The sequence below is a fragment of the Vibrio furnissii CIP 102972 genome, from assembly GCF_000176175.1.
Lineage (GTDB): Bacteria > Pseudomonadota > Gammaproteobacteria > Enterobacterales > Vibrionaceae > Vibrio > Vibrio furnissii.
The window spans coordinates 1441789-1557131 of record NZ_ACZP01000014.1; the positions used below are offsets into that span (position 1 = coordinate 1441789).

The window sequence follows — 115343 nt, forward strand, 5'->3', positions numbered from 1 at the left end:
TTGCTCGCGGGCGGGCGTGGTGTTGATGTCGCCCTCGCTACGCCAATGAGTTTCGGGCTTCGCGTGGCTCATGAGGCTACGTTCCAGTACATGGCGTTTTGCACGGCTTCAATCAGGCGCTCAATGTCGTGCGGGTGAACATCCCCGATATTGCCGATGCGAAAACAATCGGCATGGCTCACTTTCCCAGGATAGATGACAAACCCTTGCGCTTTCAGGCGCTGATAGAATTCGGCGAATTGGTAGTCCGGATGCGTGGGGGAATAGAATGAGGTGATGATGGGCGAATGCAGCGATACATCGAGTAGGGGCGTAAAGCCAAGGGATTGCATGCCGCGCACCAGCGTGGTTTGGTTGGTTTGATAACGCTGATGACGCGCAGCGATGCCGCCTTCCTGTTCCAGTTCAAGCAGCGCCTGATAAAACGCACGCACGGTGTGAGTTGGCGATGTAAAGCGCCATTTGCCGTGGTTTTTCTCCATACACTGCCATTGGTCGTACAAATCGAGGCTCAGCGAACGGGCTTGGCCTTGGCATTGTTCCAGTTCGCTCTGCTTGGCAATCACAAATCCAAATCCCGGCACACCTTGAATGCATTTGTTGGCCGAACTGATCATAAAGTCGATTCCAAGCTCGCCGATATCCATCGGAATGCCACCAAAGCTCGACATCGCATCCACAATCACGGTTTTGCCGTACCGTTTGGCCAGCGCGACGACCTCCGCGATGGGGTTCAACATGCCGGTGGTGGTTTCGCAATGCACGATGGCCACATGGGTAATGGTGGCATCTTGCTGAAGGCATGCTTCGATGTGTTCAAGAGACGGTTGCGCAGTTTCACCGGGTGAGACGATGGCACAATCTATGTGCAGGTATGCTGCAATCTGCGCGATTCGAGCGCCATACGCACCATTATCAACGACCAGCAACTTGCCGTGTTGGCCTAAGGTGCTGCCGATGGTGGCTTCGACCGACGCGGTGCCGCTGCCTTGCATCAACACCGAGGTGTATCCGCTGTGACGGGTCGCCAGCGCCACCAATTTTTGGCGAATCACTTCCACAATATCTTTGTTGTATTCGTCATCCCACGTACACCAGTCTTTTAACATGGCTTCGCGCACAGTTTCTGTGGTCGACAGGGGGCCAGGGGTGAGCAGCAAGTAGTCGTTTTTCATGTGAACTCCATTTTGGACTATACCAATAATTTAACGCTACTCTAGCAAGGAAAAATCGCTTCGGTAAAGGCAACCAACGCGGATTTCATAAAACTTTCACATCTTCCGTCGCGGCTATACGGATCGCCATGTCGCAAGTGTAAGTATGAAATGCTCACAAAAATGCCAAATGAACGTCATTGAATCGTCACATAACAGGATTAGCGTAGAAAATAAATCTGGTACATACCAAATTAACTACAACTTGGAGATAACGATGAAAACCCGTTTTATGAAAGGAACTCTGGCTTCACTGGTCGCGTTATTTGCGGCGCAAGCATACGCAGCGCAAGAGGTGACGGTGTATACCGCGTTCGAAACCGACATTTTGGCGAAATACAAAACTGCGTTTGAAAAAGAGAACCCAGATATCGAAATTAAGTGGGTGCGTGATTCGACCGGTATCATGACGGCCAAACTGTTGGCTGAAAAATCAAACCCACGCGCCGAAGTGGTTTGGGGGCTTGCAGGCTCGTCCATGGCACTGCTGAAAAACGAAGGCATTTTGAAGCCATACACGCCGAAAGGTGCGAATGAACTGCGCGCTAACCTGAATGATCCGCAAGGTCAGCAGGCGTGGTACGGCAATGACGCGTTCTTCAATGCAGTGTGTTTCAACGAGGCGGTTGCCAAACAGTTGAATCTGCCAAAACCACAAAGTTGGGAAGATCTGACCAAGCCTATTTATAAGGGCCACATCGCGATGCCAAACCCCGCATCTTCGGGCACAGGTTACATGCAGGTGTCGGCTTGGCTGCAAAACATGGGTGAAGATAAAGGCTGGAACTACATGCAGCGTCTGGATCAAAACATCGCGCATTACACCCATTCGGGTTCAAAACCGTGCGTTCAAGCGGGCATGGGTGAAGTGGCGATTGGCATTTCGATGGCAAGTCGCGGCGCGAAGTTGAAAACGCAAGGCGCACCACTGGATGTCATCATTCCTCAAGGCATCGGCTGGGAATCGGAAGCGGTGGGTCTGGTGAAAGCAACGGACGCAGCAAAACGCGTGGTGGACTGGTCCATCTCCAAAGCAGCCAACGAACTGTACATTGATATGTATCCGGTCGTGGGCCATAAAGATGTCAGCAAAACCGTGGCGAACTATCCGAACGTTGAAAAAGCGATGGCGAAGATGGACTTTGCGCAGATGGGCAACGAGCGTGCCCGCGTGCTGAAAACTTGGTCTGAGAAGTTTGATGCGAAGTCTGAACCTAAATCTTAATGGGTTCATCAACGCATGATTGAGGAGGCTTCGGCCTCCTTTTTTCGTTTTTTGCGTTACATGTACGGCAATCTTTTGGCTGAATAATCGACTGACACATTCCTGTCATCTCACGTCTATAAAATCGTCACCACAGTGTCACATAGGGATTCTATATTTGGACTATACCAAATTAAGGATCTTGTTATGACCTCACAGCCTTATTTAGAAATTCACAACGTCATCAAACAGTTTGGCCAGTTTACGGCGCTCAAAGGTATCGACCTTCACATTCAGCAAGGAGAGTTTGTCTGCTTTCTTGGCCCCTCGGGCTGTGGCAAAACCACATTGCTGCGTGCAATCGCCGGATTAGACTTACCCACGTCGGGCGCCATTTTCCAAAACCAGCACGAGATGACCTTTTTGCCGCCTGAAAAGCGTGATTTCGGCATCGTCTTCCAATCTTACGCGCTGTTTCCCAATTTAACTGTGCAAGAAAACATTGCTATCGGCCTGAAAAATCAGGGACTCTCGACGCGCGAGGCGTTAGAAAAAGTCGATGAGTGGCTGGACACCATCGGTTTGCCAACTTCAGGGCAAAAGTTCCCCAATCAACTCTCCGGCGGCCAGCAACAACGTGTCGCGCTGGCGCGAGCATTGGCGCTGTCGCCCGGCTTATTGCTACTGGATGAACCTTTGTCGGCGCTGGATGCCAAAGTTCGCGCCCATCTGCGCGATGAAATTTGCCGTCTGCAACGCAAGCTTGGGATCACCACCATTATGGTGACGCACGATCAGGACGAAGCGTTAACCATGGCCGACCGAATTGTGGTGATGAACCACGGCGTCATTGAGCAGGTTGGCTCGCCTCAAGAGATTTACCAGCAACCGGCCAGCCGATTTGTGGCGCAGTTTGTTGGTCACATGAATTTCATTCCGGCGTCGATGACCACGCCGCTACAAATGCGCGTTGCCGAGTCGCTGATTAGCTTGCCTGCGATTGGCAATGCCAGTGTGCAGCAGGGCGATCACTTTGAACTGGCCGTGCGGCCAGAGCAGTTGGCGTTTGTGGAACGCAATAGCAATGCCATGCCGGTGAAGATTGTATCGCTGGAATTTCTGGGCGCGTTCTATCGTATTGAGTGCCGTTTTCAGGATGAACCGTCGTTGCCTGCGGTGCATGTGGATCTCTCGGTGCAACACGTTGTCGATAGCGCGATTCAAACCGGTGATGTGCGTCATTTGGCGATTCGCGACACCGTGGTTCAGGTCTATCCAACCCGCATGACAACGCGCGATGCTGCCTAAGGTGAGAAAGTGAAAGCTATGATTTTATCCAACGCAACCGCCGCCACATCAAGTCGCTGGTGGCAACGCATCAGTCGCGACAATTTGATTTTGGGCGTGACGCTGACCGCGCTCTTGCTGTTTATGTGGCTGTTCATCTTGATGCCGTTGTGGGCCATGTTGGTCAAATCGGTACAAAACCGCGCCGGTGAGTATGTCGGCTTGGCAAACTTTGCGACGTATTTCTCCTCCAACGCTTTGTGGCAGTCGATGGGCAACACCTTTACCGTCGGTGTGCTGGTGACGGTGGTGGTGTCGACGTTGGCATTTGGTTATGCCTACGCGTTAAGTCGCTCGTGTATGCCGATGAAAGGGCTGTTTCAAGTACTGGGCAGCGCGCCAATTTTGGCGCCTTCGTTGTTGCCCGCGATCAGCCTGATTTTTCTGTTTGGCAATCAGGGCATCTTCAAGTCTTGGCTGGGCGGTGAATCGGTGTATGGATTGATGGGGATTAGCCTTGGGTTGATCTTCTGGACCTTTCCCCATGCCTTGATGATTTTAAATACCTCGCTGCGCACGTCTGACGCGCGTTTATACGAAGCGGCGCGCGCGCTGAAAACGCCCGGTTGGAAAACCTTTCTGGTCGTGACGTTGCCCGCTGCCAAGTACGGTTTGATCAGCACGCTCATTGTGGTGTTCACGCTGGTGGTGTGTGACTTTGGGGTGCCGAAAGTTATCGGCGGGAGCTACAACGTGTTAGCCACCGACATCTTCAAACAGGTGGTGGGGCAGCAAAACTTTGCCATGGGTGCAGTCACCAGTTTGTTGCTGTTGCTTCCGGCGGCGTTGGCGTTTATCGCCGATCGTTGGGTGCAGAAAAAGCAAAAGAACTTGTTCGATACCCGCTCCGTCGCGTATGTCCCGAGTCCAAATCGCGTGCGTGATTCACTGTGCTTTCTCTACTGCCTGACGGTGTGTGGCGCGATTGTGCTGGTGTTGGGTATGGCGGTATACGGTTCATTGGTGACGTTCTGGCCTTGGAACAAAGCGCTGACGCTTAATAACTACAACTTTGCGGAGATGAGCACCTACGGCTGGAGCCCATATTTCAATTCGCTGATTCTGGCGACCTTTACCGCATTGATTGGCACGGTGGTGATTTTTCTTGGTGCGTATGGCATCGAAAAAGGCCGTGCCTTTGCGCCAGTGCGCCAACTGATGCAGATGCTGAGTGTGGTGCCGATGGCGGTGCCGGGCATGGTGCTGGGGCTGGGATACATTTTCTATTTTAACGATGCGGCCAATCCGCTCAGTGTGCTGTACGGCACCATGGCATTTTTGGTGGTGAACACCATCGTGCATTACTACACCGTGGGGCACATGACGGCGCTGACCGCCCTTAAACAACTGCCCGGGGAAATTGAAGCGACGGCGGCATCGATTAAACTGCCGCAATATCGTTTGCTGTTTAAAGTGACGCTCCCGGTGTGTTTGCCTGCGGTACTGGACATCGCTAGCTATCTGTTTATTAATGCATTGACCACCACTTCTGCGGTAGTATTTCTTTACTCAACAGACACCATCCCGGCATCGGTCTCGGTATTGAATATGGACGATGCAGGGCAAACGGGCGCCGCAGCGGCGATGGCCGTGATGATCATGGGCTCGGCGGCAGGGGCGAAAGTCGTGCATTTGGTAACCGAAAGGCTGCTGACCAAACGCACCCAAGCTTGGCGCAAACGCTAAGCCCTAAGCCCAAAGTTCAAGGTTCAAGGTTCAAAGTCCAATGACCGCGATTGAGTGATAAACGAGTAATAAGGAATCACGTGCAATACGTAAAAATTAAAGATGCCATCGTGGAGCAAATCGACGCGGGCATGCTCACCCCAAGACAGAAATTACCCGCTGAGCGAAAGTTGGCTGAGTCGTTCGATACCACGCGCGTCACGCTGCGCGAAGCGCTGTCGCTGTTGGAAGCGGAAGGGAAAATTTACCGAGAAGATCGCCGCGGCTGGTTTATCTCACCAGAGACGCTGCGCTACGATCCGTCCCAAACGCTCAATTTCACCAACATGGCATTGGCGCAAAATCGCCAACCGAACACGGAACTCTTGAGCGCCAAAGCGGTGATTGCCAACAAGCAGGCGACCAAGTTACTGAACCTCAAACCATTTTCAGATGTGTATCGCGTCGATCGAGTGCGGTATCTGGAAAATCGTCCTGTGGTGTATGTGACCAACTACATTCGCCCGGAACTGTTTCCCAATTTGCTTGATTTCGATTTGTCGAATTCACTGACGGATATCTATCGCGAGCACTTTGGCACCCAGTATCAAACCATTCGTTATCGCATCACGACCAGTTCCTTATTGGGCGAAACTGCGCAGGCGCTGCGGGCCACCGCGGGCACTCCCGCCATGGTGGTGGAGCGTGTGAACTACAACCAAAATGGCGACTTGATTGACTGCGACATTGAGTATTGGCGTCATGATGCGATCAGCATTGAATCGGTTGCGCAGTTGAGCCGTTAAAAACAAAACGAACAAGTCTGAAGGCTCCGCACGGAGCCTTTTTCTTCGAAGTAAGGAAACTGCCATGGACGTCCTGGCGATAGGGTTAGTGGTTTTTTCAGCCGTGCTGCACGCAGGCTGGAACATTCTGGGTAAAAGTCACGCCGGTTCAGGTGTCGCCTTTACCATGGCGGCCAGCCTCTCCGCGTGTTTGTTGCTGACGCCGTATCTCATTTGGTATCTCGTGACCGTTGGCTGGACAACGCTACCCCCGGCATTTTGGGGCTTGCTGCTCATCAGCGGCTTGGCGCAGATGGTCTATCTGGTAGGGCTGATCGTAGCGTATAAACACGCCGATGTGGGCGTGATTTACCCCATCGCACGCGCACTGCCGGTGATGATGGTCGGCGCGCTCAGCATGTGGCTTGGCCACACCTTAACGCAATTCCAATGGCTTGGTTTTGTACTCATCACGTTGGGATGCATGCTGGTGCCGCTCACGGGATTTCGTCAGTTTACGCCGCGCTCGTACTTCAATGTCGGGGTGTTGTGGGCCTTGGTGGCGGCACTTGGCACGACGGGCTATTCCGTGATTGATAAAGAGGCGCTACTTTTACTGACTCAAGCTGCAGGTGAGGTGCTGGGCAACTCCTACAGCGCGATTTTCTATCTGGGGGTTCAATTCTGGGCCATGGTGCTGCCGGTGATTTTGTGGTGTGTGGTGACGGGCAACCGTAAAGAGCTGCAGCGCGCGTGGCAAATCCGTAAAGCAGCGAGTATGGCCGGAGTGATGATGGCGTCGACCTACGGATTGGTGCTGTTTGCGATGACCATGACCGACAATGTCAGCTTAGTCGTGGCGCTGCGCCAAATCAGTATCGTGATGGGCTTGTTCATGGGCGTGTGGTTTCTGGCCGAGAAATGGCACTACACGCGCGGCGCGGGCGTGGTGTTGATCCTCTCCGGGATCGTTTTGACACTGGGCAAAGCATAAACGTCCTCAAGGCGCGTATTCAAACAGTGATTCCTGCCAGCCACCGATTGGAAATGTGCGCAAAGTAATAGGGACGTATTCTCATTTGTGATAGCCTCTGCGCTTCAGCTCAGATTCAATAGGTGAATCCCTCATGAAAATATTCAGCAACTTCGACAGCGGCAGCATTCACGTTGTCAGCGCGGACAACAAAGACGATATTCAACTGAAGATCCCGAACGATAACATGTCGGAGTTCTATCAATGGTTCCACTTTCGTCTCGAAACACAAGCCGAAGCATCGCACACCATCAAACTGCTCGACCTGGCCAAATCGGCGTATCCGGAAGGCTGGCAAGGCTACGATGTGGTGGCGTCTTACGACCGTGAAGAGTGGTTCCGCATTCCGTCTGAATTTGATGGCGACACCCTGACATTCACGGTGATCCCTGAGCGCAGCTCTATCTATTTCGCGTATTTTGCGCCGTACAGTTACGATCGTCACCTTGATCTACTGCACATGGCGCAAAGCGCGCACCATTGCCAGTTGAAAACGCTGGGTCATACGCTCGACGGCAACGACATGAGCTTGCTGACGTTTGGTGAACCAGACGAAGGCAAAAAGAAAATCTGGGTGATTGCGCGTCAGCACCCGGGCGAAACCATGGCCGAATGGTTTGTGGAAGGGATGATTCAGCGCCTATTGGACGACAACGACACCGTGGCGCGTGCATTGTTGGAAAAAGCGGTGCTGTATGTGGTGCCGAACATGAACCCAGACGGCGGTGTGCGTGGTCACCTGCGCACCAATGCGGTCGGTGTGAACCTCAACCGCGAATGGCAAACGCCATCGATGGAAAAGAGCCCGGAAGTTTATTTGGTGCGTGAGCGTATGCTGCAAACTGGCGTCGACATGTTCCTTGATATCCATGGGGATGAAGCGATTCCATACAACTTTGTGGCTGGTTCGGAAGGCATTCCTTCTTACAATGAAGAGCTGGCGGCACTGGAAACAGCATTCAAACAAGCACTGCTGACGATTACGCCAGAGTTTCAAGATGACATCGGCTACGACAAAGACGAAGCGGGCAAAGCGAACCTGACGGTGGGCTCGAATTGGGTTGCTGAGCAATTCCACTGCCTGTCTTACACCGTCGAAATGCCATTTAAAGATCACAACAATCATCCGGATCCGCTGTACGGATGGTCGCCAGAGCGCAGTGTGCTATTTGGTCAGGACATGCTGGCAGCCGTTCTCGCTGTGTCAGATAAGATCTAGTTCAAGCCAAATGTTGATATCGAAAGCCAGCGCCATGTTGCTGGCTTTTTTGTTTTTGTTGCTGACATCAACAGTAAGCAGACATAAAAATTAATCGGTAGCAGACATAAAAAATGGCCCGAAGGCCATTGAGGGGGGAAGTGTTGTGACACTTCTTAAGGTTCGGTTGCTTAGCTGTTGGCTTCTGCGTCTTCGCGTTTAATTACTTTGTGACCATCTTCGCTGACGCCGTTTTTCCAGTAGCTGCTGATGTAGATGTGTTCGCGGTCAATCTCTTTCTCATTGCGGAAGTATTGACGCAGCGCGCGCATCGATTCAAATTCACACGCACACCACACCGAACATTGTCCATCAAGCCAAGGCTGCGCTTTCACCGCTTCAACTAACGGCGTGCCAACACTCCAAATGACCTTGACGCCCGCTGGTGCGTTGAATGCTTGCTTGTCGTCTTCATCGTCGATTTCAATCACTGCGTAACCTTGCGTGTCGGCGCTTAAGTTTTCGAGCGTGACGGAAAGTGCAGGCAGGGCAGTCATGTCGGCTGCCATAAAGACCCAATCTGCTGCGGTATTGAGGCCTTGGCTTTTCCCTGGGCCACCGATCGAAATGGTATCGCCCACTTGAACTTGCTCGGCCCAGCGCGCTGCAAAGCCGCACGATTGGTCTTCTGTAATGTGGCGCACAAAGTCGACCACAATGCTGTTGCTTTGTGGGTCAAATTGACGAATGGTGTAAGTACGCATCAGGGGGCGAGCCTCATCGCTGAGTGTGCTGATATCCGTGCCGCCATCGGGCGTAAACAGCAGTTTGATGTAGCCGCCTTCACTCTCTTTACCAAAGTGAGCGATGGCATCGCCTTGTAGCGTGATGCGTTGGAAATGCTTAGAAATGGTTTGGGAATCTGTGACGGTTAGAGCATGGAAGCTTCGTTTTTGTGGTTTATTTTGCATAGTAGCTCATCAATGTAACGACTTTATATTGGCTGTAACCTTAACGTTAATTGCTGACTTCGGCAATGATAATTGTTGTCATTTACCTAAATTTACACTTAACACCAAATGACCCATTAAAAGTCGATATATGACCCATATCGTTTCCATCATTGAACACAATGACACAGCGACTCAACAAGAATTATCTCACAGTGCGCTCGCCAACACGCTGAATATGTTGCACTATCTCAAGGTCTCTACGCCCTCAACGCCTGAAAGGAAGGAAATCGAAGCCATGCAACACTCGCTGATTCTGGTGCTCGGAAAACGTTTGGTGAACAACCAGTTAACTGCGGAAGGAGAAAGCCGCGTCCAAGCGCTGGTGGCATGGCTTGCCGCGAAGCAGTTCGCTCAACCAATCATTGGGTTTTGCGGGGGATGTACCGACGGGCAGCAGGTGTCAGAAGCCTCTGCTATGGCTGAAGCCTTTATTCAGCAAAGCCAAAAACACGGTTTGAACCCGAATGAGATGACGCTGGTGTTGGAGCAAGCATCAACCAATACCATTGAGAATATCGAATGTATGGCGCAAACCCTGAGGGAACAAGGGATCTTTGCCGCAGGCAGTGAGATTGATGTCATTTTTGCCTCGAACGATTATCACCTCAAACGCATTTTTGAAATTCAACGTTTAATGGATGAGCAAGGGTTACTGCGTGTGCTCAAGCAGCGCTGTGCGACACAAGGATTGACGCTTCATATCGATCCGCAGCTTGAGCATCACATTTTGGCACCGTATCCCCACTGCAGCGATCGCGCGGCGCTGTTTTTATTGATGGACGAAATCACCACGTATCGTGTGTATCTCGAAGGGGTGGTTCGTGGTGTGTTTCAGCGCCCACTCGCTCAGGTTCGTGAGGTGCCGTTCAGCATTGCGGAAAACGCCATCAGCTTGGCACAAACGGTGTGCCAACAACGCGGCGAACACCCTGAGGTATTAACTGCGCTGTTTGATATCGAGCGCGCGATGTTAGACACCACCCCCGAAGCATCGGCAGATGTGGTGCAGGATGCCTTAAGCACGTTGCATCACAACTTAACCGCTCTCAATCGTCACTTTGACCCCGAGCAGTTGCCTCGAACAGCTGTTTAAGGTGTGATCAAGGTTTCAGCTTGTCGAAATTACCCCTTTTGTGACTATTTTCAAATTTGTCAAAAGCGGGATGCTGTCTAGAATTATTTCATGAGGCACTTTGATCTTGGTGCCAAATTTTGACCTTGTTTTTGGTTTCCGCATTGTTTTCACGCGGCAGTGGTGCATGCATTTTAGGGGATCAGCCCATGACAGAGAAACAGTATCGATTGGTGACACGCAGCGATTTCGACGGACTTGTGTGCGCCGTATTACTTAAAAAACTTCAACTCATCAACGACATCAAGTTCGTCCACCCCAAAGACATGCAAGACGGGAAGGTGGAGGTGACGAAGAGTGACATTGTCACGAATTTGCCGTATGTCGGCGATGCCTTCTTGGTGTTTGATCACCATCATTCTGAAACGCTGCGCAATGCCGGTGAGCGCCATAATCACATTATCGACCCTGACGCGCCATCGGCGGCACGGGTGGTGTGGGAATATTATGGGGGGCTGGACGTGTTTCCCGACCAATGGTTGGAAATGATGGAAGCGGTCGACAAAGGGGATTCTGCGCAGTTTAGCCGCGATGAAGTGTTGGATTCGACAGGCTGGAACCTGCTCAATTTTTTGATGGATGCACGTACCGGGCTGGGGCGGTTCCGCGATTTCCGCATCTCCAATTACAACCTGATGATGGACTTGATCGACTATTGCGCCAATCACACGATTGACCAGATCTTGTCGCTGCCGGATGTGCAAGAGCGCATTGGCTTGTATCGCGACCATGAAAACTTGTTTAAAGAGCAAATTCAACGCTGCGCGCGTATTCACGATAACTTGGTGCTGCTTGATTTGACCGATGAAGAGGTGATTTATGCGGGCAACCGCTTTATGGTGTATGCGCTGTTTCCGCAATGCAATATTTCGATTCATAAGATGTGGGGCTTTCAGAAGCAGAACATCGTGTTTGCCACCGGAAAATCAATTTTCGATCGCAGCTCGCACACCAATATTGGTGAATTGATGCTGCAATACGGCGGCGGTGGTCATGCAGCGGCGGGAACGTGTCAAATTCCGGTCGAGAAAGCCGAACAGGTGGAGCGCGAATTGATTTTGCAGATCACCAAAGATGGTTAAGCGATCATCAATCCATCATTGGCATGAATACGAATGATGAAAAAAGCCTGCTGCGGCAGGTTTTTTTATGCCTCACTTTGATAAAGTAAGCGCCGAAATTTCTAGAGGGACGCCATATGAGACATTTACATATTGCTACGCATCCGGAAGTGGGGCCACTGAGTCAACACCATATTCTGCAACGCAAAGCCGCACGCGCCATTGTTCTGGATGGCGAAGAGATTCTGATGCTCTATACCGAGCGCTATCACGATTACACCTTGCCGGGCGGCGGCGTGGATGAGCACGAAGACATCCTGCAAGGGTTGGTGCGCGAACTACGAGAAGAGACGGGCGCGCAAAACATTCACAACATCAAAGCCTTTGGCCTCTATGATGAGTTTCGTCCTTGGTACAAGGATGATGCGGACATCCTACACATGGTGTCGTACTGTTTTACCTGCAAAGTGGACCGTGAATTGGGGGAGACCAATTACGAAACCTATGAGATCAATAACGGCATGAAACCGGTTTGGATCAACATTCGTGACGCGATTGCGCACAACGAACAGACCATGGCAAACAGTGACAAAAAAGGCATGAGCATCGAACGCGAAACCTTCTTGCTGCGTTTAATTGCCAAAGAACTGCTCTGATTTCCCCGCTTTACCCCCATCAACTGCTGAAATCTTTGAACTATGCCGCCGCTTGGCGTGTCTATAAGGTTTCAGCAGTTTCGTAATCGATAAATTTCTCTATACTTACCCAAGTAGCTGAATTATTAATAAGAAATGTACCCGTAGAACCGAGGTGACGATGCGTTGCGCTGTCGGTTCAGTGACGGGAACAAAACCGATGACTTCTCCATCTGGCCAGATTTGTCGCTGAGTCTTGAATTGGCCGCACGGTGGAGCAGCACGACGTTAAGTAGAAGGATTCTTTCATGGGCAAAATCAAACCAATCGCGTTGGGTGTGGCACTCTCTGTCTTTAGTCACGTTTCTCTCGCCAACGTCATCGAAACCACCAGTCTGGTCGGTTTTGGTCAAGCCAAGTACCCCGATAACTTCACTCACTTTGACTACGTGAATCCCGATGCGCCGAAATACGGCAAAGTCACCTACGGTCAGGTGGGCACGTACGATAACTTTAACCGTTACGCCTCACGTGGTGTGGCGGCCGCAGCCAGCGGCGAACTCTACGATTCATTGATGTTTTCGCCCTCTGATGAAATCGACTCTTACTACCCGTTGATTGCAGAAAAAGTACGCTATTCCGACGATTACACTTGGCTTGAGCTAGACATCAACCCGAAAGCCCGTTTTCAGGACGGTGTCCCCATCACGGCGCACGATGTGGAATTTACCTTCAACAAGTTCATGACCGAAGGCGTACCGCAATATCGCGTGTATTACAAAGAGATCAAATCGGTGAAGGCGCTGAACGATAAAACCGTGCGCATTGAAATGAGTGAGCCGAACCGAGACAAACTCTTTAGCTTTGCGCAGCAAACGCGTGTGCTGCCCGAGCATTTCTGGAAAGACAAAAGCTTGTCTGAGCCGCTGAATCAACCACCGGTCGGCAGCGGCCCATACCGCGTCGCGGATTTCAAACCGGGGCAGAGTATTACCTACACACTTGATGATAACTATTGGGCAAAATCGCTGCCAGTCAATGTGGGGCGCAATAACTTCAAACAAGTGCAATACGATTATTACCGCGACGATACCGTGATGCTTGAAGCGTTTAAGGCGGGCGAGTTTGATATTCGCCAAGAGAGTCAGGCCAAATTCTGGGCAACGTCTTATACGGGGGTCAACTTCAACAATGGCTTTATTAAAAAAGAAGAGATCCCTCACAACGCACCTGCCGCCACGCAAGGGTTTGTGTTCAATATTCAACGTCCGGTGTTTAGTGATGTACGTGTACGTGAAGCGCTGAACTACGCGATGGACTTTGAATGGATGAACAAAAACATGTTCTACAGCCAGTACACGCGCACGCGCAGCTATTTCCAAAACACCGAATACGAAGCCAAAGGATTACCTGATAAGGCAGAGCTTGCGGTGCTGGATCCGGTTAAAGATAAGATTCCGCCGCGCGTGTTTACCACCGAGTTCCAGCCACCAGTGACCGATGGCAGCGGGCGTATTCGTCCGCAGATGCGTGAAGCGTTTAAGCTGCTGAAAGAGGCAGGTTGGGAACTGAAAAATAAAGTGATGACCAACGTCCAAACCGGTGAGCCGATGACGTTTGAACTGCTGATTTACAGCCCAACCTCCGAGCGTATTGCGATTCCCCTGCAAAAGAACCTCAAGTTGATGGGGATCGACATGAAGATTCGTACCGTCGACACCACTCAATACATCAAACGCCTGCGTGATCGCGATTTCGACATGGTGTCGTCGGCTTATTCAGCCAATCCGTTCCCAAGCCCGAACCTGATGATTGTGTGGAACTCACACTACATCGACTCGACGTACAACACGGCTGGCGTGACCGACCCCGTCATTGATGAATTGACCTTGCAGATTGCGCAGCATCAAGAGGATCCAGAACAACTGAAATCGCTCGGTAAAGCGTTGGACCGCATTCTGCAATGGAACTTCTACATCATCCCGCAGTGGTACACCAGCATGTACCGCGTTGCCACATGGGATAAGTTTGAACGCCCGGCTAAAATGCCAACCTATGATTTGGGCATTGATACCTGGTGGATCTCACAAGAGAAAGCCCAGAAGTTACCTGAAAAACGTCGCTAAGAGGCAGTTATGGCAGCGTATATTCTTCGCCGTTTGTTGTTGGTGATCCCAACGCTGTGGGCGATCATCACCATTAACTTCTTTATCATTCAGATTGCGCCGGGGGGCCCAGTTGAACAGGCCATCGCCAATCTGGAAGGGCATTCCAACGGCATCATGGAACGCTTTTCGGGCGGTGGTCAGGAAGTCGATATGTCGAAAATCGACAACGGCAGCCCATCGGGTTACAAAGGTTCGCGTGGGTTGGATCCCGAAGTGGTCGAGGCGATCAAACGTCAGTTCGGGTTTGATAAGCCATTGCATGAACGCTACTTCGACATGCTCAAAAACTACGTGACGTTTAACTTCGGTGAAAGCTTGTTTCGCGGTGGGAACGTCATTGATTTGATTGTCGAGCGCCTGCCGGTCTCTATTTCCCTTGGGTTGTGGAGCACGCTCATCATTTACCTGATTTCGATTCCACTGGGCATCATGAAGGCGATTCATCACGGCTCGCGCTTTGATGTTTGGTCGAGTGCGATGGTGATTGTCGGGTATGCGATTCCCGGTTTCTTGTTTGCCATCATTCTGATCATCGTGTTTGCCAGCGGGAACTACTTCAGTTGGTTTCCGCTGCGCGGCTTGGTGTCGGACAATTTCGCGCAGCTGAACTGGTATCAACAGATCATCGATTATTTCTGGCATCTGGCGCTGCCGATTTTCGCCATGGTGATCGGCGGTTTTGCGACCTTGAGTATGCTGACAAAGAACTCGTTTCTGGATGAAATCAACAAGCAATACGTTGTGACCGCGCGCGCCAAAGGGCTCGACGAGCGTCAAATTCTGTATAAGCACGTGTTTCGTAACGCCATGTTGATCATCATTGCTGGTTTTCCGAGTGCGTTTATCAGCATCTTCTTCACCGGTTCGATGTTGATTGAAGTGATGTTTTCGCTCGAAGGCATTGGCCTGCTTGGCTTTGAATCGACCATTCAACGTGATTATCCGGTGGTGTTTAGTTCGCTGTATATCATGACGTTATTGGGCTTGTTGCTCGGCATTATTTCGGATCTCACCTACACCTGGGTTGATCCGCGCATTGATTTTGAGGCCCGTTAAATGGCGCTGTTAAAGAAGAAAGTGAATCCGCTGAATGCCGCGCGCTGGCAGCGGTTTAAATCGAATCGGCGCGGCTTTTATTCGTTGTGGATTTTTGCACTGCTGTTTTTCATCAGCTTGTTTGCCGAAGGCATCGCCAATGACAAACCGCTGTTTATTTCCTATGACCATCACTGGTATTTCCCGGTGATGGAGCAGTACGCGGAAACCCGTTTTGGCGGCGAGTTTGAAACCGAAGCCGATTACACCGATCCATACGTCGTCGACCTGATTGAAGAGAAAGGGTACATCATTTGGGCGCCGATCCGGTTTAGCTACGACACCATCAACTATGACATCGTTGGCTCTGTTCCTTCGCCCCCCGATGCCGTGAACTGGTTGGGGACCGATGACAAAGGGCGTGATGTGCTCGCACGCATCATCTATGGTTTTCGTATTTCGGTGTTGTTTGGTTTTGTGTTGACCATCGTCTCGTCGTTCATTGGTGTGGTGGTCGGTGCGACGCAAGGCTATTACGGCGGTTGGTTGGATCTGTTTGGCCAACGCTTTATCGAGGTTTGGTCTGGCATGCCAACGCTGTTCTTGTTGATCATTTTATCGAGCTTTGTTGAACCCAATTTTTGGTGGTTGCTGGGCATCATGGTGCTCTTTAGTTGGATGAGCTTGGTGGGCGTGGTGCGCGCCGAGTTTCTGCGTTGTCGTAACTTTGATTATGTTCGCGCTGCGCAAGCGATGGGTGTGAGTGATTCCCGCATCATTCTGCGCCACATGTTGCCGAACGCGATGGTCGCCTCATTGACGATGATGCCGTTTATTCTGTCCGGTTCGGTCACCACGCTGACCTCGCTTGATTTCCTCGGTTTCGGCTTGCCCGTGGGGTCACCGTCGCTGGGGGAACTGTTGGCACAAGGGAAGGCGAATTTGCAGGCGCCTTGGCTTGGCATTTCGGCTTTTGTCGTTTTGTCGTTGATGCTGACGTTGTTGGTTTTCGTTGGTGAAGCGGTTCGCGATGCGTTTGACCCACATTTGCAAAGGAGAGGCTAATGAGCGACACATTACTCACGATTGAAAACCTCTCGGTCGGTTTTGGGCGCGCTGGCGCGATTGAACCGGTGACGCATCAGGTGTCGTTATCGATTCGAAAAGGGGAAACATTGGCGCTGGTGGGCGAAAGTGGTTCAGGAAAATCGGTGACGGCGAACGCGATATTGAAGCTGCTGCCTAAAGGTTCGGCGCATTATCTGGACGGGAAAATCGATTTTGCAGGAACTGACACGCTGGCATGCTCTGAGCGTCAACTGCGCGGCATTCGCGGTGGCCGAATTGGCATGATCTTCCAAGAGCCGATGGTGTCACTCAATCCGCTGCACAAAATTGGCAAACAGTTGGTGGAAACGTTGGCAATTCACCGCGGTATGCGCCAGAAAAAAGCAGAATCGCTGGCCATCAGTTGGTTGGAAAAGGTGGGCATTCGTAACGCCCACATCAAGATTAACGCCTATCCGCATGAACTTTCTGGCGGTGAGCGGCAGCGTGTGATGATTGCGATGGCGCTCATCAACGAACCTGAGCTGCTGATTGCTGACGAGCCGACCACCGCGCTCGATGTGTCGGTGCAGGCGCAAATTCTCGATTTGCTCAAATCACTGCAACATGAATTGGGCATGGCAATGCTGTTTATCACGCACGATCTCAGTATTGTGCGCCGGATTGCTGACCGTGTCGCGGTGATGCAAGACGGGCGTTTGATTGAAGAGAACGAATGCAAAGCGTTGTTTGCGTCGCCGCAGCATCCTTATACCAAACTGCTGATTGAATCGGACCCGCGGGGTTTGCCTGTTGCTGCCGATCATCAAAGCCCAGTGCTACTGAAAACTGATCGGTTGAAAGTGTGGTTTCCCATCACTGGCGGTTTATTTAAGCGTACCGTGAGTCACATCAAAGCCGTGACCGACATGCAGTTTGAGCTGCGCGAAGGTCACTCTATTGGTTTGGTTGGCGAGAGTGGTTCGGGAAAATCCACCACCGGCATGGCGATTCTGAAACTGGTGCACTCAGAAGGCGTGATTGATTACGCAGGGCAGGACATTCAGCAACTTGATCGCAAAGGCATGCTACCGTATCGCAGCAAAATGCAGGTGGTGTTTCAAGACCCATTCTCAGCGTTGAATCCAAGAATGTCGGTTGCTCAGGTGATTGGTGAAGGGCTGCATGTGCACACCGATTTCAGCGATGAACAGATTGATAACGCGATTTGTGAGGCGATGCGTGAAGTGGATTTGGATCCTGAGACGCGTCATCGCTATCCGAATGAATTTTCCGGTGGCCAGCGCCAGCGCATTGCGATTGCCCGCGCGTTAGTGCTCAAACCCGAATTTATTTTGCTGGATGAGCCGACCTCGTCGCTGGATCGCACGGTGCAAGCGCAAGTGTTGGATCTTTTAAAATCACTGCAAGAGAAATATGGCCTGACCTATCTGTTTATCAGCCACGATCTGAATGTGGTGAAATCACTGTGCCATTACACCATCGTGATGAAGCAAGGGCAGATTGTCGAGCAGGGCGCGACGCAAACCCTGTTCCAGCATCCTAATCACCCTTATACCCAAGAGTTGGTGCGACTCTCGTCGTTCTAATGCTTCGTCGTTCCAGACCCTTGTGTTCAGCCCAAGAAAAGCCCGGTTAATCCGGGCTTTTTGCTGCATGTGACATCAGGCTGACTTGGGGTGAATGGTCAACTCGGTAAAACCGGTGTGCGCATCGTACTCGCGATCAAACGCCAAATCCGGATAGTCGTGCACAATCAACTCCGCCGTGGTGTTGACGAGATTTCCGTCCAGCAAATGACCGCCCAAAACCTTGCCTTGAGAATCAGCGACTGCAATGTGCAGGTGCAGATGATGCGGCGTTAAGGTGCCCATCAGCGAGACAATTTCAAACGGCGCTTGCAGCGATAACGTTGAGGTGCTGTCGGCGAGGCGAATGTTCAGGTGCGATAAACAGCCCGCGCATGAGGCAATCGAACCCGCTGTTATACCGTGCGCCTGCACCAATGCCATGATCGATTGTTTTAAATCTGCACCTCGTGTGAGGCGTGTGGCCCGCACCTTTACCATCTGAATGCCCCTTGAATTGATGAGATTGAATCAGTTGAGTCGAATTAATTGAAGTAGCGTGGTAGTCGCTTGGTCTAAGTCGTCAAAGCGTTTGGCTTTACCCAGCACGCGCATGCCTTGTAGTTGGGTTAGGATCAATTGGGCAAGCGCTTTAGGCGCGATAGCAGGGGAGATCTGTTGGTCGCGCTGCGCATTGTTGATGGCGTGCGCGAGTAGTGCAAGCAGCTCATCAAACAGCATTTGCCCTTTATCCAACACCTTGTCGTCATGGCCCGCGTGTTCAACCAGCGCGTTTTGAATGAAGCAGCCGCAACTGCGTTTGCGTTGTAGTGCGGTAAACTGATTGAGGAATGTCTCAATGGCGCTTAACGACGCACCATCTTCCCGTAACGCGCTCAACCCCGGCAAGGACACGGTGTTGAGGTATTGGTCCAACGCTTCGTAGTAAAGGTTCTGTTTATCGCCAAAGGTGTTGTAGAGGCTGAAGCGGTTGATTTGCAGCGCATCCACCAAATCGGAAATCGCCGTATTGGCGTAGCCGCGCTGCCAGAACAACTCCATGGCCTGAGTCAGTTTCTCATCGCGGTCAAAATTACATTTTCGAGCCATGGATTATTCCCTACAAATTCATTCTTGACTGATCGTTTAGTTAACGGGTAGAGTCTAACCTAAACGATCGTTCTGAAAAAGAGATAAAAGGGAAGTTTTATGAAGCTATACGAAACTGCCGTCACGCCAAGTTGCCGTCGCGTCAGCATTTTTCTTAAAGAGCTGGGTGTGGAAGTTGATCGCGTTGCAATGAATGTACGCGACGGGGAAAATTTGACGGATGCGTTCAAAAATAAGAGCGTGAATGGCAAAGTTCCGATGTTAGAACTGGATGATGGCACGACCTTGTGCGAGAGTGTCGCCATCTGCCGATACTTCGATGAATCGACGCCCAATGAACTGCATTTATTTGGCCGTAGCGCGTTGGATAAAGCGCAAGTCGAAATGTGGCATCGCGTGACCGAGTTCCAAGGGTTGTATGCGGGTTTTCAGGCGTTTCGTAATCTGTCTGGCATCTACAAAGACCGAGAACAGTGTGTTTTTGCGTGGGGCGAAGAGAGCAAAGCGCGTGTCGCCAGTTTTCTGCCGCAATTGGATGCGCGTCTCGCGGTATCAACCTATGTGGCAACTGAATACTTCACGATTGTAGATATCACGGCATTTATCTTTATCGGTTTTGCCGAAAAGGCTTTGGAACTCAACCCGTTAGCGCAATACCCAAATATCGCGCGCTGGTTTGAGCAAATTCAACAACGTCCAGCCTTTCAGTAATCTTCTGTCAGAGGTTGTAAGTCGTGTCCTACGGCTTATGACCTTGATCAATGAAACACCGTTTTAAGTCTGAACTTTATATCAGAATAGTCCTACATTCAAAGAAAATATCCTGTAAATACAGTGCATTAGTCTTTTTGTTTATGGGTGCCCACATTTGACATTCTTTCCGTAAATTCTATTCTTGCGCCGTCTGCCAGTTACAACATCGAGACGGAAGTGAAACAACTACTTATCTCCTTAATCATCTCTGCTTTTTCAAGTTCAGCATATTGTTTGAGTATGCCTGCGCTTGCGTTTTCTGCTGGGCATACGGGAGCGAATTCACTGACCGTGGCGATGTTACAGCATCAATTGGATGGACAAGACCCCTTAAAAGACATCAATACCGATTATATTGAAGCATTAGCGCGCGAGATCGGGTTTACGCCCAAGTACAAGCTGTTTTCGGATATGGCGTCGCTTGAGCGTGCCATCGAGAGCCAAAAAGCGGATGTCGCCGTCGGCGTTTTTGCAGGTGATCGCAGTCATTTGGTTTACAGTGAGCCGCTGTATGCCAGCTCGACCGCCGTGTGGTATCGCAACCAGAACCTTAGCCATTGGGCGCCCGATTCATTGACTTGGGGCTGCATCAAAGGTGCGGTGTATTGCGACCAACTGGCGGACATGGGCTTTTTACACGTCATTGAAGTGCCAGATTTCATTAGCCTGTCGAATGACCTAGAAGATGGCAAAATTGATGCGGTGCTGGAAAGCTACAGCTCGTTGCTGACATCGGTCAAACATCCGCTGAATACCTTGGGTCAGATTGACCTGCCTGCGTGGGGCAAACCACAGCAGGTGCGTATTGCGGCGTCTTCTCATTTCAAAGCGTTGGTCGAAGAAATCGACAACGTTCTCAGTCGTCAGGGCGATCAGTCGCTGATACGTTCGTCGAACCCTTATCACCAAGTGGATATGGCGGCGCTGAATTACAAAGACGCCGGCCTGAAACCCATTCGTTATTCCGCGTGGAACGACGCGTACCCGCTGTTTTATCGCAATCGTGATGGCCATTATGGTGGCTACCTGAACGACATGTTGAAACTGATTGAAGCAAGAACCGCGTTCAACTTCGATTACGTACCAGCAACCGAGGGGTTAGGCCCTGTCGAGATGCTGAAATATGGCGAGATTGACGTGTTACCGATGGTGGTCAAAGGCGTAAACAATCCGAGCTGGATGTATGTGACCGACACCATGATGTCGATCACGTATAACCTCATCGAACTACCGGGCGTGAAGAAAGCGGACGACGCAGAGGTCGGCGTGCTGTTTTCAGACAGCCCGACGTATCAATATGTGAAAGATCAAGTGTTTGGTGAGCATCTGGCGACGTACACCAGCGTGATCTCACTGATTCACGATCTGGAAGATGGCAAGCTCACTGGTGCGTACATTCGCCACGATATCCTTGAATACCTGCTGTCGCAGCGCGGGGAAGATCGCTTCGTGGTGCACAAAGGCAAAGACAAGGTAATCGAAATCGCGATGGCGATTCGCGGCGACAACACTGAACTCAAAGGTATTTTGGCAGGCATGCTGGCCTCGGTGGATGCCAACGACATCATGCGTCTTCAAAACAGCTACAGCCCATTCAACATCGTGTATGGAGTGGATAAATCGCTGGTGGTAACCGGCTCAGCCATTCTGACATCTGTTTTGATGCTGCTAGGATTCATCGGGTTTCTTTGGAGCAAAAACCTGAAGCTGAAAGTCTCGATTCAAGAGCGCGATGCACTGCACAGCAAAGAGCAGTTGGCGCTGTTGCAACACGTCATTAATGGGTTACCTAATCGTATTTTTATTCATGACGCACACTATCAATTGCTGCTGACCAATTGTCAGGGCGCAGGGCCGGGGGCATGTTCACCGTGCAGCATGCGCGCCGAAGCGGCAAATTCGGCGTGTTTGGTTGAAAACGTGGCCGAGTTTAATACGGTTCTACAAGGGCAAACGGTGACACGACATGACGTCGATGTGACAGATTGTCCAAGCGGTATGAACACCGTGAATTATCGTCGCACGCAGCTACGAGGCGGGGAGAATGATGAGAAATTCATTCTGACCGTGGTGAACGACATTTCGGCGCAAAAAGAGCAAGAGCGTCATCTGCGTCAGGCAAAAAATGTGGCGCAAAAAGCAGTACTGTCTCGCGAACGGTTTTTGGCCAGCATGAGCCATGAGCTGAGAACACCGATTGCTGGCATGGTGGGCTTGCTGGAGATGCTGAAAATTCGTGAAACCAATGAAGACACACGACTGATTCTTAATAACGTCATGTCATCGGCGCATCACTTGCACCTGTTGGTCAACGATATTCTTGATTTCTCGAAACTCGAAGCGCAGCAACTCGAACTTGATTCAGTCAAGTGTTACTTGCTGCATGAGATCGGTGAGTTATTGCGTGTGCACTGTACGGCGGCGCGCGAAAAATCACTGGATTTTCACGTGAACTGGACACCGGGCCGAGTGAAGACCGTTATCGTCGATTCGCTCCGCCTGCGTCAGATCATCAATAATTTGCTCTCAAATGCGATCAAATTTACCCAGTCAGGTTTTGTCAGTGTCGATATCGATGTGACAGAGCGTGACATGGTGATGAATATCAGTGACTCCGGCGAGGGCATGTCTCCTGAATTTCTAAAAACTGTCTTCGATCCCTTTGTTCAGGCTGACTCCACGATTGCACGCCGATACGGCGGCACGGGCTTAGGGCTGGCGATTGTGCATGACCTTGTGAAAGTCATGAAAGGGGACATCACCATCGACAGTGAACAAGGAAAAGGCACCAGTATTCAGGTGACCATTCCGATTCAAGTGGAAAGCTATTTTAAAGCACCGTTGTCAGAGACGCCTGTGCACTACCACGGAAGCCATCCTTTGATTGAACAGTGGCTTCACGCGTGGGGTGTGAAAGCAGAGAACAATGCGTCATCAGGCGGTATTGATGTGTATGACGACGGACAAACCGTGTCGAACGATCGTCCTCGTGATATGACGGTGATCCTGCGCAACAACATGAATGGATTCAGTTTACGTGCCAACAATGTGGTTGAACTGAGCGTGAGCCCATTCTTCCCCGATTTACTACGGAATGTCCTCAAAAAGGTCTCTGACAATGAACCCGACGAAGAGGTCGTAACCGGCCAATTGGTCGGTCATATCCTTGTTGCCGAGGACAACCCGATTAACCAACTGGTGATTAGCCGTCAATTGGCGTCTTTTGGCCTGAGTGTGGAGGTGGTGAGCAATGGTCAAGAAGCGTATGACCAAATCAAAAATCACCCTGACCACTTCGATTTACTCCTGACGGATTGTCACATGCCGGTCATGGACGGGTATCAATTGGCAAGTTTAGTGCGCGACCATTTTCCGCAGTTTTCCAACAAAGCCATTATTGGCTGTACTGCGGAAGACTCCCGTGTCGCCAACGAACGTGCATTGCTTTCCGGCTTCGACACGGTGCTTTACAAGCCGTACGGGCTAAATCGCTTATATCAAATTTTGGCGGAATTTCTGCCCAATCGCAGTGACGAGAGCGAATCAAGCTGGTGGCAAGCCTATGAGCCTCAAGACGCGAAAATGTTAGTTGAGGTTTTTATTAGCAGTATGCAAGACGACCTGGGTTCATTGCTGTCCCAACGCATGGATCCCAAACAAGTCAAAAGCTTAGCCCACCGCATTAAAGGTGGCGCGGGTACCGTTGGGGAGCACGACATTCGTTTGGCTGCAGAGCACTTAGAACAGTGCGCGAGCCGTGGTGCTCAAGCGTACGAGACTGAATTGGACCAACTGGTTCAGATTATGACATCAGCGATTCAACGCGCGGAGGAGTGGCTTCATGAACATTGATTCTGCATCTCAACTGGTTTTAGTCGTTGATGATTGCCAACTTCATTGTGGTGTGCTCAAGGTGGTGATTAGCCAACTTGGCGTCACTCAAATTCATGTAACTCACAATGGCCGTGACGCGCTGGAGCTGTGCGAAAAATTTAATTTCGACTTGATCATTTGTGATCTGGAAATGCCGGAAATGGATGGCTTGGCGCTGCTGAGTGAATTGGCGGAGCGTCAGTATACCGGACGGTTGTGTTTGTTGAGCGGACATGACGAAAACATCCTTAAGCTGGCAGCGATGATGTGCCAGCAACTGGGACTGGATTTGGTGGCATCGCTACCCAAACCGGTCACATCGGAGTGCCTGAAATCGGTGTTACAAACCGTAGGCTCCCCGAACACCGAAAAATATTGCGCCAAAACGCTGCCCTCGCTATTTGTTGACGATTTGGATGAGGCATTTGAGCTCGGGCATTTGCGCAATGTGTATCAACCGCAATGCCGTTTCAAAAATGGGGTGGCTGGTGGCTATGAAGCGCTTATTCGTTGGTATCACCCGGAATATGGCGTGTTAACACCGTATTTGCTGTTGCCACTGATCGAGCAAGCCAATTGGCATAACCGCTTGTTCTTTTATGTGTTGCAGCAAGCGCTGAATGATTTTTCGAAAGCGAAGTTTCTCGGAACGGTATCGGTGAACGCAACCCATACAAATTTTGCTGACCCCCAATTTGCAAAACGCGTGTTGGAATGCTGTCGCGAGCGTGGATTTAATCCCAGTCGCCTGATTATCGAACTGACAGAAATGGAGGTTTATCAATATGACTCGGTCATGGTGGAGAACTTTGCCCGTTTAAGACTCAACGGTGTAGAGCTGGCCATCGACGATTTCGGTGCCGGTTATTCATCGCTGCTGAAATTGGCGGATCTACCGTTTACCGAGATGAAGATTGACCGCGCACTGATTGTGTCTAGCCATAAAGACACACGGAAACGCGCGATACTGAATGTCATCGTGAGAATGGCAAAACAACTAAACATGCGTCTTGTTGCGGAAGGCGTTGAGGATAGTGATACATGGAGGTTTTTGAACCTGCTGGGCATCGACCTATGTCAGGGCTATTACACTGGGAAGCCGCGTCCCATTGAGCATTTTAATGGTAGTGAATTAAGTCATGTATAAAACAACAAAATCTGGTCTTACTGGTTTGGTTCTTGATGACCACCCTTTGGTATGTATGGCGATGAAGCAGATTCTAGACCGCAATCCCCGTTTTACGGAAGTGCTGGTGGAAAGTGATCCTTTCGTTGGAGTTAAAAAACTGCGCCAAACACAAGTAGATTTTCTGATTTTGGATGTCAATCTGGTTAAGCTGGACGGTTTCGAAGTGCTACGCCGGCTGAAACTGCAAGGATTCACAGGTAAGACATTATTTGTATCAGCGAGTGAAAGCCGTTTGTATTCTGAAACTGCAATGCGCGTCGGCGCGGATGGCTATATCAGTAAATCTGAGGATTTGTCGATCTTACAAGATGCCGTGGAGTGCATTCTAAATGGTTATAGCTTTTTCAAAGTAACCACCGATACGAAATCCATGGATGTTGAACTGTCGAAACAAGAACTCGCGGTGTTCCGTTTTCTTGTCGATGGTAAAAGTAATAAAGAGATCGCAGAAATATTATCGCTCAGCCCCAAAACGATCAGTACGTATAAAAGCCGTATTCTTGATAAATATCAGGTGAATTCGATTGTTGAACTGATGAGTTTGAATGATAGCGTTATTAACTGAGTTTAGTCATGAAAGACATCAACCGTAAGTATCTTTCAGATATTATAATTCATAGCTTTACGATTAGTCTCGTGGCTTATTTAGTGACTCTGATTATATTTTCAGAGTCCTATTTAGACCGTCGTAATCATGAGTTTGAAAATTTTGTCAATGTGATGGAACAGTACAAACAAACGCTGTTCCTAACCAGCCGTATATTGGAAAATAAAATCCAAGAAACCGACTCGATTAAAAAAACCGATTTAAGTGCATTGAAAGATATTGAAAACCGCAAATACAATCTTCATAAGAATCTTAAACCGACCAACATTGATATTGAATTAGCAAACGAATTTCAATTTCTTGTCTCCACGATGCCGGCCATTTTGCCTCAGGTAGATGTCATGTATTACCGTTCCTATTTGAGCGATATGACATCGTCGGACAAAGACGAAGTGTCGATTGTCAAAGAGTGTGGTAGCGATTACGTGTGCACGATCAATGCACCTGAACGCCGGTTATCAGACCGGATTTTGGTCTCACGTGTTTATCACAAAAAGGGTTCGGATAATCTCTATGTCACGATTTCTAGCCCAGTGTTTTTACACAATTTAATTGTGGGTGATTTAAATATTGACGTGGGCCTCACTCGATTTTTCGATTTGAGCCAGTTAGGAATCAGTTCGCATGTTTTAAATGCGGTCACTTTCAACGAGTTGACTTACGGCAACTCGTTGATGGACCATATTGCGTCGACCAAGGAATACATCGCCGACAATTCAACGGTTTATGTGTATAAAGTACCATTTGTCTGGATCGTTTTCCGACTCATGTGGTTGTTTGTTGTGATGTGGGTGGGCGTTGCTTACGTCATCTACCTGTTCCGAACACTCAAAATGAACAGGAGCAAACTGTTTGAAGTAGAGTCAAACGTGAAACTGGATGATTTGACCGGTCTGCTCAACCGAAATGTGCTCAAAGATCAGAAATTTTCGGAAGATCTCAAAGCTTTTGGCGCCGCGATCATGGCCATTGACGGGAATAAACTCAAACAAATCAACGACACATACGGCCACCATGTGGGAGACGACGCGATCAAGCAGATTGCTTATGGTATGCGCCAAGTCTTTCGCGAGAACGATTATCTGATTCGAACGGGTGGGGATGAGTTTGTGGCAGTGCTGCCCGGATGTAATCTGGATAACGCAATTATTCTGGCTGAACGTTTGAAAGAAGCGGTCATGGGCACCACGTTTTCATCATATAAATTGAATGTCAGTATTTCTGTAGGCATCACACTATTAATGAACTCTGAAACATTTGAAGAAGCGTTAAAACGCGCTGATTCTAATTTGTACTCTGAAAAACAATCTAATCCAATACATGCACAAGTGAGCGTTGTGTAAGGGAAGCTATGAATCTGACACCGCAATTATTAAAAGATATTAAAGTACTCGTGGCCGATGATTCCCCTTTGGTATTGTCTAATATTCGACTATTACTGAGAGAAATGGGTTTTGTTTCTGAGAACATATTTACTGCCAAAGATTCAAAAACATTAATTAAGTTATTGGGTGAGGAGACGATCGAGCTCATTATTTGCGACTACAATTTTGGTGATGATCTGAATGGGAAGCAGATTTTTGAGGAAATCGAATACCTCGACCTTGTTCCACCTTGGTGCACATTTATTATGTTGACTGGGGAAAAGCAAATGGAACGCGTCCGTTCAATTGTTGATTTGGAACCCGACGAATACATCGTTAAACCGTATTCGGTGTTTCTGGTTAAAAATCGAATCTTGCGCGCGTTCGCGCGCAAACTGGTGCTACGTGAACTCTACGAGCTGGATGGCTCGAAAGATTATGATGACATTCAGCGCGCATTTGAGTTTGCAGAACAAACGCACCCACAATACAGCTCATTTTTGAAACGCCTGCAGGGCAGTACTTACATTAAGAATGGCTTTGTCGAAGAGGCCAAAACCTTATATGAGCAAAGTTTGAATGAGCAACTTACCATGTGGGCGATTTCCGGCTTTGTTTCTGCCTGCCTGATTTTAGGTGACTACGACAACGCCGCTAAATACATTGCCTTGTGGGATCGCTACAAATTCAATCGCAGCCCCGTTCTGCATGAATGCATGGCCAAGTTGTGTTTGCTCAAAGGGCAGAAAGTCAATGCGCTGAATGAAATCAAATCCGCGTATGATAAAGCGCAGAACATGGACAGGCTTCAGAACTTTGCGCGCGTGTGTGAGTTAAATGGTCAATTCGATAAGGCGCACGAGCTGTTTTCGCAGTATCGCATGATGGCTCAGCGTACGTATCGGGATAGCCTGGTGAACCATGTGCCGGTGATTCGTAATGCGTTATTGAGCATTCAAGAACTCAACGAACAATCGCTACGCAATCTGCGTAACATCAAGCAGGACATGAAACGCTTGGAAGGGCATGAAGAGGTGCTGCCTGAATTGCCGGAATATCTCAACTTGTTTGACATGCATTACGACCTGAATTCTGGCAGTTATAAACTGTTTCGCACCAAGCTGTATCACACGGCCAAGCGCTTTCCGAGTTTTAGTCTTGAGTTGCAACTGTACTGCGCGCAGCTCGCATTGCTGGGGCAACAGGTGGATTTATGTCGATCATTATTGGCAAAAATTCCGGTTCAGCCGATTGATCAAACGGAGTTTGCCTATCTGGTCACTCGCACGCAGCTCCAAGTTTTAAACGAGCAGTGCCAGGCGGAAACCAATCGTTTGGATAACGTGCGACATACCTGGAGCACGCTGAACGAAGATAACCGGATTCAGGGCATCGAGATGGCGTTTACGCAGTATCAAGAGCGCCGACAGTGCCCAAGAATGGCGGTAACGATGCTCAAAGCGATGGAGTTTGGTTTTCCGGTATCTCTGTCGGCAGTGAGCATTCGTAAGTTGATCTTTGAATGTGAGCAGGTTGTGCAAGAGTCATTTGTGTTTAGTCGAGAAGAACGTGCGGATGTGTATCAATCCGCAAATACCGTCAAGAAGCTGTTTAATGATCGTTTGGCGAACGCTGCGCTCTAGCATGTTCGCGATTAAGCCGCAATTTTGGCTTGATTAATCAGCTCGATGACTGATTTCACACCGTATTTAGTAAGAATGCGTGTTTTATACGTGCTGACCGTTTTGCTGCTGATCGACAGCAGTTCCGAGATCTTTTTGTTAGTCATCCCGGCCAGCAAATAGTGGTACACCACGGTTTCTCGCTTAGACAGTTCTGTGCCATCTCTTTCTTTGTTGCGGCTTTCATGTTTAAACACATTGTAGCCGCGCATCACGCTGGTGATTGCTTCCTGAATCACGGGCAGTTCTTCACTTTTCAACAGATAGCCATTCGCACCCAGCTTATGGGTTGCGTTCGAATACATGGCTTTATCGATTGCGCTGATAAACAAAATTTTTCCGGTAAAGCCTTTTGCTCGCAGGCGACGCAAAATGTCGAGCCCGCTGGCATCATATGCTTCGACTTCAAGTAGAACAAAGTTTACTGGGACTTGGCTCACCACGCGATACGCTTCTGCAGCGGACGTCGCAAAGTGAATGTGTTGGAACAAGTTCGTGGATTTCACGATATCTTCAAGAGCGTGCTGCTCTAGGGGATACGGATTGACGATAAGTGCGCGGTTTATAACGTTAGGCATATTAGACTATCCTAGTTATGTTTTCTGATTATGATTGATATGGCACTCCTTCCATTAAACAAAATATTATCCGTGTGCATGCATAGTAATTGGTGAATTGATAAATGAAAAGTCTTGTATATAAGAATTATGTAATTTAGCTACAAATTAGCGAAAACGTTTGTCTGAACGCAAATCGTTCAACGCAAAGGATTACGTTTATTAATCATCGACTGCACGTTACACTAGCGCCAAATGTTGTTGAGACACCGAAATGAATGAATTTGAAACCCCACAGTGGGACGATGAAGAAGTTGAAATTGAAGCGATTGGCATCGAAGTTGATGCTCAGCCGGTTGAATTGTACAAAGTATTAAAGATTGCGAACGTGGTCAGCGGTGGCGGTGAGGCGAAGTATGCCATTGCGGAAGGCTACGTTGCCGTCAATGGTGAGCTTGAAATGCGCAAGCGCCGTAAGCTTTATGATGGCGATTTAGTGGAATTCAACGAAGAGTACTACTTGATTATCTGCGATGCGCCCGTCACTGAAGTGGTAGAGAAGCCCAAAGCGGCCACGCCGCCTGCAGCAAAGAAAGCTTCCGCACCAAAGAAAGCGGCGTCACAGAAAGCATCGGCATCTAAGAAAAACGCGCCGAGCAAAAAGTCCAAGAGTCAATCATCAACTGGGAAACAATCGAACCACAAATTGTCCCAGTCCGCTCGCAAAGATCCCAAATCGAAAGGGGCGTCGCAATCGAATGGACAAGATGACACGCCAAAGCACGAGAAGGGCGGTCGTAACGCAATCAGCTTCTTCTAAGTTGCATGCCCGTGGCGATCAATACTTGATGGTGACGATAGAAACGTGTAAACGCAGAAAAGAGCCGAAAGGCTCTTTTTTTTTCGCCAAGATGAAGGATTTAAGGTAATGCGTATTACCTTGCTTGTAGGGTAATTCTGATAATTTGGTAACACTTGATTGAGAACAATAATTGAATGTGGCGAAGCTTTAAGCTGCGCCCTCTTAAACGGTCTGCCCGTACATTTTGGCCGTTTTGTATGATCTCAACTTAAGGCATCGAATGAAATTTCAACACAAAATTGTAGCCGCTTCTTCTTTGTTGCTGCTGGTGACCGTCGGACTGATGAGTACCCAACAGTACTTTTTAGTCAAAAAGGAAATGACTTCGCAATACGAACGTAGTGTGAATGAAATTGTGGGGGGAGTGAAAAACACAACCCAGGAAATCTTGGATGCCAAACAATCGTTAGTTAATTACAGCGTCTCTTTGATGGAGCAAAACTTCGACAAAGACGCGATCCTCAATGTGCTGATGCAGCCACAAATTACTCGCACGTTCGGTATTGCGGGCGCTGCGTTTGAAGCTGACGGCAGTTATATTTTTAATAACAACAGTCTTAAATTGCCAGCGGCATGGGATCCGAGAACGCGTCCTTGGTATCGCTTGGCGAAACGTGAAAACCGCTTGGTTTTCACAGAACCGTACTTGAATTTAGAAACCCAAGACATGGTGGCATCCATTGCTGTGCCGTTGCGCCAGCAAGGCCATTTTGTCGGCGTAGCCGTGTTTGACATGAATTTGTCGAGCTTGGCTGAGATGATCAACAACGTGGATCTATTCGGTGCTGGTTATGTGTTCCTTGTGTCATCAAATGGCAAGACTGTGACTCATCCAGAGCAGCAGTACACTGGGCGTCCGATGTCTGAATTTCTGGGTGGCGTCGATGTCACGCAAAATGTGCGTCACGTCATGCTTGACCACGTCAGTCACACACTCGATTTCAGCAAAATTGAAGGCCATGATTGGTACGTCGGTGCGATTCTGAATGAGCAAATTGCTTATCAACCCGTGCGTGCATTATTGAGCCGCTCACTTTGGTTTGCCGTGTTGGCGGTTGTCGTCAGCATGGGATGTTTGATGATGGTGTTGCGTGCGCTGATGAAGCCGCTTGCTCAAGTGAATGATGCGATTGAAAACGTCGCATCGGGCGAAGGGGACTTGACGCAGCGTCTTCCTACCGATACTGATCAGGAATTTGCTGAGCTGGCAAACAGCTTCAATTTGTTTACCGCGGATCTGCAAAAACGCATTCAAGATACACAGTTGATTGCGCAAGACATTCTAAGCGGCGCACGCATCTCTTCGGAAAACAGTGAGAAAACCGAAACAACCATTCATTCGCAATTGATCGAACTGGAACAACTGGCGACGGCGATGAATCAAATGACGTCGACCGCGCAGGATGTAGCGAGCAACGCCCAGAACGCAGCAACATCTGCCCGAGAAGCGAAACAAGCGGCGGAACACGGATCAAGTGTTGTGGTCGCCACCACTGAATCGATTGATGAGTTATCTTGTCGTATTGATTCTGCAGTGAACGAAGCGCAGCAATTGGCGATTGCCGCCAATAACATTGAATCGATTTTGAAAGTGATCAGCGATATTTCTGACCAAACCAACTTGCTGGCGCTGAATGCGGCGATTGAAGCGGCACGTGCCGGTGAATCTGGCCGCGGCTTTGCGGTGGTTGCCGATGAAGTCCGTTCGCTGGCGCAACGGACACAGCACTCAACGCTGGAAATTCAAGACATGATCTCGCAACTACAATCAGGCAGCAGCGCGGTGTCTGATGCGATGCGATTGAGCAAAGTGACGGCGGAATCTGCGGTGAAACATGCACATGAAGCCAATGCGGAAATCAAACGCATTCAGGGGGCGATCATGCAAATCAACGACATGAACACTCAAATTGCCGCGGCGGCGGAAGAACAAAGCTCGGTGGCGGAAGAGATCAATAACAACACTTACCGAATTAAAGATTTGTCGTCGCAGATTGTGGTTGGTTCGCAAGATGTGCGCACCGCGATGAAGTCGCAGATGGAAAGCATCCATCAGCAAGAAGACATTCTGAGCAAATTCAAAGTTTGAGTGTTGCGCTGAACAGAAAAAAGCCCCGAAATTCGGGGCTTTTTGCGTTTTGATACCGAGCGTTTCACTCAACGATTAGTTGTCGGTGACTGCGCGGGCCATGGCAGGGCGACTCAAAGCACACAGGCCACTTGCCAGTGCGAGAACCACGGCGGTCGGAACAATCCACCCCGCGTAGTAGGTGTACAGCGGCAAGTATTGGCTCAACACCGCGTCAACGTTGGCAGGCATACTTCCCAAAATATGCAGTGCGTCTAAACCACCAAAAACCAAGGCGGTTGCGACCGTTGCCAACACGCCTGACATCGATACCATGCGTTGCAATGGCGCAATAAACAGCAGGGCAATCGCAATCGGGTGCAGCGCGACAACCGCTGGCAACGTAATCGCCAATAGTTGTTCCAAACCGATGTTGGCGACCAAAGCTGAGATGACCATCGTCACCAAAACGCTGTTGCGGTACGACACGTTCGTAAACGTACGGCTGTAGAATTCACTGCCCGCAGTCGTCACACCGATGACTGTTGTCAAACAAGCCAAGACCATCACGGCGCCGAGTAACAGCGTGCCAAAGACGCCGAAGTGCTCAGTGGTAAACGTGGTTAAAATGTCACCGCCATTGGTGAATTCACCGCTGCTGGTTGCGCCAATGTAAGCCAAGGCAATATAAACCAGCGCCATCGCAACGGCGTACATCAACGCGGCAATTAAGGTGTACTTGGTGATGGCTTTGGGGTTGTTCACGCCCATGCTTTTAATGGCGCGGAAGATCACCCAACCAAAACCGATGGAACCCAATGCATCCATGGTCATGTACCCTTGCGTCACCCCTTCAGCAAACGCCCCTTTGACATAAGCGCCTGTCGCGGCCGACACACCTTCATTGGGGAAGAACAGGGCAGCCATCGCCATCACAATCAGAATCGTTAACAGTGCAGGCGTTAAGAACTTGCCCAAGTTGTCGACCAATTTCCCCGGATACAGCGAGAACAGCACCGCAACCACGCAAAAGACAATCGAAAATGGCACAAGCGCGTGGTCGCCAAAAAATGGGCTGAAACCGAATTGGTACGCCACGGTAATTGCACGGGGAATCACAAACGCAGGACCAATGACGATGAACACCATGATCCAGAATGCAGTGGCTAAGCGGCGCGGCAGCACGGCAGTGAGGTTATCTGAGCCGCCGACCAGAGCGACGACCACCAATGCGAAGGCGGGTAAACCGACACCGGCTAATAGGAAGCCAGCCATGCCTTGAAACAGATGTTCACCGGCTTGATAGCCCAAAAACGGGGGAAAGATAAGGTTGCCGGCGCCTAAATACATGGCGAAGGTCATAAAGCCCAAAGCGGCGATGTTGCGTGCACTTAACATAGTCTTCCTCAAAGATGTCAGCTTTGAAGTTTCCAGCAAGTGAGTAGTTGAAGACTCTGCCAGTTACTTCTCACTGACAGAAAAATAAAATAGCCTGTCAGCCCCGGTTGAGTTCCAGAGAGAGCAGGAGGAGTAGGTCGGCTGCGATCACTTGTCGGCGACGGTGCTGCGAACAAATTGTGGATGCGATGACTGACATACAAAATCCTGACTGACAGAAAAAATCGGGAGGTGAATCCGCCCTGTGTGAAACTGTTATAAACGGATGCCCTATAACATGGCAACCCTTTAATCAGTGAATGGTGGATATTTCTGTTTTTGAGCATTTAACTGGAATGATCATCTAGAAAACAAACTTTGAAACAAAATGAACCACTTAACATTATTGCAATACAGTGTGTTTTTTGGTCAGGTGATTTCGTTGTTATGTCGGCGCGCAGAGCCGCGAGGGATGAAAAAGGGAGCCATCAGGCTCCCTTCGTTAACGCCAGTCGTCATCCATAAAGGTGCGACCTTCAAGTGAATAGGGGTCTTCGTCAAACGGATGCTCTATTTTGCCCCGTAGGCGTTCGAGCTTTTGCTCCAGCATGTTGACGGTCTCGTAGTCCCCTTCAGAGCAAGCGATGTAAATTTGTTGCTCCAATGCATCAATGTTTTCTCGAATGTTCATCTCGCACCTCCTGATGACTAAACGTGAAGTTGAGCGTTTTTATCGATTCTCAAATCTCGTTTTTATCGATTCTCAAATCTATTGTAGTCAAGCAGACCAAATTCGATAGGTTGATCGTGTCGATACCAAGCGTGAACCTGATCGCTGAACGGCCAGAATTGCGGTGAACTGCGGCGAATCGCGAATCGATCCAATAGCTTGACGTAATCGTCTTCACTGTCGAGGGTTTGCAAACGTTCAACCAATTCCGGAATGTCCTGCTCTTTGAGATTTAGGTACGCAGCCGGATAGCTTCCGATCACCCCACGAACGATCGTGAGATCATCGTTTTTATAGTCCCGATTGTTCTCTTCATCAAACAAACTCGAGATATTGGTGTGCGCATTTTTGTGCAGCAACGTGAACAGTTGAGGTTGTCCTTGATCCGATTCGATCATGATCATGAGGATTTGCGGAATCGCACGCAGGCCTTCGCCTTTGATTCGGCTGATACTGGCTAGCGCCTGCTCATGTGCTGGCGTGAAACCGGTATCCACGATGTCGTAGCGCGGCGTCAGAATGGGGGAAACATGCTCACGCAGTTTATCAAACAGCTCTGATTTGTAATCGGTGGTTTGATAGTGCACTTGCGTGGGTTGGTCGAACGGTTTCACGTTACGCAGCAGATAATCAGAAAACTGCGGGCTTTGATCCGCATACCAGCTCGACATCTCTTTGTGGCGCACATCGCGCGGCAGCAAGGCGACAAAGTTACTTTCACCTTCCATACGCAAGAAGTCCATGAACATGCGGGTAATCAGCTGATGACCGAAGTTACCGTATACATCGAATCCGGCCACCAGCAGGTAATGAATGCGCTCTAGGAGCGCGTAATCGATCACCCAAGCGGTTTTCGGCTTTTCGCCCACTAAGCCTTGTACCACGGAGGCACTGTCGAAATGGCGGAAAATCGTCAGTGCCGCGCTGTGATTGGTGCCACTACCATCCCAAATCACGTCTGTGGAAAGATGCGTTCCGTTTTTGAACCAGCGGTTGGTGAATTCAGATTTGGCCTCTAGATAGCGCGCCTGCTGCTTCGAAAAGCGTATCCAGTTGCTCAGCGGCAGCGTATTGCTCTCTAGTTCGCCGGGCAGTTTGAGGTTTTCGGCCTGTGAATGATAGAACTCGTTCACTTCGGGCAAATCAGCTTTATCGGGATCAAGGAAGAACACCCAGAAGCGATCGTTGATCACATTCAACGCCAACTGGCCACGACAGACTGGCCCTTTGATGTACGCCATGATGGTGTTTTGTGCGTTATCGAGCATGAACTTAAAGCGGGCTTTGACCGGCAGCTCAATGAAGGCGGTCATCGGGTTGGCTGACACTTGTGGATCGTAGCTTGGTAATGCATCAACCGCATACGGGGCATCGATAAACCACGCTTTCCAATCGTGCATCCGCTTCATGTTGAGCGCAAACGGCATGTGCGTTTTATCGACGATCGTGCCTTGTTCCGGAATCAGGCGATAGTACACGCGATCAACGCCAGGATCGTCGTATGGACGGCGTGTGGTAATGCGTTGCACAGGTTCGCCGGGTGGCGTTGCCGAGCGCACCATGCTAAAGAAGCGTGGTCGACCATCGTCGGTCTTGATGTCCGAAAAATAGAGATGCGACAGGAATAAATGCTCGTAGATGTAGCGCGATGCGAGGCGGTTTTTCAACGCATCGGCATTAAACAGCGCTTCATATTGATTCACCAACGATTGCTCTTCTAATGTCAACGGTACGTGTTCGTTCATCACGGCACCATTTTCAAGCCACGTCATCAGCGTGTTGTATTCGCCTTTTGCTAAGTTTGGCATACCAAAGGGCATGCCCCAATTCGGGTAGTTATGTTGGTATGATTCGTACTCTTCAATCGTGATGCACTGTTGCTCACGATCCGTCGAGAAATCAAAGCCTTCCAATTGATCTTGTTGCGGTAATGGGTGCGCTTCTTTCTGCGCTAACAGGCGCGCCATTAACCCCGCTTGCAGGTTGGCTTCTGGCGTTTGGTCGCGTTCATTCAGTACCGGATGAAAATTGAACTCGCGCCACTCTTCGGTCAACTGAGCGTCTTCAAACAGGCGAGTGGGTGTTGCCGCGGTCAAACGGGTGCCTTGGTAGACCATGTCTTTGCTACCGCCCCGGTCGATGCCTTCCACCGAGGACATTTTTAACTGACACGGCGCATCGTAACAGGCGTGACACACCACGCAGCGTTTGTCGATAATGGGTTTGACTTGGTCGAGAAAGAAGTGGGCTTGTGCAGATGCGATCGGCGCTTGACGATCGCGAACTTCAGCTTTACCAAAGATCTGGTCATAGTTCAGACCCGCGAGAACGGCACAACCCGAGAAGAGGGTGACCAAACCAACAACGAATAATTTACGGAACTTCATTCAGTTATCTTATTGATTAAATTTGCCCTAATTAAAGCAAAGAGCATCGCAGATCACCATCTTTTAGGTGGAATGATTCACGTAACAGACGGAAAAAGGCACGTTTAAGCGGGTAAATTGCGCCATCCAACGCCACTGATTGTCTTGTAATTTATCGCCCGGGCCTTTGACTTCTATCCATTCAAATTGCCCGTCTTTGAACACAATCAAATCGGGCATGCCGTTACGATAGAGTTTGAGGTCGCTCAATTGAACGCGAAATAGTTCGGCGAGCAGTGACCTTGGCAGCGCTTGGTCGGTTAACGTAAACAAGGTTTCATCACAGTTGGCCCACAATACGAATGGGTTTGCGAAGGCGTATTTTTCTTGCCAGCGTGCCCATAACGGTGCAACGCCACTGCACGCCAATTGTTCAAAGGCGGCTTGAATCCATGGTTCGCGTTTGGCGATGAAATCGTCGTGATACAAATCCAGCGGTGCGTGTTGATAGCGGTTGAGAAAGGCGCCTTCCACTGGTGCGAATACCGCGTCCCAAAAACAGAGGCCGAAGAGGGTATTGAGAAACTGATTCTCCAAGTAATAGACCTGATAACCCTGTTGCTCGAAGTGAGATTTCACCGCCAGTTCGACCCGCTGCTGAGATAAATCCAGCGTAAGATGCCGCGTTTGATGGTTCGGCTTGGCGCTGCGAGGCACGGTTTGACCTTGTAAACGTAACACGCGCTGCTTGAGCTTTTCGGCCACTTCAAATTCGGAATGGTTACGTGGTTGAGACAACATATTCGTGACAATGTCACTCATGGCATCCACACGTTGCAGCTTATCCAGAATTCGCGCTTGTCGTTCACGAGTGGGCATGACTTCGGTTTGACGATAGAGCGCCAAGGCAGCGTCAAATGCACTGTGCCGCTCGTAATCGCGTGCTAACTGATTCATGACATGCTGACGCTTTCGCTCCACATAAGGGTGGTCACAAGCGCTTGGTAGCAACGTCACCCAATCGTCTAGCTCGCAGGGCGTCGGTTTGGGACAGGTTTCGTAATGCGCTTGAATATGGGTTAAGCGCCGCAGGACATCCACCTGGTCGCGATGCTGAAAGAAGCGGCGTTCGCGGCTGAGTTGATAGTCTTCGAATTGATTTAGGCCAAGGTCGTCGAGTACAAACTGTGAAAAATCTTGATGTGTGTTGGCAAAAAATAGGATCAACAACAGTGCAATCATTTCGCCTTGATTGAGATAGATGACTGTAAACGGCAGTGATACCGGCTGAGTGGGTGGCTCGTCTTGCAGCGCGGCAATCAGGGCCTCTTTTTTCAACTGCTTGGGCAGGTGGGGGTAACACGTGATGAGCTCAGCTTTGGTCAGTAGCTCACGGGCTAACGTTGCCGCATCGATGTCTGGGTTCAACACCACAAAACCGCTCTCAGCCAACTCTTGGCACGCTTGGGCTTGATGGCGGATTTCCCGATATTCAGTTTTGTCACTGCGAAACCAATTGCCTTTGCGTGACAACAAGCGAACCAGCAGACACTGCGCATCGTGGGACAGGCGATCAAAATCGTGCAACCAGCGCTGCTCATCACTGTGCAATAAATCAAAATACCACTCTGTCGCATGAGCGGTCAGCTTCTTAAAGTTCGTCAGGTAATAATCGTCGGGCAAAACGGGCAGTGTGGGCATGAAGTCTCTGTTGTTCGGCATTGCGCTTAAGGTGTCAGTCATCATAGCGCGTCAGAAGGAGAAGTTCAGCGTGAGATGAGTCGATGGCCTTTGATTTGAACGATTGAAGGTGAGGGCGGTGAACGCCGCACTTTTCATCACCAACACGTTGCATTTGTTCTCAAAGCAGAACCACGGTTCAAAAAAAACACGATTTTCGTGGAAAAGCCAAACACATGTATGCCGATGGTCTACCTTGAATAAGGGAAACAACAACAAAATCAGTGGTGAAGGATATGAAACGTAAATCGTTAGTGATGGCAATGGCCGTCGGCTTAGGCATTAGCTCTTTAACCGGTTGTATGGGACAAATGGCAACGACGGGTCTTGTGACCAAGTTTAACTTAGAAGTGGTGGATAACCGCTACGGTCGTGAAGGCCTGTTCTTGTTACTCTCGCCTGTGTACGGTATTGCCTCAATTGTTGACCTCTTTATCGTCAATGCCGTGGAGTTCTGGACCGGTACCAACCCCATCTCAGGCAAATCACCTGCAGTGGTCGATAAACCGGCTGATACCATGTTAAAAGTGAACGACAAATTGGATAGCTCGTTGACGGATACGCCACTCGGTAATCACTCCACCATCAAAGACACCCAATGGAAACAGATTGACGAACACACCATTGAGATGGATGTGACCTACCTCGATGGCAAACAAGAAACACTGCGCGGTCAGAAAATGGAAGCGGGCGTGGCGTTTTATGTGAATAACGAATACGTCACGACGGTATCCAATCAAGAGCTAGAGAACTACGTCGCGACGACGCGTCTGCAATAAACAACGCAGCTCATGCTGATAACCCAAAGCCTCCCTGTGGAGGCTTTGATGTTTTTTGAAGAAATAAACAATTTGTCCTGTTGGTGAATGTGCCCGCCATTGGTTGACGTTGGTGGATGTCGGGTGATGTTGGTTGATAAAACACCAACGCTTCCGCGAAAACGTCCAATTCCTAACTCGCTGATGTACAATTGTTTATTAACTATGCAAACGACCGCAATTTAGTAAAAAAACGGTTTTCTTTTTCTGAGCCTGTGGCATATTAGACCCATCGCTTCGATGCGCGGGCATCGTATAATGGCTATTACCTCAGCCTTCCAAGCTGATGATGCGGGTTCGATTCCCGCTGCCCGCTCCAAGTGCTTTCCTTGATACAACATCCCTAAGTTTTAATCAGTCCCCTCACGCTTCATTGCGTGTTTTGTCGTATCTGCCGTTTGGCAAATCTTCTCTTAGCCCTCGCTCTCTCATTCACTCTATGCCTTAAGCTTTGGATGGAACCCTTGATCCGGTTTGGCGTTCATGCAGACGCCTCGCATCAACATCGCCTCCTTATCATCATCGTCCCTCAAGACTTTGCCCTAAATTAGACATTCGATACTTGGCTGCCGTCGTTCGTGGAACGTTTCTCGTTCGATAGGCTTTCAATGTGCAGGATATTTCTGAATGTCACTTTGTGTTTGCGTTGAATTCATGATTCTAAAAAAAAGATTTGCTCAGGAAGAATAGGCAATAAGTCGAGACAATCTTGCTACAGGTTCAGGGGATTCCTTTGACACAATAGCGCTATCGAAACGCCAATTCACTGTTTTACGGAGACGTTAATCATGACAACACAACACGAAATGACCGCCGCTGCCAACGCAGAAAAAGCGCCAAATGAAGGACGTCGTGACGTACTCAAATTAACCGGCGCAGGCTTAGTTGCATTAGGAGTAGGCTCAATGACTTCACACAAAGTAATGGCACAAACCGAACTCACCTTAGGTGATGAATGGGATAAAACCTTCGCGAAAAGCGACAAAGTTGACCACAAGAAAGTGACCTTCAAAAACCGTTACGGCATTACGCTTGCGGCCGATGTGTATCAACCGAAACAAACCCATGGAAAACTGGCGGCATTGGTGATCAGTGGCCCGTTTGGTGCAGTGAAAGAGCAGTCTTCCGGTTTGTATGCACAGACCATGGCTGAGCGTGGCTTCCTAACCATCGCCTTTGACCCGTCTTACACCGGTGAAAGTGGCGGCGAACCGCGCAATGTGGCGTCTCCAGACATCAACACTGAAGATTTCAGCGCTGCTGTTGATTTTGTGGGGCTACTACCAAATGTTGATCGCGAACGCATTGGTGTCATTGGTATTTGTGGCTGGGGTGGCATGGCTCTGAACGCTGTTGCCATCGACAAACGTGTGAAAGCCGTTGTTGCGAGCACCATGTATGACATGACACGCGTGATGTCTAAAGGCTATAACGACAGCGTGACGCTGGAGCAACGCACACAAGCTTTGACGCAACTCGGCCAACAACGTTGGGCAGATGCCGAGCAAGGTGAACCCGCTTATGGCCCAGTATCGCTTGAGTTAAAAGGGGGAGAGCCACAATTTGTGGTGGAGTATGCAGCGTACTACAAATCGCTTGAACGTGGCTTCCATCCACGCGCGGTGAATTCGAACGCTGCTTGGACACTGACCACGCCACTGTCGTTTATGAACATGCCGATTTTGACTTACATCGCCGAGATCTCACCGCGTCCGGTGTTATTCATTCATGGTGAAAATGCGCATTCTCGCTATTTCAGCGAAACTGCGTACGAAGCGGCCGCCGAACCGAAAGAACTGATGATCATTCCGGGTGCGAACCATACCGATTTGTACGATCAAATGGACGTGATCCCGTTCGATAAAATGACGTCATTTTTTCAATCGCATCTTGCATAAAAAATAGGTTAAACTATTGCCAGCTCAAGGCTAGTCAGGTTTTGGCTGGCAATAGTACGAAAGTACCAAATCTAACTCTAATAAAAAATAACCTATTCATTTTTCTAATAAAGTCATTCAAGATTCTACACAAATAGCGATATTCTCAAATGGTATGATTCAGTGAATCAAACCCTGAAACAACTTTATGAAAAATACGGTTAGTTGAGGTTGCTATTCAATGGAAACACCTAACGACAAAGTCGTCATAAACTCTCGCTTTCTGTTCGATGCGGTCGAAAAAAGCTTAACGGATGCGTACGACGAAAAAATCATTATTGGCGACAATGAATCCAGAATTCTGACGCTACTGACCAGCCATCCCAATGCGGTGCTGAGTCGAGAAGATATTTATCAACAGGTGTGGGTTGAACGCGGCAACAAAGTTGATGATTCCAGCTTAACGCAGTCTATTTCGTTACTGCGTAAGGTGTTGGGAGATAAGGCCACAAATCCCGAATACATTAAAACAGAAGCGCGCATTGGTTATCGTTTCATTGCGCCAGTCGATCCGGTGTATTCAGTCATTCCACTGGAAGAGTTGGTGGAAGTGACGGAGCAAAACGTGCAGCCTGCGGCGAATACGCGTCAGACGCCGGCTTATCCCGAACAGCGCTACATCAATAGTGAATTTCGGTTGAACGATGACGAGATGCAGCGTTTTCCATCAACCCGTTGCTTGTCACAGCTCATCACGCCACTGATGGTCACCTTGATCACGGCGTTATTGCTGCTGGATTTTAATGGCGCGCAAAGCATGCTCTCTTTCCTTTATCGTCGCATTCTTGAGTAGCCATGCAGCAAGTGAAATGAAATCCGCTTGTGTTGATAGCAGATAAACAAAAGGGCCTTTCGGCCCTTTTTCGCTTTACGCGAGCGTTTTTACTTTTAAACGGTTTTTGTTGTCGCGATTGGCCGTGATTTGCGCTTGATCGTCGATCGTACCGAGCGTTTTCGCTAATCGGTCGTACATCACCACATTGACTGTTGCCGCAAGGTTCATACAGCCGTTTGTTGGAACGTAAACCACGTGATGCGCTTGGTCGACCACGTCTTGTGGCAGCGATCCGTCCTCTGGGCCAAACAGATAAATCGCGTTTTGCGGATGGACAAATTGGGGCAGTGCGGTGGCACCAACCACCAACTCGACACAGACGATCTCAACATCCGGAGCAAGGTCCGCGGTCAGGTCTTCCATCTCCACAAGGGCGATCCGTGCTTTGCTGTTGTGCGTGTCGGTCTGAAATTTCACTGCGCGATTATAACGTGTGCCGTTGTAACGCACTTGCGTTGCGTTGTAGCAACCGGCAGCGCGCATCACTGCGCCGACATTGGTTGGACTTTTCGGATTGCTCAATCCAATGATGACCGTTGATTGTGTTGTCATGACGGGGGTTCTACTTCTGTATTGCAATTGGAGCGATTGCTCGCGAATGGCGGGATTATCGCTCTTACGCCCGCGAAGTGCTAGGCCAGATGGCGTTTTACGTATTTGAGAGTACGAATGAGGCGAATAAAATAGCTAAACGAATCGCATGATGATTTGATTAAGTGGTTTAATCGCATTATATTTTGATGTGAATAACGATAACTTTCGCATCAGAGGTCGCATTATGTGGATTTGGCAGCAGGACAACTGGCCGCACTTCACCTGGGATTCCAACACGGTCGCCCCGATGGTGAGACAAACACGTCTGAATCAAGGCATTCTGCTGGGAAAAATCACCAGCCAGTCACCTGATCAAAAACAGAGCATGCTGGATACCTTACTGGCGAACATCGTGCATTCCAGTGCGATTGAAGGGGAGACCCTCAACGCTTTCTCTGTGCGCTCCTCATTGGCTAACCGACTCGGTTTGACGGAAGAAAGACCGTTTCCTACGACAGAACAAACCGATGGTTTGGCGGAAATCATGCTCGATGCGGTGGAAAATTTGGATGCACCGCTGACATTAGAACGCCTATTGCACTGGCATGATCGATTGTTTCCCGAAGGCTACACGCTGTTTAATCCTGTCGTTGGCGGCCAACTTCGAGGTGACGCGCCGATGCAGGTGGTGTCTGGACGCATTGATAAGCCGACGATCCATTTTGAAGCGCCGGCTCGGGCGCGTTTGGACCAAGAGCTGGCCACGTTCATCGCGTGGTTTAATGACTCAAAACACGAAGCGTCGCTTGATCCGCTGATCCGCGCTGCCATTACCCATGTGTGGTTTGTGACGCTGCACCCGCTAGATGACGGTAACGGCCGCATCACACGGTTGCTGACTGACTTGGCGCTGGCGCAAGCTGAACAACAATCGGTGCGCTTTTATGCCATGTCGGTGTGTATTCTTGCCAACCGTAAAAGTTATTACGACATCCTAGAGCAAACGCAAAAAGGCGACTTAGACATCACCGCTTGGCTGGTGTGGTTCTTCAATACATTGGACGAAACCTTTGCTGAGGTACTGAAAGAGATCGATCAAACCCTATTTAAAACTCATTTTTGGCGCAACGTGGATCAAACCAAATTAACCGCCGAGCAAGCCAAAGTGCTCAATCGAATGCTGGATGGCGATTTTGAGCAGGGCATCAACACCTCGCAATACCACAAAGTAGCAAAAGTCAGTAAACCCACCGCGACCCGTCATTTGGCCGCGCTGGTGGAATTGGGCTGCTTAGTCAAATCCGACGCTGGCGGTCGAAGTACTCGATACCAATTAGCGACCTCATACCCAATATAAGTCTTATTTCATTCAATTATATGCCTTGAATTTGATATAGCGTCGACTATTCAAAAGTGGAACTCTGTATAGTAAATGCAAGTGAAAACATGCAGTTAACTATTAAGGTTCTCAATGAATCTCGAGCAATAGGACGCGATGATCAATGAAAGGAAAGGTATGAGAGTGTTTGGTCACATCCAGGATGTGAGCGTCGGGGATATTTTCGAAAACCGAATTGAACTGGCAAAAAGCGGCATTCATCCGCCGACGCAAGCTGGTATCAGCGGCGGAGCAAAAGAGGATGCTGATTCAAGAGCGCTTGAGTGAAGAATTAGAAGCCGCGGGCCTTGAAATCAAAAAACAGTTCAGTGATTTGAAAGGCACTCCGTTTGGTGACGGCGATGAAATGGCTTTTGTCATCGGCCATAAGTAATCCGTTCTTAGCGGTTTGACGTGAAGGGGCTTTTGGCCCCTTTTTCACGCCGGATTCTATACAGGGTTTTGACGAGGGGAAAGGCGCATCACGTGATAGACTTTCGCTTCAAACCTTGGATAAACTATTGCGATATCAATGTCTCATCGCGTTATTGATGGCATGCTGCGCAGCCGACGCATACCCGTGCCTCAAGCGAATGTCACTCAACCAAGCGTTTTCGGCGGAGGCTTGCACAATTTTCAACGGCGACCCACCACGTAGTTGGCCGTGTTCTCAATACGGGTCTTTTGGGTCGCATATGGTTTCACACCCTTTCGGTGTCTATTGAAAAGAATTAAGGATCGTTATGATTGATTTTTCTACGTTACCTGATGAAAGCTCAAAACGCTTTATCGCGGTATTGAATAAAAAAGTGGAGATGGGACGCCTGTTTAACGCGCTGGGCCACATGACAGCGGGGCTAGTCGGTCAAATTGAAGCGGTCGATGACCTTTGTTTTCTACAATATCAAGATAAAGATGGCGGCACGCATCCGTCCATTTCTCATTATCCTTTCATCGTCTTGAAAGCAGACAACTCCAATAAAATTCGAAAAGTGCGTGAAGAACTACTGCAACGCGGTCTTCCATTCACGGATTTTACACACACCATGATTGTCGGCTCGTCTGAAGAGCAAGTGAATGCGACCGCAGAAACTGCAGAACAGGATCTCGAATACTTTGGTATCTGTATGTTTGGTGATGCCGCTGAGCTGAAAGAGTTCACCGATAAGTTCAGCTTGTTTAAGTAAGGGTGACTTGAATCTCATTGCCCCCAAAAGCCCGGCATTGACCGGGCTTTTTAACGCGTATAAATCAGCCATTTTAGTGTCTGATATCGAAAAAATGGTGATGCCGAAAATTAGCAGACAACATCGTCGAATGGCCTCACAACCCGGCGAATTAAAGGCGCTGTGAACGCGTTTGCTTTGTGATATTTCAAACCGTTAGCACGGAGTCACACCGAGCGTGACCGTTTAAGAATAGTTACAAACAATGCGCCATTCAGCGTTCGATGAACATTGACCTTGTGACTACAATCGTTAACTATGTAATTGATTTTACGTCATAAGGAAGTCAATCGTCATCAACAGGTTCAATGGAATTCATGGTGACATTGTCACGTTTCGGTTGTTCACGGGTAACCGGGTTTCGAAATTCAACACAGAGCGAGTAAAGGAATGGCCATAACATACGAAGAGAAAGTCCCAAGCCCTGCAGAATTTTGCGAGATGCGCGTCAAAGCAGGCTTATCCCCAAAGTCGTTGCAAGCGGCCACCATTGCACTACCGAATAGTTTGTACGCCGTTGTCATTCGAGATGGCGATGAGTTGATTGCCATGGGGCGCGTGGTCGGTGATGGTGCGTGTAATTTTGAGATAGTCGATGTCGCTGTCGATCCACATTACCAAGGCAACGGATTTGGACGAGAAATCATGGAATACATCGATCGTTATCTCGCATCAGTGGTGCTGGAAGGATCGTACGTGTCGATGATTGCCGACCGCCCCGAGTTTTATGAAAAACTCGGCTATACGCTGGTGGCGCCGGCAAGTCATGGTATGACGAAAAAGTTTACGCCCCGCACCGCTTAAATCGAGTCTGACACAGACGTTTTGGCACAAAAAAGCCCGGCATTGTCCGGGCTTTCTCATGTGTCATCGCGAACGGTTATAGCGTGCGCAGGACCGACGTCAGGCGCTCGGCGGCATCAGCCAGCTCTTGAGGCGTGGAGTTGGTAAAGTTCAAACGTAGTGCGGAAGGGGCGTTATCCGGATTCGGGTAGAATACGGGGCTTGGCACCACCGCCACGCCTTTCGCCAGCAGCTGTTTAGCCAGTTCAAACGTGTCGCATTGTGGAATCGTCATCCACACGAACATGCCACCGTCCACCGGGTACACTTCACATCCCGCCGGCAATTGTTTGTTCAACTCATGGCACAACACTTGGCTGCGAGATTGATACAGTTCTCGAATGCGCGTCAGGTGTTCAGGAAACTGCGGATGTTCCAATAGCGCATGCAGCAATGCTTGCATCGGTACGCTGGAGTGCAAATCTGCGCCTTGTTTCACTTTGATCATCGGCGTCAGGTATTCGCTGCGGCCAGAGACCGCACCCAAACGCAGGCCTGGTGATGCAATTTTCGAGAAAGAACGCAGTACGATCGATTTGTTTGGACAGAAATCAGAAACGAGCGGGAAAGCATTACCTTGGAAACGCAACTCGCGGTAAGGCACATCTTCAACCATCACCACATCATACGCTTCGCACAGTGCTGCCACTTTTTGGCGTGTTTCTAACGCCCAGCTAATGCCGGTTGGGTTGTGAAAGTCGGGAACCGCATAGAACATTTTCGGGTGTTGGTTGCGGAACACATCTTCCAATTCAGCCAAATCAGGGCCTTGTGGCGTCTGTGTTACCGTCACAATCTCAGCTTCCACCAAACCAAACACCTGCATGGCGCCTAAGTAACTCGGGGCTTCCATCACGACTTTGTCGCCAGGGTTGATGTAGGCGCGAGCAATCAAATCGAGGCCTTGTTGAGAACCGGTACACACCATGACATCGTGGGTTGCTGGCAAATCAAAGTACTGTTTCAAAAACGCAATCAGTGGACCATAACCTGCGGTTGCACCATATTGAAAAACCTCAGGTTTTTCTGCAAGACCGGCTAAAGTGTCGCGCATCAGATCGATGGGGAATGTTTTTTCATCTGGCAAACCGCCAGCAAGAGAAATGACGTTTGGATCACTTGCCGCAGCTAAAATTTCACGGATGTAAGAGGACTTGATCTGTTGCAGTGAACGGGCGATTTCCATATGTGCTTCCTGTATTTATGCTTTTTTTATCTTTCGAATAGTACGACTCGTTGCGTATTTTTGTTTGTCCATTTATGCTCAAATACTTGTCCATTTATGCGATCTCAGCGATGAATCAACAGCACGTCTCTCGAATTAACGATATTTTGTATTATATCCATCAAGACATCACCAATGACTTATCCGCTCGACGTCTGGCGGACTTAGCGGCCTATTCAGAACAGCATTTTCATCGTGTATTTAAACAGGTTGTCGGTGAGTCGATTCATCAATACATTCGCCGCACGCGCATGGAGTACGCGGCCAATCAATTGATGTTTGATGACAGCGCCTCGGTGATTGATATCGCCAACAAGTGCGGGTTTAGCTCGCTTTCCTCATTCTCAAAAGCGTTTAAGGCAACGTTCCATATGTCGCCGGGCAATTGGCGACTGGGCGAGCAGCATCTCGACAGTCAACCTTATTTGAAGGATCCCGAAGTGGCGGCGGGCTACAATCGCGTTGCCAACCTCGATCTACCGACACCGAAAATAGTGGAAACCAAAGAGCGTTTCACGGCATACGTGCGCCATCAAGGCTATAACCGTTCGATCCAGCGCGCGTGGTTGGTATTGAAAGCGTGGGCGAAAGAAGAGGGGCGCCCGTTTGATCAGCACTTTGGCCTGCATCACTCCAATCCCGCTTGGGTTGAATTGAATCAATGTCGATACGTGGCGTGTTTGGCAATTGAGGAACCACTGAAAGTACGTGGCGTGGTGAATCAAATGACGATTCCAGGCGGGTTACATGCCATGTTCCGGCTGCATGGCGTGTATGGTGAGTTGTTGCCACAAGTGAGCAAAATCTTTGAGCAATGGCTGCCCACCTCGGGTTATAAGCTGCGTTCGACACCCGCTTATGTCCACTATCACAAGAACCATTTTCTGGCTGAAGATGAGCGGTTTGAAATTGACTTCTATCTCCCCATCAGTTTCTTCTGATTCAATTCATATCTGATTCAATTCATATCTGATTCAATGAGTCATCGACACGCAAAAAAAACACGCCAGGGGGCTGGCGTGTACCTAAGAGAAGCGGTGTAAGAAAAGGACATGGACCTTAAATGGAGTAATGCGTAAACAAGACTCGTGTTTAAGCGTTTGTACAGTAACGCCGCCGTCTTACAGAATTGTTGCGGAATGAAGAAGATTTGGATCTCCCTTCGCCGCTAACCAGTTGTTATTGCTTCGGATTGCGATATTTGTGCAGCACATCGAGTGGAATGTGGCAATAATCGCTTGGGAAGCGCGTCAGGCGATCCTGATGTTCATCATCGCTTTTTACGTAGTTCGTCAGCGCCAGCACTTCAACCGCGATGCGGTCGGCATCTGGGCGTTTGGCGATGTACTCGGCGGCATGTTTTAGGTGCTGCGGGTTGTGGCTGTAAACGCCAGTGCGATATTTCGGGCCAACATCGATACCTTGTTTGTTGATGCTGTAAGGGTCGATGATTTCAAATAAGTAATCCATCAACTGCGCAATGCTGACTTGCGCAGGATCGAATTGGATGCGCACGCACTCGGCGTAGCCGTCATATTCGCTTTGTGTGGTTTTGGTGGTGCCATTGGCGCGTCCAGCTTCGGTCAGTGTCACGCCCGGCAAATGGCGCATAAATTCTTGAACGCCCCACAGGCAGCCGCCCGCAAAATAAATCTCTTCCATTGTTTACATCTACAACGTCATGAATGTGGTGCGACTCTAGCAAATTGAGGCGGTAGGAGAAACCCGATCAGACGCAATAAAAAGCCTGCTTGAACGCAGGCTTTGGCTGTATGGGAATCAGGCTAGATCAGCGTTCGCTGACGGCGGCCACCGATGACGATGATGTGGACGCTGTATTTGTCTCGTGTTCAGGCAGCACTAAGGTCATTACAATAGCGGCAATGCCACTGGTGGTCACCGGAGAACCAAACACGCTTTGCAGCAACTTGGGCATCGCTTTCATCACATCCGGTACCAGCATCACGCCCAAACCGATGCCAAACGAAACAGCCAGAATCATCAGATTGCGGCGATCCAAGCGCTCACGCGCGATGATTTTAATACCTGCCGCCGCAACGGTGCCGAACATCACCAAGGTTGCGCCTCCAATCACGGGTTTGGGAATCGTGGTGAGAATCGCGCCAATCATCGGGAACAACCCCAATACGCACAGGATGAGCGCGACAAAGTAACCCACATAACGGCTGGCGATGCCAGTCAGGTGAATCACGCTATTGTTCTGACTGAACGTGGTGTTTGGAAAGGTGTTGAATACCGCGGCCAGCATCGAGTTCACGCCATCGCCGAGAATGCCGGATTTCACGCGGCTTAAATACGCCGGGCCAGTGACGGGCTGTTTGGTGATCATGCAGTTGGCGGTGATATCGCCGGTCGATTCAATCGCCGTAATCGCATAAATCACGGCAATTGGCACAAACGCGTACCAGTCGAAGTCAAAGCCATATTTGAATGGCACCGGAATACTGACCAACGGCTGCTGAAAGGCGTGACCCAGATGCACCATGCCCATGCTGGCGGCGGCCACATAACCCAATACCATGCCGACCAGAATCGAAGAGAGGCGCACCATCAAATGACGAGAGCGGTTGAGTGCAATGATGGTGACTAACACGACTGCGCCGAGCGCTAAGTTGTGCCATTGGCCAAAGTCGGGTGCGTTGACGCCGCCGGCTAAATCCGTCATGCCGACTTTAATCAGGGAAATGCCGATGGTGGTGACCACAATGCCCGTGACCATTGGCGTGATGATGCGGCGTAACTTGCCAATGCATTGCGAAAGCACAATTTCGATAAATGCCCCAACGAAACAGACGCCAAAGATCAGCGCCAGAATCTCTTCCGGGCCACCGCCTTTGGCTTTGGCGATAAAGCCTGCTGCCAGTACCGAGCTCAAAAACGCGAAGCTGGTGCCTTGTACACAGATCATGCCTGCGCCAATTGGGCCAATGCGTCGCGCTTGAATAAACGTCCCGATACCAGACACAATCAGCGCCATGCTGATGAGGTAAGGCACATGATCGCCCAATCCCAACACGCCGCCGATAATCAGCGTAGGGGTGATGATTCCGACAAAACTGGCCAGCACATGTTGCAGGCCTGCGTACAGTGCTGCGCCAGGCGTTGGCTTATCGTCGAGCCCGTAAATCAGGTCGTGACTTTCCTTGTGAGACATACTGACTTCCTTGTATACAATATTGTTGACATATTTTGCATCAATACAGCAAACACTATGCCAGTAAATTTCTGACCAGTTAGTCAAGGTAATTCAGCGAGTTAGGCTATAACGCACGAATGTTGGTGCTGAAATGTTGTTCGATTGTGGTGCACTTGCATTAAATTGGGTTGCATAAAAAAACCGCCGGACAGGAAGGGCGTCGCGGCGGTTTGTAAAAACAGAATCAACGAGTTAAGCCGGGTGATGCGCAATCCAGTGACGAGCAATTTGTTCGCGAGTCGCCACCCAAACACCCTCATGCTGCGCGACGTAGTCGAGGAATTTCTTTAACGCCATAAAACGACTGGGCTTACCAATGACGCGGCAGTGTAGACCGATCGACATCATTTTGGGTTTATCGGCACCTTCTGCGTACAAACAGTCAAAGTTCTCCTTGAGATACTGAAAGAACTCTTCCCCGTGACTAAACCCATAAGGGGAGGAAAACCGCATATCGTTGGTATCCAAGGTGTAGGGCACAATCAGGTGCGGACGCGTTGAACCGGGATGCTTGTTGTCTGGCACTTGGGTCCAGAATGGCAGGTCATCCCCGTAGTAATCTGAGTCATACAGCAAACCGTCTTGTTCAGCGACCAACTCGCGGGTGTTGGGGGAATCGCGGCCAGTGTACCAACCGATTGGGCGTTTCCCCGTGAGGGATTCAATCAGATCGAGTGCCTGATACATGTGCTGGCGCTCTTGCTCGATCGGCATGTTCTGGTAATGAATCCATTTTAAACCGTGGCATGCGATTTCGTGCCCATCTTCAATGAAGGCTTGTGTTACTTCTGGGTTACGTTGTAACGCAGTCGCAATACCAAAAATGGTCAGCGGTAATTCCCGCTTTTTAAATTCGTTAAGAATGCGCCACACCCCAGCGCGCGAACCGTATTCATACAGGGATTCCATGCTCATGTGGCGAGCGGGGAACGGCTCGGCGCCCGCAATTTCCGATAAAAAGGTTTCGGCGTGCGGATCGCCGTGTAAGACGCAGTTTTCTCCGCCTTCTTCGTAATTCAAGACAAACTGCAGCGCGATTTTTGCGCCGCCTGGCCAGTTGGCATCCGGTACATTGTCGCGGCCGTAGCCGATGTAATCGCGAGGATTTGAGATTTCCATATCGAAGTTCCTTGTCACTGACTTAACGGCTCCAATGTTGATAACGGCCGTGAAATGATTTTTGAAGTGGCGCGGCGTAGTTGCCGCTTTTGGACGTCGTGAGTTTGAGTGCTTGTAATGATTCGGCTAATTTGACGGCGGCTGCCACACCATCAATCACTGGCACATTGAGCGCCGCGGAGAGTTCGGCTGCTAAATCAGACATCCCGGCGCAGCCGAGCACAATCGCTTCCGCGCCGTCTTGGTTGATGGCAGCCCGGCACTCTTGCAACAACTGTTGATAGGCCGATGCCTGAATCTGTTCCAGATCCAGCACCGCGATGTCGGTTGCGCGAACGCCTGAGCACAGATGATGGTAGCCGTAACGATGCAGTAGATGCTCGGCTGCGGGCAGCGTGCGCGACATGGTGGTCACCACACCAAAGCGGTGTGACACTAAACTTGCCAATTGAAATGCTGCGCCCGCGATACCAATGACAGGTACTGAAGCCAGTTCGCGCGCGGCATCTATCGCCGGATCGCCAAAACAGGCGATGATATGGGCGTCAACGCCTTCTGCTTCACCTTGTGCAATCACATCGAGCAGCGCTGCGGCGGCAATGGTTTCATCCAAGGCGCATTCGATACTTTCCGGGCCATGCGCCGGATTGCGGGCGATGATTTCACTACTGTATAAACATACAGACTGCGCAGAAAGTGCTATTTTGTCGGTCATGCCCTGACACGTATTGGGGTTGATCAGTTGAATTTTCATTGATTAATCCATGTGCGCGAACAGCGAGTTAAAATCCACCTGAGCATCCTGTTTGCCCGTTAACGAGATCGACTGTTTGATGTGAAGTAGGTGGTGGCGCATCCATTCTTGTGCTTGGCCGACTTTACGTTGGTCGAGCAGATCAATCAGCTCAACATGATCGCCACAATCGCAGCTCACACTTTCGCGCGTACCGTAGGCGGCTATCACTAGCGATGAGCGGTAGCACAACTGCTCAATAAACTCTGCCAGTACCTGATTGTTTCCCATACGCGCCAGTTCATAGTGAAACTTCGCCGTCAGTTGAATCGATTTAGAGAGATTGCCTTCATTGTCTGCCTGTTTTTCCAGCGCCACCATGTCACGAAAATGCTGCGCGACTTTCAGATTCCAGTTTTCACTGATTTCAGGCACCAGAAGTGGTTCTAACATAATGCGGCTATCCAACACTTCTTCTGCTTCTTGGCGGCTGGGGCGGTTCACCTGCGCGCCTTTATTGGGCTGAATCACCACAAACCGCTCCAGCGCCAAACGTTGCAGCACTTTTCGAATCCCTGTTCGGCTCACACCAAACGCTTCTGAAAGTTTATCTTCTGGCAGTCTTTCGCCTGGGGGAAGCTGGTGCTCGACGATCGCTTTCAGCATCTTTTGATAAATTTTTTCGTCGTTAGACATACGCACTCTCTTTACTGTTGTATACAACTTACCGCTGCAATATGTATACCATGTTGTGAAAGGTCTACAGGCCAATCAATCCGTCATTCTCGATTTTAAATCGCCAATTTGCTGAAATTTTATGCACTAACATGTGGCGTGCTGAACTTTCGTGGTGCATTCTAAGTCTAGTTCAAAGTGGCTATCATCACCGAAAGCCAGTGATTTCAATACATTTCGATTTTGGCACGCTCCTTGTATTTACGATTGTATACAATGTGAAAACAAGGATGCGACATGATGAAAAAGGAATTCCCAGTCAGCGACAGACTCGCTAACGCAGATTTGCTTCCGGATAAAGAACAGAAGTGGGGCTGAAACGATTGCACCACCATTGATCGATTCTGCACCAAAAGTTCCACCATAGACGTCATTCTTCAGGGCGTAAACGCCGATGATTGTTTCTAAGTTAATAAAATCGTTACGGTTTTTATTTTTATCTTAAGTTGGCGCAATCGTTGCAAATGACTCGATAGATGTTTCAAACGTTTCATTATCGATAAGGAGATTCACAATGAAAATAGTTGCAGCAATGTCGAGTGTGCTCATGTCTGCCAGCCTGTTGTTCGGTGCGACCACCGCGCAAGCCGACCAACTGGAGTCTGTCCAACAGAAAGGGGTGTTGAAAGTTGCGGTTCCCCAAGACTTTCCGCCTTTTGGTTCTGTGGGGACTGACCTTAAGCCTCACGGATACGACATTGATATGGCCGGGTATCTGGCCCAAAAGCTCGATGTCAAACTGGAATTGGTGCCGGTCACCAGTGCAAACCGAATTCCTTACCTGCAAACCGGTAAAGTGGATTTGGTGATTTCGAGCATGGGTAAAAATGCGGAACGTGAAAAAGTGATCGATTTCAGTGCGGCGTATGCGCCTTTCTATCTCGGCGTATTTGGTTCATCGGATGAAGCGGTGACCAGCGCGCAGGATCTGAGCGGCAAAACCATCGGTGTGACACGCGGCTCAGTGGAAGATTTGGAACTGAGCAAGATTGCGCCGAGCGACGCCACCATCAAACGTTTTGAAGATAACAACGCCACGTTGTCCTCATTCCTGTCTGGTCAGGTGAGCCTGATTGCGACCGGCAATTTGGTGGTGACAGAAATCGCAACTCGTTATCCGGCCAAAGCGCCACAAACGAAGTTCCTGCTGAAAAACTCACCATGTTATGTGGGGGTGATGAAGGGCGAAGACGCACTGCTAAAAGAAGTGAACCGTCTGATCACCGAAGCGAAACAAGACGGTGTGTTGGAAGGCTTCTCGCAAAAATGGCTGAAAGCACCGTTTCCTGCGGATCTGGGTGCGTAACGTGAAGGGCGAAGCATGAGCTATCAGTTGGACTTTAGCGGTTTGACGCCTTACCTGCCACAGTTTGTGGCAGGGTTGGGCACCACCGTAGAACTGACCATCATCTCAACCGTTGGCGGACTGTTGCTCGGCACATTGTGTGCGGGCGCAAAAACCAGTCAGGCCAAATGGCTGAAGTTTGTTTGCACCTGCTACATCGAAGTGATCCGTAACACCCCGTTTATCGTGCAGTTGTTCTTTATCTTTTTTGGTCTGCCGGCACTCGGTATCAAACTCAGCGCCTGGCAGGCGGGCGTGATTGCGATGGTGATTAACTTGGGGGCGTATTCGGCGGAAATCATTCGCGCTGGTATCGAAGCGACACCAAAAGGGCAGTGGGAGGCAGGGAAAACTTTGGGATTGACCCGCATGCAGATTTTTACACGCATTGTGATTCCGCCTGCGTATCAACGTGTTTATCCGGCGCTTGTCAGCCAGTGCATCATTGTGATGTTGGGGTCTGCGGTGGTGTCACAGATTTCGGTGGAAGATCTGACGTTTGCGGCCAACTTCGTTCAGTCGCGCAGTTTTCTGAGTTTTGAATCGTACATGCTGACGGCGGCGATTTATCTAGTGCTTGCGATTGTGATGCGCCAGATGTTTGCGTTCGTTAAACGTGTCTCGTTTAAGAACCCGTCGTTGTAGGAGAGCGCCACCATGATGCAATTTACCGATTGGGATATTTTTCGCAGCCTATTGATGGCCGCTCGCTGGACCGTTGCACTGTCGCTGATCGCTTTTGTCGGCGGCGGGTTGCTCGGACTGTTGATTACCTTGCTGCGTAGCACGCGACACTCCGTGTTTACCGGCGTCATCAAGTTGTATGTGGAACTGTTTCAGGGCACGCCGCTGCTGATGCAGCTGTTTCTCGCCTTCTTTGGTTTATCCCTCGTGGGCGTGGAAGTCAGTGCCTGGACAGCCGCCGTGTTGTCATTGACGTTATTCAGCAGTGCCTTTTTTCACGATATCTGGCGCGGCTGTATCGAATCACTGCCGAAAGGCCAGTGGGAAGCGTGCCGCACTTTGGGGCTGAGCTATCTGCAGACCATGCGTTACATCATTGCGCCGCAAGCCGCGCGTCTGGCCATTGCGCCAACGGTCGGATTTTCGGTTCAGATTGTTAAAGGCACTGCGCTGGCATCCATCATCGGATTCGTTGAGCTGACCAAAGCCGGCACCATGCTCAACAACGCCACATTCCAGCCGTTCAAAGTGTTCGCGCTGGTTGCACTGCTTTACTTTGCCATTTGCTTTCCGCTTTCTGCGTTAGCCCGATATTTGGAGACTCGAAACCATGTCGCTCGTTAGTGTTGAACAAGTCCATAAATATTATGGCGAAAACCACGTCCTGAAAGGGGTCGACTTAAAAATCAATCCGGGTGAAGTGGTGTCGATCATCGGCCGCAGCGGCTCGGGGAAAAGTACGCTGCTGCGCTGTATGAATGGCTTGGAAGACTACCAGGAAGGCGTGATCATTGTGGACAGCCAAGCGGTAGAAAACGACGATTACAAATTGCGCCTGTTGAGCCGCAGTGTGGGCATGGTGTTTCAAAGCTTCAACCTGTTCCCGCACATGACCGTCGGCGAGAACGTGATGCTGGCACCAAAGCTGGTCTTAAAGAAAAGCAGTGAAGCGTGTGAAACACTGGCCCGTGAACTGCTCGAAAAAGTCGGTCTGGCCGATAAGTTTGATGCCTATCCGACCAATCTGTCCGGCGGCCAGCAACAACGCGTGGCGATTGCACGTTCATTAGCCATGAATCCGAAAGTGCTGTTGTGTGATGAAATCACGTCAGCGCTGGACCCGGAGCTGGTTGGCGAAGTGCTGAAAGTGCTGGAACAACTGAAAGCGGAAGGGATGACACTGATTCTGGTGACGCACGAAATGAACTTTGCCCGCGATGTGGGCGATCGCGTGGTGTTTATGAATCAGGGGAAAGTGTGGGAAACCGGGCCGAGTGAAACCGTGTTTGCAGCGCCGCAAACCCCAGAGCTACAAAGCTTTTTATCCGCCGTTCGTTAATCATCTTGATGGAGTCAGCATGACCAATAATCACCACTCACTCAGTGAACGAATTACCCAGCAATATTCACGCTTGACCGAAAGCAGCCGCCGGGTGGCAGACTATCTGCAACTGAATCCGGAAAAGATTTTAATGCTGTCGACGGCTGAAATCGCTGAAGCCTGCTCGGTATCGAAAACCAGCGTGAGTCGTTTTATTCGTCAACTGGGTTATGAGGATCATGTTGCACTTCGTCAGGAGCTGATGCAGGAGCGCGAAAAGGGGATTCCGGTATTAACATCCAATATCGAAGACCCAGAAATTCAACACGATATGCGCGCCTTAGAGCAACTATGGGCGCAGTTAGCGACGCTGGATGTCACGGAATTGGTTGAGGCCATCGCCAACGCCAAACGGGTGAAAATCATCGGCTATCGGAACAGTTACCCGCTGGCGATGCATTTTCGTCAGCAACTGATGCAGTGTCGCGCCAACGTGGAGCTGCTGCCGTTGCCGGGCCAGACCTTGGGAGAAGATTTGGTCTCGATTGCGGACGACGATTTTGTCATTGTGATTGGTATCCGCCGACGCGTTGCTCAGTTTGAAAAGATCATTCATCACCTGAGCGGTAAGCCGTGTTTACTGATCACCGACCAATCGGGTCAGAAGTATGCCGATGCTGTGGCACATTTTTTAGTGTGTCATATGAATAATCAGGCACCTTTGGATAGCTATGCCGTGCCTATGAGCTTAATATCCTATTTGGTTAACAAAGTGTATCGTCACCTCGGACAACATGCCGCCCAGCTGAGTCGCCATATCTCGCACAGCTATGCGCAATTGAACGAAGTGGAATAATTCAAACGTAACATCACACAACATAACAAAGAGCAAAAATAACGACATGAATGTATTAGCAAAAATCAAAAAGGAATGGTTTCTGGTCGGGATGGTGGTTGCCATTCTGCTGGCGACTGTGACGTCTGAATTTGGCCGTTCCGGTGGCATGATCCACTTGGATCAACTGACGGGCGTCGGCGTCGCCATTGTCTTCTTCCTCCATGGTCTTGGGCTTTCTCCTCAAGCGATCAAAGCGGGCGTGACTAACTGGCGTCTACACATTTACATTCAAATCGCGACATTCGTGGTTTACCCGATCCTGTGGGTCATTTTTGGTGAGGCGTTCCTCGCTTACATGCCTGCGGCGCTGGCATTTGGCTTCTGTTATCTACTCGTTCTGCCAAGCACCATTTCGTCGTCGGTGGCAATGACCAGCGTCGGCAAAGGGAACGTTCCGGGCGCAATCTTTAACGCATCACTTTCCAGTATTATTGGCGTGTTCATCACACCACTTTTGATTCAACTTTTTATGGGATTTGAAGGCGTACAACTGGATTTGCTGGACTCGGTGATCTCGATTTCCAAACTCTTGCTGCTACCGATGATTGCGGGCCAACTCATGCGTCCTTATTTAGTCGCTTGGGTGGATCGTCATAAAGCGGTGGTCAATAAGGTCGACAAATACGTGATTCTTCTCATCGTTTACAACGCCTTCTGTGATTCCGTGGTGAATGGCATTTGGAGCGAGTTCTCGATGGGTTTGCTGGTCAGCTCTATTGCGATTTGTACCGTGATTCTGCTGTTTATGGTGCACCTGATTCAATGGGGCGCACGCCGCACCAAATTTACGTTGCCGGATGAAGTGGCTGCGGTGTTCTGTGGGACGAAGAAAACACTGGCCGCGGGCATTCCGATGGCGAAGGTGATTTTCGGCGCGGATCCATCGCTGGGGATGATTTTGCTGCCTATCATGCTGTATCACCCGATTCAGATTTTCTACTGCGCAGTACTGGCGAACCGTTACGCGCGCCAAAGCGAATCCCTGAAGACGGTGACCAACTAAGCAGCATCAGTCGATTCGCTGCAAATCGCTTCAAAAAATCAACAAAAGCTTAGGTGCTGCGGATTCAGCGCCTAAAAGGAACACCACGGAAGGATACAGAATGAGTAAGGACGCTCGTATTTATTGCGCTCAGGGGCCAGACACGCTGCCCGCCACCGCGCAGGGAACGCTCTCTGGCACCCGATTTGTCTTCAAAGATTTATTTGACGTCGAAGGCTACGCCACAGGTGCGGGCAATCCCACTTGGCTGAAAACCCATCAAATGGCGACGGCCACATCACCACTGATCACCGCGCTGCTCGGGCAGGGCGCTGAATGCGTTGGCCGTGTTCAAACCGACGAGCTGGCATACAGCCTCAATGGTCAGAACAGTCATTACGGCACACCCATCAATCCGAAAGCGCCGAATTGTATTCCCGGCGGTTCATCCAGTGGCAGCGCGGTCGCAGTGGCGAAAAACGATTGCGACTTTGCTATCGGCACCGACACGGGTGGGTCAATCCGCGTGCCGGCCAGTTATTGCGGCTTATTTGGCTTGCGTCCAACCCTCGGCACGCTTGATCTGTCCCACTGTTTTGAATTAGCGAAAAGTTTCGATACCGCCGGCATTTTCACGCGTGACTTACGCCTGATGCGCGATGTGTGGTCGGTGCTGGTGGCACGTCATCAATCCGGCGAACGAGTGACGCGCGTTTATCTCGATGCGCAGTGCCAAGCGGTGATGAGCGCCGCTCGTCTTGAACGTTTGAGCCAGCAGTGTCAGCGCGCGGGGATTGAGATCATTCAAGGTAATGTTCTGGCACAAAATGGCTGGTCACTGACGGACCTGAGCTTACTGTTTCGCACCATTCAAGGTTTTGAAATTATCGAACATCACGATGCGTGGCTCACGCAGTATGGCGACAGTCTGGATCCGGCGATCGGGGAGCGCGTTGAGTGGGCCAGAACCATCACTTGTGAGCAGTATGACCACGCGAAAGGACGACAACAGGATTTTCAGCAACAGATACTGACACACCTGAAGCAACAACGTTGCCTGTGGGCAATACCGACCACGCCATCGGGCCCGCCGTCACTGACGATGCCGGCTGGTGAACTGGCGGTCTATCGCTCGCAGTTGATGGGGCTGACCAGCATTGCAGGACTGTCGGGATTACCGCAACTCCATCTGCCCATGGAAGAATTATTAGAAGGCCCGTGCGGTATCTCACTGATGGGTTTGCCTCATCAGGAAGAGACGCTGCTTGTCACGGGTGAAGCCGTTTACAACGGCGCATGTTAAGGAGAACGTGAATGAAGCATCAAACGGCATTTACTGCCCCGCACTTTAAGGCCGCGCAAGTCGGTCAGCAGATTCTCGACGCTGGCGGCACCGCCAGTGAAGCCATGGTCGCTGCTGCCGCGATGATTGCGGTGCAATACCCGCACATGAACGGCATTGGTGGGGACAGTTTTTGGCTAATCGCTAAAGCAGGCCAGACACCCGTTGCTATCGATGGCTGTGGCGCTGCAGCGTTGAATGTGGATGTCGAATACTATCGCGCGCTGGGTGATGAACTGCCATTCAGTGGCGGTGAATCGGCGATTACCATGGCCGGCACCATTGCAGCGTGGCAAAAAGCACTGGAAGTAGATGCGGGGACATTGACGTTAACCGAACTGCTGCAACCTGCAATTGATGCCGCCCGTGACGGTGTGGAAGTGACGCAAAGCTTAGTCAACGCCAGCGAAAAAACCTTTGAACGCCTAGCCTCATTGCAAGCTTTTGCGCAGAACTTTCTCAAGCAGGGCCAAACGCTCAAAGTCGGCGATACCTTAGTGAACGAGGCGCTGGCCAACACATTACAAACCTTGGCTGAGCGTGGGCTAGATGATTTCTATCGTGGCGAGATCGCCGCCTCTGCGGCGAAAGAGCTGCAAGCCGCAGGCAGCCCGCTGACGTTGGACGACTTTCACGCTCATCAGGCAAAAGTGATGGCACCGCTCACCGTCAACACTGCCAAAGGGCGTTTATACAACTTCGGCGCGCCCACACAAGGTGTGGCATCACTGTTGATTCTGGCGATTTACGATCGGCTGGCATCACAAGCGCAAAGCGAAGTCGACCACATTCATCTGTTGGTTGAAGCGACCAAACAAGCCTTCATCATTCGCGATCGAGAAGTGTGCGACGAAGAATTTTTAAGCCAGCCGCTGCAGGAATGGCTCATCGACGCCGTTGTTGACCAGTGTGCGGCCAATGTGTCCTTAAATGAGGCGCTGCCTTGGCCGCATCAGGCCAAACCGGGCGATACCATTTGGATGGGCGCGAGCGATCAATACGGCACCATGGTGAGCTTCATTCAAAGCGTGTATTGGGAGTTCGGTTCGGGTGTGTTTTTACCAGAAACGGGCATTTTGTGGAACATTCGTTCAAAGAGCTTCTCGCTCGACGCCCGTCACCACAATGTGTTGGCGCCGGGCAAAAAGCCGTTCCATACCTTGAATCCGGCCTATGCCGAACTCGCTGATGGCCGCCGCATGAGTTACGGCACCATGGGCGGCGAAGGCCAGCCACAAACGCAAGCGTGCTTGTTTAGCCGCTACCACTATCAAAATTTCTCGCTCAGTGATGCGATTGCTGCGCCGCGTTGGCTGCTTGGCCGCACATGGGGCAACAGCACCAACAATTTACGACTTGAACAATCGCTGTATGAGCAATATGGCGATGCCTTAAAACAACGTGGCCACGATGTCACCTTTGTGGCCGATTGCAACGAACTCATGGGACACGCTGGCGCAATCATTCTCGATACGCATGGAAAGGCGTGTGCGACCAGCGATCCTCGTAGTGATGGAACCAGTTTACTTGGAGAATAACATGACCGCCCAAAACGAACTTTTTGAAACCCTGAACCCACCACAGCGTCTGCTGATGGGCCCGGGACCAATCAATGCCTACCCACGCGTTCATCAGGCCATTTCTCAGTCTCTGATTGGCCAGTACGATCCGGTCATGACCGGCTACATGAATCAGGTGCAGTCCCTGTATCGCGGTGTTTTCCAGACCCAAAACCAGCAGACCCTGTTGGTGGATGGCACGGCGCGCTCCGGCATTGAAGCGGTATTGGTGTCGGTGTTACAGCCCGGCGACAAGGTACTGGTGCCGGTGATTGGCCGCTTTGGTCACTTGCTGTGTGAAATTGCTCAGCGCGTTGGCGCTGAAGTGAAGACCATCGATATCGAATGGGGGGAAGTGTGCCCGCCGGAAAAAGTCGAAGCGGCAATCAAAGCGTTTCAACCGAAGCTACTCGCGACCGTGCAAGGCGATACCTCCACCACAATGAACCAGCCGCTCAAAGAGATGGGCGAAATCTGTCAGCGTTATGGCGTGCTGTTCTACTGTGACGCTACCGCATCAATTGCGGGGAACGATCTTAAAGTCGACGAATGGCATCTTGATGCGGTGTCGGCTGGCTTGCAGAAATGCCTTGGCGGGCCTTCCGGTTCAGCGCCTATTACCCTGAGCGATCGCTGCGCAACCGTGATTAACCGCCGTAAACACGTCGAAGCGGGCATTCGTGCCGACCACCACACCCAAGGCGAAGAGGCGATGATTCAGTCCAACTACTTCGATTTGGCGATGATCATGGATTACTGGGGCCCAGAACGGTTGAACCACCATACGGAAGCGACGTCGATGCTCTATGCCGCACGTGAATGTGCGCGCCTTTTCCTTGAAGAAGGCGCAGACAAGGTGATTGCACGCCATCAACAAGCAGGGGATGCGCTGGCGGCAGGCCTGCGTGCCATGGGGTTGGAATTGTTCGGCAACCAAGCTTACAAAATGAACAACGTGGTCGGCGTCTACATTCCGGCCAATGTGAATGGTGATGCGATTCGCCTTGAGCTGCTGCAACGCTTCGGGATTGAAATTGGCACCTCGTTTGGTCCGCTGCATGGCAAAATTTGGCGCATCGGAACCATGGGATACAACGCCCGCCAAGAATGCGTGCTGGCAACGCTTGCAGCGCTGGAAGCGATTTTGATCAAACACAAAGCAGCGATTGTGCCGGGGCAATCCGTCGTTGCGGCAATGGAATTCTATGCCTAATCACACCAGTCAGGTGGATGCAAAATACAACGTGAGTTTGGCGAATCAACGCAAGGAGCGCTGATGATTACAGCAGAAAAAAATACCATGGCGCAGCAGGCGAAAAAGCTGATGGAGCAAGCCGACACGCTGGCTCAATTCAGCGCTGACGAGGGCGCAATCACGCGCGCCTATCTGACGCCTCAGCATCGCGCCGCCCATGACCAGCTGGCGCAATGGATGCGTGATGCGGGCCTTGAAACCTGGCAAGACAGTGTCGGTAATCAGTGGGGGCGTAAAGTGTCCGCCAATCCGACCCAACCGACGCTGATTCTCGGCTCTCATAGTGACACCGTCACTAATGCAGGCAAATATGACGGCAATTTAGGCGTACTGCTGGCCATCGAAACGCTTGCTCAACTGGCGGATGAAGCGTTTCCGTTTCATGTCGACGTGGTTGCGTTTGCCGATGAAGAAGGCACCCGTTTTAACACCACATTGATCGGTTCCAGCGGCGTGGCTGGATGCTTTCATCCGCAATGGCTGGACGTGAAAGATGCCGATGGCATCTCGATGGCGGATGCGATGCGTGCGTTTGGCCTGGATCCACAACTGGCTGGCTGCGATGCACGTTTGGCGGAAGATACGCAGGCGTATCTGGAAGTGCATATTGAGCAAGGCCCAGTATTGGAAGCGGAGAACCTGCCAGTCGGCGTGGTCACCGGGATTGCTGGTGCGAAGCGCTTTCAATGCCAAGTGAAAGGCATGGCGGGCCATGCGGGCACCGTGCCAGTAGATTTACGCCGCGATGCGTTGTGTGGCGCTGCGGAAATGATCATCGCCATCGAGAAGTTCGCGCAGCAAAATGGGATTGTTGCCACCGTTGGTAAATGTGACGTGTTGCCGGGCGCTGTCAACGTGATTCCTGGCGACACCCGTTTCACGATTGATATTCGCAGTTTGTCGCAAGCCACATTAGAACTGTGCACGGTTGATTTGTTGGCACAGCTTGCCGACATTGCCCGCAATCGCAACTTGGGGTTTGACTACCAAACCATCTACCAAGCGGAAGCGGTGTTGTGCAGTGAGAAGCTTCAGCAACAATGGGCGGATGTGGTCGAAACCGTCACCCAGATCGCGCCCCGTTTTCTACCGAGTGGTGCAGGGCATGACGGGCTGGCTATGACCAAACTCACCGACATTGGCATGCTGTTTGTGCGCTGTGAAAAAGGGATCAGTCACCATCCGCGAGAGCAGGTGATGGAAGCTGATGTGCTGACCGCACTCAACTGCTTTGTTGAGATGGTGAAACGCTTTCGCTAACCGTCATCATCGGATAATTCAACTGAAAGCCCGGTAATAACCGGGCTTTCTCTTTCTATTTCTCTCGCAATCCGATGTCATTCATCGTGGTTTGGACGCTGTGGTGGTTGATGGTTTTTCATAAACGTATCCACTTCGGTTTCGGTTAACTGCCCATCACTATTGCTATCCATGTCGCTGAAATCACGCTGCATGGGGCCTTGCACTTCATCTTGTGTCAATACGCCATCGCCGTTGCTGTCCATATCCGAAAAGCTCGGAGGCGGTCCCATCTCCGGGCGATCGCTCGGTTGGTTTTGAGCCATGGCCGACGCCGACAACAAAGTGCAGCCCAATAAGGCAAAAAGCGAAATAGATTTCATGTGTTCGTCCTTCATTGATTGGAATATTGAATGTCGTTCTTATGATTGAACGCAGCATTGGAGCGATGACTGGGCAAAGGGTTCGCGACTTTACATTGCTTTACACTTCGCTTAGCCACGCATTGTGCGTGAACATTTAATGCAATAATTCTCAAAACTGATAAAGCGTAAATAAGAATGGATTCTATTTGTATTTAGTGGAAAGCCCACAAATATGCGCTAGAGTTTATATCATTCTTCAACAAAGAAGATGAGGGGCGGTGGTCACCCGGTGTGAGCAGCACGATGAATTCGTCACGCACCCAAACGATCACGGTGCTCAGTGTGGTTGAGTCACTCTATGAAGCGGGAAAGGCACGAAATTGACACAGTTCAATCGTCTTGATGGGTGTTTTTGAGTGGCAAGCGATCACCATGCTTGAAACGAACGCAACAACGTCAACTGTCTCCATTGGCAATGGAGCGCGAGGCTAGAGTGATGAAAAAGACATACTCCTCTTCAGATTACAGTGAAGGCTTTCTGTTTTCCTACTTTATGCAGTTATTTCCAACCTTCATGATCATTGCGTTGGTGGTGATCGCGCTGTCCAATATGCCGGATTTGTCTCTGGCAGCATTGATTCAACAGGTCTCCTCGGTGAGCAATTAAGTCACTATTCTGGTCACTTGATTTCTCCTTGAACCCGCCCGTGGGTTGTCCATCAACGATAAAAAAGCCACTTGGTTCCTCCAGGTGGCTTTTGTTTATCTTCGTCTTTTCAATTAGTTGAGTGCAGACAATGCCTGCTTAAGCTGCTGGCGTTCTTCGTCCGTCATCTGGGTTTTATTGAGAAACGGCATATCTGCGCTGTCTACGGCGCGAGCAATGATGCGTGATTTCCAGCGGTTAATGTCCTGCCAGCTATCAAATACCGCGCCACTCGGCGCTACTTTGAAGATGTCATCCGTTGGCGTGGCACTGTGACACTGGCTGCACCGTTGTTCGATGATCTGCTGCGCAATGTGTTGATCCGCATTGAGCGACGCTGTGATCGTCGCACTGGCAGGCGCAGCATCACGCGCATTTGATTTCGCCATATGCATCTGTTCGGTCGCTTGCCAGCTAATCACGACGGCCAGAGCAAACATCGCGGCCGCACCAGAAAACATCACGAACGGTTTTTTCTCACCGGCATGTTTGAGGTTGAAGTAGTGACGAATATACGCACTGATCACCAGAATCAGCATCCCCACCAACCAGCTGTGCGCATGTTGATACACCATCGGGTAATGGTTGCTGATCATCAGGAAAATCACCGGCAGTGTGAAGTAGTTGTTGTGAATCGAGCGGCGTTTGCCTTCTAGTCCGGGCGCAGGATCGACCGGTTCACCCGCGGCCACCTGCGCAACCATTTTACGCTGACCCGGAATAATCTTATGGAAGACGTTATTGACCATAATGGAGCCAATTAATGCCCCCATATGGATGAACGCGCCGCGGCCGCTGAACAGGTGCGTAAATCCATAGAAAAACAGCGCACCAAAAGCGATTAACGCGCCACTGAACAGCAGCGTGTTGCGGCCAAGCGGAGAGCGCATCGAGCCCTCATACACCACGACGCCAAGCAAAATACCGCCCACACCCACACCAACCGCTTGCAGCGAGGTGAGTTCCATCACACGTGGGTCGACCAGATACGCTTGCGCGTTGAAGTAATACATCCAAATCAGCAATGCCGAACCCGTCAGCCAGGTCGAATAGGCTTCCCATTTAAACCAATGCAGTTTCTCCGGCATTTTTTCCGGGCCAACCTGATATTTGGCCACTTCATAGAAACCGCCACCATGTACAGCCCAAAGATCGCCTTTAATACCTTTGTCTTTTTTCCATTGCGGCGGGGTTTCTAAGCTGTTGTCCAGCCACGTGAAATAGAAGCTCGCACCAATCCATGCGATGCCACAAATTACATGAAACCATTTGATGAATAACGCAAACCATTCGTAGAGTTGTGGCCACATAACACCATATCCTTTTGATAGACTAATTTTCCATGAACGTAAGTTCTCTCGATCACTCGCTCATCGCCAAGGGTGATCAGGGCGAAAAGCTGCTCAGACAAATCCTGACAACGCAATGTGCGCTGTTTGAGCATTGGAAATGCAGTGAGATCGAGTTCGATGAAGTCGGCTTCAGTGCCGATGTTAAAATTCCCAATCAGGTGATCGAGTCCCATTGACGCGGCGGCGCCTTGCGTGCAGAGGTAGAGCGATTCAAACGCATCGAGGCTGACGCCTTGCAATTGACAGATTTTGTAGGCATCTGCCTGATTGCGCAGCAGGCTCAAACTGGTGCCGCCCCCCACATCGCTGGCAATCGACACCGGAATCCCGGCGTCTTTCGCTTTGTCATACGGAAACAGGCCGCTGCCGAGAAAGAGGTTGGAAGACGGGCAGAAGGCGATGGACGCACCGCTACTGGCCAGCGTTTGTTGTTCACGCTCGCTCAGATGAATCGCATGGCCGAACAGCGCACGGTCGCGCACCAGATGATTGCGTTCATACACCCCCAAATAATCATCATCGTGCGGATAGAGCTCTTTCACCCACGCCACTTCGTTGATGTTTTCGCTCAAGTGAGTCTGAATGAAGGTATCCGGATGCTCATCGGCCAACTGTCCGGCTTTTGCCAACTGTTGCGGCGTGCTGGTTGGCGCAAACCGCGGCGTAATTGCGTACAGGGCACGGCCTTGATTGTGCCAGCGTTCGATCAGCGCTTTGCTGTCGCGATACGACGATTCAGGCGTGTCTTGCAGTGCGTCAGGACAGAAGCGATCCATCATCACTTTGCCGCAAACCATGCGCGCGTCGTATTGCTCGGCCGCTTCAAAAAAGGCGTCCACCGACTGTGGATGCACCGTTGCGTAAACGCTCGCCGTGGTCGTCCCATGCGCAAACAATTGTTGCAGGAAAAATTGCGCCTGAACTTTTGCGTAGTCGTAGTTGGAAAAGCGCAGTTCAGTCGGGAACGTGTAAGTGTTGAGCCAGTCGAGCAATTGTTTGCCGTAGCTGGCGATGATTTCGACTTGCGGAAAATGCACGTGCGAATCAATCATGCCGGGAATCAACAACCCGCGGTGCTGGATCACGTTGCCCTGGATCAGCAACGCTTTATTGGCCGACACCGAGAAGAACGCTTTCGCATCACCCACATGCTGTATACGACCATGTTCAATGACTAAAACACCGTCGTTCCAGTATTCATAATTGTCCTTTGGTGACAATGTCACTTTAGGGAAGTGCAAAATGCTTCCCCGGTGAACTTGCCATGCTGAATTGTCTTTCACCATATTAACTGCCTCGGTAACTCGAGTAGGAATAAGGCGAGAGCAGCAATGGAATGTGATAGTTGCGCATTTCACTCACCGTGAAATGCACGTCGATCATTGGGAAAAATGCCTGTCCAAATTGCGCCTCACAGTAGGGTTGCACTAAAAATCGTAGCGTGTAGTTGTGCGTATCGAGTGCGACCTCGGTAAATTTGACTCGGCCATCTTGGTCGGTTTGTGCTTCAGCAAGGCACTCAAAACTGCCCAAGCGAAACAGCTTGACGGTAATATCTGCGGCCGGGCGGCCATTGGCGGTGTCGAGTACATGACAACTTAATTGATTCATAGGTACGCTTCCATTCTGATATGACTGATTTTTTGTTGTTCAATTGCAGCTTGTTGCAGCTCTTGTTGGTATGTTCGGTGAATACGTGCCTTGAGCAGGCCCAGCATGTCGTCGGCACTTTTGTTGGTGGCGCAGACAATGAAAATAAAGCCAAACTTTGCGCGGTATTGTTGATTCAACGCCAGCAGTTCTTGCAGCGTTTCATTGGACGCCAGTTGAACCAGACCTTGTTCCTTGGCACTCAGCGCTTTACCCTGCGCGTATTTCTTCTCAAGACTGGCCATGTCACCGATCATCGGGTGTCCGGCAAAGGCTTCCAGCCAATCGGCTTCTTCAAGCTGGGCAAACGCGGCATCTGCGGCATCGTTCAATGCTGCGGCCGACGCAAACGGCATCGCCGCCTGCATAAGTTGTTGCCAACGTCTGCTGGTACAAATTTGTGCCAGCTGTTCTTCACTCAAATCGAGTTGATTCAGGGTGGAGTTCATTCGTGCGTTTCCTTGAGTGATTTGCGCGCTTGGTTGGCTTGCTGCCACTGCGCATCACCATTTGATGGCGCTGGTGTTTGATGAGCGAACAGGCCAATCAATTGCGCCGCGACAGACACCGCCACTTGCATTGGTAACTTTCCTTGTACATCTGGGAGGCCGATTGGGCAGGTCAGGGCATCAATCCATGCCGGATTGCTCAGCTGTTCTTTGAGACGAAACTCAAACCGTTGACGCTTGCCTTGCGAACCAATTAAACCCACAAACGCAAAGCGCCGTGCTTCTAGCGCAGACAGCGTTAATTCGAAATCCAACGCGTGATCTTGGGTCATGATGATGAGATAGGCGTTATCGTTCAGGCTGGTCATCGCCTGACGCGGGTCGTCGCAATGGTGTGTTTCGACGCCAAGTTGAGCGAGCGGCGTGAGCCACTCAGCACGGTTATCCACCACTTTTACGTGACACGGTAACTCAGAAAGCACGCGCGTCAACGCCTGACACACGTGGCCTGCACCGAAGATGACCACCTGCGGCGTTTGCGTTTGAAAGTACTCAAACATCACTTGTACCGCACCACCACAACATTGCCCCAAATCCGCCGCGAGAGAAAAGCGTTCAATCGTGACGTCGCTGTGCTTGGCTTTGAGATGTTCACGCGCTAGCGCAATGACTTGATACTCCAGATTGCCACCGCCTAGCGTGTCAAACTGCGCCGTCTCTGTGATCACCATCTTGGCACCGCTGGTACGAGGCACGGAACCAACATAAGCGACAACCGTTGCGATGCAGTACGCTTCGCCGCGCTGTTCGAGTTGCTGACACGCCGCGAGCCAATTGAGGCCCGGACTTGCCAGAAAGGCGTTATGAGAGAATGACATCGGCGTTCTCCTTCACTGGATGGCTTTCAAGCAACTGCTGTTGATGCTCACAGGCGCTCAAAATCATTTCGCCTGTTGCCGGCGCATGCAGGTGCGGCGCGCAGCGATGCTCAGAAATGGACGCCACTGCGTCATAAATAGCGCACCAGACGCTGATCGCATGCATGAACGGGGGCTCACCAACAGCTTTTGAGCGATAAATGCTGTGCTCCGGATTGGCTTTGTCATACAGCGCAATCTGCATCTGTTTTGGGTAATCACCAATGGTCGGAATTTTGTAATTCATCGGACTGTTGCTGAGCAGGCGACCGTCTTTGGCCCACACCAATTCTTCGGTCGTCAGCCAACCCAATCCCTGAATAAACGCGCCTTCGATCTGGCCGCGGTCAATCGCCGGGTTAAGGCTGCTGCCCACATCATGCAGAATGTCCACGCGATCCACGCGCAATTCGCCCGTCAACGTATCAATGGTGACTTCTGAGCAAGAGGCGCCGAGCGAGAAGTAGAAGAACGGGCGACCCGTCGCGGTGGCACGGTCGTAACCGATTTTTGGTGTTTGATAAAAGCCACTGGCCGAGAGCGACACGCGATGCATGTAGGCTTGTTGCACCAGTTCCGCCCAAGAAACAGGGTTCGCGGCACCCACCAAAGTGTCGTTGACGATATCCAGGTCATCGCAGTGATAATGTTCGCAAGCAAACGCCAGTAAACGTTCCTTGATGGTCATGACCGCATTGTGAGCTGCCATCCCATTGAGATCGGCGCCTGATGAGGCGGCGGTCGGTGAGGTGTTTGGCACTTTGTCGGTGCGTGTTGATGTTACGAGGACTTTATCAAGCGAAATCCCCATCGACTGCGCCACAATCTGCTGAACCTTGGTGTGCAGACCTTGGCCCATTTCCGTCCCGCCGTGCGAGACCTGCAATGTGCCATCAGTGTAGATGTGAATCAGCGCACCCGCTTGGTTGAGGTGCGTGGCGGTAAACGCGATGCCGAACTTGATGGGGGTGAGCGCCAGACCTTTTTTCAGCACCGGATTGCGCTTGTTCCACTGTTCGATTTCCAAGCGGCGCGTGCGGTAGTCTGCGTCAGCTTCTAACTGCTCGATGATGCCGCGCATCTCGTCATACTGTTCCACTTCCATCCCGTATGGCGTGATGTTTTTGCCCGCGCGATACAGGTTGTTCAGGCGCACATCCAGTGCATCGAGTCCGGTGGCTAGCGCCAGTTCCTGCATCGCTTTTTCAATCACGATCATGCCTTGTGGACCACCAAAGCCTCGAAACGCGGTGTGAGAGACCATATCGGTTTTGAGACGATTGCCAACCACCGTGGCCTTGCCGAGGGAATAGGCATTGTCGGCATGGAACATCGCGCGATCGACAATGGCATCCGAAAGATCCGGCGAGTGACCGCAGATGCCGTTCACTTCAACACTGGCGGCTTGGATCACACCTTGTTGGTCCGCCGCAAGTTGATAGCGGTTATAGAAGGGGTGGCGTTTACCCGTTGCTGTCATGTCCACGGCGCGTGGCAAACGCATTTTTACCGCACGTTTGGTGTGAAACGCACCCAGCGCCGCCATACATGCCCATTGCGCAGCCTGACTCTCTTTACCGCCAAATCCGCCGCCCATGCGGCGCATATCGACGGTGACTCGGTTAAAATCAACCGCCAGCACTTCGGCAACCAGCTTTTGGACTTCCGACGGGTTTTGGGTTGAAGAGCGCAGAAAGATGCCGCCATCTTCAGTGAGTTCAGCAAGGCTCGCTTGGCCTTCCAGATAAAAGTGCTCCTGACCGCCCACATGTAGGTCACCATCAAGATGAATGTCGGCTTGGTCGAACAGCGTCGTGTCGGGATTCGGGCCCATTTGATGGCGAGCCAGTAAAGGTTCGTGAAGACTCGCTTCGGCATAACTCAGGGTGACATTGTCACTTTTTGTATATTCAACGTTGGCCAGACGAGCCGCTTTCCAGGCCTGTTCATGACTGGTCGCCAGCACCAAAGCGATGGGTTGACCGAAATAGCGAATCTCGCCGTTCAGCATCAGCAACGGGTCACCTTTAAAGATGGTTCCGATGTCTTTTTCGCCCGGAATATCGTCCGCCGTCAGCACTCGAACGACACCGTCGGCCTGACTGACAGCGCTCAGATCCACCGAGCTGACTTGGCCCTTAGCAATCGCGCTGGTGACAACGGCTGCGTGTAAACAACCGCGCGGCGTTGCGTAGTCATCTAAAAACTGCGCTTCACCACTGACTTGTTTTTCGGCACTTTCGTGCTGGTGAGAACGCCCAACCACCTGGAACGCGGTGTGCGGCTGCGTGTGTGAGGATTCAATCGACGTTAATTTACGCATGTTGCACCAACCTTGTTTCAACGTGTTGCGATTCCAGATAAAAGCGTTGCAGCAGGTTTTGTACCAACTTCACTCGATAGTCAGCACTGCCACGTACATCGCTCAGTGGCTGAATCAGTGTAGGCACTAGGGCTTTTGCGGCGTGAACGATAGGCAGTGACAATGGGCGGCCAACGAACACTTTTTCCAGCTCATGCAGTCGCACCGATTTCGCGGCGACGCCGCCTGCTGAAATGATGCAGTGCTTCACACGACCATCGGTTGCAATGGTCATATTGATGCCCAGCGTCACGGTCGCAATGTCATCTTCGTAACGCTTACTGATTTTGTAGATTGCATGATGCTGATTCGGCGCCAAACGCGGCAAGTGAATCGCGCTGATCCATTGATTGGGTTTCAATACCGTTTCGCGATAGCCGGTAATGTAATCTTCGGGTGCAAACAGAATGCGAGTTTCACCATCATCGACTTCGATACGGCCATTGAGACTGATCAGAAGCGGGGCGATGTCGCCAATCGGCGAGGCATGGCCAAGACTGCCACCGAGCGTTGCGCGGTGACGAATGGTTAAACTGCCCAAACGTTCAATGACTTCATCAGCGGTTGGGAAATGCGCTTTGGCAAATTCGTGAACCTGATTCATCGGCACCGCTGCGCCAATTCGCCAGCCTGACGTGGTTTCAGAAATCCCCAGCAGATCATCCACATGCGAAATATCGATGAGTTGCGGCAGCGACTTCATGTGTTGGGTCACTTCGAGCGATAAATCGGTCCCGCCTGCGATAATTTTGGCATCCGGCATGACGGCAATCGCTTCAGCCAACGCTTGACGGTTAGCTGGACGCGCGTAATGTGGCTCGCTGCTTTCGGCCACAGAACCGAGCCAGAGTTTCACGGCTTCGTCATCACGGCTGAGTGGGTCTTCAATTTGGCTGTGAGCAATGGTGTTCGCGGCGTCAATCAGCGGGCCATAGCCTGTGCAGCGGCATAAATTTCCGGCGAGAAAATCGCTGGGGTTTTCGGGAGCCGTTTCTTGTTTTGAAAGGGCGTACAACGACATCACAATCCCCGGCGTGCAAAAGCCACATTGCGTGCCGTGTTTATCGACCACCATTTGCTGAACCGGGTGCAACGCGTCACCCTGTTTGAGATGTTCAACAGTCCTGATCTGTTTGCCATGCAGTGCATGAATTGGTGTAATGCAGGCGTTGATCTGACGATAACGAAGGCGCTCAGATTCATCCAGATCGACCATGACGACGGTGCAGGCACCGCAATCGCCACTGGCGCATCCTTCTTTAGAGCCTGTCATCTGTTTTTGTTCGCGCAAATAGTTGAGCAGCATGGTATCCGCCTTGGCCGATTCCACTCTGATCACCTCGCTGTTAATCATGAGCTCTAACATAACTTCCTCTGTCTTTAAAACTTGTCCAATTGGTCAACTTGCTAGGTAAAAAACGGCTCGCGCACCGTGAGCAGGAGACGCGAGCCGGAAGTGAGATTAGTTAGGGATCTTGGCGTCGATACCTTCGACGTACCAGTTCACGCCTGCAAGTTCTTTATCGGTTAGAGAATGACCCGCAGCGATCACGGAATGGCCTTGGTTGTCATTCATCGGGCCGGTAAACGGAACGATAGCGCCAGACTTAATTTTGTCCTCTGTACTGAGTATAGCTTGTTTGATTTCAGCAGGGAGGTTCGGGTTGATGGACACAATCTGCAGCACGTCATCTTTCAGACCGCCCCAGTAATCCTGTGGCTTCCAGTTTTTATCCATCACACCTTCGACGGTTTTGATGTAGTGCGGCGCCCAGTGGTCACGCACGGAGAACATGTGTGCCTTCGGCGCAAAATGGCTCATGTCAGACGCTTGGCCGATCCCCATCACACCACGTTTTTCAGCGGCAATCAGTGGCGCCGGGCTGTCGGTGTGTTGAATGATGATGTCTGCGCCTTGGTCAATCAGTGCGTTCGCTGCATCCGACTCTTTGCCTGGGTCATACCAGGTGTTGACCCAAACAATTTTCAGTTTGATGTCTGGATTGACGCTCTTCGCGCCCAGATAGGTGGCATTGATGTCGCGAATCACTTCCGGAATCGGGAACGTTGCGATGTAGCCCAGCGTGTTGGTTTTGGTGGCCATCCCCGCAGCGACACCAGATACATAACGACCTTCATAGGTGCGCAGCACGTACGTGCCCAAGTTTTTATCCATCTTGTAGCCGGTGGCGTGCTCAAAGGTCACTTTCGGAAAACGTTTCGCCACTTTCGCCGTTGGGTTCATAAAGCCAAAAGAGGTGGTAAAAATCACGTCATTGCCCGATTTTGCCAACTGCGTGATCACGCGTTCTGCATCCGCGCCTTCCGGTACGTTTTCAACAAAGGTGGTTTTGACCTTTCCGCCGAAGTACTTTTCCATTTCGATACGGCCTTGGTCGTGCTCATAGCTCCAACCATGGTCGCCAATCGGCCCGACATAGACAAAGCCGACTTTCAGCGGATCATCCGCCAGCGCCGAAGTTGAGAGCAGTGCAGACACAGAAAGTGCCGCAGCAGTCATCCACTGATTTAGTTTCATGAAATTCTCCGTTTTCATTTTATGGTTTGAGTTGAGATTGTTGCTGTTTGAATTAAGGCGTTCGGTTTGCAACGCATCGTTATGAATGGATAAAGCAAAAACTTGACCAATTGGTCGTGTTTTGAAAATTTATTTTTCATTGATAAGAGAAAGCCTTACACAGCAAGGCATCGAAAGAGAAAGACGTGCTTCAAGCAGGGTAAACATGAGTTGGCGCTGATGTGAGAATGCGTAATTTTGGTGCTTAGTGATTCATGATGTGCACACATTTGATGCAGCTTAAATCAGCCGCTATAAAAATAAAAAAAGCCCGCAGTGCGGGCTTCCTCATGTCGTGACGTTTTCGTCATGACGATACAATTTAGTGACGTTTGGGATCAAATGGCTTGCCTAAACTCATCGGCGTCGCTAGCTTCTGGCGCAGCTCGTTTGAACTGAGCAGAACCATCACCACAACCGTTGCCACATACGGCGTCATTGCCAAGAGGTTTGGTGAAATATCCACGCCCACACCTTGCATCATCAAATGCATGATAGACGTGAAACCAAACAGATACGCGCCCAAAACCAGATAGCCAATTCGCCACGACGCGAACACCACCAAAGCCAGCGCAATCCAGCCGCGGCCTGCGGTCATGTTTTCCATCCACATCGGCGTGTAGGCGAGGGACATATACGCGCCAGCCAAACCTGCCAGCGCGCCTCCGATTAAGGTGACAATGTAACGCACTTTAATCACCTCAATGCCAAGCGCATTGGCTGAGTGAGGATTTTCGCCAACCGCGCGAATAATCAGACCCGCGCGTGTCTTGTGCAGCACCCACCAAGCGCCAACGATCAACACGAAGCTGAGGTAGACCAGCAAGTCATGATTGAACAGCAATGGGCCAATGAACGGAATGTCACTCAGCAGTGGGATCGGTATCGCTTTGAAGCCGACGATCGTCGAACCGACTAAGCTGCCGCCAAGAAACGCACTAAGACCCGTACCAAAGATGGTCAATGCCAGCCCAGTCGCCACCTGATTGGTGCTCAAGGTTAATGTCAAGACGCCAAACAGCAGTGCCATCAACATACCAGCCAACATGGCAACCAGAATGCCAACTAATAAACTGCCGGAGAAATAGGCGCCCGCGAATCCCGCCATCGCGCCCATCAACATCATACCTTCCTGGCCCAAATTCAATACGCCCGTTTTTTCACAAATCAACTCGCCCAAAGCGATGATGAGTAACGGGGTTCCGGTTTTCAATGCCGCAATACACAGCGATTGAATCAATAACGCATCCATTATGCGGCTCCTTTTTCGTCTACAAGCGTGGTTTGAGCGGGCGCCCGTAACGCGCTTTTGGGGACAAAGCGATAGTGAATCAGAAAATCACACGCCAGCAGGAAAAACAGCAGCGTGCCTTGGAAAAGCCCGGTGACCGCGGTTGGCAGCCCGAGTTCGATTTGTGCCAGATCGCTTCCCATGTAGAGCGCGCCCATAAATAGCGATGCGACAATCACACTGATCGGATTCAGACGCCCCAAGTACGCCACGATAATGGCTGCGTAGCCATAGCCCGGCGAAACAGACGGCACCAGTTGACCAATCGGGCCCGCGACTTCGGCTGCGCCAGCAAAACCTGCCAATGCGCCAGCAAACAACATCACGCCCCAAACGAGGCGATGCTCTGAAAAACCGGCGTATTTGGCAGCCGAACGTTCAGAGCCAAGCACGCGTAATTGAAAGCCGGGCAGGGTTTTGAACAGCACAACACCCGAAACCATCGCAATCACGACCGCAACAATGATTGATGCTGAAGCGCGTCCGCTGTCAAACAGTGGATGTAGCAGCGCTGCATCGGCAAACATTTGAGATTCAGGAAAACCAAACCCTTGCGGATCGCGAAGCGGACCATGCACCGCCCACAGCAGCACATACAATCCGATGTAGTTGAGCATGATGGTAGTAAGAATGATGTTGGTGTGAAAACGGCGGTTCAGCCATGTTGGGATTGCAGCCCAGCCTGCGCCTGCAGCCATGCCCGCAATTAAGGTTGCCAGCAGCATGCCAATTCCTGAGGTGTCATCGGCGTTCACCGCGACCGCACTTGCCGCCACGGCGCCAATCAATAACTGGCCTTCCGCACCAATATTCCAGATGTTGGCACGATAACAGAGCGCTAAACCCACGGCACACAGCATCAATGGCGCGGATTTCACCAGTAATTCGCCCAAGTTGTAGCTGTCGGAAAAGGGCATCATCACAAACACCTGAAACGCTTTCACCGGGCTGACGTCCAGCCACACAAACAGCATACTGGAAACAGCGAGCGTTAAGGTCACAGCGATGAACGGCGAGAGCCACATCATCAACTTTGAACTTTCCAGACGAGGTTGCACGTTAAGCATGGGCCACCTCCTGCGACGCCATAAAGCCGCCTGCAATCCACTCACCGATTTGATCAATGGACGTGTCCGCCGTTTTTACCGCCGAAGAAACGTGGCCCTCATAAATTGCGGCGAGGCGATCGCAAAGCACGAACAGCTCATCAATATCTTCAGACACCACCAGAATGGCAGCACCTTGGTCGCGCAATGCGATCAACTGTCGATGAATTGCGCTGGCCGCACCAATATCGACGCCCCAAGTCGGGTGCGCACAAATCAATACACGCGGCGCTTGTGCCACTTCACGCCCCATGATGAATTTTTGCAGATTCCCGCCCGACAAACTTTTCGCTTGCGACTGTTCGTTGCGGCACTTGACCTGATTGGTTTGAATCAGTTTTTGGGCCATAGCTTTGAGTTTGGGAAATTGAATCACACCGCTGCGACAAAGTGAGCGCGTATGCGTCAGCAGGGTATTCTCTTCTAAACTCATCTCCGGTACGGCACCTTGTCCCAAGCGATTGGCCGGGACGTAGGCTAAGCCCAGTTGGCGGCGGCACCCTGCATGCAAATGGCCAATCGGCGTATTTTGCCACTGGATCGCGTCTTTCTCGGCGCGCGTGTCTTCGCCGCTCAGCACGGCCAATAAGTCTTCCTGACCATTGCCCGCAACGCCGGCCAAACCAAAGATTTCGCCACCGCGAAGCTCAAGATTAATGCGCTTTAAGCTGCATCCGAACGGATGAGACGGCGCGAGTGACAGATCGACCGTGCGGAGCACCACCGTTTCACCGGTAGTTTTTGGGTACGTTTCCGACAATTGGGTTTCATCGCCAACCATCATGCGCGCAATTGAATTGGGCGTTTCGCGGGCAGGGTTGCATTCCCCCGTCACTTTGCCGCCACGCAGTATCACAGCGCGATGACAAAGCGTGGTGACTTCCTTTAGCTTGTGGCTGATGAACAAAATCGCGCAGCCTTCAGACGCCAGTTGATTGAGCACGGTAAACAACCCTTCGATCTCCTGCGGGGCCAGTACCGAGGTCGGCTCATCAAGGATCAGCAGTTTTACGTTCTGAATCAAACAACGCAAAATTTCAACCCGTTGGCGCTCGCCGATACTCAGGCTGTGAACGTAACGATCCGGGTCCACGTGCAACTGATATTGTTCGCTTTTTTCGATAATGGTTTGGCGTAAATCATCCAAAGAGTCGAGAAATTCTTTATCTAGCCCCAACTGGATATTTTCTAACACCGTCAGGGTTTCAAACACAGAGAAGTGCTGGAACACCATGCCAATTCCCATGGCGCGGGCTTGATTGGGGGATGTCATGCTGACTTCATGATTGTTCCATAAAATTGCACCTTCACTGGGTGCGTTGACCCCGTAAATCATTTTCACCAGCGTGGACTTGCCAGCGCCATTTTCACCCAGCAACGCAAGAATTTCGCCGGGAAACAGTTTGAGATTCACTTTGTCATTCGCCACGACACCCGGGAAAAACTTACTGAGATTCCACAGTTCGAGAAGTGGTGTAGTCATGTTGAGCAGATTCCTTTCTATTTTTTTTCGAAAGGGTAAATGCAAAAACTTGACCAAGTGTTCAAATCTTGTCGGGATAAGGCGTGAGGGGGATGGCGTATCACGGCACTGAACCATAAATGTGCAACTGCTTAAAAAGAGTGCATATTTCGACGCTTGACAAGCGGTGCATAAGCATTGATTACTGTAATAAAGGGCCAATATGAAAGGAGTTCACTTGGATACGGAACTGAGACCGCAGAAACGCTCAATCTCCGGAGAAATTCGCCGCCGCAATCAGGAATTAATCTTGCAGGCCGCCGCTGATGAGTTCGTCAAACATGGTTACAAAGGCACATCAGTTCAGGCGATTGCTGACCGAGTGAATTTGCCCAAAGCCAACATTCTGTATTACTTCAAGTCCAAAACCGGGCTGTATAAAGCGTTATTGCAAGACATTCTCACGCTGTGGAATGAAGGTTTTTCAGAAAGTGCCATCGACAGTTCGCCACAAGCGGTGCTGCGCAATTATATCGTCGGCAAAATGCGCTACAGCCGAACGCATCCTCAAGAGTCAAAGATTTTCGCTCAAGAGATTATTCAGGGCGCGCCGGTGATTCGTGATGAAATTCAGTTTCCGGTCGTCAACTGGGCAGCAGGCAAAGCGAGTGTGATCAACGCGTGGGTCGAACAGGGCTTAATTCGCCCGGTTGATCCGTTGCATTTGCTGTTTTTGATTTGGGGCGCGACGCAGTTTTACGCAGACTTTGATACCGAAATTCAGCTCATCAAAGGCGCGCCGATGTCTGAAGAAGAGTTTGAACAGGCGCAGCAGTTTCTGGTTGATGTGATTTTACGCGGCTTAGCCGTGACGTCGTAACGTATAGAGCTTCATGGAGGAAGCATTGAGTTCAAATAGTCATCAAAAAGTCCCGTTATTCGGGCTCGGGATCGCCGGTAATTTCGCGGGTCATTTACAGCAAACCGGGGAGGCTAATGCGTTGCAGGGCGCGGTGGATGCCAGTCGCCCGCAGGCACTGTTTCCCTTCTTTGTGCCGAATGCCACGGAACCTTATCTTGCTGTTAATCCGTACTCGTTTGATACCGTATTATTACCATCGGATGTGAATGCAAAAGTGCAGATGGAGCCGGAAATTGCGCTGGTCGTGACGGTGAAATATCTTGGCACGTCGGTGATCGGCTTGGTGCCAGAATCGATGACGTTACTCAACGATTTAACCCATCGCAATGCCGTTGTGAGCAAATTGGCTGAAAAGAAAAACTGGGGCATGGCGTCGAAAGGGATTGCGCCCAATGCGTGGCCATTGAGCAGTTTCAGCGCTGCGGACGGTTTGAGTAAGTATCGGTTCTGTAGCTTTCATGCTCGCGATGGACGTTGGGCTGCGTGTGGCCATGATGTGTCGCTGAGCAACTACAGTTATTGTTATGAGCAGTTGATTTCTTGGTTGATTGAACAGATCAATCAGCAGAAAAACGAAGGTGCATTGCACAGCATCGCAGCGTTACTTGCAGAGGCAGGTTACCCCAAGCGTATGTTGATTTCGTTGGGTTCATCGCGTTATACCGACTATGGCGAGCAACATCACTTGTTGTCCGGTGACGCGTTGTGCGCCGTGTTATACGATTCCAGCCGCATTGATTTGTCGCAGGTGACCGAATTGGTCAAGACAGAGCAGTTTGATGCTTTAAACCAACACCACATCGTGTTGTCACAGCGCTGCTTTACCAAGGGTGATTCGGATTAACGCTGCCGCGATCACTGCATCCAAACACCCCTTCAAAAGCAAAGGAGCCACATGGCTCCTTTTTTACTGCTGCAATGATGTTTGCTACGGCGATAATATTTATGACGGCATCAGATAGCGTTGTGCTTAGGACTTCACGCGATGGCGGCCTTCTTTTTTCGCAGCCAGCAGCAGCTTATCGGCCTGTTCAAACGCGGAAACGAAGTTGTCGTTGCTTTTCATTTCGGTCACGCCAAAACTGCATGTGACAATGTCACCAAAATCATCGATATAGAGATGCCCAATGGCCTGACGCAAACGCTCGGCCACTCGAATCGCACCGGATAAATCATCGCCGGGCAAAAGCAACATGAATTCATCACCGCCAAAGCGCCCAATTTTGTCTGACGGTCGAATTTCTTGTTTGACCAAGTTGGCTATCGCAATCAACACTTTGTCGCCGACAATGTGGCCATGGTTGTCATTGATTGCCTTAAAGTTATCGACATCAAACAGCACCATCGAGACCGGCTGGTTGTAGCGGCGCGCGCGTATCACTTCGTCATGCACGTTGCGAATGAAGAATTGGCGCGTTTGTACATCTGTCAGAATGTCTTGCTCTGAAAGACGACGGAGTTTCTGGTTGTCCACCAGAATGTGGGGCACCCACAACCCAAAATAGGTATTGGCGGCGAGCAAATAGATGGTGAATTGATACACCATGGCGCGATCGGAAAGCCCCAATACATCGACGAACACGGCCGTAAGCGTGCTCAACAGCGCTAAGCTCACGAATGAACGAGTCGCGGTTTCCGTAAACACAATCCACATTTGCGCAATGCCGAGGAAGAAGACCATAAAGACGATTTGCGATGTGGGATACGCACTCACCAGAATGCTGATCACGAACAATATCGCACTGGCTGTCATCAGTTTATAGATAAACGGCGCTTTGGGCGCATCATCAATCAGCGGTTTGAAATGTTTGGTAATCCAGCGACCTTCTGAGGGATAAAATGCCCCCAGCACAGACACTACAATCGGGGTAATCACCACAACGCCAATCAAATCGCCCACCCACCAAGGCACCCAAAGGTCCATGATGTCGCCATACTCAATAATGCCAGTGATCGCGAGCGCTGTAGAGCCGCCGACCGCCGCAACCAACGATGAACAGACCGACAGGATTAGAAACGTCAGAATTAGATTGGGGATTTTCACACTGTCTTGCTGCGAACTGATCTGTTTGAGGAGCGCAGCGCCGAGCCAATAGGAAAAACTGTGGATCGCGGCAAACAACAACCCGGTTGAAACGAGGGTGGTGAACGGTTGTTGCGAACCGTACATGCTGTTTTCCCAAAAGGTGGCAGCAACCGAACAAAACATGAGAACGGGAAGATAAGACCAGCCCAAGACCAGAAATATCGCGAATGTCACCCCAGCAGGCGGAAACCAAATACTCACGTGGGGTTCATATTCCATCAGCGCAGCAGCGCGCCAAAGGATCAGCCAGGCGAGGGCAATGACAATCGGGCGAAGTGATACAAAGCGCATCCATTTACCATATAACGACGGAACATCTTGATTAACAGCCAAATGTCCTCCTTGACACTCACAACTCAGAGACGGCTTATTTAATACTAGTACTGAACATTCACTCAGTAACTACTTATTGCGTTTTTATTCATTTATATACAAGTTGATTAAGGAAATTTGACACAAATCAAAAGATTGAAGCGATGAATCATATGGAGTGGATCGAGTTCTCAACTGGGCGACATACGGATAAACTTTGATACCGCCCGTGCTCGGGATGAACTAACATAACCGATATATTCAACCGAAGGCTGATCACTGGCGACGTATGCTCAATTCCCTTTATCGATTCACCGCAATTAGCGCCCTGTGTTTGTATTCGTCGTGGGGTCATGCCGGGTATGCGTCGATTCAGAATTTTTTGGAAAACAGCTTCGCAGCCACGATTGTGCTGAGCGACAGTGATGTGTTTACCGTGGGGATCAGCGATTTTGACCCCAATGAGTTTCTCAATACGGACAACGAAAACTGGGGCACGGAAGATTCCATCGACAACCGTAAAAAATATGCGGTCTCGACATTGCCGTATACCTTTGAACTGAGCGATCCAGACGCGATAAACCAGCACAGTGTGTTGCTGCGGTTATCCGGCATGGTGACGGAAGAGACGCTGCAGTTTGCCGCCGATGAGCCCAAAGATGACTTTCGCCAAGTGATTGTTGATTTGTACGCGGCGTATCGCTTTCGCCACACATTCAATGAACATTGGTCGTTTGAACCGGGATTTGGCGTGCATCTGCTGCGCTACGAGAACACGCTTGATTACAACAGCCCGACGGGCAAGCAAGTGGCGCCATATCTCGATAATCTGCTGTTTAACACCACCGCATGGGCGAATGTTTACGAACCGCACTTTAAACTCAAATATCAAGCCGAAGAAAGTTGGGGGCGCTGGAATGTCTCTTCCTCATGGCACTATTTTTACGGCTATGGCTGGGGCGATGCAAACCAAGGGGACATTGGTCATCCAGAAGGGTGGTATATCGCTAACACCATCACAGGCGTCTACGACTTTTCTCAAGTTGGCCGCTCGGTGCAGTCAATCTATTCCAGCTTAAGACGTGTGGATGTAGGGAGTGATATTCAACAACCGCTGGGTACGTCCATGTACTACGAAGCGAGTGTGGGTTGGTTGATGACGCCGCCGTTTGAAATCAGCTTTATCGATAACATCGGGATTGGGTTGTCTCTGAATTACGGCAGTGCATTCAAAGGGGGCAGTATTGTGCTGTTCTTTAATCAGGATTAACCGGCATTTTTCACGCAGTTTCGACCTGCTTTTTTCGCGGCGTACAAAGCTTGGTCAGCGAACTTCAACGCCTCATTTGGGTCTCGTTGTAAGGTGCTGTCGCACAAACCGATACTCACCGTGATGTTGACCGACATGCGCTTTGAATCCGAGCGCTGTTTGGCGCCATCTTTGTCATTTTTTGGGCGAGATTCCAGATTACGAATCACCAAGTCATACGCTTCGATATCCGCACGCAATAGCTCGAGATAATCCATCGCTTGTTCTGCGGTTTTACCTTTGAACAGCACTGTAAATTCTTCACCACCGTAGCGATACACCTTCGCGCGCCCTTGCACCATGCGCAAACGAGCCGCAACCAACTTCAACACATCATCACCCGTTTCGTGGCCATACGAATCGTTAAAGCTTTTGAAATGGTCCACATCCACCATCGCCACGGTGAACTTGCGGCCTAAGTGGCGCATATCCAATTCCAGAGCATGCCGCCCCGGCAACTGCGTCAGTCGGTCGTTAAACGCCATCTCATAGCTGGCCGACAGCAAATACAGGATCAGTAACACACCGGCGAGCGAAAACATCGTGCTCGACACATACTGAATCTGGAAAAAGATGAAGGTGTTGGCGGCAAGCAGAATCGAGGTGTAGATCACCACATCCATCAAGCGATTTTTGGTCAAGACAAAAATGCTGGTTACCCCGACCAATGCCGCGAGATACAACACCAAAATGAAGGGCAGTTTCGAGACCTGATCGACGGAATAGAGCAGCCCTTCACTTAATTGTGCGAAGCCGCCCGATTCGTATTGCGTGATGATGAGAAAACACCACACACCAAACATGGCAAGAATGCCCAGATACGTGGCAAAACCACGGCTGAATAATCCGCCATTTTTGAACGCGTAGCTCAACAAACACGCCACGGGGAGCAAAATCGCCAAGAGCGATAACTCCAGCAACGTCGATCCTGAGCTGAGTGGGGTTTGTAACCGATACTGAATGACCCAATAACAGATCAACATCGCGCTGGCGACCATCGCCATACGACTCTGTTTGAACAGATGGGCGATCGCAATCGCTGCGATAAATAGCACGTAAGGAAGATTGCCCGCAAAACCCAAGTTTGAGCGGGTAACCAGAATGACGTTATTCATTCCAAACCACAATGCGCACAGCAAAATGATCGGGAACGCAAACCGAAACCAATACGAGGTAACTAGACTCGATGACATGTTCTAACAACTAGCCATTTGACATAATGACAATTTAAAAAATAGTTATGTGGGCTAGCATACTTCGATTTAATGATTTTCCAAGCCTTTTGCTAAACTTAAGGCGTAAAAGCGAGCGGTTAGCCATAGATTTTATCTAGGATATACGACATTCATTGCCTATCCATTAACTGTTGGCTAGTGTAGCCAGATACCTTATCAGGCCTTGAATACCCTTCAAACCGCTTCATACAGCGAATGCGTTGAGTGATGATGCTGTTGAAGTGGGGGAAGAAAACCGCGAGACTTCGCGATCAGGAGAGTAACGATGCAAATCAGCGTTGATGTTCACAACTACATGGAAACTCTGGTTGGCCAAGTGTTGGCCCAGGACCAATACGTAGACAACTATTCCAACGAGCAATTGGCGGATCTCGCCTGCTTGGCGCTCAGTCAGATTCGTCCGATCTACATTCGTCATGATGTCGATTTTCTGTCGGCACTGCCGGAAGCTCGTTTGGTAGTATTAAAGAAACGGGCGCAGACGGCCGTGCAAGCCGCTGAGTCAATGATCGTGGACGATCGTCGTAAAAATCGTGATGATGACGAGGTTCCGGTGGTGATTGCCCAAACGCGTTTTGATGAAGACGCGGAACTTGAATGGTACGAAAAGCCGATTGTCGGGCATAAAAACCAGCATTAAATTGAATTACCCAAAGGAGTTATTGTGGGACTGTTTTCTCGTTTATTTGGCGGTAAGTCAGAAAATCAAATCGAAGTGGTTCAACCGGTTGAATACAAAGGCTTTCTCATTTACCAAGAGCCGATTTCAGAAGGTGGCCAGTATCGTATTGCCGGACGCATCACCAAAGAGGTTGATGGCGAATTGCAAACCCATCGCTTCATTCGTTCAGACGTCGTGCCCAGTAAGGACGACGCCAAAGAATTGATGCTGAAAAAAGCGCAAATGTTCATTGATCAAATGGGTGGAAAGATCTTCTCTTAACTCATCCAGTCGTTGACAGAAATCATAAATAAAAGGGCCATAAGTCGATATGCTGATGGCTCTTTTGTTTTTTTGTGTACTTTGCAAATTCCTGTTTTTATAGATATTTGTCTATACTGGTTTGACCTCTGCTGAGTTGATGCGCTGTTGTATTCCGTGCCTCGGTTCAACAGAATCCTTTACTACCTCACGTAGTAAGCAAAGAAAGTGTGTATTTATATAACAAAGAGCTTGAAGTTAGGTGAGTCGTTAGATAAAAACAGAATAATCATTGTGCCAATAGTCAAGGAACTGCTATGCAAATTGGTGTACCAAAAGAAATACTCGCAGGAGAAACGCGAGTCGCTGCTTCCCCCTCGTCGGTTGAACAGCTCATTAAGCTAGGGTTTGAGGTCGTTATCGAATCTCAGGCAGGATCGCTGGCCAGTTTCGAAGATGCTGCTTATCAAGCAGCGGGCGCGACCATGGCGAGTAAAGATGACGTATGGCAATCGGACATCGTCTTAAAAGTGAATGCACCTGTCAGCAACGAAGAAGTTGATGAAATTTCTTTGCTCAAGGAAGGCGCAACACTAATTAGCTTCATCTGGCCGGCGCAAAATGCTGAACTGATGGAAAAACTCACCGTGAAAAGCATCAACGTGATGGCGATGGACTGCGTACCTCGTATTTCACGCGCTCAGGCGCTGGATGCTTTGTCTTCCATGGCCAATATTGCCGGGTATCGTGCGGTCGTTGAAGCGGCGCATGAATTCGGTCGCTTCTTTACCGGCCAAATCACTGCGGCAGGTAAAGTCCCACCGGCGAAAGTATTCGTTGCGGGTGCTGGCGTTGCTGGCCTTGCTGCGATCGGCGCTGCCGGTAGCCTCGGTGCCATTGTTCGCGCATTCGATGTTCGTCCAGAAGTGAAAGAACAAGTACAGTCGATGGGCGCTGAGTTCCTTGAAGTGGATTACAAGGAAAACTCTGGCTCTGGCGACGGTTACGCAAAAGAGATGTCGGATGACTTCAACAAGAAAGCGGCTGAACTGTACGCCGCGCAAGCGAAAGACGTTGATATCATCATCACCACGGCACTGATCCCTGGCAAACCTGCGCCAAAACTGGTGACCAAGGCGATGGTCGACAGCATGAAGCCGGGTAGTGTGATTGTCGATTTGGCCGCAGCCAACGGCGGTAACTGTGAATACACCGTCAAAGATGAAGTGTTTGTCACCCCCAATGGCGTCAAAGTGATTGGCTACACCGACATGGTTGGTCGCCTGCCAACGCAATCATCTCAGTTGTACGCAACCAACCTTGTGAACCTGCTGAAACTGCTCTGCAAAGAGAAAGACGGCAACATCGATATCAACTTTGATGATGTCGTGCTGCGCGGTGTCACCGTGGTGAAAGCGGGTGAGATTACTTGGCCTGCGCCACCGATTCAGGTGTCAGCGCAACCTCAGCAGCAAGCGAAAGCACAGCCGGTAAAAGAGAAGAAAGAAGAGAAACCTGTTTCACCGGTGAAAAAACTGGTGGGTTTGGCTGTTGGTGTCGGCGCATTTGCGTGGATTGCATCAGTCGCGCCAGCCGCGTTCCTCGGTCACTTTACCGTGTTCGTATTGGCTTGTGTGGTGGGTTACTACGTCGTTTGGAACGTCACGCATTCATTGCATACGCCGCTGATGTCAGTAACCAACGCGATCTCAGGCATTATCGTAGTAGGTGCACTACTGCAAATCGGGCAAGGAAACGGTGCTGTCACTTTCCTTGCATTTATCGCAGTGCTGATTGCAAGCATCAACATCTTTGGTGGCTTTACCGTGACCAAACGTATGCTTGAAATGTTCCGTAAAAACTAAGGGAGTACACAATGTCTGCAGGATTAGTACAAGCGGCGTACATTGTTGCTGCTCTGTTTTTCATTTTGAGTTTGGCAGGTCTGTCGAAGCAGGAGTCTGCGAAGGCAGGTAACTATTACGGTATCGCGGGGATGACCATCGCGTTGCTGGCAACAATCTTCAGCCCTGGCGCTTCAGGCCTCGCGTGGATCATTCTGGCGATGGTGATTGGTGGCTCGATCGGGATGCATTTCGCGAAGAAAGTTGAAATGACCGAAATGCCAGAATTGGTCGCTATTCTTCACAGCTTTGTGGGGATGGCTGCGGTTTTGGTCGGTTACAACAGCTATCTGGATGCGCCAGAAGTGGCCACCCATGCTGAACATGTCATTCACCTTGTTGAAGTCTTTATCGGTGTGTTCATTGGTGCGGTGACGTTTACCGGTTCCATCGTGGCCTTCGGTAAACTGCGTGGCATCATCAAATCATCACCTTTGAATCTACCCCACAAGCATAAGCTGAACCTTGCAGCGCTGGTGATCTCAGCCTTGTTGCTGACTCGCTTTGTGAACGCTGACGGCAGCATGTTTGCGCTGATCGTGATGACACTGATTGCGTTCGCGTTCGGTTACCACTTGGTGGCTTCAATCGGCGGTGCCGATATGCCAGTTGTGGTATCGATGCTGAACTCGTACTCAGGTTGGGCGGCCGCGGCAGCAGGCTTTATGCTGGCAAACGATCTTTTGATCGTGACCGGTGCGCTGGTTGGTTCTTCAGGTGCAATTCTGTCTTACATCATGTGTAAGGCGATGAACCGTTCGTTCATTAGCGTGATCGCAGGTGGCTTTGGCCAAGAAGTTGTGATTAGTTCAGATGAAGAGCAGGGTGAACATCGCGAGATCAACGCTGAAGATGTGGCGGATATGCTGAAAAACTCGAAGTCTGTAATCATCACTCCGGGATACGGTATGGCGGTTGCACAGGCTCAGTACCCAGTCTTTGAGATCACCGAAAAACTTCGTGCCATGGGTGTTGAAGTGCGATTTGGTATTCACCCGGTAGCGGGGCGTCTGCCTGGTCACATGAACGTACTGTTGGCGGAAGCGAAAGTGCCTTACGACATCGTATTGGAAATGGATGAGATCAACGATGATTTCTCAGACACCGATACCGTGTTGGTGATTGGCGCGAACGACACCGTGAACCCAGCGGCGCAAGAAGATCCGAACAGCCCAATCGCGGGGATGCCGGTTCTGGAAGTGTGGCACGCACAAAACGTTATCGTATTCAAACGTTCGATGAATACGGGTTACGCGGGTGTGCAAAACCCACTGTTCTTTAAAGAGAACACATACATGCTGTTTGGCGATGCGAAAGATAGTGTAGACGCCATTTCTAAAGCACTGTAATCTCCGATTCTCAAGACACAAGAAGCCAGCATTTAGCTGGCTTCTTTATTATTCGATGATGCATTATTGACAGCAATATAACACGCCAAATGTATCTTTCTAAGAGAATACGTTATAGTTTTGTAACCCTATGATCTGCCGAAGATTCAAATTGATTAAAGCGATACTCAGAACCCTAGCAGTTTTAGGGCTATTCACATCAACCTCATCTTATGCAGATTCGCTGCCTGAGCGCATCGATCTGTTTGTATCGCTATTTGACTACCAATCGGCCGTTGTATCGTACGACATTCGCGAAATCCAGAATGACTACCCAACACGTCTTCTGACGCCCGATACCATGTTGCCGCAAACCTCCGCTTATCCATTAAAAGATATCCAGCAACTGTATAGCCTGGCTCAAACCTGTACCGGAAAACTACCGCTCAACCCACTGGTCACCGAACCGCTGGTTTTTACACGCGCCATCTGTAAAGGCACGCAGTTACCCATGCGTTGGTTTGCCCGCAGCGCGTTGATTCACCCTGGCGGTGGGACATACGCTTCGCGCTATGCGGAAGTCCACACCGACAAAACAAGCGACCTGCAACAATACATGCACATTCAGGAACGTCCGCAAGCCGAAACCAACACCTTATTGGGCCGTTTGCAGAGCATGAATGAAGACACGATGACAGCATTGATCGCCGGCGCCGTTATGTTTGGGGACGATACGGAACTTTGGCTGAGAAAAGGGGACGAATATTACGTTTTCGATGAAGAAACTTGGAATCGAAACGCCAGCAAAGCCGGATTATCGTTTAACATAGTCACTTCAGACAGCACGTGCTTTGTGCAGCGCGGCAACATCTGTTGGGACATTGAAGATCATTCTGATTTGTTACGAATTAGTATGGTCGCATTGGTGATTGCCAACATACTTTTGGTATTTGGTTGGTCAATTTATCGTTGGAATTCAAAGCGTCAGGACATGAAGAGCCGCATGCTCATTCTGCAAATCCTTACGCATGAGCTACGCACACCGATCGCAAGCCTGTCGTTGACCGTCGAAGGCTTTCGTCGCGAATTTGAACATTTGCCTGAGTCTGTATACGATGAGTTCCGTAGACTGTGTGAAGATTCACGTCGATTAAGGCAATTGGCAGAGGCAAGTAAGGATTATTTGCAATCTGATAACAAACCTCTTGCAACAGACTGGGTTCCGTCCGTTGAAGAGTGGTTACAATACAAGGTTGAAGAGGAATTCGCCGAGCCGGTAGAACTCAAAATTAACGAAGACATTGCAGCCAAACTGAATGTCTACTGGCTGGGGACTTGTGTCGATAATTTAATACGCAACGCGGTCAAATATGGCGTTGCGCCCGTGACATTGGAAGTAATTACTAAATCTAACTCTGTCACAATCAAGGTTACGGACCAAGGAACGCTTACAAACAAGGATTGGCGTCATTTACGCAAGCCATTTGTCAGTAAAAGTGGCTTAGGACTTGGCTTAACTATAGTAGAATCGATGGTCGGGCGAATGGGTGGAACAATGACCCTAATCGGACCGCCGACCACTTTTATATTGGAGATACCCTGTGAAACAGACATTGCTTCTCGTTGAAGATGATAAAAACCTAGCTGACGGACTTCTAGTTAGTTTGGAGCAAGCAGGATATGACTGTTTACATGCAGAGACGATTGCTGGTGTAAAGCAATATTGGGAAAAAGCCGACTTGGTGATTCTTGACCGTCAGTTACCTGATGGCGACTCAGTGCAGCACCTCGCGGATTGGAAAAAACTGAAAGACGTGCCAGTCATTTTGCTGACTGCGCTTGTCACCGTGAAAGATAAAGTGACCGGTTTAGATGCAGGCGCCAACGACTATCTAACAAAACCTTTTGCCGAAGCAGAATTATTTGCCCGCGTGCGCGCTCAGCTTCGTTCTCCTGAAAATGAAGATCAGGATGACAGCAAAGTCGTGACTGCGAATTTAACCATCGATAAAGCCACTCGCGAAGTGTTCTTTAATGGTGAATCGATCACGCTTACACGTACTGAATTCGACCTGCTGCTGTTTTTAGCAAGCAACCTTGGCCGCGTATTTACACGTGATGAACTGCTGGATCATGTGTGGGGTTACAACCATTTCCCAACCACACGTACCGTGGACACCCACGTTCTACAGCTACGCCAAAAACTACCAGGTTTAGAAATCGAAACGCTGCGTGGTGTTGGCTACAAAATGAAAGCGTAACGAATGCGAATAACTGCGTTACTGATGGGCACGCTACTATGCGTGCCTCTTTCAGCACAAAGTGTGGAGTGGTTTGAGAACAACACACCGCTTACACAAGCTCATCAACATCTGCTCAACAACGATTTAGAGAGCATGTTTGCCTCTCTGGTTGAAGTGTGGCAGCTTGAACACAACAAAAATATCAAATCCCATCTGAATGATCTTCTCGTTCAGTCACTGACGGTCGATTGCGGTAAAGGGTTGGACAGCAAACCTTTTCCAGAATGGATTAAATCGGTGTTGATTCGTCGTATCGACATTCAAAGTCCAGGTCGTGATGCTTACCAAGTTCTCATTGATACCAAAGCGAAGAAGGCGATTGCCGACATTCGTTTAACGCAATGGGTTGATAAACCACTGTCCAATGACAGTACGTTTACTCGCACTGACCGTGACAACGTCACAAGTCAAAACATCTCGTATCTCAAACGCTACAACCTCAATACCAAATTGAACATGGGTCTGTATCGTTTAGACATTACCGCCAACGACCAAGAATCGTGGAGCGCTTGGGTGATTTTTGGTGAACCCAAAGCAAAGCAAACCGTACGTTGGGCGTCGAAAGATCAGTGGGTGGTTGAAAAGAACGCACTGCTTAATCGTTTCTGTCCGTTGCCTAAATTGGGCGTGTCGGTTTTCGATTATGTGGATGGTAAATACAAAGAGATTTGGAATCAGAGCTACGAATCCGATTATCCAACCTCATTGGAACTGAACAATCTCCCTTCCGATCGTTATGTTTTAGCCGTCTCGATGACGCATCAACGGTGGCAAGGGCCCATCACAATTGAGCAATCTCAAGTTATCAGCAAAACATATGACGTTTCTCTAGAGGAATAGCTAAAGATAATAGAGAATATGCCGCTATAAAACGAAACGGAACTTACGGTTTATATCGGCATGAATAACAAACTCAAATTTCTTGCGCTGTCAGTCGCGATTGCCGCGCCCAGTGCCTTTGCAGCAAACTACGCCGTAGAAGCTCGCGGTGATGCCATGGGCGGCGTTGGTGTCGTCTCCGCCAACTACCTCACAGCCCCATTTTATAACCCTGCAATCGTTGCCATTTACCGACGCAATGACGATGCAGGCATGATTCTTCCCAGTATCGGCTTTACCTACAACGACCCAGATCAAATGGTCGATGGCATGGATAACATTTCCAGCATAATCGACAGTGGCGATCTCAACCGCGCTGGCGAATTGCAAACAGCCATGAACGACGTCAGTGGTGACGTTCTTAGCGCCCATCTTGGTGGCGTTGTCGCATTTGGTATCCCAAACCGCTATCTTGCTATGAACATTTTTGGTAAGGCGTATACCGAATCTTTTGCCACCACGAACATCGCAGATTCCTGCCCGAGTTACACAGAAGGCTCGGATGAGTGTACCTTTGAGAAAGCGCAAAACAGTACTGTTAACGCAGTGTCCGTCGCCGTGACTGAAGTCGGGATCACGTTTGCGAAATACCAAACGTTCATGGGACAACACATATCCTTTGGTATCAGCCCGAAACTACAACGCATCTATACCTACGTCTACGAAGCCAGCCTCAACGATTACGATATCAAAGATCTGCGCGAAAACAGCAATGGCGAAACCACGTTTAATATCGATGCCGGTGCACTTTGGTTCTACGGGCCGTTTCGTATCGGTGTGGCCGCGACCAACTTGATCAGCCGAGACATCGAAACGAAAAGCGTCGCGTCTAAAGTGTCAGGGAATCCCAACCTACAATACGCTTATCAAATTCGTCCGCAATTTACAGTCGGTGCCGGTTTAGTTGCAGATTACGTCACTTTAAGTGTCGACTACGATATCAATGAAGATCAACGCTACAAAAGTTTTGCCGACAATACACAAATGATTCGTGTTGGTGGCGAAATCGATTTGATGCGCCAACTGAAACTGCGGGCAGGGTATTATAAAAACTTAGCCTATAGCGGTAGTGAAGGGACGGTTACGGCCGGTGTGGGGATCTCGCCACTGAACCTGTTCCAATTGGATATTGGTGCCAGCTACACCAACGAAGATGCCATGGGCGGTTTCATAAACTTCCTTGCGAGTTACTAAACGAACCACTATAGTTGGGCTCCTTAAACAAGGAGCCTTTTTTATGTTTGATGATTTACCCACGCTATCACACGCCGAGCAACAAGCTGCGGTTGAAAAGATTCAGGCCCTGATGTCGCAAGGCATAAGCACCGCAGAAGCAATCAAAATCATTGCTCAGGAAATACGACAACAACAAGCAGAGCAACAAACCAAAGAATAGGGCACGTCAGTGCTCTTTTTTTTTGCCTTTCATTTAGACTTACAACTCCAGCCCCACCCCTAGAAATTACCCACAAAATACTGTTTAAAGATAAATAAAACATTTAAAACAATGAGTTAATGCAGAATAAAACACTACATTAGGTTCGATTTTACTTGTTGATGTAATTTTATTACACGTCAAATTACACACCCAAATGGTGCCAGTTTATTATTCTGTCACGTTACGGTGTGATTACTTACTGTTGCCATATCTGCTGTAGTTACTTGTATTGAATTGAACACCAGAGAAATAGCAGCCAATCCAACCGCCAATCGAAAGGCACAACATCAAGATTTGATTTGGTTCCGAACAACAGCGCCATACAGCACAAAATATATGAGGTAACTCCTAGTGACGTTGTCACTCAAATAAACGGTGTGGATGTAGATCGAGAAGGTTTGAAATCGAACGAGTGTCTGTCTCAGAGTACGCAATCTGAGGGTTAGCAATAAAAAACACAGTAACTTGCGCCATAAACCGGGAAAAGATCGCGGTCTAACTTAGCGCGACGCCGTAAAGTGGCTTGTTGAGAAATGACAAGAGGAAAGTCAGTGAAATTTGTATCTATGGGCTTTGGTTTATGTGCAGCGCTGATCTCAATCAGTTCCCATGCTTCATTTCAGAAGAACGAATACTTCGATTCAATGTACAACAAGAACGTCTATGAACGTTACGTAACTAGCGGTGGTAATCACTTAGGTTTTCGATGTGATTCTGATACCTACAAGCGCACCATGTACCTGACATTTGGATCGCAGAACGCTATCGGTTCACCGAACCAAGAAATGAAATTGCGTATTAAGATTGATGGCGGGAACATTTACGATCTTGATGGCCGAATGTACTCATCAAGTTATGAAAGTGGAGTCGTCGAAAACTATCCTAAAGAGCTGCTTTACGCGATCAAGCAAGGTCGCACAGCCCATTTAGAGGTATACAGCTATAACGCTAGAAAGATTCGCGCATCATTCAACTTATCAGGTTCAAGCAACGCGGTGAACGATGTTAGCAGCCGTTGTGATATAACTTTTCAAGCTGACCCTTACACCAATTACAACGCAGAAATCATGCGTTTACAACAAGAGAGAGACCATAAGATTTATTTGCTAGAGCAAGAGTATGCGAAGAAGATTGCTGAGATTCGCTCAAAAGCCTATGGAAGATATTGACACACTGGGCGATCTTTCCGTTTCATACCTGATTTATTTGAGACGCGATGCGTAGCTGATACTCATCGTTTTAATCATGTTAAGGATTCACAATCGTGTGAAGCATTCGAGTTGACCGCAACGATAATCCGTCTATAAAAGCGCTATGGGAAAGCATCGGGCTGGGATTGCAAGGAATATCAATGGCTGCGGGCAGCTTAGCTCTATACGCGACCGAGGTTAAAGCGTCACTATTACAGTGCGCATTATGTACGTTATGTTAAATTGAGTTCACTAATAAGAAGAGCACGTTCTTTGGTGCTCTTCTCTGCTGTGTTTGGTTTGTTTGGTTATCTAGCGATGACATTCAACATAACTGGATTTACCATAAAATAGCTAATAACTACTTTGCTATCTAACGATATCAACCTGGTTATTAGCCACCAGCCAGTTTGACTTTAAAGCCTTTCTTTTCCAGTAACGCTTTAATTTTTTCTCTCATGTCGCCTTGGATTTCAATTTCGCCATCTTTAACGGAACCGCCACAACCACACACTTTTTTCAGTTCTGCAGCAAGCAGCTTTAACGGCGCATCATCTAAGTCTAATCCCTTAACGATGCAAACGCCTTTGCCTTTACGTCCTTTGGTTTCTTTGTGGATACGGACAATGCCGTCGCCTTTAGGACGCTCAATTTTCTCAGGTTCCTGTTTAATTCGGCCGACTTCTGTCGAATATACAAGTGTCATGATTTCTACTACTTCTTCTGTTGTGCTTCCGCTCGCTGTTTTGCGAGTAAGAAAGCTTCGATATGTTTTTGAATAGCAACTTTAGAACCTTTGATTAAGCGGCCATTAAAAAAACAATACCATCCGTTTGCTTCACCGGTGTCGTTCTTTATCGTGAACCCGTTGAAGTTTTCGTGTGCGCCCGCAGCGACTTCGCGTTTACGGCCCACCGACTCGAATTCTCTCGGGTCGATAATCGATGCCGTGTCACACCACCAATCAATGCTTTTCTTTACGGCGGCTAAGTTGCCCGTTAACACATGGTTCTTGATCTGAACTTGCCACACTTCGTTAGAATTTGGCGCAGATTTAAGGGTAAACCCTCGATAAGTAGCTAAAGCCATACGCATCTGGTTCTTCTAGTTGCAGTTACCTAAATAATAATTGTATATCCTGTGTTAGCAAGTATATTTATCACTAAAACCGTAAGTTATAGTGCGCTAGGATGAAAAAAAACCTTACTATCATCACAGATCAAAGTATTTTAAAACATAAGCTTAATGAGTTTGATCGTCTTGTCACTCTAGAGCAAGTTGATCAGCTCACGCAGCATCAGTACACTCGAAACTCGCTGCTAGCCTTCACAAAAGATTGGAATCTGTTCCTCAATTTCTGTCAATTACGCACCGTGCGTGCGTTGCCTGCGTCGGTCACCGCCGTCAGACAGTTTCTTGAACATGAGGCTCGTTCAAGAAAATTCAGCACATTAAAACGTTACGCGGTCACTATTAGTTTAATCCATACCCTACTCAACCAACGCGATCCAACCGCTAACAGCCAAGTGCGTACCGCCCTTCAACAATTACGGTTAGACAAATATGGCGATGCCACTCAAGCCTCGAGCTTTGAATCTCATCATCTTCATCAGCTGTTTGAACAATTGAAGAACAAGCAGTCGCCCAAGCCGGTGCGCGATCTCGCCATTTATCATGTGATGTTCGAATGCGCGCTCAAACGTGCGGAGCTGAAAGCGCTGCACGTTCATCAACTTGTCATCAATGAGAGTAACGAAGAACAATACTCGCTGACGCTTGCTGATTCACGCTATGTGTTATCGTTGCAAGCGAGCCGATGTATCACAAAATGGTTGAATTGCATTGGGGAACACGATGGTGTGCTATTTCGCGCCATCGACCGTCACGGAAACGTGTCTTCATCGGCGTTGGATGATTCGTCAATTTTTCGAATCTTACGCAATGCCGGCGCTTATTTGGGAGATGAAACGCTGAAGTTTTCCGGACAATCAACACGAATTGGCGCCGCGAAAGAGTTGGCCAAACAAGGCTACAAAGCGAAAGATATACAGGCGTTTGGGCGTTGGCTCAGCCCCGCAATGCCTTATCAATACATGGGTAATGACCACACTGCGGAGCGAGAGAAGCTAAAATTTGTGAAATTTAAGCCTTGGGAGTAAGAGAACGACGCACGCAATCTGCGAGGAATTCATCGAATTGATGGCCATTGTTCGCCAACATTTTCGGGAACATGGAAATTGGTGTCATGCCGGGAAAGGTATTCACTTCATTCAGATAAACGTGACCTTCTGGCGTCAGGAAGAAGTCAATGCGTGACAAATGACGCAGTTTCATGTGCGTAAACACCTTTTGTGCCACCTGATGAATCAACGCCTGTTGTTCATCGGTTAGATTGCCAGCTTCCACTTCCGTACGAGAATGGCTGTCGGTGCTGTACTTCTCTTCGTAGCTGTAAAACGCATCTTCTGGCGCGATAATTTCACCCGGTTTGGTAATGAACAGCTCGCCATTCATTTCATAAGCTGCAACTTCCAGCTCACGAGGTTTCACCGCTTGCTCGACCAACACTTGCTCTGAATAGCTAAACGCCGCATCAATCGCCGCCGCAATTTGGTCTTCTTTTGTGACCTTGTAACAGCCAACCGAAGAGCCTTGGCGCGCCGCTTTGATAAACAAGCTGCCCCATTTCGCAAATGCGTCTTGCGTGTTTTTTAGCGCCTGTGCATTGTTTTCAGACAGGAATAAATAAGGCGTGTTTGGAATACCTAACGCGTCGTACCACAGCTTTGAGGTGATTTTGTTGAAGCTGTTGGAACTGGCTTCAGGGCCACAACCCAAGTAAGGAATGCCTGCCAATTCAAACATAGATTGGATGTCGCCCGTTTCACCAGGGTAACCGTGAATACATGGAATAACGAAATCAATCTTGAGCGACAAACCTTCGCCATTCAACGTGGCTGAGTTCGTATCTAAATACACAATCTCACCCGTATCGGAGAACCATCCCTCTTTTTTCATTTCCACCCTGACCACATCGAAGTCAGGCGTCAGTGATAATTGCTGCTGTAGATAGTTCGCAGAAACCAGCGAAACTTCATGTTCTGAAGAGCCGCCGCCACACAAAAGTAAGATAGTTGTTTTTGTCATTAGATCTTTCCGTGACACCAAATAGGAATTGCCCACTATGATAGTCAATTCGTCATGAACTTACACTGTTCGAGACAATTTCTCACACAATCATGGTTTAAGTGGTTAGAGATCAAACAACAAAGGGGCTAAATAGCCCCTTTGTTGCGTCAGTCAGAGTTAGTTCAACTTGTTTAGTGTTGGGAACTCAGAATTCTTGATGGAGTCGATGCTCTTCACGAATGGTTTCAGAGATTGGAACTCACCAGGCAGCGTGCTGATCGCTTCTGCAGCCTCTTTGCGCGTTGCGTAGTCACCATAAAGCACGGTGTACCATTTGGTGCCATTCACGACTTTGTAGTTTTCCCAAACTGGCTGGCCATCTTTTGGCAGTTTGTTGGCAAACTGATCTACTTTAGTTTGTGTACCCACCGCAACAACTTGAATCGTAAAGCCGTAGCGAGGATTCATTTGAACTTGTTTGGCTGTTGGCGGAGTGATTGCAACCGCAGGTTTCGCTTGAGTCTGAGGACTCATCTTGACCACTTTCTTCTCGTTGTCAGCCGGCGTCATCTTGATAACGTTCAGCTCAACGTTTTTCTCGGTCACGCCTTCAGCCGTGCCTTCATCAGACACAACAGGTTGCGGAACTTCAGCAACGGCAAACTCTTCCGTATGACTTTCCGTGGTCACATCAGTGATGTAGCTTCCCGAGGAACAAGCAGCGAGGACCGCTGACAAGCCAACAATTGCAACTTTTTTCATGGATTCTTAAACACTCTAAGTAGAAAGTAATTAAATCATGCCGATAGCGGCGCTGAGAATCAAGCACAGCAGCCGAATTATCACCGATATCCTGTGATTTGTGACACAAAGTGGACTCACTTCGCTGCTGACAGGATCACAACCGCATCAAATACACGAACAGTTTAATCCGGAATTAGTTAGGATATAAACAGGTCAACCTGTGGCGCAATAATTATGAATAATTTAAGTCAGTTACTGAAGCCTAAATCCGTTGCGGTGATTGGGGCGTCGATTCGCCCGTTCCGTGCCGGAAACATCGTCATGAAAAATCTGCTTCAAGGTGGATTTGATGGCGCCATTATGCCCGTGACACCCTATTACCCTTCGGTATGCGGCGTGCTGGCGTATAAAACCATTGATGCATTGCCCTTAGTGCCCGACATCGCCATTTTATGCACGCACGCGTCACGCAACGTCACCATCTTTCGGCAATTGGCGGATAAAGGCGTCTCTAACGTCATTGTACTCTCGTCAGACATGTACACGTTGGATGCACAAGGCCGTGAAATTCAAGAACAATGCACCGCGATTGCCAAAGAATCGGGCATGCGCGTGCTTGGCCCTAACAGCTTAGGTTTGATCCTACCGTGGATCAATTTCAACGGTTCGTTCTCTCCAGTCACCGCATCACGCGGAAACATTGCGTTTATCTCCCAATCGGCAGCAGTATGTACCACCATTCTCGACTGGGCGAACGACAAACAGATCGGCTTTTCCGCGTTTGTCTCGTTGGGCAATGCCAGTGACATCGATTTTTCGGATCTACTGGACTGCCTCAGTACCGACAAACACACCGACGCGATTTTGCTCTATGTCGATACGATTAAAGACGCGCGGCGGTTTATGTCTGCGGCGCGTGCCGCTTCGCGTAACCGACGCATTCTGGTGTTAAAAGGCGGTCGCACAACCGCAGGTCGCAAAGCAGCACAAATGCACACCGGGGGCGATGACACGCTCGACATCATTTACGACTCAGCAATTCGCCGCACCGGTATGCTGCGCGTGAACAACACGCACGAACTGTTTGCCGCGGTAGAAACCTTAACCCATTCCGTACCACTGCGTGGTGAACGCCTTGCGATCATCACCAACGGTGGCGGCCCTGCGATTATGGCGATCGATACCTTGCTTGAACGTGGCGGGAAACTTGCTGAACTTGAAGCATCGGTGTTCGAGACGCTCAATCAATGCCTGCCACAAAGTTGGTCGCACAGTAATCCCATCGATATCGTCGGCGATGCCGACCACACACGGTACGTGAACGCGTTGAATGCCGTGCTAGACAGTGACGACATTGACGCCATTTTGATCATGCACAGCCCGTCTGCCATTGCGCATTCTGAACAGACCGCGCAAGTCATTGTCGATGCGATCAAAGCACATCCACGCTCGCCACGCTTTAACATTCTCACCAACTGGTCGGGAGAACTCACGGCGAAACCGGCGCGCCAGATCTTCAATCAAGCCGGTATTCCAACATATCGAACGCCAGAGAGCGCGGTGGTTGCGTTCATGCACTTGGTCGAATACCGACGGAACCAAAAGCAACTGATGGAGACGCCCACCACCGCCGAAGCCGTGCACGTGTCTGAAGTCAACAGCGCCAAGCAGTGGATTAATGAACACCTAGAACAAGCGAACTTGGCACATTTGGATACCCACCAAATCGGGACGTTATTGAAATGTTTTAACTTCAATGTGCTACCGACTTGGATTGCGTCCGATGCCAGTGAAGCGGTTCATATTGCCGAAACCATTGGTTATCCGGTGGCGGTGAAGCTGCGCTCACCAGACATTGCACACAAATCTGACGTGCAAGGGGTTATGCTCAACTTGCGAAACAGCGCAGAAGTGGCCAGTGCGGCGCAAGCGATTTTGGATCGCACCCAAATCTCCTACCCGTCTGCTAATATTCATGGACTGCTGGTTCAAGGCATGGCAAAACTGGCTGGCGGTGAAGAACTTCGCATTAAGGTTAAACACGACACCACTTTTGGCCCGGTGATTTTGCTGGGACAAGGCGGCTCAGAATGGAATGAATCGATCGATGCCGCGGCAGCGCTGCCGCCGTTGAACATGACACTGGCGCGCTATTTGATTGTGCGTGCCATTCGAAGCGGCAAGATTCGTCTGCAAAAATTGCCTGTCCCGATCGACATTGAAGGCCTGTCTGAATTCTTAGTTCGAATCTCGCAAATGGTGGTTGAGTGTCCGCAAGTACACGAACTGGATATTCATCCAGTCCTTGTCAACGGCAGCCAATTTACCATCCTCGATGCCGACTTAACCTTGAAGCGTTTCGAAGGCGATGCCCAAGGCCGCTTGGCAATCCGCCCATACCCTGCGGAGATGGTGGAAGATGTGGAAGCCAAAGATGGCGAACGCGTCACGATTCGCCCCATCCTGCCTGAAGATGAACCCGACCACGCGGCGTTCATTAAAAAAGTCAGCAAAGAAGATCTCTACAAGCGATTTTTCTCGGATGTTGGGGAGTTCCACCATGAAGCTCTAGCCAACCTCACGCAAATTGATTACGACCGTGAAATGGCGTTTGTGGCGGTCAGCCACCAAGGAGACAAAGAGGAGATCATTGGCGTCTCACGCGCGCTGATTAACCCAGAAAATACCGATGCCGAGTTTGCGATTTTGATTCGCTCAGACCTGAAAGGAAAAGGCTTAGGCAAGATTTTGATGGGGAAAATCATCGATTACTGTCGCAACAAAGGCACTGCGCAAATTTCAGGGATGACCATGCCCACCAACCGTGGCATGTTGACATTGGCACAACGGTTGGGGTTTGCCGTCGATATCCATTTTGAAGATGGCACCGCCGACATGGTCTTGCCGCTGAACGGTCAGTGAGCTGAAAAGCCACCGCCGGATCTTGACGATCGAGCGGTGGCTTGTTGATCTTAAACCAAATGCCAATTTTTCTTGAGGTATTGAATACACCAAGATTTTGCTTCACCAATCTTGTTTCGACGCCAGGCCATGATGATTTCCATGTCAATTCCCTGGCTACCTTCAATCTTCTTGAGTTTTCCTTCAGCAATCAATGGCTCAGCCACATGCTTTGGTAACGTACCAATGCCGAGGCCATTCACCAGTGCTTGGCATTTAGCATTAAAGTTGGTCACTGTCAGGCGCGGTTGCTTTTCCAAAATATTCACACTCATGGCGGGTTGATCGCGCGCGGTATCGGCAATGGCAATTGCACGGTATTTTTGGCGCGCTTCGTCATCAAACTCACCGCTGCGTTTATGAACGTAATGATCGCTCGCAGCCACCCACATCATTTCCATGGTGCCCAGCGGTTCCGCTTTCACATCTTGCGGCAAGGTGTCGATTTTCGGACAAATCAACAAATCCGCGCGGTCAGCGGCTAACGATTCCCAGCCCCCTGCTAGAATATCTTCTTGAAGGCGAACACGTGTCTTGCTGACATTGCCTAACGCTTCGACCAGCGGGAAGAAGTTGGCAATCGGAATGATGCCATCAAACGCCAACGTGATGTCCAGCTCCCAGCCGTTCGCCAATAAAGTTGCATCGTTCACCAGTTTCTCCGTCGCGGAAAGGATGGCACGTCCCCGCTCCAATATCAGCTTGCCTGCATCGGTGAAGTTCGCTTTATGACCTGAGCGGTCGAAAATCATGATATCCAGATCCTGTTCCAACTTTTGAATCTGGTAACTCAACGAACTCGGCGCACGATTCAACTCATTCGCCGCCGCTGCAAAACTGCCACGACGCTCAATCGCATCGAGTATGTGTAACGCCTCTAACGTAATTGGACTTTGCAAAACCAACATCCTTATATTGATAGAACGCCCACTAAGCGTGATTCAAATCACACTTATTTAATAAAGTAAAAACTTTATTTCTAGCGTTATTGTGGATTAACTGATTGATTAAATTACTTTAATTGACCTAATCATGACATTTTTAATAGAAAATTGACCGCAACAACACAAATGCAAATGATAGTAATTATTATTTAGATCCAATACACTCTGCCGCGAACATACTTATATGGACTTACTAAGGTAAAAGCAGATGTATAACCGATCCTTACTATCGATGGCGATTGTCCTGGCTCTCTCTCCTTCCGTCTATGCAGACGATTATGCCTCATTCGACGAAGTCGTGGTATCCGCGACCCGCACAAATCAAACGCTCGGTAACACCGCCGCAAAAGTTGACGTGGTGAGTGAGAAAGACATTGAGAAAAACATGTCGAAAGATATCGGCGAAGTGTTTGAATATACGCCAGGTGTCACCGTCAATGGTTCGAATCGTCAAGGCATCCAAAACGTAAATATTCGTGGTGTTGAAGGCAACCGCGTGAAAATTCTGGTTGACGGCGTAGCACAAGCGCAAGCCTTTGACGGCCAACCGTACGACTTCATTAACTCCAGTGCAGTGTACATTGAACCGGACATGGTCAAAAGTGTTGAAGTGGTGAAAGGTGCGGCGTCAAGTCTGCACGGCAGTGACGCCGTAGGCGGTGTTGTGGCATTCGAAACCAAAGATCCGCGTGATTTCTTAAAAGACGGCGAATCCTTTGGCGGCCAAGTGAAGCTCTCCTACTTTTCAGAAGACAAATCATTCAGTGAGCACGTCGCGCTGGCCAACCGTATCGGCGATTTAGAAACCCTCGTGGCGTTTACCCGTCGTGATGGCGAGAAAATCGATAACTTCTCAAACAACACCCATGAAAACTACTCCGTCACCGACCAAGATACGTCGAAAAACGATCTGTTGATTAAGCTGCAATATCAGCTCAATCCTGCCCATCGCCTTGAGTTACTGGGGGAAGTCATTCATAACGAATCGGATTCGGACATCTACCACGCCACTTATACGCAATACAGCGGTGAAGACACCACGAAGAAAACCCGCATTGGCTTGAAACATATCTGGAACGCTGATTTGGGCATGGCAGACACCATCACCAGCAAAGTGACGTGGCAGAAGAAAGATGACAACGGCATCACCCACCGCACCAGCTCAACAGCCAGTGAACGCAAAGACTACGTTTACAAAGACAACCGTTGGGATGTCGAAACTCAGTTCGACAAACTGCTGACCATTGGCAGTGTTGAACACAACTTCATTTACGGTGTTAGCCTGACGGCGGCGGACATTGAAAACACCAACATGACCTACAACCTGCTGACCAACACCAGCAGCCAGACGGTGTACACGCCTGATTCGACCGAGCGTAAAGTGGGCGTATTCTTGCAAGATGAGATGGCGTTCATGAACGGCAGCCTGATCATCACTCCGGGAATTCGTTACGACTGGTTTAACACCAATCCGGACGACATTGATGGCACCAGCTACGAAACGTACAAAGACTCCGCCGTTACAGGTCGTGTGGGTGCGGTTTATCACCTCAACGACCAAAATACTGTCTTCTCTCAAGTGAGCCAAGGCTTCCGCGCACCAACCTTCAGCGAACTGTACTACGTGTATGGTGGCGGCTGTTACTACGGCTTCTGTTATGAAAACATTCCAAACCCGGATCTGAAGTCGGAAGAAAGTATTTCGTATGAGCTGGGCTATCGTCATCGCACCGCGGCAACCCGTTCTGAGATTTCGTTCTTCTACAGCGATTACGACAACTTCATCGATCAAACCAGCAGCAACGATGGTTCGATGACCTCGTACTACTACACCAACATCGATCAAGCGACCATCAAAGGTGTGGAACTGAGCAATACCCTATTGCTGGACAAACTGATCAACGCGCCACAAGGGATGAGCACTAAATTGGTTGCCGCCTACACCGAAGGTGAAGATGGCGAAGGAAACCCACTCAACAGTGTTAACCCTTGGAACGCAGTTGTTGCGTTGAACTACGACGCGCCAAGCACACAATGGGGCTCAAGCCTGAAAGTGAACTACACCGCGAAGAAATCATCAAGCGACATCAATAGCGACGATTCTTCACAAACCGAAATGCCAAGCGCGACCATCGTTGATATCACCGCGTATTACAAACCGATCAAAGACGTGACACTGACAGCCGGTATTTTCAACGTGACGGATAAAGAGTACTACAAGTGGAATGACGTGCGCGGTTCCAGCGAACTGGATCTCGATAAGTCTCAGCCAAAACGTAACTTTGCAATCACAGCGAAGTACGAATTTTGATTTCAGAGCTTCCATGATCAAAAAAGCCAGCGAAAGCTGGCTTTTCTTTTATTTAAAACATTCAAAAGGAAAAGAAAAAATGAGAATGAAGTAAATTATTTGTTTTCTGCCATTTCTTTTTTAACCATAACCACAGCGGCTACGATAAAAGTAATAACTAGCGCAAGTTCCATAGTTTCCCCTTATTTTTTAGCAACTTCTCGCTCCAATTCGGAACAACTGCAGTGTATCACTTCCAAAACTTATTGGTAGCCCGATGCATTAAAATTATAATTTTTATCGATCGAGATCAAAATTAGACCTAACCCCATGAAATTTTAAGTTTTCTGAACCGATTTTCCAATAATTTCAAAAGATAACTTGGAGAGTGTTCATTTTACCACCACCTTGCCACCCGCAATTTTCCACGCTGGCGCACCGCGAATCATGGCTTCGCGCGCAAACTCGCTCCCACAATTCGGACAACGCCCATCGCCCTGCGTCGCATCTTGAGCGATGCGAGCGTTGAAGCATTTGATGAGCGCGCCCTTGCCGCCTTTATGGTATTTGAATAACACCGTGCGACACTTCGCGCAGGAAATGTCGACCGTCTTCTCAGGCAGTTTTTTTCTCGGTTTTGCCATCTTAATCGAACTCGGGTTTCACCCACACTTGCGCGAAATCAAACCAGCCCAGCGCGTTGCATTTGGCATTTTGCAACGAACCACACTGATCTTTGGAAACACCCAGCCAGCAATGGAACATCGGAATAATTTGATGTTGCTCAACCAACGACTTACCAAGCTCTTTCGCCGGAAAAACCGCCTGTGAGTCAGCACGCCATTGATCCACCAAACTGCACCAATAGTTGAAGTCGTCACCGCGGCTTAAATGCTCGACATCAGAATAATTTAGCAACCAGCCCGCCAACGCATCATCGCGGTGGTTGGCGATGCCCATGGCCTTAATCCAAATATCTACCGCCGTTTCTTCCGTCAATGACAACTCGTATTTAATGAATTCAACATGGATACCATCTTCATTCAGTACCTGTTGAATCACTTTCGCGAGTGTCGGAAACATCGGATGCTGCGCATGATAAGCGACTGTCACTGAACGTTGCGCCGGCGGCGTGATGGTAAAATCGCTCGGCGCCTGATGATACCAACCCGGTTTAAGGCCATAAGCGGGTAAAACGCCCAATTCCACCACTTTTTCTTCCGGGATGCGGCGAAACAGATTCAGCGTACTGAGTTTGTTGTGAAAATAGGTGGCCCATTGAGAGTCTTTCGCTAAGCCATTCTTGCGGTTTAATAGCAAGTAGGTACAGCCGGGATCGAGGTCGACGTCTTCGGTCGAAGACCCCCGCGGAGTTTTAATGGGATGCGACAGGCTCGGAAACACCATGGAGGAATGCGCTTCATCAATCACCCACACTTCCACGCGATCAAGCAGCGGCCGAAACCCGAAGTAGCCATCAAAAGCTTGCAGCACCAAACGTTTCTCATCATTGACGATCACTTTGTATGGGCCGCTCCCAATCGGCATCAAATCGAAATCGTCACCGCGCTGTGATTCTGGCAAGAGAATTTTGGCACACGCCTCCGACAACAGCAGCGGCAATCGATGATCCGGCTTTTGCAGATGGATATCCACCACGCAATCACCCGGTGACATCACGGTATCAATGTGAGAGAACAGATTCACAAAACGCAGTTGCCATAAACTTTGGATCACAATGTCGGTGGTCAGCAGTTCGCCATTGTGAAAGCGGACACCGGGGCGAATGTAAAAACGCCAATGGGTTGGCGTGATGGCTTCCCATGTGTGCGCCAAATCGGGTTGCAGTTGTTCGTCTTCATCAAGACGCGTCAAACCGCTGTAGATTTGGCGAGCGATGTGCAATTCAGAGCGACGCATGGGCTTGAGCGGATTGAGCATCGACAACGGTCGATAGTACGGCAAACGAACCACCTGCAAGCCTTCTTGATGCTGCACGCCTAAGTAACTCTGAATCACTTGCGTGAGCTTGGCAGCATCTTGATCAAGTACCGATAACGCCTGACCAATTTTGCCCTCTTCAAGATAGCGCCGTGCGAGATTCTCGCTCACATCCGACCGGCTGCGTTTAAACAACAATTGCGACAGTTTGCCTCGACCAGCGGCGGGATGCCATTCGATCCACCCTTCTTCTTCCATTTTATTCAATACAATTCGCGCGTTACGCCGAGTACAGAACAAAATTTCTGTGACATCTTCAAGTTGGGTGTCCGTGTCCTGACCATTGAAGTGTTCGAACAGGGTTTCGAACTGGACACGTAAGCGAGGGCTACTCATAAAGGGGAAATCTCATTTGAACGACTACGCCAATGAGTTTCCCTATTTTCAAGAGATTTGACAAGTAAGAGCTGGGAATCTTTAAGCGATGTCACAGCCTAATTCTGTGGCGAGCAAACGAAGTTGCGCTTCGTTATCTAACTTCAATGACCATTTCGCTTCAGAGCCGTTCACCGCAACCACATTTGCGCCGCGGCCAATCAGTTCAACGGCATCACTTTGCGCTTGCAACGTGACGTGATGCTCCCCTTGCAAACGAATCACCAACTCATGCGCCGTCACGATAATTTTTCCGCTTTTAAATTCGATGACCATTTACGCCTCTGTGCTCAGTTTTTGTTTGTTGTTCTTGGCTTTCTTCACCGCCATCGTTAAACGGCTGGTACACACCAAACGGCCACGTTCATCGGTGATGGTGATTTGCCATACCTGTGTCGAAACGCCCAAATGAATCGGAGTCGCAGTGCCCACCACATGTCCTTCTCGCATCGAACGGATGTGGTTGGCGTTAATGTCTAGCCCGACACAGTATGACTCATCGTCAACACAAAAATTGGCCGCAACAGATCCCAAGGTTTCCGCCAGTACCACCGATGCGCCACCATGCAACATGCCAAGCGGCTGATGGGTAAAGTGACACACTGGCATCGTCGCAGAGACTGAGTTCTCTCCAATCTCGGTATAAATAATTTGGAGATGATCAATCAGCGTATTTTTTGAGGTGGCGTTAAGAATCTCTAAGCTGATCGGCTTTTTCCAAATGTCCATGTGAATATCCTTGCGTTAAGCGGCTGACTGACCCGCCAAAAAAGTGTGAGTTGGCTCTATTGTAACGTGCTGAATGGCAATGACAAAACGACATTCGTCGTCAATTCAGCAACAGCCATGATATGATTTCAACGTTTTTATCACGCCACCTTATGCTCGACCGGAGATCTCAATGCGCCCATGGTTTAAAGCTTCTTGCATCCTTACAGTAATCGGCCTAACAGCTTGTGCCGCGTCCCCCACGGGTCGCAATCAGATCCTGCTGTTTTCCAACAAAGACATGAGCAGTTTAGGCGCGCAGTCTTTCGATCAAATGAAACAGGAAACGCCGATCAACAAAGACGCAAAAACAAATCGTTACGTGCAATGTGTCGCTAACGCGATTACTGCGCAGATTCCACAGCAGGCAGGTTATGACAGCTGGGAAGTGGTGGTATTTGAAAGCGATCAAGTCAACGCATTCGCGCTTCCAGGCGGAAAGATTGGTGTCTATACCGGCCTGCTCAACGTTGCCGTGAACCAAGATCAACTGGCCACGGTGATTGGCCACGAAGTGGCGCACGTACTCGCCAATCACAGTAATGAACGGTTATCGCAAAGCCAATTAGCCAGTATGGGGCTGCAAGTCACTGACTTAGCAATAGGCTCCTCGGCATACGCACAATATAAAGATGTCACCATGGCCGCGTTGGGTGTGGGCGTTCAATATGGGGTGATCCTACCTTATGGCCGTTCTCAAGAATCCGAAGCGGATATTGTGGGCTTAGAACTCATGGCGCGCGCTGGGTTTAACCCACAGCAAAGTATTGATTTGTGGCAGAACATGGCCAAAGCTTCTGGAGGAAGTCAACCGCCGGAATTGCTCTCCACCCACCCGTCACACAGCACACGCATTCATGATTTAAGCGCAAAGATCAAAACATTACCGACCTCTTCGACGCCACGTCCCCAGTGCGGCTGATACAAATCACACAATTTGGGGTTGTTTGTATCAATTCAATACAAATAACCCGTTGATTTACCGTGTTTGATGCAATATCCCTTTAAATCTTGTGCGTAAAGTGGATAATACGCGCCTACGAAATTTTACAAGGTGGGTTTTATGTCTACGGAAGCAACGCTACTTACACGCTGCGAATCTAAATGTGAACTTTGTGCTGCAGAGTCACCTCTATCTCCTTTCGTGGTTGCACCACATACACAAGTGACTGTGGACCACGCAGTGATGCTATGTGATACCTGTAAAGGTCAGATTGAAGACCCAGACACCGTAGATGCCAACCACTGGCGCTGCCTCAATGACAGCATGTGGAGTCAGGTAGCACCTGTTCAGGTGTTGGCTTGGCGTCAACTGAAGCGTCTGGCGACCACTGAAGGTTGGGCGCAGGATCTGGTCGAAATGATGTACATGGAAGAGGAAACTCAGAAGTGGGCAGAAATCGGTATGGATGACGATGCAGACAAACCGCTGGATGTGAACGGCGTTGAGCTGAAAAAAGGCGACGACGTGACCGTGATTAAAGACCTTCCAGTGAAAGGGTCAAGCATGGTGATCAAACAAGGTACTGCGGTACGCGGTATCGCGCTGACAGACGACCCAAAACACATTCAGGGTAAAGTCAACGGTCAGACCATGTACATCATTGCGGAATACTGCCGCAAGAAGTAATTGAGATAAAGCGCGGCTTCGGTCGCGTTTTCTTTATGCCATAAAAAAGCCGACACGAATGTCGGCTTTTTTGTATCGCTTTTGCTTAGCGTGACAAACCAATGTCACGTTGCATGTGGCTAGATAATTCTGCACTGTGGTAAGTGCGCGTTTGTTTGTCATCAACAAACAGAATATCAACCAAATGTTTCATCAATCCTTTGAAGTTAACCGCGTAGGTTTTTTTATCCATAGAGGTTGGTGCTGTAACAGTACCCAAACGCATTGCTTGTGCCATGTGAGCCTCTCTTAAATAAATCGGTAACTTACTGTGTTGGCACGAATATTAGGCAACTTCGGCGGATTAAAAAAATGACAAAATTTGGCCATTCGGATTAGTTTAACTTATGAAACAATCCAGCAACAACCGCTAAAATATCCATGCTTAAACACCGCATGATTAGTCACTTTATACTCATTGCTGCGCATAAATAATGAGCAACAATTTCACGCGTCACAATGACATACAATTTATTTACACAACAAAAAAGCAAATTATTGTGAGCGTGGTTTATACACATGAGATGTATACATGAGCTATACATATAGCCTGTACACATCCTCTGTACAGAAGTGTGCTACGACCGAACCCTGTCAATCGCAGCACATCGTCACCTACTCTTCTGATTTAACGTGACTTAACGTGGCATGGCGTTGGCCTTTGATCACCGACGCAATCACCGCCGTCAGCATGGTCAACAGCAGTACCAATAGCGAAACCGGGGTTGGGATTTCCCACGCCGATCCCACCAGTAACATTTTGACGCCGATAAACATCATAATGAACGACAGTGCGGGTTTGAGATAGATAAACTTATCCATCATGCCTTGCAACACAAAGTAAAGTGAGCGCAAGCCCAATAACGCGAACACGTTTGCCGCCAGCACCAAGAATGGCTCACGTGTGACGGCGAAAATCGCCGGGATCGAGTCCAAAGCAAACATCACATCCATAAACGCAATGACGCCAACGACAATGAACATCGGAGTCGCCCACCAACGTTGGTTCTGACGCACCCACAAGGCATTGCCAGCAAACGAATCTGTCACCGGGACAAATCGGCGAATGAGTCGTTCTGGCGCTGGGTTAATTTCCTCATCGCCTTTGTCACGTGCCAGTTGAATCCCCGTCCAGATCAGAAACAGCGCAAACACGTACAGCAACCAGTGATACGTTGCGAGCAGCTCAGCACCGACAAAAATCATCACCGCACGCAGTACCAACGCACCAATCACCCCCCACAATAGCGCGCGAGGACGCAAATGCTCAGGAACAGCATATTGATGAAAGATGATGGCAAAGACGAATAGGTTATCGACGCTCAACGACTTCTCTAACAGATAGCCAGTGAGAAACGATACGGTCGCTTTTTGCGCGCTATAGTGGCTGTCGGGCGCGTACACGTCCCAGAAATAATAAATGCTTGCAGCAAAAACGAAGGCCAAAGCAAACCAGAACACACTCCAGAGGGTTGCGCGCTTGAGCGTTACATTCCCCCCTCGGGTTTGCCAAATATCGAGAGTAACTAAAGACAGGGTTAGGACAGCAAATCCTACATAAGTTATTGGGGCCATAAATCCTCCATAGGCGGAAGGATTGAAAACCGTCACGTTTCGAAACCTTCCGCATAGCAACGACTACTGCCTTGATTTCAAAGCAGCGTTGAATGCGTTGGTCTCGTCGAAGTGATTGATCTGTTGTTCAACAGTTCAGGCACTCATACTTGCCGGATAAGCCGAAGCTCAACGTGATGACGACAAGTAAACCGATGGCGACTACTCCCCAAACGGCCCCATTTTATGTGCTGGGTTGCATTCAGTCCAGATCTGGATCAAAAAAGGAGCGAATCACGCTCCTTTTAATCAGATCCCGGCAAACGGTAGTACATACACCAATGCCGACCATACGCTCACCCATGCGACAACCACTAATGTGTCTAGCCAGTCTTTGCTCCACATATTTTCCCCCTGCAATTTCCGAGTTGAGAAACTGAGACAGAAAAAGACTAAGCAAAGACCGAGCCACTTTATTGCATTGAGTTCATCGCTTGAGTTTTGTGACGAGCCAGCAGTGCTGGTTGGTCTGATAACGCTTCGATAAACGCATCGGCCATCGACACCGTACTGACAAAACCTTCCCCTTGCATGTTGATGAGCGCATCGTATCCTTCTTTACCTTTCATGGTATAAGCCGACGATGTTCCGCAATAGAGACCTTGTGGATCAACAGGTTGCCAATGGTTGTCGATGAAAATACGCAAGTTTTGAATGCGTTGTCCCATCGGTTTGTCTGCATCGTAATCAAACGATAAATGACTGGTGTAGGGGTAACTGCCCGAACCCGTTCCAGCCACACCATTATTGGTCGCATTATTAATCGCGCCCTCTAACGTGGCGGCAATCACCTCGCCTTTCACGTGATACACACCGATCGGAACGGCAAACGGAAGTAATTTTCCGGCAATGTCGGCAACGGTCACTTTCCCCGGCAAAATCGAGGTTCTCACGCCACCCGCATTGTGGATCGCGAACTGAACGTCGTGACCGCGCTGCCGCATGGCATGAATGAAAGATTGTGCCACCAACGGTGCCAATTCACTCGGGCCTTCTTCATCCGGGATTCGCACATGGCGCAGTTTCTCCGGCGCGTTGGCGATGACTTGGCTTTGCAGTTCACGCACACGCGGAATGTATTTATTGAGCAGCAGCCCCTGCACTTGCGGATCTTTCTTACATACCACCACATTGGGATGATTATTGACGTACTCACACGCCTGCAAATGAGCGGTATCACTGCCCGCTTCATTCATGCTGGCATCCAAGAATAGTCGACGTCCCAATAGCAGCTCGTTACGCCCTTCAAAGTTCACCACGTGGCCATCTTGGTCAAAATCAATATGGCAATGTCCAAGCGCCAAAGCGTACAAACCGGCTTGAACCACATACGTACCGTTGATGAACTGGCCGTATTCCTCTTCGTTCGACAACCCCAAAGCGCTGAAGTCGCCTTGCAACACGTGGCTATGGCCTCCCACAATGACGCTGATGCCGTCCACCTGCTCTGCGAGTTCTTTGTCAACGTCGTAGCCTAAGTGACTGACCAAAATGATCTTGTTGATGCCAGCCCGTTGGATTTCAGCCACAGTGTGGCGTGCGGTTTCGAGCGAGTCCACAAACGGTGTGTCACAATCGGGGTTGGCAATATCCGCCATTTTATCCAGCGACAAACCAAATATCGCCACTTCACTGCCATCAACCGACTTGGTGATCCAGTTCGCGCAACGTCGCGCAACGTCATACGCTTTCACGTTTGCGTTGTCCGATAGGCGATGCGCTTTATTCTGACGCTCCGCCGATAAATCCCAGTTGCCCGCCAACAACGGGAAATGAATGCGTTTGGCAAACTGCGCCACCGGCTCGTTGCCCATATCCAATTCATGATTGCCCAGCGCCATGGCGTCGATGTTCAACGCATTCAGCATGTCGGCGTTTGCCTTCCCTTTAAACAGGGAAAAGTACAGCGTGCCCTGGAAGCAGTCTCCAGCATGCACAAACACGAAACCCCGTTTCATGCGCTCAGCATCATCTCTCAATTGTTGAATGCGGGTTGCGATGCGGGCAAATCCACCGGCACTAACAAAAGGCGTCAGCGTTTGGCCGTTCATATCCAGTGTCAGTTGCAGCGAAGTCGGTTCGAAATAGGAATGGGTATCGTTGATGTGTGCCAGAGTGATGGATGTAATCTCTCTCTTTCTTGTCATATATTCTTCTCTTCTCTTTCACTCTCATCCTAGCCCACCGATCATGACAGAATCGTGACTTTTATGAAATGGCTTTGAAAAGAAACTTATCGCATTTGATGTTTGTCACTCTTTACGCCGCCGGAATTTCGTGGCAATTAAAGGGTTAAGTGACTGAATTTGTGATACACACACCTGTTTCTGTGAGTGAACATTCTGCTTAATCTCATGTTTTCCTTTATCCTTAAATAAAACTCAACACAGCGAACAAAAAGGAAGTTGAGCCTATGCATTTAGAGCGAATTGAAGTATCAGGTTTTCGTGGCATTCGTCGTTTATCGCTCACTTTAGATGAACTCACAACGTTAATAGGTGAAAACACTTGGGGTAAATCATCCCTGCTGGACGCCCTGTCTGTCATGTTGCCGTCCAACGGCCAGCCCTATCAATTTGAGTTGCAGGATTTCCACGTCGACTATTCGATCTCCCACCCACAAACGCAGGATATCCAAATCATCCTGAGTTTTGTCGCCTCCGACACCAAAGAGCATCGCGCTGGGCGATATCGCAATCTCAAACCCGTTTGGCGTGAAGATGAGAATGGTCAGCATCGTATTATTTATCGTGTCAGTGGTTCACGGGTGCAATACGACATCACCACGGAATATGCTTTCCTTGATCTCGATGGCAATCCGATCCCCATTCATCACTCAGAGAGTTTGGCAAAAGAATTGATGAGCTTGCATCCGGTGATTCGTCTGCGCGACTCACGCCAGTTTGATCGACCGTTTGATGGCAAAAATGGTGTGAACTCTCGGGTGGAGAAACGCATCAACAACACGGCGCGCCGTTTGATGGCCATTCCCGGTCACGTGAACAAAGGCGAAATGCGCAGTAGCCTAAACGCCATGCATGCGCTGGTGGAACACTACTTCTCGTTTAAAAGCCAGAGCCGTAAAAACCCACGTCGCGAACGTGAAAGTTTGGTGTATGGCTCGCCTGCCAATGAAAAGAGCCTGACCCAAATTGTTGATGAAACCAAGAATCGGCAAACTCGATTGCTGCTATTAGGATTATTGAATGCCTATTTGCAGGCCAAAGGCCCGAACGAACTTCGCCGTTTTGCTCGGCCAATCTTAATCGTGGAAGACCCGGAAGGTCGTCTGCATCCGACACATCTTGCGCGCGCGTGGAGCTTGCTTGAAATGTTGCCAATGCAGAAGATTTTAACCACCAACAGTGGCGACTTGCTGGGTTCCGTGCCGCTGCACTCGATTCGTCGCTTAGTGAGAAAGTCGGATAAAACTGTCGCCACCAGCGTACCAGTGCGAGGTTTGAGTCGTGATGAGTTGCGGCGTATTGGCTTTCATATTCGCTTCCATCGTTCCGGCGCGCTCTACGCACGTTGTTGGTTACTGGTTGAAGGCGAAACGGAAGTGTGGCTCTTTAGTGAGTTGGCACGTCAATGCGGCTATAACTTAGCGGCAGAAGGGGTGCAAATCATTGAATTTGCTCAATCAGGGTTAAAATCACTGATCAAAGTCGCCAAAGCGTTTGGGATTGAGTGGCATGTGGTGACAGATGGCGATGCTGCGGGTAAAAAATACGCGGCCACAGTGCTGGGTATGCTGGGGCACGACCAAGAGCGTCACCGCTTAACCGAACTGCCCGACCGCGACATCGAACACTTTTTGTATTCCCACGGCTTTGAAACGTTCTTCAAGGATATGGCGAAGATCCCGTACGATCATCCGATCCCGGCAAAGAAAGTCGTCACTAAGGTATTGAAGAAACATGCAAAGCCCGATTTAGCGCTGGCGATTGTCTCGCACTGTGAAGAGAACGGCATCGACTGCATTCCGGTCTTGCTGCGCTGGACGTTGAAACGTGTCATCACCATGGCCAATGGCAACACATGATGACTCAACCGTGCTTGGTGTGAACGACGACACAATTTCGCAGCGGCAACGCATGACGCTGAGGCTGGCAAATACAAGCGTGTCGCAGATAAAAAAGAAGGCACACATTCCTGTGTGCCTAGTATCAATGCTGTTCAGCGAAAAGGGACCGTCAAACTGAACGCAAATATCAAATAAACTGATAATTCGATACAAATTAATCGGGGGTGTCTTTTCTCAGAAGCGAGAGCTCTGCGAGGCGCGATCAGGCGACCCGCTCCGCGTCGTTCAACTCTTTTTTCAGATCAGACCGTTTTGATCGCTGATGCAACCAGACTCCGCTTGATTTCATGAGGTAGCCGAACAAACCACCGATGAACAATGAAGGGATCACAAGCTTCCAGTCGCCACTGGCGGCAAATGTCGCACATGAACCAATGAAGGTACCAGGAATGTATGCGAGCCACTGTTTACTGGCTTGAATGCACATAAAAAATGCCACAATCGCAGTAATCACATAACCGAGAATATCAATGCCAACGTAATTGGAGGCTTCGATGATCACCATCGCCCAAAACACGCCGCTTAGATTGGTCAGTAAGCTCTCTCCTAGCCCTCGCAATCCGTCTTTTGGTGAGGCGAAATAGCTGGTACATCCTAAGAAGCCAGCCCAGGACAGTAGTCCAAGTGTCACGGCTACCCAGCCCCAAATACCCGACAGAATTCCCGTAGTCAGTGAAATAGCGAACAGTGTGCTCATAATGCCCTCTACGAAGTCGCCAACCCATCGGGCTGACCACATCAGTGAATCAAGCGAGAATACTAAGAGCTAAATTGTGCCTTTACCAGTGATTTAGATCACAATAAAAATGTATACGATAAACAAATATCATAAAAATCGTGACGCAAACGGTAAATCAACAGATTTAGGAAATATAAAACGGCTATAAAACAGAAGGTCTTCCTTTCATCATTCGCAACCCTTCGCGCTTGATGCACTCCACCAATGGGTTTTCCGCCATGTCCGCACGCCACACGAATGACAAAGTGCGCTCCATATTCAGTTCAGGGACGTTGAGTGCAACCAATTGGCCATTCTGAATGAACTTCTCCACATCTAAATACGGCA

At 49.7% G+C, this 115343-nt stretch carries 105 protein-coding genes and 1 tRNA gene (2 of these 106 only partly in view); 61 read left to right on the forward strand and 45 right to left on the reverse strand.

Annotated elements, in window-relative coordinates; all coding sequences use genetic code 11:
• Nucleotides 1-72, reverse strand: the beginning of a protein-coding gene (locus VFA_RS16805) for an aspartate aminotransferase family protein (protein ID WP_004728048.1). It extends 1314 nt beyond the left edge of the window; 72 of the gene's 1386 nt are visible here — the first part of the coding sequence; its start codon is at nt 70-72; its stop codon lies off the left edge, out of view.
• On the reverse strand, nt 69-1175 hold the full coding sequence (phnW, locus tag VFA_RS16810) for a 2-aminoethylphosphonate--pyruvate transaminase (protein WP_004728049.1): 1107 nt from the start codon (nt 1173-1175) through the stop codon (nt 69-71). The genes VFA_RS16805 and phnW overlap by 4 nt, the downstream gene beginning before the upstream one ends.
• Nucleotides 1176-1431: 256 nt before the next feature.
• Here phnW and VFA_RS16815 point away from each other — a divergent pair, with 256 nt between their 5' ends.
• From VFA_RS16815 to VFA_RS16840, 6 genes are all read left to right on the forward strand, one after another.
• Complete coding sequence (locus VFA_RS16815; RefSeq protein WP_004728050.1) at nt 1432-2439, forward strand: putative 2-aminoethylphosphonate ABC transporter substrate-binding protein; 1008 nt, start codon at nt 1432-1434, stop codon at nt 2437-2439.
• A gap of 186 nt (nt 2440-2625) precedes the next feature.
• On the forward strand, nt 2626-3726 hold the full coding sequence (locus tag VFA_RS16820; RefSeq protein ID WP_004728051.1) for a putative 2-aminoethylphosphonate ABC transporter ATP-binding protein: 1101 nt from the start codon (nt 2626-2628) through the stop codon (nt 3724-3726).
• A gap of 18 nt (nt 3727-3744) precedes the next feature.
• On the forward strand, nt 3745-5451 hold the full coding sequence (locus VFA_RS16825) for a putative 2-aminoethylphosphonate ABC transporter permease subunit (protein WP_050780279.1): 1707 nt from the start codon (nt 3745-3747) through the stop codon (nt 5449-5451).
• 80 nt (nt 5452-5531) lie between these two features.
• Nucleotides 5532-6236: a phosphonate utilization transcriptional regulator PhnR gene (phnR, locus tag VFA_RS16830; RefSeq protein ID WP_004728053.1), complete on the forward strand. Its 705-nt coding sequence runs from the start codon at nt 5532-5534 to the stop codon at nt 6234-6236.
• Nucleotides 6237-6300: 64 nt separating this feature from the next.
• Nucleotides 6301-7209: an EamA family transporter gene (locus tag VFA_RS16835; protein WP_004728054.1), complete on the forward strand. Its 909-nt coding sequence runs from the start codon at nt 6301-6303 to the stop codon at nt 7207-7209.
• 133 nt (nt 7210-7342) lie between these two features.
• Nucleotides 7343-8467: a M14 family metallopeptidase gene (locus VFA_RS16840; protein WP_004728055.1), complete on the forward strand. Its 1125-nt coding sequence runs from the start codon at nt 7343-7345 to the stop codon at nt 8465-8467.
• A gap of 170 nt (nt 8468-8637) precedes the next feature.
• Here the strand turns inward: VFA_RS16840 and VFA_RS16845 are convergent, their stop codons facing one another.
• Nucleotides 8638-9417 (reverse strand): siderophore-interacting protein, encoded by a 780-nt coding sequence (locus VFA_RS16845; RefSeq protein WP_004728056.1) that lies wholly within the window; start codon nt 9415-9417, stop codon nt 8638-8640.
• A 130-nt stretch (nt 9418-9547) separates the two neighbouring features.
• Between VFA_RS16845 and VFA_RS16850 the strand changes: the two genes are divergently transcribed.
• The 7 genes from VFA_RS16850 to VFA_RS16880 all read left to right on the forward strand — a co-directional run bounded on the left by VFA_RS16850 (nt 9548) and on the right by VFA_RS16880 (nt 18147).
• Nucleotides 9548-10552, forward strand: coding sequence for a YdcF family protein (locus VFA_RS16850; protein WP_232281739.1), 1005 nt, complete (start codon nt 9548-9550; stop codon nt 10550-10552).
• Nucleotides 10553-10740: 188 nt separating this feature from the next.
• Complete coding sequence (locus VFA_RS16855) at nt 10741-11673, forward strand: exopolyphosphatase (RefSeq protein ID WP_004728058.1); 933 nt, start codon at nt 10741-10743, stop codon at nt 11671-11673.
• Nucleotides 11674-11789: 116 nt separating this feature from the next.
• The gene (locus VFA_RS16860) at nt 11790-12308 is read left to right on the forward strand and encodes an NUDIX hydrolase (RefSeq protein ID WP_004728059.1); all 519 of its coding nucleotides are present in this window, start codon (nt 11790-11792) and stop codon (nt 12306-12308) included.
• A gap of 287 nt (nt 12309-12595) precedes the next feature.
• Complete coding sequence (locus VFA_RS16865; protein WP_004728060.1) at nt 12596-14413, forward strand: extracellular solute-binding protein; 1818 nt, start codon at nt 12596-12598, stop codon at nt 14411-14413.
• Nucleotides 14414-14422: 9 nt separating this feature from the next.
• Nucleotides 14423-15511: a microcin C ABC transporter permease YejB gene (locus tag VFA_RS16870; RefSeq protein ID WP_004728061.1), complete on the forward strand. Its 1089-nt coding sequence runs from the start codon at nt 14423-14425 to the stop codon at nt 15509-15511.
• Nucleotides 15512-16555 (forward strand): ABC transporter permease, encoded by a 1044-nt coding sequence (locus VFA_RS16875; RefSeq protein WP_004728062.1) that lies wholly within the window; start codon nt 15512-15514, stop codon nt 16553-16555.
• Entirely contained in the window at nt 16555-18147 is a 1593-nt protein-coding gene (locus VFA_RS16880; RefSeq protein ID WP_004728063.1) for an ABC transporter ATP-binding protein, read from the forward strand. The genes VFA_RS16875 and VFA_RS16880 overlap by 1 nt, the downstream gene beginning before the upstream one ends.
• 75 nt (nt 18148-18222) lie before the next feature.
• On the opposite strand, the gene VFA_RS16885 is transcribed toward VFA_RS16880, so the two are convergent.
• Nucleotides 18223-18627: a PPC domain-containing DNA-binding protein gene (locus VFA_RS16885; protein ID WP_038152112.1), complete on the reverse strand. Its 405-nt coding sequence runs from the start codon at nt 18625-18627 to the stop codon at nt 18223-18225.
• A 30-nt stretch (nt 18628-18657) separates the two neighbouring features.
• A complete protein-coding gene (locus VFA_RS16890; RefSeq protein ID WP_004728065.1) occupies nt 18658-19236 on the reverse strand; it encodes a TetR/AcrR family transcriptional regulator in 579 nt (192 codons plus the stop codon).
• Nucleotides 19237-19335: 99 nt separating this feature from the next.
• On the opposite strand from VFA_RS16890, the gene VFA_RS16895 reads away from it, so the two are divergent.
• From VFA_RS16895 to VFA_RS16920, 6 genes are all read left to right on the forward strand, one after another.
• Entirely contained in the window at nt 19336-19947 is a 612-nt protein-coding gene (locus tag VFA_RS16895) for a glutathione S-transferase family protein (protein ID WP_004728066.1), read from the forward strand.
• 282 nt (nt 19948-20229) lie between these two features.
• A complete protein-coding gene (locus VFA_RS16900; protein ID WP_004728067.1) occupies nt 20230-23841 on the forward strand; it encodes an ATP-binding protein in 3612 nt (1203 codons plus the stop codon).
• Complete coding sequence (locus VFA_RS16905) at nt 23831-25009, forward strand: EAL domain-containing response regulator (protein WP_004728068.1); 1179 nt, start codon at nt 23831-23833, stop codon at nt 25007-25009. The genes VFA_RS16900 and VFA_RS16905 overlap by 11 nt, the downstream gene beginning before the upstream one ends.
• Nucleotides 25002-25616 (forward strand): response regulator transcription factor, encoded by a 615-nt coding sequence (locus tag VFA_RS16910; protein ID WP_014257260.1) that lies wholly within the window; start codon nt 25002-25004, stop codon nt 25614-25616. Before VFA_RS16905 ends, VFA_RS16910 begins: the two co-directional genes overlap by 8 nt.
• 8 nt (nt 25617-25624) lie before the next feature.
• Nucleotides 25625-27001 carry a sensor domain-containing diguanylate cyclase gene (locus VFA_RS16915; protein WP_004728070.1) on the forward strand — a complete coding sequence of 459 codons (1377 nt, stop codon included), beginning with the start codon at nt 25625-25627 and terminating at the stop codon, nt 26999-27001.
• An 8-nt stretch (nt 27002-27009) separates the two neighbouring features.
• The gene (locus tag VFA_RS16920; protein WP_256619523.1) at nt 27010-28665 is read left to right on the forward strand and encodes a response regulator; all 1656 of its coding nucleotides are present in this window, start codon (nt 27010-27012) and stop codon (nt 28663-28665) included.
• A gap of 11 nt (nt 28666-28676) precedes the next feature.
• On the opposite strand, the gene VFA_RS16925 is transcribed toward VFA_RS16920, so the two are convergent.
• The gene (locus VFA_RS16925) at nt 28677-29282 is read right to left on the reverse strand and encodes a response regulator transcription factor (protein ID WP_004728072.1); all 606 of its coding nucleotides are present in this window, start codon (nt 29280-29282) and stop codon (nt 28677-28679) included.
• Nucleotides 29283-29535: 253 nt separating this feature from the next.
• Between VFA_RS16925 and VFA_RS16930 the strand changes: the two genes are divergently transcribed.
• Both VFA_RS16930 and VFA_RS16935 read left to right on the forward strand, forming a co-directional pair.
• Entirely contained in the window at nt 29536-30081 is a 546-nt protein-coding gene (locus tag VFA_RS16930; RefSeq protein WP_004728073.1) for an RNA-binding S4 domain-containing protein, read from the forward strand.
• 262 nt (nt 30082-30343) lie between these two features.
• Nucleotides 30344-32212, forward strand: coding sequence for a methyl-accepting chemotaxis protein (locus VFA_RS16935; protein ID WP_004728074.1), 1869 nt, complete (start codon nt 30344-30346; stop codon nt 32210-32212).
• A 75-nt stretch (nt 32213-32287) separates the two neighbouring features.
• Here the strand turns inward: VFA_RS16935 and brnQ are convergent, their stop codons facing one another.
• The 4 genes from brnQ to VFA_RS16955 all read right to left on the reverse strand — a co-directional run bounded on the left by brnQ (nt 32288) and on the right by VFA_RS16955 (nt 38365).
• The gene (gene brnQ / locus VFA_RS16940; protein WP_004728075.1) at nt 32288-33589 is read right to left on the reverse strand and encodes a branched-chain amino acid transport system II carrier protein; all 1302 of its coding nucleotides are present in this window, start codon (nt 33587-33589) and stop codon (nt 32288-32290) included.
• Between the two features lie 481 nt (nt 33590-34070).
• A complete protein-coding gene (locus VFA_RS16945) occupies nt 34071-34259 on the reverse strand; it encodes a hypothetical protein (RefSeq protein WP_004728076.1) in 189 nt (62 codons plus the stop codon).
• A 62-nt stretch (nt 34260-34321) separates the two neighbouring features.
• Complete coding sequence (locus VFA_RS16950) at nt 34322-36685, reverse strand: fatty acid cis/trans isomerase (RefSeq protein WP_004728077.1); 2364 nt, start codon at nt 36683-36685, stop codon at nt 34322-34324.
• A gap of 63 nt (nt 36686-36748) precedes the next feature.
• Nucleotides 36749-38365 (reverse strand): VRR-NUC domain-containing protein, encoded by a 1617-nt coding sequence (locus tag VFA_RS16955; protein WP_004728078.1) that lies wholly within the window; start codon nt 38363-38365, stop codon nt 36749-36751.
• 275 nt (nt 38366-38640) lie between these two features.
• On the opposite strand from VFA_RS16955, the gene VFA_RS16960 reads away from it, so the two are divergent.
• From VFA_RS16960 to VFA_RS16975, 4 genes are all read left to right on the forward strand, one after another.
• The gene (locus tag VFA_RS16960; RefSeq protein WP_004728079.1) at nt 38641-39183 is read left to right on the forward strand and encodes a DUF3332 domain-containing protein; all 543 of its coding nucleotides are present in this window, start codon (nt 38641-38643) and stop codon (nt 39181-39183) included.
• 283 nt (nt 39184-39466) lie between these two features.
• Nucleotides 39467-39541: transfer RNA gene (locus VFA_RS16965), tRNA-Gly, on the forward strand.
• A 469-nt stretch (nt 39542-40010) separates the two neighbouring features.
• Nucleotides 40011-41120 carry an alpha/beta hydrolase gene (locus VFA_RS16970; protein ID WP_004728080.1) on the forward strand — a complete coding sequence of 370 codons (1110 nt, stop codon included), beginning with the start codon at nt 40011-40013 and terminating at the stop codon, nt 41118-41120.
• Between the two features lie 220 nt (nt 41121-41340).
• Nucleotides 41341-41952 carry a winged helix-turn-helix domain-containing protein gene (locus VFA_RS16975; protein ID WP_004728081.1) on the forward strand — a complete coding sequence of 204 codons (612 nt, stop codon included), beginning with the start codon at nt 41341-41343 and terminating at the stop codon, nt 41950-41952.
• Between the two features lie 75 nt (nt 41953-42027).
• Here the strand turns inward: VFA_RS16975 and VFA_RS16980 are convergent, their stop codons facing one another.
• Nucleotides 42028-42546 carry an RNA methyltransferase gene (locus VFA_RS16980; RefSeq protein ID WP_004728082.1) on the reverse strand — a complete coding sequence of 173 codons (519 nt, stop codon included), beginning with the start codon at nt 42544-42546 and terminating at the stop codon, nt 42028-42030.
• A gap of 226 nt (nt 42547-42772) precedes the next feature.
• Here VFA_RS16980 and VFA_RS16985 point away from each other — a divergent pair, with 226 nt between their 5' ends.
• From VFA_RS16985 to VFA_RS16995, 4 genes are all read left to right on the forward strand, one after another.
• Nucleotides 42773-43885 (forward strand): Fic family protein, encoded by a 1113-nt coding sequence (locus VFA_RS16985; protein WP_004728083.1) that lies wholly within the window; start codon nt 42773-42775, stop codon nt 43883-43885.
• A gap of 159 nt (nt 43886-44044) precedes the next feature.
• Entirely contained in the window at nt 44045-44194 is a 150-nt protein-coding gene (locus tag VFA_RS23495) for a YDG/SRA domain-containing protein (protein ID WP_232281740.1), read from the forward strand.
• A 455-nt stretch (nt 44195-44649) separates the two neighbouring features.
• Nucleotides 44650-45093 carry a DUF2000 domain-containing protein gene (locus VFA_RS16990; RefSeq protein ID WP_004728086.1) on the forward strand — a complete coding sequence of 148 codons (444 nt, stop codon included), beginning with the start codon at nt 44650-44652 and terminating at the stop codon, nt 45091-45093.
• A gap of 429 nt (nt 45094-45522) precedes the next feature.
• Entirely contained in the window at nt 45523-45936 is a 414-nt protein-coding gene (locus VFA_RS16995) for a GNAT family N-acetyltransferase (protein ID WP_004728088.1), read from the forward strand.
• Nucleotides 45937-46012: 76 nt separating this feature from the next.
• Here VFA_RS16995 and VFA_RS17000 read toward each other — a convergent pair whose 3' ends face one another.
• Nucleotides 46013-47161 carry an aminotransferase-like domain-containing protein gene (locus tag VFA_RS17000; RefSeq protein ID WP_004728089.1) on the reverse strand — a complete coding sequence of 383 codons (1149 nt, stop codon included), beginning with the start codon at nt 47159-47161 and terminating at the stop codon, nt 46013-46015.
• A 110-nt stretch (nt 47162-47271) separates the two neighbouring features.
• Here VFA_RS17000 and VFA_RS17005 point away from each other — a divergent pair, with 110 nt between their 5' ends.
• Nucleotides 47272-48141 carry an AraC family transcriptional regulator gene (locus VFA_RS17005; RefSeq protein WP_038152372.1) on the forward strand — a complete coding sequence of 290 codons (870 nt, stop codon included), beginning with the start codon at nt 47272-47274 and terminating at the stop codon, nt 48139-48141.
• A 238-nt stretch (nt 48142-48379) separates the two neighbouring features.
• Here the strand turns inward: VFA_RS17005 and VFA_RS17010 are convergent, their stop codons facing one another.
• The 5 genes from VFA_RS17010 to VFA_RS17030 all read right to left on the reverse strand — a co-directional run bounded on the left by VFA_RS17010 (nt 48380) and on the right by VFA_RS17030 (nt 52965).
• Nucleotides 48380-48862 carry a peptide-methionine (S)-S-oxide reductase gene (locus VFA_RS17010; RefSeq protein ID WP_004728091.1) on the reverse strand — a complete coding sequence of 161 codons (483 nt, stop codon included), beginning with the start codon at nt 48860-48862 and terminating at the stop codon, nt 48380-48382.
• A gap of 127 nt (nt 48863-48989) precedes the next feature.
• Nucleotides 48990-50375 carry a nucleobase:cation symporter-2 family protein gene (locus VFA_RS17015; RefSeq protein WP_004728092.1) on the reverse strand — a complete coding sequence of 462 codons (1386 nt, stop codon included), beginning with the start codon at nt 50373-50375 and terminating at the stop codon, nt 48990-48992.
• Between the two features lie 234 nt (nt 50376-50609).
• Complete coding sequence (gene puuE, locus VFA_RS17020) at nt 50610-51536, reverse strand: allantoinase PuuE (RefSeq protein ID WP_004728093.1); 927 nt, start codon at nt 51534-51536, stop codon at nt 50610-50612.
• Between the two features lie 22 nt (nt 51537-51558).
• A complete protein-coding gene (locus VFA_RS17025; protein WP_004728094.1) occupies nt 51559-52290 on the reverse strand; it encodes an aspartate/glutamate racemase family protein in 732 nt (243 codons plus the stop codon).
• Nucleotides 52291-52293: 3 nt separating this feature from the next.
• Nucleotides 52294-52965, reverse strand: coding sequence for a GntR family transcriptional regulator (locus VFA_RS17030; protein WP_004728095.1), 672 nt, complete (start codon nt 52963-52965; stop codon nt 52294-52296).
• A gap of 553 nt (nt 52966-53518) precedes the next feature.
• On the opposite strand from VFA_RS17030, the gene VFA_RS17040 reads away from it, so the two are divergent.
• The 10 genes from VFA_RS17040 to VFA_RS17085 all read left to right on the forward strand — a co-directional run bounded on the left by VFA_RS17040 (nt 53519) and on the right by VFA_RS17085 (nt 63650).
• A complete protein-coding gene (locus VFA_RS17040) occupies nt 53519-54310 on the forward strand; it encodes a transporter substrate-binding domain-containing protein (RefSeq protein ID WP_004728096.1) in 792 nt (263 codons plus the stop codon).
• 15 nt (nt 54311-54325) lie between these two features.
• Nucleotides 54326-54994, forward strand: coding sequence for an amino acid ABC transporter permease (locus VFA_RS17045; RefSeq protein ID WP_004728097.1), 669 nt, complete (start codon nt 54326-54328; stop codon nt 54992-54994).
• 12 nt (nt 54995-55006) lie between these two features.
• Nucleotides 55007-55657: an amino acid ABC transporter permease gene (locus VFA_RS17050; protein ID WP_004728098.1), complete on the forward strand. Its 651-nt coding sequence runs from the start codon at nt 55007-55009 to the stop codon at nt 55655-55657.
• The gene (locus tag VFA_RS17055) at nt 55644-56372 is read left to right on the forward strand and encodes an amino acid ABC transporter ATP-binding protein (RefSeq protein ID WP_004728099.1); all 729 of its coding nucleotides are present in this window, start codon (nt 55644-55646) and stop codon (nt 56370-56372) included. The genes VFA_RS17050 and VFA_RS17055 overlap by 14 nt, the downstream gene beginning before the upstream one ends.
• Nucleotides 56373-56391: 19 nt before the next feature.
• Entirely contained in the window at nt 56392-57210 is an 819-nt protein-coding gene (locus tag VFA_RS17060) for a MurR/RpiR family transcriptional regulator (RefSeq protein WP_004728100.1), read from the forward strand.
• A gap of 46 nt (nt 57211-57256) precedes the next feature.
• Entirely contained in the window at nt 57257-58255 is a 999-nt protein-coding gene (locus VFA_RS17065; protein ID WP_004728101.1) for a bile acid:sodium symporter family protein, read from the forward strand.
• Between the two features lie 100 nt (nt 58256-58355).
• Complete coding sequence (locus VFA_RS17070) at nt 58356-59537, forward strand: amidase (RefSeq protein WP_004728102.1); 1182 nt, start codon at nt 58356-58358, stop codon at nt 59535-59537.
• 11 nt (nt 59538-59548) lie between these two features.
• Nucleotides 59549-61114 carry a gamma-glutamyltransferase family protein gene (locus tag VFA_RS17075; protein ID WP_004728103.1) on the forward strand — a complete coding sequence of 522 codons (1566 nt, stop codon included), beginning with the start codon at nt 59549-59551 and terminating at the stop codon, nt 61112-61114.
• A gap of 1 nt (nt 61115) precedes the next feature.
• Nucleotides 61116-62348, forward strand: coding sequence for a pyridoxal-phosphate-dependent aminotransferase family protein (locus tag VFA_RS17080; RefSeq protein WP_004728105.1), 1233 nt, complete (start codon nt 61116-61118; stop codon nt 62346-62348).
• A gap of 63 nt (nt 62349-62411) precedes the next feature.
• Entirely contained in the window at nt 62412-63650 is a 1239-nt protein-coding gene (locus VFA_RS17085; protein WP_004728106.1) for an allantoate amidohydrolase, read from the forward strand.
• A 77-nt stretch (nt 63651-63727) separates the two neighbouring features.
• On the opposite strand, the gene VFA_RS17090 is transcribed toward VFA_RS17085, so the two are convergent.
• Nucleotides 63728-64012 (reverse strand): EF-hand domain-containing protein, encoded by a 285-nt coding sequence (locus VFA_RS17090; RefSeq protein ID WP_004728108.1) that lies wholly within the window; start codon nt 64010-64012, stop codon nt 63728-63730.
• 478 nt (nt 64013-64490) lie between these two features.
• Between VFA_RS17090 and VFA_RS23930 the strand changes: the two genes are divergently transcribed.
• The gene (locus tag VFA_RS23930) at nt 64491-64661 is read left to right on the forward strand and encodes a hypothetical protein (protein WP_167498033.1); all 171 of its coding nucleotides are present in this window, start codon (nt 64491-64493) and stop codon (nt 64659-64661) included.
• A 113-nt stretch (nt 64662-64774) separates the two neighbouring features.
• On the opposite strand, the gene VFA_RS17095 is transcribed toward VFA_RS23930, so the two are convergent.
• From VFA_RS17095 to VFA_RS17145, 11 genes are all read right to left on the reverse strand, one after another.
• Nucleotides 64775-66010, reverse strand: a complete 1236-nt coding sequence (locus VFA_RS17095; RefSeq protein ID WP_081454487.1) for a urate hydroxylase PuuD — start codon at nt 66008-66010, stop codon at nt 64775-64777.
• Nucleotides 65956-67338, reverse strand: a complete 1383-nt coding sequence (guaD, locus tag VFA_RS17100; protein WP_004728114.1) for a guanine deaminase — start codon at nt 67336-67338, stop codon at nt 65956-65958. Before guaD ends, VFA_RS17095 begins: the two co-directional genes overlap by 55 nt.
• Before the next feature lies 1 nt (nt 67339).
• Nucleotides 67340-67663 carry a hydroxyisourate hydrolase gene (uraH, locus tag VFA_RS17105; protein ID WP_004728116.1) on the reverse strand — a complete coding sequence of 108 codons (324 nt, stop codon included), beginning with the start codon at nt 67661-67663 and terminating at the stop codon, nt 67340-67342.
• The gene (uraD, locus tag VFA_RS17110; RefSeq protein WP_004728117.1) at nt 67660-68151 is read right to left on the reverse strand and encodes a 2-oxo-4-hydroxy-4-carboxy-5-ureidoimidazoline decarboxylase; all 492 of its coding nucleotides are present in this window, start codon (nt 68149-68151) and stop codon (nt 67660-67662) included. Before uraD ends, uraH begins: the two co-directional genes overlap by 4 nt.
• Nucleotides 68148-69029 carry a xanthine dehydrogenase accessory protein XdhC gene (xdhC, locus tag VFA_RS17115; protein WP_004728119.1) on the reverse strand — a complete coding sequence of 294 codons (882 nt, stop codon included), beginning with the start codon at nt 69027-69029 and terminating at the stop codon, nt 68148-68150. Before xdhC ends, uraD begins: the two co-directional genes overlap by 4 nt.
• Nucleotides 69013-71391 (reverse strand): xanthine dehydrogenase molybdopterin binding subunit, encoded by a 2379-nt coding sequence (gene xdhB / locus VFA_RS17120; protein WP_004728122.1) that lies wholly within the window; start codon nt 71389-71391, stop codon nt 69013-69015. Before xdhB ends, xdhC begins: the two co-directional genes overlap by 17 nt.
• Nucleotides 71384-72796, reverse strand: a complete 1413-nt coding sequence (xdhA, locus tag VFA_RS17125) for a xanthine dehydrogenase small subunit (RefSeq protein WP_004728123.1) — start codon at nt 72794-72796, stop codon at nt 71384-71386. The genes xdhB and xdhA overlap by 8 nt, the downstream gene beginning before the upstream one ends.
• 96 nt (nt 72797-72892) lie before the next feature.
• A complete protein-coding gene (locus tag VFA_RS17130; protein WP_004728124.1) occupies nt 72893-73969 on the reverse strand; it encodes a BMP family ABC transporter substrate-binding protein in 1077 nt (358 codons plus the stop codon).
• 361 nt (nt 73970-74330) lie between these two features.
• On the reverse strand, nt 74331-75260 hold the full coding sequence (locus tag VFA_RS17135) for an ABC transporter permease (protein WP_004728125.1): 930 nt from the start codon (nt 75258-75260) through the stop codon (nt 74331-74333).
• Complete coding sequence (locus VFA_RS17140) at nt 75260-76366, reverse strand: ABC transporter permease (RefSeq protein WP_004728126.1); 1107 nt, start codon at nt 76364-76366, stop codon at nt 75260-75262. The genes VFA_RS17135 and VFA_RS17140 overlap by 1 nt, the downstream gene beginning before the upstream one ends.
• On the reverse strand, nt 76359-77888 hold the full coding sequence (locus tag VFA_RS17145) for an ABC transporter ATP-binding protein (RefSeq protein ID WP_004728127.1): 1530 nt from the start codon (nt 77886-77888) through the stop codon (nt 76359-76361). The genes VFA_RS17140 and VFA_RS17145 overlap by 8 nt, the downstream gene beginning before the upstream one ends.
• Nucleotides 77889-78105: 217 nt before the next feature.
• On the opposite strand from VFA_RS17145, the gene VFA_RS17150 reads away from it, so the two are divergent.
• Entirely contained in the window at nt 78106-78747 is a 642-nt protein-coding gene (locus VFA_RS17150) for a TetR family transcriptional regulator C-terminal domain-containing protein (protein ID WP_004728128.1), read from the forward strand.
• A gap of 25 nt (nt 78748-78772) precedes the next feature.
• Nucleotides 78773-79633, forward strand: a complete 861-nt coding sequence (locus tag VFA_RS17155; RefSeq protein ID WP_232281741.1) for a DUF5718 family protein — start codon at nt 78773-78775, stop codon at nt 79631-79633.
• A gap of 126 nt (nt 79634-79759) precedes the next feature.
• On the opposite strand, the gene VFA_RS17160 is transcribed toward VFA_RS17155, so the two are convergent.
• The gene (locus VFA_RS17160) at nt 79760-81208 is read right to left on the reverse strand and encodes a sensor domain-containing diguanylate cyclase (protein WP_232281742.1); all 1449 of its coding nucleotides are present in this window, start codon (nt 81206-81208) and stop codon (nt 79760-79762) included.
• Between the two features lie 268 nt (nt 81209-81476).
• Here VFA_RS17160 and VFA_RS17165 point away from each other — a divergent pair, with 268 nt between their 5' ends.
• Entirely contained in the window at nt 81477-82457 is a 981-nt protein-coding gene (locus tag VFA_RS17165; protein ID WP_004728131.1) for a Solitary outer membrane autotransporter beta-barrel domain, read from the forward strand.
• Here VFA_RS17165 and VFA_RS17170 read toward each other — a convergent pair.
• Nucleotides 82454-83689, reverse strand: coding sequence for a GGDEF domain-containing protein (locus VFA_RS17170; protein ID WP_038152123.1), 1236 nt, complete (start codon nt 83687-83689; stop codon nt 82454-82456). The two genes, VFA_RS17165 and VFA_RS17170, sit on opposite strands and share 4 nt — an antisense overlap.
• A gap of 307 nt (nt 83690-83996) precedes the next feature.
• Here VFA_RS17170 and VFA_RS17175 point away from each other — a divergent pair, with 307 nt between their 5' ends.
• From VFA_RS17175 to VFA_RS24175, 11 genes are all read left to right on the forward strand, one after another.
• Nucleotides 83997-84371, forward strand: a complete 375-nt coding sequence (locus tag VFA_RS17175) for a late competence development ComFB family protein (RefSeq protein ID WP_004728133.1) — start codon at nt 83997-83999, stop codon at nt 84369-84371.
• A gap of 24 nt (nt 84372-84395) precedes the next feature.
• Entirely contained in the window at nt 84396-84674 is a 279-nt protein-coding gene (locus VFA_RS17180; RefSeq protein ID WP_004728134.1) for an HlyU family transcriptional regulator, read from the forward strand.
• A gap of 296 nt (nt 84675-84970) precedes the next feature.
• The gene (locus VFA_RS17185) at nt 84971-86518 is read left to right on the forward strand and encodes a Re/Si-specific NAD(P)(+) transhydrogenase subunit alpha (RefSeq protein ID WP_004728135.1); all 1548 of its coding nucleotides are present in this window, start codon (nt 84971-84973) and stop codon (nt 86516-86518) included.
• An 11-nt stretch (nt 86519-86529) separates the two neighbouring features.
• Nucleotides 86530-87906: a Re/Si-specific NAD(P)(+) transhydrogenase subunit beta gene (pntB, locus tag VFA_RS17190; protein WP_004728136.1), complete on the forward strand. Its 1377-nt coding sequence runs from the start codon at nt 86530-86532 to the stop codon at nt 87904-87906.
• Between the two features lie 130 nt (nt 87907-88036).
• Nucleotides 88037-89512, forward strand: a complete 1476-nt coding sequence (gene vxrA, locus VFA_RS17195; RefSeq protein ID WP_004728137.1) for a sensor histidine kinase VxrA — start codon at nt 88037-88039, stop codon at nt 89510-89512.
• Nucleotides 89487-90146 carry a response regulator transcription factor VxrB gene (vxrB, locus tag VFA_RS17200; protein WP_038152126.1) on the forward strand — a complete coding sequence of 220 codons (660 nt, stop codon included), beginning with the start codon at nt 89487-89489 and terminating at the stop codon, nt 90144-90146. Before vxrA ends, vxrB begins: the two co-directional genes overlap by 26 nt.
• A 3-nt stretch (nt 90147-90149) precedes the next feature.
• Entirely contained in the window at nt 90150-91028 is an 879-nt protein-coding gene (locus VFA_RS17205) for a DUF2861 family protein (protein ID WP_038152129.1), read from the forward strand.
• A gap of 60 nt (nt 91029-91088) precedes the next feature.
• On the forward strand, nt 91089-92261 hold the full coding sequence (locus VFA_RS17210; protein ID WP_004728140.1) for a conjugal transfer protein TraF: 1173 nt from the start codon (nt 91089-91091) through the stop codon (nt 92259-92261).
• Between the two features lie 43 nt (nt 92262-92304).
• Complete coding sequence (locus tag VFA_RS23500) at nt 92305-92463, forward strand: YoaH family protein (RefSeq protein ID WP_004728141.1); 159 nt, start codon at nt 92305-92307, stop codon at nt 92461-92463.
• Between the two features lie 593 nt (nt 92464-93056).
• Nucleotides 93057-93674, forward strand: coding sequence for a hypothetical protein (locus tag VFA_RS17215; protein ID WP_038152132.1), 618 nt, complete (start codon nt 93057-93059; stop codon nt 93672-93674).
• A 104-nt stretch (nt 93675-93778) separates the two neighbouring features.
• The gene (locus VFA_RS24175) at nt 93779-93937 is read left to right on the forward strand and encodes a DUF3693 domain-containing protein (protein ID WP_256619718.1); all 159 of its coding nucleotides are present in this window, start codon (nt 93779-93781) and stop codon (nt 93935-93937) included.
• A 152-nt stretch (nt 93938-94089) separates the two neighbouring features.
• Here VFA_RS24175 and yciH read toward each other — a convergent pair whose 3' ends face one another.
• Together yciH and VFA_RS17225 are read right to left on the reverse strand one after the other, a co-directional pair.
• Nucleotides 94090-94401: a stress response translation initiation inhibitor YciH gene (gene yciH / locus VFA_RS17220; protein WP_004728142.1), complete on the reverse strand. Its 312-nt coding sequence runs from the start codon at nt 94399-94401 to the stop codon at nt 94090-94092.
• Nucleotides 94402-94409: 8 nt separating this feature from the next.
• Complete coding sequence (locus tag VFA_RS17225; protein WP_038152387.1) at nt 94410-94784, reverse strand: DUF3319 domain-containing protein; 375 nt, start codon at nt 94782-94784, stop codon at nt 94410-94412.
• A gap of 101 nt (nt 94785-94885) precedes the next feature.
• Between VFA_RS17225 and VFA_RS17230 the strand changes: the two genes are divergently transcribed.
• Nucleotides 94886-95854, forward strand: a complete 969-nt coding sequence (locus tag VFA_RS17230) for a tyrosine-type recombinase/integrase (RefSeq protein WP_004728144.1) — start codon at nt 94886-94888, stop codon at nt 95852-95854.
• On the opposite strand, the gene VFA_RS17235 is transcribed toward VFA_RS17230, so the two are convergent.
• Both VFA_RS17235 and VFA_RS17240 read right to left on the reverse strand, forming a co-directional pair.
• Nucleotides 95838-96842 carry a D-alanine--D-alanine ligase gene (locus tag VFA_RS17235; RefSeq protein ID WP_004728145.1) on the reverse strand — a complete coding sequence of 335 codons (1005 nt, stop codon included), beginning with the start codon at nt 96840-96842 and terminating at the stop codon, nt 95838-95840. The two genes, VFA_RS17230 and VFA_RS17235, sit on opposite strands and share 17 nt — an antisense overlap.
• A 159-nt stretch (nt 96843-97001) precedes the next feature.
• Complete coding sequence (locus VFA_RS17240) at nt 97002-97586, reverse strand: SPOR domain-containing protein (protein ID WP_004728146.1); 585 nt, start codon at nt 97584-97586, stop codon at nt 97002-97004.
• A 216-nt stretch (nt 97587-97802) separates the two neighbouring features.
• Here VFA_RS17240 and VFA_RS17245 point away from each other — a divergent pair, with 216 nt between their 5' ends.
• Nucleotides 97803-100490: a bifunctional acetate--CoA ligase family protein/GNAT family N-acetyltransferase gene (locus tag VFA_RS17245; protein ID WP_004728147.1), complete on the forward strand. Its 2688-nt coding sequence runs from the start codon at nt 97803-97805 to the stop codon at nt 100488-100490.
• A gap of 50 nt (nt 100491-100540) precedes the next feature.
• Here the strand turns inward: VFA_RS17245 and VFA_RS17250 are convergent, their stop codons facing one another.
• Nucleotides 100541-101437 carry a LysR substrate-binding domain-containing protein gene (locus tag VFA_RS17250; RefSeq protein ID WP_370447175.1) on the reverse strand — a complete coding sequence of 299 codons (897 nt, stop codon included), beginning with the start codon at nt 101435-101437 and terminating at the stop codon, nt 100541-100543.
• A 244-nt stretch (nt 101438-101681) separates the two neighbouring features.
• On the opposite strand from VFA_RS17250, the gene VFA_RS17255 reads away from it, so the two are divergent.
• A complete protein-coding gene (locus VFA_RS17255; RefSeq protein ID WP_038152135.1) occupies nt 101682-103784 on the forward strand; it encodes a TonB-dependent hemoglobin/transferrin/lactoferrin family receptor in 2103 nt (700 codons plus the stop codon).
• A gap of 371 nt (nt 103785-104155) precedes the next feature.
• Here VFA_RS17255 and VFA_RS17260 read toward each other — a convergent pair whose 3' ends face one another.
• The 4 genes from VFA_RS17260 to VFA_RS17275 form a co-directional block, all read right to left on the reverse strand.
• The gene (locus VFA_RS17260; RefSeq protein ID WP_038152139.1) at nt 104156-104407 is read right to left on the reverse strand and encodes a hypothetical protein; all 252 of its coding nucleotides are present in this window, start codon (nt 104405-104407) and stop codon (nt 104156-104158) included.
• 1 nt (nt 104408) lies between these two features.
• Complete coding sequence (locus VFA_RS17265; RefSeq protein WP_004728151.1) at nt 104409-106100, reverse strand: SgrR family transcriptional regulator; 1692 nt, start codon at nt 106098-106100, stop codon at nt 104409-104411.
• An 81-nt stretch (nt 106101-106181) separates the two neighbouring features.
• Nucleotides 106182-106415, reverse strand: a complete 234-nt coding sequence (locus VFA_RS17270; protein ID WP_004728152.1) for a DUF3389 domain-containing protein — start codon at nt 106413-106415, stop codon at nt 106182-106184.
• Nucleotides 106416-106868 (reverse strand): hotdog fold thioesterase, encoded by a 453-nt coding sequence (locus VFA_RS17275; protein WP_004728153.1) that lies wholly within the window; start codon nt 106866-106868, stop codon nt 106416-106418.
• A 172-nt stretch (nt 106869-107040) separates the two neighbouring features.
• Here VFA_RS17275 and VFA_RS17280 point away from each other — a divergent pair, with 172 nt between their 5' ends.
• Nucleotides 107041-107829: a M48 family metallopeptidase gene (locus VFA_RS17280; protein WP_038152142.1), complete on the forward strand. Its 789-nt coding sequence runs from the start codon at nt 107041-107043 to the stop codon at nt 107827-107829.
• Between the two features lie 141 nt (nt 107830-107970).
• Nucleotides 107971-108537 (forward strand): PhnA domain-containing protein, encoded by a 567-nt coding sequence (locus VFA_RS17285; RefSeq protein ID WP_038152145.1) that lies wholly within the window; start codon nt 107971-107973, stop codon nt 108535-108537.
• A gap of 85 nt (nt 108538-108622) precedes the next feature.
• On the opposite strand, the gene VFA_RS17290 is transcribed toward VFA_RS17285, so the two are convergent.
• From VFA_RS17290 to VFA_RS17300, 3 genes are all read right to left on the reverse strand, one after another.
• Nucleotides 108623-108814, reverse strand: a complete 192-nt coding sequence (locus VFA_RS17290) for a hypothetical protein (RefSeq protein ID WP_004728156.1) — start codon at nt 108812-108814, stop codon at nt 108623-108625.
• A 377-nt stretch (nt 108815-109191) separates the two neighbouring features.
• Nucleotides 109192-110151 (reverse strand): TerC/Alx family metal homeostasis membrane protein, encoded by a 960-nt coding sequence (locus tag VFA_RS17295; protein ID WP_038152147.1) that lies wholly within the window; start codon nt 110149-110151, stop codon nt 109192-109194.
• Nucleotides 110152-110603: 452 nt separating this feature from the next.
• Nucleotides 110604-112337, reverse strand: coding sequence for a bifunctional metallophosphatase/5'-nucleotidase (locus tag VFA_RS17300; protein WP_004728158.1), 1734 nt, complete (start codon nt 112335-112337; stop codon nt 110604-110606).
• A gap of 266 nt (nt 112338-112603) precedes the next feature.
• On the opposite strand from VFA_RS17300, the gene VFA_RS17305 reads away from it, so the two are divergent.
• Entirely contained in the window at nt 112604-114235 is a 1632-nt protein-coding gene (locus VFA_RS17305; protein WP_004728159.1) for an ATP-dependent endonuclease, read from the forward strand.
• 244 nt (nt 114236-114479) lie between these two features.
• Here the strand turns inward: VFA_RS17305 and VFA_RS17310 are convergent, their stop codons facing one another.
• Together VFA_RS17310 and VFA_RS17315 are read right to left on the reverse strand one after the other, a co-directional pair.
• Nucleotides 114480-114974 (reverse strand): DUF1097 domain-containing protein, encoded by a 495-nt coding sequence (locus tag VFA_RS17310; protein WP_038152150.1) that lies wholly within the window; start codon nt 114972-114974, stop codon nt 114480-114482.
• Between the two features lie 184 nt (nt 114975-115158).
• Nucleotides 115159-115343 carry the end of a LysR substrate-binding domain-containing protein gene (locus VFA_RS17315; protein ID WP_038152153.1) on the reverse strand. Its footprint extends 721 nt past the window's final position, so only the last 185 of its 906 coding nucleotides appear in the window; its start codon lies off the right edge, out of view; the stop codon is at nt 115159-115161.

What these genes read in the sequence shown, in the direction of transcription:
- phnW (WP_004728049.1), bottom strand. Translation starts at nt 1,175, where the DNA reads ATGAAAAACGACTACTTGCTGCTCACCCCTGGCCCCCTGTCGACCACA.
- VFA_RS16815 (WP_004728050.1), top strand. Translation starts at nt 1,432, where the DNA reads ATGAAAACCCGTTTTATGAAAGGAACTCTGGCTTCACTGGTCGCGTTA.
- VFA_RS16820 (WP_004728051.1), top strand. Translation starts at nt 2,626, where the DNA reads ATGACCTCACAGCCTTATTTAGAAATTCACAACGTCATCAAACAGTTT.
- VFA_RS16825 (WP_050780279.1), top strand. Translation starts at nt 3,745, where the DNA reads ATGATTTTATCCAACGCAACCGCCGCCACATCAAGTCGCTGGTGGCAA.
- VFA_RS16835 (WP_004728054.1), top strand. Translation starts at nt 6,301, where the DNA reads ATGGACGTCCTGGCGATAGGGTTAGTGGTTTTTTCAGCCGTGCTGCAC.
- VFA_RS16840 (WP_004728055.1), top strand. Translation starts at nt 7,343, where the DNA reads ATGAAAATATTCAGCAACTTCGACAGCGGCAGCATTCACGTTGTCAGC.
- VFA_RS16845 (WP_004728056.1), bottom strand. Translation starts at nt 9,417, where the DNA reads ATGCAAAATAAACCACAAAAACGAAGCTTCCATGCTCTAACCGTCACA.
- VFA_RS16850 (WP_232281739.1), top strand. Translation starts at nt 9,548, where the DNA reads ATGACCCATATCGTTTCCATCATTGAACACAATGACACAGCGACTCAA.
- VFA_RS16855 (WP_004728058.1), top strand. Translation starts at nt 10,741, where the DNA reads ATGACAGAGAAACAGTATCGATTGGTGACACGCAGCGATTTCGACGGA.
- VFA_RS16860 (WP_004728059.1), top strand. Translation starts at nt 11,790, where the DNA reads ATGAGACATTTACATATTGCTACGCATCCGGAAGTGGGGCCACTGAGT.
- VFA_RS16865 (WP_004728060.1), top strand. Translation starts at nt 12,596, where the DNA reads ATGGGCAAAATCAAACCAATCGCGTTGGGTGTGGCACTCTCTGTCTTT.
- VFA_RS16870 (WP_004728061.1), top strand. Translation starts at nt 14,423, where the DNA reads ATGGCAGCGTATATTCTTCGCCGTTTGTTGTTGGTGATCCCAACGCTG.
- VFA_RS16875 (WP_004728062.1), top strand. Translation starts at nt 15,512, where the DNA reads ATGGCGCTGTTAAAGAAGAAAGTGAATCCGCTGAATGCCGCGCGCTGG.
- VFA_RS16880 (WP_004728063.1), top strand. Translation starts at nt 16,555, where the DNA reads ATGAGCGACACATTACTCACGATTGAAAACCTCTCGGTCGGTTTTGGG.
- VFA_RS16885 (WP_038152112.1), bottom strand. Translation starts at nt 18,627, where the DNA reads ATGGTAAAGGTGCGGGCCACACGCCTCACACGAGGTGCAGATTTAAAA.
- VFA_RS16890 (WP_004728065.1), bottom strand. Translation starts at nt 19,236, where the DNA reads ATGGCTCGAAAATGTAATTTTGACCGCGATGAGAAACTGACTCAGGCC.
- VFA_RS16895 (WP_004728066.1), top strand. Translation starts at nt 19,336, where the DNA reads ATGAAGCTATACGAAACTGCCGTCACGCCAAGTTGCCGTCGCGTCAGC.
- VFA_RS16900 (WP_004728067.1), top strand. Translation starts at nt 20,230, where the DNA reads ATGCCTGCGCTTGCGTTTTCTGCTGGGCATACGGGAGCGAATTCACTG.
- VFA_RS16905 (WP_004728068.1), top strand. Translation starts at nt 23,831, where the DNA reads ATGAACATTGATTCTGCATCTCAACTGGTTTTAGTCGTTGATGATTGC.
- VFA_RS16910 (WP_014257260.1), top strand. Translation starts at nt 25,002, where the DNA reads ATGTATAAAACAACAAAATCTGGTCTTACTGGTTTGGTTCTTGATGAC.
- VFA_RS16915 (WP_004728070.1), top strand. Translation starts at nt 25,625, where the DNA reads ATGAAAGACATCAACCGTAAGTATCTTTCAGATATTATAATTCATAGC.
- VFA_RS16920 (WP_256619523.1), top strand. Translation starts at nt 27,010, where the DNA reads ATGAATCTGACACCGCAATTATTAAAAGATATTAAAGTACTCGTGGCC.
- VFA_RS16925 (WP_004728072.1), bottom strand. Translation starts at nt 29,282, where the DNA reads ATGCCTAACGTTATAAACCGCGCACTTATCGTCAATCCGTATCCCCTA.
- VFA_RS16930 (WP_004728073.1), top strand. Translation starts at nt 29,536, where the DNA reads ATGAATGAATTTGAAACCCCACAGTGGGACGATGAAGAAGTTGAAATT.
- VFA_RS16935 (WP_004728074.1), top strand. Translation starts at nt 30,344, where the DNA reads ATGAAATTTCAACACAAAATTGTAGCCGCTTCTTCTTTGTTGCTGCTG.
- brnQ (WP_004728075.1), bottom strand. Translation starts at nt 33,589, where the DNA reads ATGTTAAGTGCACGCAACATCGCCGCTTTGGGCTTTATGACCTTCGCC.
- VFA_RS16945 (WP_004728076.1), bottom strand. Translation starts at nt 34,259, where the DNA reads ATGAACATTCGAGAAAACATTGATGCATTGGAGCAACAAATTTACATC.
- VFA_RS16950 (WP_004728077.1), bottom strand. Translation starts at nt 36,685, where the DNA reads ATGAAGTTCCGTAAATTATTCGTTGTTGGTTTGGTCACCCTCTTCTCG.
- VFA_RS16955 (WP_004728078.1), bottom strand. Translation starts at nt 38,365, where the DNA reads ATGCCCACACTGCCCGTTTTGCCCGACGATTATTACCTGACGAACTTT.
- VFA_RS16960 (WP_004728079.1), top strand. Translation starts at nt 38,641, where the DNA reads ATGAAACGTAAATCGTTAGTGATGGCAATGGCCGTCGGCTTAGGCATT.
- VFA_RS16970 (WP_004728080.1), top strand. Translation starts at nt 40,011, where the DNA reads ATGACAACACAACACGAAATGACCGCCGCTGCCAACGCAGAAAAAGCG.
- VFA_RS16975 (WP_004728081.1), top strand. Translation starts at nt 41,341, where the DNA reads ATGGAAACACCTAACGACAAAGTCGTCATAAACTCTCGCTTTCTGTTC.
- VFA_RS16980 (WP_004728082.1), bottom strand. Translation starts at nt 42,546, where the DNA reads ATGACAACACAATCAACGGTCATCATTGGATTGAGCAATCCGAAAAGT.
- VFA_RS16985 (WP_004728083.1), top strand. Translation starts at nt 42,773, where the DNA reads ATGTGGATTTGGCAGCAGGACAACTGGCCGCACTTCACCTGGGATTCC.
- VFA_RS23495 (WP_232281740.1), top strand. Translation starts at nt 44,045, where the DNA reads ATGAGAGTGTTTGGTCACATCCAGGATGTGAGCGTCGGGGATATTTTC.
- VFA_RS16990 (WP_004728086.1), top strand. Translation starts at nt 44,650, where the DNA reads ATGATTGATTTTTCTACGTTACCTGATGAAAGCTCAAAACGCTTTATC.
- VFA_RS16995 (WP_004728088.1), top strand. Translation starts at nt 45,523, where the DNA reads ATGGCCATAACATACGAAGAGAAAGTCCCAAGCCCTGCAGAATTTTGC.
- VFA_RS17000 (WP_004728089.1), bottom strand. Translation starts at nt 47,161, where the DNA reads ATGGAAATCGCCCGTTCACTGCAACAGATCAAGTCCTCTTACATCCGT.
- VFA_RS17005 (WP_038152372.1), top strand. Translation starts at nt 47,272, where the DNA reads ATGAATCAACAGCACGTCTCTCGAATTAACGATATTTTGTATTATATC.
- VFA_RS17010 (WP_004728091.1), bottom strand. Translation starts at nt 48,862, where the DNA reads ATGGAAGAGATTTATTTTGCGGGCGGCTGCCTGTGGGGCGTTCAAGAA.
- VFA_RS17015 (WP_004728092.1), bottom strand. Translation starts at nt 50,375, where the DNA reads ATGTCTCACAAGGAAAGTCACGACCTGATTTACGGGCTCGACGATAAG.
- puuE (WP_004728093.1), bottom strand. Translation starts at nt 51,536, where the DNA reads ATGGAAATCTCAAATCCTCGCGATTACATCGGCTACGGCCGCGACAAT.
- VFA_RS17025 (WP_004728094.1), bottom strand. Translation starts at nt 52,290, where the DNA reads ATGAAAATTCAACTGATCAACCCCAATACGTGTCAGGGCATGACCGAC.
- VFA_RS17030 (WP_004728095.1), bottom strand. Translation starts at nt 52,965, where the DNA reads ATGTCTAACGACGAAAAAATTTATCAAAAGATGCTGAAAGCGATCGTC.
- VFA_RS17040 (WP_004728096.1), top strand. Translation starts at nt 53,519, where the DNA reads ATGAAAATAGTTGCAGCAATGTCGAGTGTGCTCATGTCTGCCAGCCTG.
- VFA_RS17045 (WP_004728097.1), top strand. Translation starts at nt 54,326, where the DNA reads ATGAGCTATCAGTTGGACTTTAGCGGTTTGACGCCTTACCTGCCACAG.
- VFA_RS17050 (WP_004728098.1), top strand. Translation starts at nt 55,007, where the DNA reads ATGATGCAATTTACCGATTGGGATATTTTTCGCAGCCTATTGATGGCC.
- VFA_RS17055 (WP_004728099.1), top strand. Translation starts at nt 55,644, where the DNA reads ATGTCGCTCGTTAGTGTTGAACAAGTCCATAAATATTATGGCGAAAAC.
- VFA_RS17060 (WP_004728100.1), top strand. Translation starts at nt 56,392, where the DNA reads ATGACCAATAATCACCACTCACTCAGTGAACGAATTACCCAGCAATAT.
- VFA_RS17065 (WP_004728101.1), top strand. Translation starts at nt 57,257, where the DNA reads ATGAATGTATTAGCAAAAATCAAAAAGGAATGGTTTCTGGTCGGGATG.
- VFA_RS17070 (WP_004728102.1), top strand. Translation starts at nt 58,356, where the DNA reads ATGAGTAAGGACGCTCGTATTTATTGCGCTCAGGGGCCAGACACGCTG.
- VFA_RS17075 (WP_004728103.1), top strand. Translation starts at nt 59,549, where the DNA reads ATGAAGCATCAAACGGCATTTACTGCCCCGCACTTTAAGGCCGCGCAA.
- VFA_RS17080 (WP_004728105.1), top strand. Translation starts at nt 61,116, where the DNA reads ATGACCGCCCAAAACGAACTTTTTGAAACCCTGAACCCACCACAGCGT.
- VFA_RS17085 (WP_004728106.1), top strand. Translation starts at nt 62,412, where the DNA reads ATGATTACAGCAGAAAAAAATACCATGGCGCAGCAGGCGAAAAAGCTG.
- VFA_RS17090 (WP_004728108.1), bottom strand. Translation starts at nt 64,012, where the DNA reads ATGAAATCTATTTCGCTTTTTGCCTTATTGGGCTGCACTTTGTTGTCG.
- VFA_RS23930 (WP_167498033.1), top strand. Translation starts at nt 64,491, where the DNA reads ATGAAAAAGACATACTCCTCTTCAGATTACAGTGAAGGCTTTCTGTTT.
- VFA_RS17095 (WP_081454487.1), bottom strand. Translation starts at nt 66,010, where the DNA reads ATGTGGCCACAACTCTACGAATGGTTTGCGTTATTCATCAAATGGTTT.
- guaD (WP_004728114.1), bottom strand. Translation starts at nt 67,338, where the DNA reads ATGGTGAAAGACAATTCAGCATGGCAAGTTCACCGGGGAAGCATTTTG.
- uraH (WP_004728116.1), bottom strand. Translation starts at nt 67,663, where the DNA reads ATGAATCAATTAAGTTGTCATGTACTCGACACCGCCAATGGCCGCCCG.
- uraD (WP_004728117.1), bottom strand. Translation starts at nt 68,151, where the DNA reads ATGAACTCCACCCTGAATCAACTCGATTTGAGTGAAGAACAGCTGGCA.
- xdhC (WP_004728119.1), bottom strand. Translation starts at nt 69,029, where the DNA reads ATGTCATTCTCTCATAACGCCTTTCTGGCAAGTCCGGGCCTCAATTGG.
- xdhB (WP_004728122.1), bottom strand. Translation starts at nt 71,391, where the DNA reads ATGCGTAAATTAACGTCGATTGAATCCTCACACACGCAGCCGCACACC.
- xdhA (WP_004728123.1), bottom strand. Translation starts at nt 72,796, where the DNA reads ATGTTAGAGCTCATGATTAACAGCGAGGTGATCAGAGTGGAATCGGCC.
- VFA_RS17130 (WP_004728124.1), bottom strand. Translation starts at nt 73,969, where the DNA reads ATGAAACTAAATCAGTGGATGACTGCTGCGGCACTTTCTGTGTCTGCA.
- VFA_RS17135 (WP_004728125.1), bottom strand. Translation starts at nt 75,260, where the DNA reads ATGGATGCGTTATTGATTCAATCGCTGTGTATTGCGGCATTGAAAACC.
- VFA_RS17140 (WP_004728126.1), bottom strand. Translation starts at nt 76,366, where the DNA reads ATGCTTAACGTGCAACCTCGTCTGGAAAGTTCAAAGTTGATGATGTGG.
- VFA_RS17145 (WP_004728127.1), bottom strand. Translation starts at nt 77,888, where the DNA reads ATGACTACACCACTTCTCGAACTGTGGAATCTCAGTAAGTTTTTCCCG.
- VFA_RS17165 (WP_004728131.1), top strand. Translation starts at nt 81,477, where the DNA reads ATGCTCAATTCCCTTTATCGATTCACCGCAATTAGCGCCCTGTGTTTG.
- VFA_RS17170 (WP_038152123.1), bottom strand. Translation starts at nt 83,689, where the DNA reads ATGTCATCGAGTCTAGTTACCTCGTATTGGTTTCGGTTTGCGTTCCCG.
- VFA_RS17175 (WP_004728133.1), top strand. Translation starts at nt 83,997, where the DNA reads ATGCAAATCAGCGTTGATGTTCACAACTACATGGAAACTCTGGTTGGC.
- VFA_RS17185 (WP_004728135.1), top strand. Translation starts at nt 84,971, where the DNA reads ATGCAAATTGGTGTACCAAAAGAAATACTCGCAGGAGAAACGCGAGTC.
- pntB (WP_004728136.1), top strand. Translation starts at nt 86,530, where the DNA reads ATGTCTGCAGGATTAGTACAAGCGGCGTACATTGTTGCTGCTCTGTTT.
- vxrA (WP_004728137.1), top strand. Translation starts at nt 88,037, where the DNA reads ATGATCTGCCGAAGATTCAAATTGATTAAAGCGATACTCAGAACCCTA.
- VFA_RS17205 (WP_038152129.1), top strand. Translation starts at nt 90,150, where the DNA reads ATGCGAATAACTGCGTTACTGATGGGCACGCTACTATGCGTGCCTCTT.
- VFA_RS17210 (WP_004728140.1), top strand. Translation starts at nt 91,089, where the DNA reads ATGAATAACAAACTCAAATTTCTTGCGCTGTCAGTCGCGATTGCCGCG.
- VFA_RS23500 (WP_004728141.1), top strand. Translation starts at nt 92,305, where the DNA reads ATGTTTGATGATTTACCCACGCTATCACACGCCGAGCAACAAGCTGCG.
- yciH (WP_004728142.1), bottom strand. Translation starts at nt 94,401, where the DNA reads ATGACACTTGTATATTCGACAGAAGTCGGCCGAATTAAACAGGAACCT.
- VFA_RS17225 (WP_038152387.1), bottom strand. Translation starts at nt 94,784, where the DNA reads ATGGCTTTAGCTACTTATCGAGGGTTTACCCTTAAATCTGCGCCAAAT.
- VFA_RS17230 (WP_004728144.1), top strand. Translation starts at nt 94,886, where the DNA reads ATGAAAAAAAACCTTACTATCATCACAGATCAAAGTATTTTAAAACAT.
- VFA_RS17235 (WP_004728145.1), bottom strand. Translation starts at nt 96,842, where the DNA reads ATGACAAAAACAACTATCTTACTTTTGTGTGGCGGCGGCTCTTCAGAA.
- VFA_RS17240 (WP_004728146.1), bottom strand. Translation starts at nt 97,586, where the DNA reads ATGAAAAAAGTTGCAATTGTTGGCTTGTCAGCGGTCCTCGCTGCTTGT.
- VFA_RS17245 (WP_004728147.1), top strand. Translation starts at nt 97,803, where the DNA reads ATGAATAATTTAAGTCAGTTACTGAAGCCTAAATCCGTTGCGGTGATT.
- VFA_RS17250 (WP_370447175.1), bottom strand. Translation starts at nt 101,437, where the DNA reads ATGTTGGTTTTGCAAAGTCCAATTACGTTAGAGGCGTTACACATACTC.
- VFA_RS17255 (WP_038152135.1), top strand. Translation starts at nt 101,682, where the DNA reads ATGTATAACCGATCCTTACTATCGATGGCGATTGTCCTGGCTCTCTCT.
- VFA_RS17260 (WP_038152139.1), bottom strand. Translation starts at nt 104,407, where the DNA reads ATGGCAAAACCGAGAAAAAAACTGCCTGAGAAGACGGTCGACATTTCC.
- VFA_RS17265 (WP_004728151.1), bottom strand. Translation starts at nt 106,100, where the DNA reads ATGAGTAGCCCTCGCTTACGTGTCCAGTTCGAAACCCTGTTCGAACAC.
- VFA_RS17270 (WP_004728152.1), bottom strand. Translation starts at nt 106,415, where the DNA reads ATGGTCATCGAATTTAAAAGCGGAAAAATTATCGTGACGGCGCATGAG.
- VFA_RS17275 (WP_004728153.1), bottom strand. Translation starts at nt 106,868, where the DNA reads ATGGACATTTGGAAAAAGCCGATCAGCTTAGAGATTCTTAACGCCACC.
- VFA_RS17280 (WP_038152142.1), top strand. Translation starts at nt 107,041, where the DNA reads ATGCGCCCATGGTTTAAAGCTTCTTGCATCCTTACAGTAATCGGCCTA.
- VFA_RS17285 (WP_038152145.1), top strand. Translation starts at nt 107,971, where the DNA reads ATGTCTACGGAAGCAACGCTACTTACACGCTGCGAATCTAAATGTGAA.
- VFA_RS17290 (WP_004728156.1), bottom strand. Translation starts at nt 108,814, where the DNA reads ATGGCACAAGCAATGCGTTTGGGTACTGTTACAGCACCAACCTCTATG.
- VFA_RS17295 (WP_038152147.1), bottom strand. Translation starts at nt 110,151, where the DNA reads ATGGCCCCAATAACTTATGTAGGATTTGCTGTCCTAACCCTGTCTTTA.
- VFA_RS17300 (WP_004728158.1), bottom strand. Translation starts at nt 112,337, where the DNA reads ATGACAAGAAAGAGAGAGATTACATCCATCACTCTGGCACACATCAAC.
- VFA_RS17305 (WP_004728159.1), top strand. Translation starts at nt 112,604, where the DNA reads ATGCATTTAGAGCGAATTGAAGTATCAGGTTTTCGTGGCATTCGTCGT.
- VFA_RS17310 (WP_038152150.1), bottom strand. Translation starts at nt 114,974, where the DNA reads ATGAGCACACTGTTCGCTATTTCACTGACTACGGGAATTCTGTCGGGT.